At 42.1% G+C, this 115,343-nt stretch carries 95 protein-coding genes, 1 tRNA gene and 1 pseudogene (2 of these 97 running past the window's edge); 53 read left to right on the plus strand and 44 right to left on the minus strand.

Going from position 1 to position 115,343, the window contains the following annotated elements; genetic code table 11:
* Window positions 1-206, minus strand: the beginning of a protein-coding gene (locus tag DXX92_RS08750; RefSeq protein ID WP_116000104.1) for an acetate kinase. 991 nt of this gene lie to the left of the window's left edge; 206 of the gene's 1,197 nt are visible here — the first part of the coding sequence; the start codon lies at window positions 204-206; its stop codon lies beyond the left edge, outside the window.
* 167 nt (window positions 207-373) lie between these two features.
* Between DXX92_RS08750 and yfbV the strand changes: the two genes are divergently transcribed.
* Window positions 374-799: a terminus macrodomain insulation protein YfbV gene (gene yfbV / locus DXX92_RS08755; RefSeq protein ID WP_116000105.1), complete on the plus strand. Its 426-nt coding sequence runs from the start codon at window positions 374-376 to the stop codon at window positions 797-799.
* 33 nt (window positions 800-832) lie between these two features.
* Here yfbV and rlmA read toward each other — a convergent pair whose 3' ends face one another.
* Both rlmA and xthA read right to left on the minus strand, forming a co-directional pair.
* Window positions 833-1,672 carry a 23S rRNA (guanine(745)-N(1))-methyltransferase gene (rlmA, locus tag DXX92_RS08760; protein ID WP_116000106.1) on the minus strand — a complete coding sequence of 280 codons (840 nt, stop codon included), beginning with the start codon at window positions 1,670-1,672 and terminating at the stop codon, window positions 833-835.
* Window positions 1,673-1,685: 13 nt separating this feature from the next.
* Window positions 1,686-2,492: an exodeoxyribonuclease III gene (gene xthA / locus DXX92_RS08765; protein ID WP_116000107.1), complete on the minus strand. Its 807-nt coding sequence runs from the start codon at window positions 2,490-2,492 to the stop codon at window positions 1,686-1,688.
* Window positions 2,493-3,054: 562 nt separating this feature from the next.
* Between xthA and DXX92_RS08770 the strand changes: the two genes are divergently transcribed.
* The 3 genes from DXX92_RS08770 to DXX92_RS08780 all read left to right on the plus strand — a co-directional run bounded on the left by DXX92_RS08770 (window position 3,055) and on the right by DXX92_RS08780 (window position 6,073).
* Window positions 3,055-3,771, plus strand: a complete 717-nt coding sequence (locus tag DXX92_RS08770; RefSeq protein WP_116000108.1) for a response regulator — start codon at window positions 3,055-3,057, stop codon at window positions 3,769-3,771.
* Window positions 3,772-3,847: 76 nt separating this feature from the next.
* On the plus strand, window positions 3,848-5,149 hold the full coding sequence (locus DXX92_RS08775) for a sensor histidine kinase (protein ID WP_116000109.1): 1,302 nt from the start codon (window positions 3,848-3,850) through the stop codon (window positions 5,147-5,149).
* Window positions 5,150-5,458: 309 nt separating this feature from the next.
* Window positions 5,459-6,073 (plus strand): VC2046/SO_2500 family protein, encoded by a 615-nt coding sequence (locus DXX92_RS08780; RefSeq protein WP_116000110.1) that lies wholly within the window; start codon window positions 5,459-5,461, stop codon window positions 6,071-6,073.
* Window positions 6,074-6,375: 302 nt separating this feature from the next.
* Here the strand turns inward: DXX92_RS08780 and DXX92_RS08785 are convergent, their stop codons facing one another.
* A complete protein-coding gene (locus DXX92_RS08785) occupies window positions 6,376-6,870 on the minus strand; it encodes a YchJ family protein (RefSeq protein ID WP_245961437.1) in 495 nt (164 codons plus the stop codon).
* Window positions 6,871-6,909: 39 nt separating this feature from the next.
* Window positions 6,910-7,407, minus strand: coding sequence for a hypothetical protein (locus DXX92_RS08790; RefSeq protein ID WP_116000112.1), 498 nt, complete (start codon window positions 7,405-7,407; stop codon window positions 6,910-6,912).
* 300 nt (window positions 7,408-7,707) lie between these two features.
* Here DXX92_RS08790 and DXX92_RS08795 point away from each other — a divergent pair, with 300 nt between their 5' ends.
* From DXX92_RS08795 to cobA, 12 genes are all read left to right on the plus strand, one after another.
* Complete coding sequence (locus tag DXX92_RS08795; protein WP_116000113.1) at window positions 7,708-9,831, plus strand: trypsin-like serine protease; 2,124 nt, start codon at window positions 7,708-7,710, stop codon at window positions 9,829-9,831.
* A gap of 233 nt (window positions 9,832-10,064) precedes the next feature.
* Window positions 10,065-12,140 (plus strand): trypsin-like serine protease, encoded by a 2,076-nt coding sequence (locus DXX92_RS08800; RefSeq protein WP_116000114.1) that lies wholly within the window; start codon window positions 10,065-10,067, stop codon window positions 12,138-12,140.
* 316 nt (window positions 12,141-12,456) lie between these two features.
* Window positions 12,457-13,062 (plus strand): ANTAR domain-containing response regulator, encoded by a 606-nt coding sequence (locus DXX92_RS08810; RefSeq protein WP_116000116.1) that lies wholly within the window; start codon window positions 12,457-12,459, stop codon window positions 13,060-13,062.
* A complete protein-coding gene (locus tag DXX92_RS08815; protein WP_116000117.1) occupies window positions 13,059-14,219 on the plus strand; it encodes a CmpA/NrtA family ABC transporter substrate-binding protein in 1,161 nt (386 codons plus the stop codon). Before DXX92_RS08810 ends, DXX92_RS08815 begins: the two co-directional genes overlap by 4 nt.
* Before the next feature lie 444 nt (window positions 14,220-14,663).
* Entirely contained in the window at window positions 14,664-16,025 is a 1,362-nt protein-coding gene (locus DXX92_RS08820) for a CmpA/NrtA family ABC transporter substrate-binding protein (protein WP_428977361.1), read from the plus strand.
* Between the two features lie 118 nt (window positions 16,026-16,143).
* Window positions 16,144-17,121 (plus strand): ABC transporter permease, encoded by a 978-nt coding sequence (locus DXX92_RS08825; protein ID WP_220347687.1) that lies wholly within the window; start codon window positions 16,144-16,146, stop codon window positions 17,119-17,121.
* A gap of 43 nt (window positions 17,122-17,164) precedes the next feature.
* On the plus strand, window positions 17,165-18,028 hold the full coding sequence (locus DXX92_RS08830; RefSeq protein ID WP_116000120.1) for an ABC transporter ATP-binding protein: 864 nt from the start codon (window positions 17,165-17,167) through the stop codon (window positions 18,026-18,028).
* A 111-nt stretch (window positions 18,029-18,139) separates the two neighbouring features.
* Complete coding sequence (locus tag DXX92_RS08835) at window positions 18,140-19,330, plus strand: alginate export family protein (RefSeq protein WP_116000121.1); 1,191 nt, start codon at window positions 18,140-18,142, stop codon at window positions 19,328-19,330.
* A gap of 42 nt (window positions 19,331-19,372) precedes the next feature.
* Complete coding sequence (nirB, locus tag DXX92_RS08840) at window positions 19,373-21,988, plus strand: nitrite reductase large subunit NirB (protein WP_116000122.1); 2,616 nt, start codon at window positions 19,373-19,375, stop codon at window positions 21,986-21,988.
* Between the two features lie 2 nt (window positions 21,989-21,990).
* The gene (gene nirD / locus DXX92_RS08845) at window positions 21,991-22,374 is read left to right on the plus strand and encodes a nitrite reductase small subunit NirD (RefSeq protein ID WP_116000123.1); all 384 of its coding nucleotides are present in this window, start codon (window positions 21,991-21,993) and stop codon (window positions 22,372-22,374) included.
* A 14-nt stretch (window positions 22,375-22,388) separates the two neighbouring features.
* On the plus strand, window positions 22,389-25,208 hold the full coding sequence (locus DXX92_RS08850; protein ID WP_116000124.1) for a nitrate reductase: 2,820 nt from the start codon (window positions 22,389-22,391) through the stop codon (window positions 25,206-25,208).
* Window positions 25,209-25,251: 43 nt separating this feature from the next.
* Window positions 25,252-26,238 (plus strand): uroporphyrinogen-III C-methyltransferase, encoded by a 987-nt coding sequence (gene cobA / locus DXX92_RS08855; protein ID WP_116000125.1) that lies wholly within the window; start codon window positions 25,252-25,254, stop codon window positions 26,236-26,238.
* A gap of 66 nt (window positions 26,239-26,304) precedes the next feature.
* On the opposite strand, the gene DXX92_RS08860 is transcribed toward cobA, so the two are convergent.
* A tRNA-Val gene (locus DXX92_RS08860) sits at window positions 26,305-26,381 on the minus strand.
* Window positions 26,382-26,620: 239 nt separating this feature from the next.
* Between DXX92_RS08860 and DXX92_RS08865 the strand changes: the two genes are divergently transcribed.
* Complete coding sequence (locus tag DXX92_RS08865) at window positions 26,621-27,730, plus strand: OmpA family protein (RefSeq protein ID WP_116000126.1); 1,110 nt, start codon at window positions 26,621-26,623, stop codon at window positions 27,728-27,730.
* 104 nt (window positions 27,731-27,834) lie between these two features.
* On the opposite strand, the gene DXX92_RS08870 is transcribed toward DXX92_RS08865, so the two are convergent.
* Window positions 27,835-28,791, minus strand: a complete 957-nt coding sequence (locus DXX92_RS08870) for a DUF3137 domain-containing protein (RefSeq protein WP_116000127.1) — start codon at window positions 28,789-28,791, stop codon at window positions 27,835-27,837.
* A gap of 50 nt (window positions 28,792-28,841) precedes the next feature.
* Window positions 28,842-30,194, minus strand: a complete 1,353-nt coding sequence (locus tag DXX92_RS08875) for an MATE family efflux transporter (RefSeq protein ID WP_116000128.1) — start codon at window positions 30,192-30,194, stop codon at window positions 28,842-28,844.
* A 57-nt stretch (window positions 30,195-30,251) separates the two neighbouring features.
* On the opposite strand from DXX92_RS08875, the gene DXX92_RS08880 reads away from it, so the two are divergent.
* The gene (locus tag DXX92_RS08880) at window positions 30,252-30,890 is read left to right on the plus strand and encodes a riboflavin synthase subunit alpha (RefSeq protein WP_116000129.1); all 639 of its coding nucleotides are present in this window, start codon (window positions 30,252-30,254) and stop codon (window positions 30,888-30,890) included.
* Window positions 30,891-30,949: 59 nt separating this feature from the next.
* Here the strand turns inward: DXX92_RS08880 and DXX92_RS08885 are convergent, their stop codons facing one another.
* The 3 genes from DXX92_RS08885 to DXX92_RS08895 all read right to left on the minus strand — a co-directional run bounded on the left by DXX92_RS08885 (window position 30,950) and on the right by DXX92_RS08895 (window position 33,051).
* Window positions 30,950-31,156: a CPXCG motif-containing cysteine-rich protein gene (locus DXX92_RS08885; protein WP_116000130.1), complete on the minus strand. Its 207-nt coding sequence runs from the start codon at window positions 31,154-31,156 to the stop codon at window positions 30,950-30,952.
* A gap of 141 nt (window positions 31,157-31,297) precedes the next feature.
* On the minus strand, window positions 31,298-32,167 hold the full coding sequence (locus tag DXX92_RS08890) for a fructosamine kinase family protein (RefSeq protein WP_116000131.1): 870 nt from the start codon (window positions 32,165-32,167) through the stop codon (window positions 31,298-31,300).
* 107 nt (window positions 32,168-32,274) lie between these two features.
* Entirely contained in the window at window positions 32,275-33,051 is a 777-nt protein-coding gene (locus tag DXX92_RS08895; protein WP_116000132.1) for an START domain-containing protein, read from the minus strand.
* 179 nt (window positions 33,052-33,230) lie between these two features.
* Here DXX92_RS08895 and thrS point away from each other — a divergent pair, with 179 nt between their 5' ends.
* The 6 genes from thrS to DXX92_RS08925 all read left to right on the plus strand — a co-directional run bounded on the left by thrS (window position 33,231) and on the right by DXX92_RS08925 (window position 40,311).
* On the plus strand, window positions 33,231-35,141 hold the full coding sequence (gene thrS / locus DXX92_RS08900; RefSeq protein ID WP_116000133.1) for a threonine--tRNA ligase: 1,911 nt from the start codon (window positions 33,231-33,233) through the stop codon (window positions 35,139-35,141).
* A gap of 92 nt (window positions 35,142-35,233) precedes the next feature.
* On the plus strand, window positions 35,234-35,800 hold the full coding sequence (gene infC / locus DXX92_RS08905; protein ID WP_181901807.1) for a translation initiation factor IF-3: 567 nt from the start codon (window positions 35,234-35,236) through the stop codon (window positions 35,798-35,800).
* Between the two features lie 156 nt (window positions 35,801-35,956).
* Window positions 35,957-36,151, plus strand: coding sequence for a 50S ribosomal protein L35 (gene rpmI / locus DXX92_RS08910; protein ID WP_116000135.1), 195 nt, complete (start codon window positions 35,957-35,959; stop codon window positions 36,149-36,151).
* Between the two features lie 16 nt (window positions 36,152-36,167).
* Complete coding sequence (rplT, locus tag DXX92_RS08915; protein ID WP_116000136.1) at window positions 36,168-36,527, plus strand: 50S ribosomal protein L20; 360 nt, start codon at window positions 36,168-36,170, stop codon at window positions 36,525-36,527.
* Between the two features lie 156 nt (window positions 36,528-36,683).
* The gene (locus DXX92_RS08920) at window positions 36,684-37,787 is read left to right on the plus strand and encodes a phosphoribosylaminoimidazolesuccinocarboxamide synthase (RefSeq protein WP_116000137.1); all 1,104 of its coding nucleotides are present in this window, start codon (window positions 36,684-36,686) and stop codon (window positions 37,785-37,787) included.
* Between the two features lie 379 nt (window positions 37,788-38,166).
* Window positions 38,167-40,311 carry a methyl-accepting chemotaxis protein gene (locus tag DXX92_RS08925; protein WP_116000138.1) on the plus strand — a complete coding sequence of 715 codons (2,145 nt, stop codon included), beginning with the start codon at window positions 38,167-38,169 and terminating at the stop codon, window positions 40,309-40,311.
* 416 nt (window positions 40,312-40,727) lie between these two features.
* On the opposite strand, the gene DXX92_RS08930 is transcribed toward DXX92_RS08925, so the two are convergent.
* The 3 genes from DXX92_RS08930 to DXX92_RS08940 all read right to left on the minus strand — a co-directional run bounded on the left by DXX92_RS08930 (window position 40,728) and on the right by DXX92_RS08940 (window position 42,904).
* Window positions 40,728-41,366: a GNAT family N-acetyltransferase gene (locus DXX92_RS08930; protein WP_116000139.1), complete on the minus strand. Its 639-nt coding sequence runs from the start codon at window positions 41,364-41,366 to the stop codon at window positions 40,728-40,730.
* A gap of 15 nt (window positions 41,367-41,381) precedes the next feature.
* A complete protein-coding gene (locus DXX92_RS08935) occupies window positions 41,382-42,098 on the minus strand; it encodes a DUF1456 family protein (RefSeq protein WP_116000140.1) in 717 nt (238 codons plus the stop codon).
* 113 nt (window positions 42,099-42,211) lie between these two features.
* Entirely contained in the window at window positions 42,212-42,904 is a 693-nt protein-coding gene (locus tag DXX92_RS08940; protein WP_116000141.1) for a helix-turn-helix domain-containing protein, read from the minus strand.
* Between the two features lie 228 nt (window positions 42,905-43,132).
* On the opposite strand from DXX92_RS08940, the gene DXX92_RS08945 reads away from it, so the two are divergent.
* Both DXX92_RS08945 and DXX92_RS08950 read left to right on the plus strand, forming a co-directional pair.
* Entirely contained in the window at window positions 43,133-44,680 is a 1,548-nt protein-coding gene (locus DXX92_RS08945) for a methyl-accepting chemotaxis protein (RefSeq protein ID WP_116002360.1), read from the plus strand.
* Between the two features lie 86 nt (window positions 44,681-44,766).
* Entirely contained in the window at window positions 44,767-46,827 is a 2,061-nt protein-coding gene (locus DXX92_RS08950) for a bifunctional diguanylate cyclase/phosphodiesterase (RefSeq protein ID WP_116000142.1), read from the plus strand.
* 272 nt (window positions 46,828-47,099) lie between these two features.
* On the opposite strand, the gene DXX92_RS08955 is transcribed toward DXX92_RS08950, so the two are convergent.
* Window positions 47,100-49,094, minus strand: coding sequence for a HAMP domain-containing methyl-accepting chemotaxis protein (locus DXX92_RS08955; protein ID WP_116000143.1), 1,995 nt, complete (start codon window positions 49,092-49,094; stop codon window positions 47,100-47,102).
* A gap of 754 nt (window positions 49,095-49,848) precedes the next feature.
* Between DXX92_RS08955 and pheS the strand changes: the two genes are divergently transcribed.
* Genes pheS through DXX92_RS08970 form a run of 3 tightly spaced genes read left to right on the plus strand, consistent with a single transcriptional unit; the run spans window position 49,849 to window position 53,552 of the window.
* A complete protein-coding gene (gene pheS / locus DXX92_RS08960; protein WP_116000144.1) occupies window positions 49,849-50,829 on the plus strand; it encodes a phenylalanine--tRNA ligase subunit alpha in 981 nt (326 codons plus the stop codon).
* 11 nt (window positions 50,830-50,840) lie between these two features.
* Complete coding sequence (gene pheT / locus DXX92_RS08965; RefSeq protein ID WP_116000145.1) at window positions 50,841-53,258, plus strand: phenylalanine--tRNA ligase subunit beta; 2,418 nt, start codon at window positions 50,841-50,843, stop codon at window positions 53,256-53,258.
* Between the two features lie 3 nt (window positions 53,259-53,261).
* Entirely contained in the window at window positions 53,262-53,552 is a 291-nt protein-coding gene (locus tag DXX92_RS08970) for an integration host factor subunit alpha (RefSeq protein WP_116000146.1), read from the plus strand.
* Between the two features lie 118 nt (window positions 53,553-53,670).
* On the opposite strand, the gene DXX92_RS08975 is transcribed toward DXX92_RS08970, so the two are convergent.
* From DXX92_RS08975 to queC, 3 genes are all read right to left on the minus strand, one after another.
* On the minus strand, window positions 53,671-54,180 hold the full coding sequence (locus tag DXX92_RS08975) for a DUF2937 family protein (protein ID WP_116000147.1): 510 nt from the start codon (window positions 54,178-54,180) through the stop codon (window positions 53,671-53,673).
* Window positions 54,177-55,628, minus strand: coding sequence for an HDOD domain-containing protein (locus DXX92_RS08980; RefSeq protein WP_116000148.1), 1,452 nt, complete (start codon window positions 55,626-55,628; stop codon window positions 54,177-54,179). Before DXX92_RS08980 ends, DXX92_RS08975 begins: the two co-directional genes overlap by 4 nt.
* A 146-nt stretch (window positions 55,629-55,774) precedes the next feature.
* On the minus strand, window positions 55,775-56,440 hold the full coding sequence (gene queC / locus DXX92_RS08985; RefSeq protein WP_116000149.1) for a 7-cyano-7-deazaguanine synthase QueC: 666 nt from the start codon (window positions 56,438-56,440) through the stop codon (window positions 55,775-55,777).
* 69 nt (window positions 56,441-56,509) lie between these two features.
* Between queC and queE the strand changes: the two genes are divergently transcribed.
* Window positions 56,510-57,211: a 7-carboxy-7-deazaguanine synthase QueE gene (queE, locus tag DXX92_RS08990; RefSeq protein WP_245961438.1), complete on the plus strand. Its 702-nt coding sequence runs from the start codon at window positions 56,510-56,512 to the stop codon at window positions 57,209-57,211.
* Entirely contained in the window at window positions 57,204-57,383 is a 180-nt protein-coding gene (locus DXX92_RS08995; protein ID WP_116000150.1) for a hypothetical protein, read from the plus strand. The genes queE and DXX92_RS08995 overlap by 8 nt, the downstream gene beginning before the upstream one ends.
* Here DXX92_RS08995 and pdsS read toward each other — a convergent pair.
* Window positions 57,355-59,613 (minus strand): proteobacterial dedicated sortase system histidine kinase, encoded by a 2,259-nt coding sequence (gene pdsS, locus DXX92_RS09000; RefSeq protein ID WP_245961439.1) that lies wholly within the window; start codon window positions 59,611-59,613, stop codon window positions 57,355-57,357. The genes DXX92_RS08995 and pdsS overlap by 29 nt on opposite strands.
* 2 nt (window positions 59,614-59,615) lie before the next feature.
* The gene (gene pdsR, locus DXX92_RS09005) at window positions 59,616-60,341 is read right to left on the minus strand and encodes a proteobacterial dedicated sortase system response regulator (RefSeq protein ID WP_116000151.1); all 726 of its coding nucleotides are present in this window, start codon (window positions 60,339-60,341) and stop codon (window positions 59,616-59,618) included.
* Window positions 60,342-60,585: 244 nt separating this feature from the next.
* Here pdsR and pdsO point away from each other — a divergent pair, with 244 nt between their 5' ends.
* Window positions 60,586-61,353 (plus strand): sortase-associated OmpA-like protein PdsO, encoded by a 768-nt coding sequence (gene pdsO, locus DXX92_RS09010; RefSeq protein ID WP_116000152.1) that lies wholly within the window; start codon window positions 60,586-60,588, stop codon window positions 61,351-61,353.
* Between the two features lie 252 nt (window positions 61,354-61,605).
* Window positions 61,606-62,085: a hypothetical protein gene (locus tag DXX92_RS09015; RefSeq protein ID WP_116000153.1), complete on the plus strand. Its 480-nt coding sequence runs from the start codon at window positions 61,606-61,608 to the stop codon at window positions 62,083-62,085.
* Window positions 62,086-62,101: 16 nt separating this feature from the next.
* Here DXX92_RS09015 and dinG read toward each other — a convergent pair whose 3' ends face one another.
* Window positions 62,102-64,240, minus strand: coding sequence for an ATP-dependent DNA helicase DinG (dinG, locus tag DXX92_RS09020; protein WP_116000154.1), 2,139 nt, complete (start codon window positions 64,238-64,240; stop codon window positions 62,102-62,104).
* Here dinG and DXX92_RS09025 point away from each other — a divergent pair.
* The 3 genes from DXX92_RS09025 to DXX92_RS09035 all read left to right on the plus strand — a co-directional run bounded on the left by DXX92_RS09025 (window position 64,187) and on the right by DXX92_RS09035 (window position 68,943).
* A complete protein-coding gene (locus DXX92_RS09025) occupies window positions 64,187-66,904 on the plus strand; it encodes a DNA polymerase II (protein ID WP_245961440.1) in 2,718 nt (905 codons plus the stop codon). The genes dinG and DXX92_RS09025 overlap by 54 nt on opposite strands.
* An 87-nt stretch (window positions 66,905-66,991) precedes the next feature.
* Entirely contained in the window at window positions 66,992-67,534 is a 543-nt protein-coding gene (locus DXX92_RS09030) for an AAA family ATPase (protein ID WP_245961441.1), read from the plus strand.
* Between the two features lie 188 nt (window positions 67,535-67,722).
* Window positions 67,723-68,943 carry a cystathionine beta-lyase gene (locus tag DXX92_RS09035; RefSeq protein ID WP_116000156.1) on the plus strand — a complete coding sequence of 407 codons (1,221 nt, stop codon included), beginning with the start codon at window positions 67,723-67,725 and terminating at the stop codon, window positions 68,941-68,943.
* 6 nt (window positions 68,944-68,949) lie between these two features.
* On the opposite strand, the gene DXX92_RS09040 is transcribed toward DXX92_RS09035, so the two are convergent.
* Window positions 68,950-69,486, minus strand: a complete 537-nt coding sequence (locus tag DXX92_RS09040) for a DUF924 family protein (RefSeq protein WP_116000157.1) — start codon at window positions 69,484-69,486, stop codon at window positions 68,950-68,952.
* A gap of 18 nt (window positions 69,487-69,504) precedes the next feature.
* On the minus strand, window positions 69,505-71,382 hold the full coding sequence (locus DXX92_RS09045; RefSeq protein WP_181901731.1) for a winged helix-turn-helix domain-containing protein: 1,878 nt from the start codon (window positions 71,380-71,382) through the stop codon (window positions 69,505-69,507).
* Window positions 71,383-71,538: 156 nt separating this feature from the next.
* Between DXX92_RS09045 and DXX92_RS09050 the strand changes: the two genes are divergently transcribed.
* Window positions 71,539-72,324, plus strand: a complete 786-nt coding sequence (locus DXX92_RS09050) for a sterol desaturase family protein (RefSeq protein WP_116000159.1) — start codon at window positions 71,539-71,541, stop codon at window positions 72,322-72,324.
* Window positions 72,325-72,428: 104 nt separating this feature from the next.
* On the opposite strand, the gene DXX92_RS09055 is transcribed toward DXX92_RS09050, so the two are convergent.
* The 8 genes and pseudogenes from DXX92_RS09055 to DXX92_RS09090 all read right to left on the minus strand — a co-directional run.
* Entirely contained in the window at window positions 72,429-73,463 is a 1,035-nt protein-coding gene (locus DXX92_RS09055) for a Leu/Phe/Val dehydrogenase (protein ID WP_116000160.1), read from the minus strand.
* A 228-nt stretch (window positions 73,464-73,691) separates the two neighbouring features.
* Window positions 73,692-74,108, minus strand: coding sequence for a GNAT family N-acetyltransferase (locus tag DXX92_RS09060; RefSeq protein WP_181901456.1), 417 nt, complete (start codon window positions 74,106-74,108; stop codon window positions 73,692-73,694).
* Between the two features lie 49 nt (window positions 74,109-74,157).
* Entirely contained in the window at window positions 74,158-75,318 is a 1,161-nt protein-coding gene (locus DXX92_RS09065) for a cupin domain-containing protein (protein ID WP_116000162.1), read from the minus strand.
* Between the two features lie 142 nt (window positions 75,319-75,460).
* A complete protein-coding gene (purB, locus tag DXX92_RS09070; RefSeq protein ID WP_116000163.1) occupies window positions 75,461-76,828 on the minus strand; it encodes an adenylosuccinate lyase in 1,368 nt (455 codons plus the stop codon).
* Window positions 76,829-76,928: 100 nt separating this feature from the next.
* The gene (hflD, locus tag DXX92_RS09075; RefSeq protein ID WP_116000164.1) at window positions 76,929-77,546 is read right to left on the minus strand and encodes a high frequency lysogenization protein HflD; all 618 of its coding nucleotides are present in this window, start codon (window positions 77,544-77,546) and stop codon (window positions 76,929-76,931) included.
* 5 nt (window positions 77,547-77,551) lie between these two features.
* On the minus strand, window positions 77,552-78,709 hold the full coding sequence (gene mnmA / locus DXX92_RS09080; RefSeq protein ID WP_116000165.1) for a tRNA 2-thiouridine(34) synthase MnmA: 1,158 nt from the start codon (window positions 78,707-78,709) through the stop codon (window positions 77,552-77,554).
* Window positions 78,710-78,798: 89 nt separating this feature from the next.
* Window positions 78,799-79,299, minus strand: a complete 501-nt coding sequence (locus DXX92_RS09085; RefSeq protein WP_116000166.1) for an NUDIX hydrolase — start codon at window positions 79,297-79,299, stop codon at window positions 78,799-78,801.
* A 227-nt stretch (window positions 79,300-79,526) separates the two neighbouring features.
* Window positions 79,527-80,144 (minus strand): annotated as a pseudogene (locus tag DXX92_RS09090) (rRNA large subunit pseudouridine synthase E); the annotation flags it as partial.
* A gap of 151 nt (window positions 80,145-80,295) precedes the next feature.
* Here DXX92_RS09090 and DXX92_RS09095 point away from each other — a divergent pair.
* The 4 genes from DXX92_RS09095 to icd all read left to right on the plus strand — a co-directional run bounded on the left by DXX92_RS09095 (window position 80,296) and on the right by icd (window position 85,667).
* Window positions 80,296-82,527: an NADP-dependent isocitrate dehydrogenase gene (locus tag DXX92_RS09095; RefSeq protein ID WP_116000168.1), complete on the plus strand. Its 2,232-nt coding sequence runs from the start codon at window positions 80,296-80,298 to the stop codon at window positions 82,525-82,527.
* 209 nt (window positions 82,528-82,736) lie between these two features.
* A complete protein-coding gene (locus tag DXX92_RS09100; RefSeq protein ID WP_116000169.1) occupies window positions 82,737-83,375 on the plus strand; it encodes a LysE family translocator in 639 nt (212 codons plus the stop codon).
* A 30-nt stretch (window positions 83,376-83,405) separates the two neighbouring features.
* Entirely contained in the window at window positions 83,406-84,170 is a 765-nt protein-coding gene (locus DXX92_RS09105) for an SGNH/GDSL hydrolase family protein (protein WP_147301947.1), read from the plus strand.
* A gap of 243 nt (window positions 84,171-84,413) precedes the next feature.
* Window positions 84,414-85,667 (plus strand): NADP-dependent isocitrate dehydrogenase, encoded by a 1,254-nt coding sequence (gene icd / locus DXX92_RS09110; RefSeq protein WP_116000171.1) that lies wholly within the window; start codon window positions 84,414-84,416, stop codon window positions 85,665-85,667.
* A 106-nt stretch (window positions 85,668-85,773) separates the two neighbouring features.
* Here the strand turns inward: icd and cspD are convergent, their stop codons facing one another.
* Window positions 85,774-85,995: a cold shock domain-containing protein CspD gene (gene cspD / locus DXX92_RS09115; protein ID WP_116000172.1), complete on the minus strand. Its 222-nt coding sequence runs from the start codon at window positions 85,993-85,995 to the stop codon at window positions 85,774-85,776.
* A 213-nt stretch (window positions 85,996-86,208) separates the two neighbouring features.
* Between cspD and clpS the strand changes: the two genes are divergently transcribed.
* Window positions 86,209-86,529 carry an ATP-dependent Clp protease adapter ClpS gene (gene clpS, locus DXX92_RS09120; RefSeq protein ID WP_116000173.1) on the plus strand — a complete coding sequence of 107 codons (321 nt, stop codon included), beginning with the start codon at window positions 86,209-86,211 and terminating at the stop codon, window positions 86,527-86,529.
* Between the two features lie 31 nt (window positions 86,530-86,560).
* Window positions 86,561-88,822, plus strand: a complete 2,262-nt coding sequence (gene clpA, locus DXX92_RS09125) for an ATP-dependent Clp protease ATP-binding subunit ClpA (RefSeq protein WP_116000174.1) — start codon at window positions 86,561-86,563, stop codon at window positions 88,820-88,822.
* A 116-nt stretch (window positions 88,823-88,938) separates the two neighbouring features.
* Here clpA and infA read toward each other — a convergent pair whose 3' ends face one another.
* The 5 genes from infA to ald all read right to left on the minus strand — a co-directional run bounded on the left by infA (window position 88,939) and on the right by ald (window position 93,018).
* A complete protein-coding gene (gene infA / locus DXX92_RS09130) occupies window positions 88,939-89,157 on the minus strand; it encodes a translation initiation factor IF-1 (RefSeq protein ID WP_093328826.1) in 219 nt (72 codons plus the stop codon).
* Between the two features lie 109 nt (window positions 89,158-89,266).
* Window positions 89,267-89,983, minus strand: a complete 717-nt coding sequence (locus DXX92_RS09135; RefSeq protein ID WP_116000175.1) for an arginyltransferase — start codon at window positions 89,981-89,983, stop codon at window positions 89,267-89,269.
* A 39-nt stretch (window positions 89,984-90,022) separates the two neighbouring features.
* Window positions 90,023-90,730, minus strand: a complete 708-nt coding sequence (aat, locus tag DXX92_RS09140) for a leucyl/phenylalanyl-tRNA--protein transferase (protein WP_116000176.1) — start codon at window positions 90,728-90,730, stop codon at window positions 90,023-90,025.
* Between the two features lie 42 nt (window positions 90,731-90,772).
* Window positions 90,773-91,723 carry a thioredoxin-disulfide reductase gene (gene trxB, locus DXX92_RS09145; RefSeq protein WP_116000177.1) on the minus strand — a complete coding sequence of 317 codons (951 nt, stop codon included), beginning with the start codon at window positions 91,721-91,723 and terminating at the stop codon, window positions 90,773-90,775.
* Between the two features lie 173 nt (window positions 91,724-91,896).
* Entirely contained in the window at window positions 91,897-93,018 is a 1,122-nt protein-coding gene (gene ald / locus DXX92_RS09150; protein WP_116000178.1) for an alanine dehydrogenase, read from the minus strand.
* A gap of 127 nt (window positions 93,019-93,145) precedes the next feature.
* Here ald and lrp point away from each other — a divergent pair, with 127 nt between their 5' ends.
* The 7 genes from lrp (at window position 93,146) to DXX92_RS09185 (ending at window position 100,875) form a co-directional block, all read left to right on the plus strand.
* Complete coding sequence (gene lrp / locus DXX92_RS09155; RefSeq protein WP_116000179.1) at window positions 93,146-93,649, plus strand: leucine-responsive transcriptional regulator Lrp; 504 nt, start codon at window positions 93,146-93,148, stop codon at window positions 93,647-93,649.
* Between the two features lie 159 nt (window positions 93,650-93,808).
* Window positions 93,809-96,394 carry a DNA translocase FtsK gene (locus DXX92_RS09160; protein WP_116000180.1) on the plus strand — a complete coding sequence of 862 codons (2,586 nt, stop codon included), beginning with the start codon at window positions 93,809-93,811 and terminating at the stop codon, window positions 96,392-96,394.
* A gap of 29 nt (window positions 96,395-96,423) precedes the next feature.
* Window positions 96,424-97,155 carry an outer membrane lipoprotein chaperone LolA gene (gene lolA, locus DXX92_RS09165; protein WP_116000181.1) on the plus strand — a complete coding sequence of 244 codons (732 nt, stop codon included), beginning with the start codon at window positions 96,424-96,426 and terminating at the stop codon, window positions 97,153-97,155.
* Window positions 97,156-97,231: 76 nt separating this feature from the next.
* A complete protein-coding gene (locus DXX92_RS09170) occupies window positions 97,232-98,536 on the plus strand; it encodes a replication-associated recombination protein A (protein ID WP_245961546.1) in 1,305 nt (434 codons plus the stop codon).
* Window positions 98,517-98,912: a fluoride efflux transporter CrcB gene (crcB, locus tag DXX92_RS09175; protein ID WP_116000183.1), complete on the plus strand. Its 396-nt coding sequence runs from the start codon at window positions 98,517-98,519 to the stop codon at window positions 98,910-98,912. The genes DXX92_RS09170 and crcB overlap by 20 nt, the downstream gene beginning before the upstream one ends.
* 11 nt (window positions 98,913-98,923) lie before the next feature.
* A complete protein-coding gene (gene serS, locus DXX92_RS09180; RefSeq protein WP_116000184.1) occupies window positions 98,924-100,207 on the plus strand; it encodes a serine--tRNA ligase in 1,284 nt (427 codons plus the stop codon).
* Between the two features lie 185 nt (window positions 100,208-100,392).
* Window positions 100,393-100,875, plus strand: coding sequence for a TlpA family protein disulfide reductase (locus DXX92_RS09185; protein ID WP_245961442.1), 483 nt, complete (start codon window positions 100,393-100,395; stop codon window positions 100,873-100,875).
* 189 nt (window positions 100,876-101,064) lie between these two features.
* Here the strand turns inward: DXX92_RS09185 and DXX92_RS09190 are convergent, their stop codons facing one another.
* On the minus strand, window positions 101,065-102,933 hold the full coding sequence (locus DXX92_RS09190) for a hypothetical protein (RefSeq protein WP_116000185.1): 1,869 nt from the start codon (window positions 102,931-102,933) through the stop codon (window positions 101,065-101,067).
* Window positions 102,934-103,181: 248 nt separating this feature from the next.
* On the opposite strand from DXX92_RS09190, the gene DXX92_RS09195 reads away from it, so the two are divergent.
* A complete protein-coding gene (locus DXX92_RS09195) occupies window positions 103,182-103,661 on the plus strand; it encodes a low molecular weight protein-tyrosine-phosphatase (RefSeq protein WP_245961443.1) in 480 nt (159 codons plus the stop codon).
* An 86-nt stretch (window positions 103,662-103,747) separates the two neighbouring features.
* On the opposite strand, the gene DXX92_RS09200 is transcribed toward DXX92_RS09195, so the two are convergent.
* Together DXX92_RS09200 and ppsR are read right to left on the minus strand one after the other, a co-directional pair.
* Entirely contained in the window at window positions 103,748-104,800 is a 1,053-nt protein-coding gene (locus tag DXX92_RS09200) for a 3-deoxy-7-phosphoheptulonate synthase (protein ID WP_116000186.1), read from the minus strand.
* Between the two features lie 134 nt (window positions 104,801-104,934).
* Window positions 104,935-105,744 (minus strand): posphoenolpyruvate synthetase regulatory kinase/phosphorylase PpsR, encoded by an 810-nt coding sequence (gene ppsR / locus DXX92_RS09205; protein WP_116000187.1) that lies wholly within the window; start codon window positions 105,742-105,744, stop codon window positions 104,935-104,937.
* A gap of 218 nt (window positions 105,745-105,962) precedes the next feature.
* On the opposite strand from ppsR, the gene ppsA reads away from it, so the two are divergent.
* A complete protein-coding gene (gene ppsA / locus DXX92_RS09210) occupies window positions 105,963-108,338 on the plus strand; it encodes a phosphoenolpyruvate synthase (protein WP_116002366.1) in 2,376 nt (791 codons plus the stop codon).
* A gap of 219 nt (window positions 108,339-108,557) precedes the next feature.
* A complete protein-coding gene (gene ydiJ, locus DXX92_RS09215) occupies window positions 108,558-111,626 on the plus strand; it encodes a D-2-hydroxyglutarate dehydrogenase YdiJ (RefSeq protein WP_116000188.1) in 3,069 nt (1,022 codons plus the stop codon).
* 165 nt (window positions 111,627-111,791) lie between these two features.
* On the opposite strand, the gene DXX92_RS09220 is transcribed toward ydiJ, so the two are convergent.
* The 4 genes from DXX92_RS09220 to DXX92_RS09235 all read right to left on the minus strand — a co-directional run.
* Window positions 111,792-112,775, minus strand: a complete 984-nt coding sequence (locus tag DXX92_RS09220; protein ID WP_116000189.1) for an LLM class flavin-dependent oxidoreductase — start codon at window positions 112,773-112,775, stop codon at window positions 111,792-111,794.
* A gap of 136 nt (window positions 112,776-112,911) precedes the next feature.
* Complete coding sequence (gene yjjX / locus DXX92_RS09225) at window positions 112,912-113,463, minus strand: inosine/xanthosine triphosphatase (RefSeq protein WP_116000190.1); 552 nt, start codon at window positions 113,461-113,463, stop codon at window positions 112,912-112,914.
* 37 nt (window positions 113,464-113,500) lie between these two features.
* Window positions 113,501-114,463: a sensor domain-containing diguanylate cyclase gene (locus tag DXX92_RS09230; protein WP_116000191.1), complete on the minus strand. Its 963-nt coding sequence runs from the start codon at window positions 114,461-114,463 to the stop codon at window positions 113,501-113,503.
* Between the two features lie 512 nt (window positions 114,464-114,975).
* A protein-coding gene (locus DXX92_RS09235; RefSeq protein WP_220347643.1) for a CsgG/HfaB family protein crosses the window boundary here: on the minus strand, window positions 114,976-115,343 show its final stretch. 385 nt of this gene lie beyond the right edge of the window; 368 of the gene's 753 nt are visible here — the last part of the coding sequence; its start codon lies beyond the right edge, outside the window — the gene reads right to left on this strand; it ends in the stop codon at window positions 114,976-114,978.

The following is a 115,343-nucleotide window of genomic DNA, read 5'->3' on the forward strand; positions in this document are numbered from 1 at the left end:
GCAGCTAATGCCGCTTGATGGTTGTATGGCGCTGCTAATGAAAGCGTTTGCTTTTCACCGTTAAACTTGATGGTAATTGAAGCATCACTAGCGCCTAGGCGTTGTGCTAAGCCAGAAAGCGACTCTTCTTTGGTTGCAACATCAATTAGTGCGAATTTTAATGAGGAACTGCCACAGTTAATGACAAGGATAGTTTGTTTAGTCATAGCCACTCAAATTTGGTTGTTTGTCTAATAGCGTAATAAGGTTAGTCTATTTTGCCAAAATACAGTTTAAGTATTTGCTCTAATTATACTATGTGTGATTTACAATTAGAAATCCGATTACTCTTTTTTACTGTTTTTTACTAAAGGTATGGTTTACATTTAAAGCTATGAAATTAAGTGTCTCTGCATTAATCAAACTGGGTTATCAATACATGGAGCTTTGGCCAAAAAGGCCGGAGTTGGCTCAGTACTTTGCTGAATATAAAACGGTACGATTTGCTCGCTTGGTGGTTAACTATGCCCCAGGTTTGGCGGTGTTGTCGTTGATTTTGCAATTGGGCCTACAACCCACAAATGGCTTAGTGATGGGCTTGTTTTACTTTATTCTGTTATTGTCTATGCCAGTTCAGGCTATGGTTATGCTAGGCGTAAATGCCGATAAAGCGCTACCACCATCGCTTGCCGCTTGGTATAAGCAAGGGGTTGCTCGCTATAATCAGCAGGGCGGCTCAATAAAGCTTTCGGTGAACAAACCTAAATACCTTGATTTAGCCAAGCTATTAAATATGACCTATCAGCAAGCTAAAAAGTAGTATTGCTGATAGGTGCTCACTGTAGCTATTCCCTTATTCCTTAACTTCTTTTAGTCCTTTAGTTTTTTGATAAAGCTTGATCAGAAAATCTGCTTGGCAGGTAAAGTCTACTTGTTTAGCTAACCACTCTTTGACCTGCTCACTGGCTTTGAATGCAAATGGTGTCATTGACAATAGGTTCAAACAATCTTCGCCAGTGGCTAATGTCATTGGATAACTCAATTGCCATTCATCGACTAGCGTTAATTCGGTAATTGGTTGCCTAGTTTCGTCGTGCGGCAACGCTTGTTGATAAACTTGCTGTTTTAGCTCGGCTAGGTGATTAGCTCCTGGAGTTACTGTGATCAGGTAGCCTTGATCAGCTAATACACGGGTAAATTCTGGCTCTAGAATTGGCGCGTAAATTGAAACAATCCAATCAAAGAAGCTATCTGCAAATGATAACTTGGACAAGGTGCCCACGCTAAAGTGACAATCGCGATATTTTTTACCGGCCTTTTTGATGGCCTCCTTGGCAATATCCACACCATAAACTTGATTGTACTCTTGCTTATGTTGGTGAGTGTAATAACCTTCACCGCAGCCAGCGTCTAGCAGTTTACCTGTGACCAGACCAAACTCCTGATATTTTGCGACAAGACATTCAATTAGCGGTTGATAGTAGCTTTTTTCTAGAAAAGCACGGCGGGCATTTACCATGGCTTTATTGTCGCCCGGGTTTTTAGAGTGCTTGAATTGAACGGGCAACAAGTTGACGTAGTTTTCTTTCGCCAAGTCAAAACAATGGTTTTGCTCACAGCGGTAAATGCTATTTGTCAAAGCCAAAGGACTTTGACAAATAGGGCAGCTATATTCGGCAACACTTACTGACATTGCTTACTCGCGGCTACTTAAATGTTGACCAAATCGGCGCATGATCTGAAGGTTTCTCAATACCGCGCAGTTCATAATCAACGTCAGATTCAACACAAGTTTTGGCTAGTGCAGAAGTTGCTAGCACAACATCAATACGCAGACCGCGATTGTCGTCAAACCCTTTTGAGCGATAATCGAACCAAGAGTAACGCTCTGTTTTTTCTGGGTGTAATTCACGGAATGTATCTTTAAAGCCCCAATCCAATAGCGTTGCTAACCACTCACGCTCTTCTGGCTGGAAGCTACACTTACCTGTTTTTAACCAGCGTTTACGATTCACTTCGCCGATGCCGATGTCTAAATCAATCGGAGAAATATTAATGTCACCCATAATCACGATGTTTTCGTCAGGTGTGTGGTGCTCGTTTAAATAGGTCATTAGATCTTTGTAGAATTGGCGCTTATACGGGAATTTAGTTTCGTGGCTAATATTGTCACCCTGCGGGAAATAACCGTTTAGCACGGTAACTTTTTCACCGGCGCTATTTGTGGTTTCTACCATTATCATGCGACGTTGTGCTTCTTCCGTATCGGTTGGGAAGCCTTTTATCACTTTATCTGCTGGCTTTTTACATAGCATAGCAACACCGTAATGGGCTTTTTGACCATGAAAATAAACGTGATAACCCATGGCCTCGACATCTGCTAAAGGAAAGGCCTCGTCATGCACCTTAATTTCTTGTAAGCCAATAATATCAGGCTGGTGCTTGTCTATTACCGCTTGTAGTTGATGAAGTCTGGCACGTAGGCCATTGATGTTAAAAGAGATTATTTTCATGGTTAGCTATCTACTTAAGTCACTTGGGCTGATTTACAAATGCTTGGCACATTGTTAGTGCCTCATAAATTTATGGATGATTTGCCAAACCACGCGCCAAAATTGGAATGTAGGGTATTAGAAAACAATTGTTTACTGATGGCAACGACTGCTTGCTAGATTTAATTGTGACTAATGAGTAATTATGATGAATGAGAAGTAGCTCAGTAGTGGTTGATTTTACCAACTCGCTGAGGGCGTCACGCCAACATAAAACTAATGGCAAAGTTGACCACTTTTGGGGCTTGAGGCATTAAAAATTAGATTTTAGATTAATCTATTTTTAACAACTTTATAGCATTTTGTAACTTAATGTAGCTATCGGGTAACACCTTGTAGTTTAAGTTGTTATCTCGGTATAAGTTATTTATGGTTAAGCACAGTCAAGACAATAAAAACGGCAGTATATTGCAGGCTAAGTTGGTAAAAAAAGCCAGATAACACATGCAATTATTGCGATAAATAGGCAAGATTATGGACTGTTAACGAAAAATAACGGTTTATAACAACGATTGGAGTGAAAATGTCAGATAACATGTCATCGGTAAAAAAAATACTTTTGGTGGAAGATGACCGCCAACTATCTGATCTAGTAACAGATTTTTTAACGACTGAGGGTTTTCATGTAAAGCAAGAGTTCCGTGGCGACACTGCTGCGAAACGCGTTGAAAGTTTTACACCAGATTTGATTATTCTCGACGTTATGTTGCCTGGCAAAGACGGCTTTGCTGTTTGTCGTGATGTAAGAGCAACTTATAACGGACCGATTTTGATGCTTACAGCCAAGGGAACTGATTTTGATCAGGTACTTGGTTTAGAAATTGGTGCTGATGACTATGTAATTAAGCCTGTAGAGCCACGTGTTTTACTGGCAAGAGTGAATGCTTTATTGCGTCGTGGTGAACTGGCAACAGATACCAAAGACAAAGAAGTGTTGAACATTGGTGAGCTATACATTAACCGTGGTTCAAGGCAAGTGACCTTGCACGAAGAAAGTATTGAGCTGACTAGTCAAGAGTTTGATTTATTGTGGTTACTTGCAAGCCGAGCTGGAGAAGTACAAAACCGTGACTATATATACAAAGCCGTTGTTGGCCGCGAGTATGACGGTATGGACCGAAGCGTTGATGTACGCATTTCTCGCCTTCGTAAAAAACTACACGATAGCAACGACACACCATTTCGTATCAAAACTATCTGGGGTCAAGGCTACTTATTCGTTCCTGATGCATGGAACTAGCATTCCCTTCAATTTTCGCATGGCAGGCAATAATAGCTCGCCATGCGCAGCCAGCATTGTGAAAACCCCGTATTAAATGAAAACTTTTGTCAAAATAGGGCGCTCGTTTCTCAGCCTATACTTCCTGATTACCTTAACTTTTATTGTTGCCTCTTGGTTGCTGGATGAAGTGTGGAACTCGTATATGGAGCAAGATATTGAGTCCTACACTGGCTACAAAACTATGTTGCATGCGATTGGCGATTATGTCACCAATCATCCACAAGAAGAGTGGCAACAAGTCGTTGAAAATGCGGCGACTCGCTATCATTTACCGCTTTCGTTAGTAAAAATTTCTGATATTGAATCGCAAGGTATAGCCGGTGAGCGACGTTTGCTCGGTGCTGGCAATACTTATGTATACATTGAAAAAGACACGGTTTCGCTACATCACTTAATCGCGGGCTCTGAATTTGTGATCACGTTAGGGCCAACAGAGATGCCAACGAGGCCGAGAGCCGAAACCATGGTTCGAGTTTTAGTGCTGATAGCCTTGGCTGTGATGATTCTCGTGTGGCTGTGGCCAATCTCTAGAGATCTACACGCGCTTCGTAAAGTGACTAAAGAGTTTGGTACTGAGCATTTTGATGTTCGCGCCCAAAAACCTAAGTCCATTATGATGGCAGGGCTAGTTCATGGTTTTAACGCCATGGCGGAGCGCATTAAAGATTTGGTTGATGCGCATAAAGAGTTAACGACGGCAATGTCGCATGAGCTAAGAACGCCGCTAGCACGCAGTAAATTTGCATTACAAATGCTAAGTCATGCTAGTGACGAAACAAAACGACAAAAATATGTAAAGCAGATATGCGGTGACATTAACGAGCTTGAGAGTTTAGTAAATGAGCTGCTTGAATACGCCTCCCTTGAAGATGACAAACCTAAATTAAACTTTGGTGAGCATAACCTTGACGATATTATCAGTCGGCAGATAGGGCTTGTCGGTGGCCAATGCGTGCAAGTGAGCTACAACGCACCTGATATCCCAGTTATAGCCGATTGTGATCGTCTATACATTGAACGAGCATTGAGTAATTACATTTCTAATGCCATTAAATACGGTGATGGCCTTGTGGTTATTTCGTGTGAAACAAAGGAACAAGACTGCGTTATCAAAGTAGAAGACAATGGTAATGGTGTCGATACTTGCATTGAAAATACCTTGTTTGATGCATTCTCTCGCGCAGATGACAGCCGAAATAAGGAAACTGGTGGTTTTGGCTTGGGACTTGCGATTGTTAAGCGTGTGCTTGAGTGGCACGGTGGTCGTGTGTATACAGAGAAGAGTCGCCTAGGTGGTGCTTGCTTCGTAATGCAATGGCCAATAAAAGGCCAATAGCTTCCTTTTACAGCCTCAATAGCCTCACTAAGGCAAAAAATTAACAATTTGGGCAATAGGCGAATATCACTTGAAACCCATATTAAATTTTAGATTAAGTTTTAGTGTGCTCGCCTGCTACTATCTTTCGTTTAATTTTTTGCGTTAGCGATTAATCGCTAACTTGAGGTTGAAAATCACACTGATTGCTTCAGTGCCTAATGACTAATTCGGTCTATATTTATTCGGTATGTTCACCCTTTGAACAGTTAACTAAAACTTCCCACTTATTTGACAATTTTTTCTAAAGGTTAAGCAATCCGCGCCGATATGTTAGTTGTTCCACTAGCAGTATTATTGGCAGCAAACCCTTTGATAGAAAACATCCATCTTCAACATGAGCACCAACTTGGTGAATCGCTAAATAAATGCGTTCATCATGAAAGACGTGCTGATTTTTCGTTGATGCTCGCGATGTTAAATGATGATGTACGTCAGCAAAGCCAGTTTCTTATGCCAAAAACTGAGCAAAGCGTCGCTGAAATCACTGATGCGCGTTTACGTGCTGAACTAGAACTTCCAAAACCTGCTTTATTAGGCATAACTAACAGCAATCAAATCGCTCAATATGATCAAGCGGCACTGGCTGAGCAAGACTTAATGGCGTCCATTAAATTGAGTGATGCACTTAACCCTAAGCCAATTAGCTTTCGCGATAATAAACATCATCTACCGACACATGTTGTTGGTAATACGAGTATTCATTGCCAAACTCGCAGTCTTTCTGGTTCAGAGGAGTTGGCAGGCACCAAAGAAAGTACCGTTTCTGAACCACAAGAGTCATCACCTAAACGTATGCAGCTTGATGCAAAAGGTTGGTTGAAATCGATTCAACATTCCTTAATTAAAACAGAGCAGCCGCTAATTACCGAGCAATTTGCCTAGTCACTTACTTGGCAACTCTTCTGCTTTTTAAATCTCTTTTTAATGCAAATTTCAATAAATACTTGATTATTCTGGCTGGTTAAAACGCTTATAAACTGCGTTGATATTTTTGAGATTAGCGCAATTACTAACCTCAAAATGACGCCTTGCCAACATGGATGCAGTTACTTAGGTTTTGCTTGGAGCATAAAACTTGTGTTTATGAATCTTTTTTCTGCGCCACAATTAACCAATCTATTTGTTCGATTAATGTAATTCAAAGAGTAGATTGTAGTTTCTGGTGGGGCTTTGTTAATGACTAGTTATCTTGCGCAGCACTTTTTGTACTTCTTACCGCTTAAGCAAGGGCAAGGATCGTTTCGTTTAATGGTTGCTATTTGTTCGTGCTTAATAATTTCACCATCGTGATAGCGCCACTGCTCGTTTTCTTTAATAAAGTTTGAACACTCACGCATTTCGTAAACTCTTTCTTGGTGTAGATAAAATGCAGAAAACTCCACTTGGGCAGGTTGTGCTAATGGGTTGTGTTGATGAATAGTTAAACGTAGCCAAATATTTTCTTTAGCCCATTCTTCAATGTCTGATACGGAATTTGTTTGTTGGCTTTCTTGTGTGTATGTATCGAATATATATTGAGCGTGGCACTCTGAGTATGCTGAGAATCTAGAGCGCATTAACTGCTCTGCATTGACTGGGTGTTTAGCTCCAGTTAGGAAAGGCTGGCAGCACAACGAAAACGTCATGCCCGAACGACACGGGCAGGGTTTATCTTTGTTTACATTATCTATATTTGCCAAGGGAACATCCGGTAAAGAAAAAAACTTATTTTACGTGAATTAGTGCCTCAACAAAACACAGTGTGTTTTACCCAGATGAGCTAAATCCTGCAATTGTGCTTGTTGCTCTGTGTTTAGTTGCGCATTAATAAGGACAACAGCTGCACAATTACCTTTCGTTAAGGCTTTTTCAATATTGGTATGTGCCACATTAACTTTATTGGCATGAACCCATAGCACATTTGGGGTTTTCATTTTAGCTTGAGTAAGCGTATTCGCTGAATGTTGGCTTATACGCTTGTCACCGTAGTGATGCGAATTATGTGTTGTGGATTTATAAAAATCATCGAATGCATGGCTATCGCTACTAATCACTAGTACCCATTTATGACTCTCGCTGAAGCGTTGGCTTAGCAAGCTAATTTGCTGTTCTATACCTGTAGAGTCATTAACGATTTTTTCTTCAAACCAAGGGGTTAGTTGGTAAAGGTTACTTACTGAAGTTGCTTCATTGTTATCAATCGTTGTTTCACGTGTTGTTATTGGCTGTACTTTCATGCTGAAGTTCCTCGGTATAGACATACTGTATAAATAAACAGTATATCTATTTTTGTTTAATTGCAAGTGTTGCTTGAATAAAGTTTGTTCAATTTTTTGGGGGATTAAAGCTTGCTGCATGCGCGGCGATTGATGCTAAGCGAAGCTAAATCAATTAAGCCGTTTTACTCGTCTGATATGCTGTGCCTTTGTAGCCATGTATAATTTCGGCGCTAATTTTTTGTCAGCTTTATAAGCATTATCCGTGTTCTCGGCGCTAATAAGGCTTGTGGTGGCAGTCTTATTAATTAGGAACCTTCGATGAAAATCTTCTCAGTGATTGTGGCAAGCACCGCAATTTTAATGACGAGCTCTACGATTGCGAAAAACGTCAACTCGTTGATCAAACCAAGAATTGTCGGTGGCCAAGTGGCAACTCAAGGTGATTGGCCATGGATGTCTGCTTTGGTCATTACTAATGAACAACCTTTATCGTTGCTAATTGCAAAAGACGGTGAAGTTGCAACTCAGCCATTTATGTTTAGCCCGCAAGGCGAGGCTAGGGGCGAAATTATTGATTGCGGGCTAGGCGAAAAGCCATGTACCAACGCTCAGGATAAAATTTGTTTTATGGAACGTGGTGAGGTGCCATTTGCCACTAAAGTTAATCACTGTGAAACTGGTGGTGGCATAGGTGCAATTATTTATAACAATGCGCCTGGGCCAATATTAAGTGGTACTTTGTATCCAGATTTTGTTGGTACTATCCCTGTTGTTGCAATCTCTCAAGATGACGGTCAAGCATTTAAAGATGGTCTGTTGGGTAGTCAAGTAGAAGTATCTGTGACAACGATAGTCGATGGTGCTCAAACATCATTTTGTGGTGCTAGCTTTTTAGGTGACAAGTGGCTGCTTACTGCATCGCATTGCGTGGATGGTGAAACAACTGACTCATTTAAAGTGAATATTGGTGAGTATGATTTGTCTGATGGAGCCCCAAATGCACGTTCTGTTGCTCGCATCTATATGCATCCTGAATATGATCCTATTGCGCTTAATAACGATGTCGCATTAATTGAGTTAACAGAAGAAGCTAACGTTACGGCGGTTAACTTGGCGTCAAAAATTACCACTGATAATGCAGCACTAGATCATCAAACGGTGACAGCGATGGGGTGGGGTGATCGTACGGGCTATCAACCGGGGGAAGAGCACTTAGCTGATATTCCAGATGTATTACATCAAGTAGATTTAGAGCTGCTTACCAACCTTGAGTGCAATACGACGTTAGTTAATTCCTTGATTGGCCCAGATAGCGACCCTAATCAAGGTGGAGTAACCGATAAAATGCTTTGTGCCGCGGTAGCAGGAGGTGGCAAAAGTTCATGCCAAGGCGACAGCGGTGGACCACTCGTATTAAATACAAATCAAGGGTGGCAACAAGTAGGCATTGTTAGTTGGGGGATTGGCTGCGCTGCTGAAGGCTACCCGGGCGTTTATGCGCGTGTCGCGGAATTTAACGATTGGATTGATGGCATCTATCAAGGTGTTGCTATTGAACAACATGCTGATTTTCACGTTGTTGGGGTTAATCGCACAGAAACTGCTTTAGTCAGAGTGTCTAACAACAGTGGGCAGGCTGTTAATCTTAACTATTCAATTGTCGGCGATTCGAGTTTTACTATTACTGATGGTGAATGTTCGTCGCTGGCTATCGGCGCAAGTTGTGACTTAACGATCACTTATCAGCCAATTGAAGTTGACAAGCATAGTGCAAGGTTAACAATCACAACAGACGATACTGGCGTGAAAACAAGTTCCGCTTATTTGTCAGGACAAGCGATTGCTCCTATGCCGAGCTTTGACAATAGTCTGGCATCGGGTAATGAAGTTAATTGGTATACCGGTGGTCAACAAAATTGGCAGCAGAATACGAGTAAAAGCAGTATTGAAAGCGGCGCTATTGAGCATAATCAATCAAGCATTTTGATGGCTCAAATTGAAGGTAAGGGTGAGCTAAGTTTTGAATGGGCGGTATCTTCAGAAGCGAACACTGAGAATTCAAGCGATCCATATGATGCACTTTATCTATTCATTAATGGGATTGAGTATAACCTTATCTCAGGTGAGCAAGACTTCGCGGCATTAACGTATACACTTGAAGGTGAACGAAACCGCGTGACTTGGGTATATCGCAAAGATCAGGAAACATCGGCAGGTAACGATAAGGCCTACTTGCGAAATATAGTGTTTACCGCAACAGAAGAGTTAGGTACTGCCCCCGTTCCGCCAACACCATCAACCCCAAGTACGCCGAGCACACCACCTACACCGGCTCCGCCAACGGTACCAGAAACCGAGTCATCAACAGGCTCTTCTGGTGGTGGTTCAATAGCATGGTTATTGTCACTTTCCGTTTTATTGGTTTTTAGGCGCAAAGGCTAGTTTAGCTGGCCAAATATTCTGCCAACTTATAAAAGGTAACTTATCTTATATTTTAGAGCTTATATTGTAGAGCTCGGTATTACTGCTCCACTGGTGTCTGTTTTTTACGAATCACTAGTTGCGGTATTTAAAGCTTACCTCTAAATAAATTGTAAAATTTTTCGACTTTTTTGCTTTAAACCTCGTAGAGGATCTATTAAGGTGAGTTTGGAAATTTTGTTAAGGAAGTGTAAATGAAAAGATTTGGGATAGCGGCAATCAGTGCGGCATTAATGGTAGCCTACCCTGTGGTAGCCAAAAACACTAATCCACTTGTTAAGCCGAGAATTGTTGGTGGTGAGCAGGCGGTGAATGGCGATTGGCCATGGATGTCAGCGTTAGTGTTTACGGGTGAAGAGCTAACAACTTCATTGGAAGTGTCGGGCACAAGCTATGATACTGGGCCGTTTACCAATAGCCCTGCAGGTCAGGCAAGCGGCGAGCTTGTTGATTGCGGCATTGGCGATCAAGCTTGTAGCGATGCACAAGACAAAGTTTGTTTAATTGAACGTGGTGAAATCAACTTTTCGGTAAAAGCGGAAAACTGTGAAGCCGGCGGTGGTGTTGGTGTTGTTATTTATAACAATGTTGACGGCGCGATTAATGGCACGCTAGGTGATGACTTTGCTGGTGGTATTCCGGTCGTTGCAATTAATCAAGAAGACGGTCAAGCACTAAAGGCAAATAACCTTGGTGATATGGCAACGGTTTCTGTATCGAGTGAAGCGAGCCTAATTCAAGACTCTTCATGTGGTGCAACATTCCTTGGTGGCAAATGGGTATTGACGGCTTCGCACTGTGTCGATAGTGCAAGCTCTCAATTTGTCAAAGTGAATGTTGGCGAGCATGACCTATCCGATGGCGCAGAAAATGCTATCGATATCCAAACCATTTACATGCACCCAGAATTCGATGCACCTAGTTTAAATAATGATATTGCGTTATTAGAGTTAGTGGAAACTGTTGATGCCCCAAGTGTTACCTTGGCATCTAAAGTTACCACTGACAATGCGGCCGCAGAAGCAAGCGATGTTACCGTAATTGGTTGGGGCGGTCGTTTGGGTTATGAGCCAGGCGACGGGCCAACAGGTGATTTCCCAGATATTTTGCATCAAGTAGACTTACAACTGCTAAATAACCAAGAATGTCGAACCATTTTAGCCAATTCATTGTTCGGTGAAGGCGGCGACCCTGACCGAGCAGGTGTGACTGATGTCATGATTTGTGCGGCTGTCGCTGGTGGCGGTAAAGGTTCATGTCAAGGTGACAGTGGTGGCCCTCTCGTACTAAATACTAACGAAGGCTGGCAACAACTAGGTATTGTTAGCTGGGGCTTTGGTTGTGCAGCAGATGGGTTCCCAGGCGTTTATGCGCGTGTTGCTGAATTTGATGATTGGTTAACGGCAATCACTGAAGGTATTGCGATTAACCAAACGCAAGACTTCCATATTGTCGGTACTGAGCAAACTTTTAGCACGCAAGTAGAAGTGGTTAACAACGCCTCACAAACAGCGAACCTTACCTACAGCATTGAAGGCGATGATAGCTTCTCTGTTTCTGATGGTGAGTGTTTATCGCTCACCGCGGGTGAACGTTGTCAGTTAACGGTTAATTACACGGCTAGTGCCGTAGGTGAGCAAACAGCTCGTCTAACCATTAACAGTGATAATAGTGAGATTACCACCAGCGAGACTTTCTTAGCAGGTCGTGCAATTGCGGCATCAAGTGATATTGAAAACACGGTTGGCGGCGATGAAAACATCACTTGGTATAACGGTGGTGAACAGGCTTGGCTTGCCAATAGCGTTGACGGTGGCATTGAAAGCGGCGCAATTACTCATGATCAAGACAGTATCGTTATGGCTGTCGTAAGTGGTGAAGGTGAACTTAACTTTGAATGGTCGGTATCATCAGAAGAAAATGCTGACGATCCTGCCGAGCCTTACGACGCGCTTTATATTTATATCAATGGTGAACTAGTAGAGTTTATCTCAGGTGAAGTCGCATTTGAGCAAAAATCTTACGACTTAACGGGTGAAGAAAACCGTATTACTTGGGTATACAACAAAGACGGCTCTGCAAGTGAGGGTGACGATAAAGGCTATATTCGCAATATTAGCTTTACGCCGACAGCGGCACCAGCTCCAGCTCCAGCGCCGACACCAACACCATCGACGACTCCGGCAGCACCGAGTAGCTCTTCTGGTGGCGGCTCTATGGCATGGTTACTACCATTGTTATCGTTAGTGTGGTTAAGAAGAAAACACTAGCTAAGCTGATTATTAACGGCAGCTTGTTAACTTATTAGTTTATATAGCTTTTCGTTAGCCTGTTTAAAGGTCTGCATATGCAGGCCTTTTTTGTGCCAAATAGCTTAACATTAGGGAATGTTTATAGTTATCAGTTCATTGCGTTGCACGTGTTTCACTAAAATAAAGCAAAGCTGCATTAAATCGGTTCATTAGTTGCGTAAATAGCCATAATAATAAACTTAAGATCATGTTATTTAAGGGAATATAAAGCTGGTGTGTATCTTGTATTAGTTGCAGTCTAAGCTTGGAAAAGTGGCGACTCACGCAAACCAGCATGCAAAAACAACAATTAAATGAACTTAACGTGCTACTTATCGAAGACGATAAGAAAAAAGCCGACATTCTGATGAGTGCTTTAGATCACTCACAATACTGTATTAAACACGTCGCATCTTCGGGTATGTCATTGCTCAAGCAAGTTGAACAACTGCAACCTGATGTCATTATTATCGATGTAGAATCCCCAAGTCGCGATATTCTCGACAGCCTCAGCATTATTTCACACGCCAATCCTAAACCTGTTGTCATGTTCTCGGAACAAGAAGATACCGAAACCATTAATCAAACAGTGAAATCTGGGGTTAGTGCCTATATTGCCGGCGATATAAATCCTATTCGGGTGCGCTCCATTTTAGATACCGCCGTCGCGCGTTTTTCAGAATACCAAGCGCTAAAAAGTGAACTGGTCAAAACCAAGCAAAAGCTTTCTAGCCAGCGCGTGGTTGAACAAGCAAAAGTTTGGTTGATGGAAACCAAAAGCCTAACTGAAAAAGAGGCTTATCATCGAATTCGCAAAATGGCGATGGATAACAGTCAGAAGCTAGAAGACGTGGCCAAAAATATTTTATCACTTGCGCAAATGTTGGAGAAATCATCATGAACAGCACCAATATTCACAACATAGAGCATAACAAGCGCAATATCTCTCTTGGCTTTATGCCATTAACTGACTGCGCGCCACTTGTCATTGCCCATGAGTTGGGCTTTTTTGAGTCGCAAGGGCTGAATGTTACCCTGAAAAAGCAATATTCATGGGCGACTATGCGCGATAAGTTACATGCAGGCGTGTTAGATGCAGGGCAGTTTCTTGCACCTATGCCGATTGCCAGCACATTAGGGTTAAGTGGCCCTGCGGTAAACGTTATTGCACCTATGGTGCTGAGCCAAAATGGTAACGGCATTACTATCTCAATGGCGCTTTACGAAGAAATAAAATTTGTTCATCAACGCCATCAAATAGATTTACCCATTAGCGCTGCTTTATTGAAACCCGTCATTGAGGCCAGAAAGAAAGCAAGCAAGCAAACTGATACGAAATTAAGATTTGCCACCGTTTATCCGCACAGTTGTCATTATTATCAATTACTCACGTGGTTCGAGCAAAACGGTGTCAATAAGGACGATGTTGATATCGTGATTATTCCTCCTGCCTCTATGGTTGAAGCGCTCCAAAGTGACGATATTGACGGCTTTTGTGTGGGTGGCCCATGGAATGCTAAAGCAGTGCGTGATGGTGTTGGCGTTACGGGGGCAACATCTTGCGATATATGGCCTGACATGCCAGAAAAAGTGCTGGCGATGAAACAAAGCTGGCAAGAGCAACACCCAGAAACGACTACAGCACTGATCATCGCGCTGCAGCAAGCATGTGATTGGCTAGCTACGGTTGCAAATCGTTTTGAAGCGGCGCGTATACTTAGTCGGCACACCTATTTAGATTTACATTTGTCGGTTATCGCGCCGTCGCTTATCGGTAGCTGTTTGGTACATCACCAACTGTCACCGCGGCACATTCCGAGCTATAACCGTTTTGCCCTTGATGGCAACGATACCATCAACAAACCGGAACTATTCCATGGTGAATGGCTGTTGAGTCAGATGGTCAAGCATCAACATATTCCTGCTGAAGTTAAGCTAGAAGCACTGATTGATAGTGTTTTTCGACAAGATATTTATCAGCAAGCATTTGCAGAGCACGATGCTTTTGCAACACCAACTAAGGTAACGCCATTAAAAAGCACCAAAATGGTACCTTAGTGCGCCAAACTAATGCATTGGCAGGCTAACAGCGTTTAACCCAAAATCATCACTAGGGTGTGCAAAGTCAATAAAAATAAGGGTTTAGAGTAAATGTTCAAAGTTGGCACTAAACCTGAATAGTAATAATTGAAGTTATCAACGTTTGTAGTTGGGTCAAACGAAAACAAAAACCAACCCTGCAACGGCTGTGGGTATAACTCGCCTAGAACCAAGCATTTTAGGCAACAAAGATTACGCGTTAATAAACAAGTAATAACACAACAATTTATTTAACTAATTACACCGCAAAGGCGTGGTAACCGATTAGTTTGGCATAGTAGCCCGCATGCACGTGGTAGTGATCTCCATGATCAAACCTCAGGTGCAGCGGGCTTTTTTTATTTGGAGGAACGGATGTTTAAACACCTATTAAAACAACCTAAACATTTCTGCCGTAAAATAATGGGTCAAGCGCTTGTAGCCGGCCTTTGTCTTTCGAGCAGTGTCGTAAGCGTTAGTGTTAGTGCCGAGGAGTTAGGGTATCCAGAAAAAGAAGAGCTAAAATTCGGTTTCATTAAACTTACAGATATGGCACCTATCGCCATTGCTTATGAAAAAGGCTATTTCGAAGACGAAGGTTTATACGTCACGATTGAAGCGCAAGCAAACTGGAAAGTGTTGCTTGATGGTGTGATTGATGGCCGCTTAGACGGTGCTCATATGCTAGCGGGTCAGCCAATTGCAGCAACCATTGGTTATGGCACAAAGGCTGAAATCATTACACCGTTTTCAATGGACCTAAATGGTAATGGCATCACAGTTTCTAATGAAATTTGGAAACAAATGAAGCCAAACATTCCGAAGCAATCTGACGGTAAGCCAGTTCACCCGATCAAAGCTGATGCCCTTAAGCCTGTGGTTGAAAAATACTCAGAAGCGGGTAAGCCATTTAATATGGGCATGGTATTCCCAGTGTCTACCCATAACTATGAGTTACGCTACTGGTTGGCGGCAGGTGGTATTCACCCTGGTTACTACGCACCACATAAAGGCGACACATCTGGTCAAATTGACGCTCAAGCATTACTTTCGGTAACGCCGCCACCTCAAATGCCTGCCACGTTAGAAGCTGGCACTATCTATGGTTACTGTGTGGGTGAACCTTGGAACCAGCAAGCAGTATTCAAAGGTATTGGTGTACCTGTTGTTACTGACTACGAGATCTGGAAAGACAATCCAGAAAAAGTATTCGGTATCACCAAAGCGTTTGCTGAAAAATACCCTAATACCACTATTCGTTTAACGCGTGCACTCATTCGCGCTGCGAAATGGTTAGACGAGAACAACAACGCTAACCGTCCAGAAGCGGTAAAAATTCTATCGCAGTCAAACTACGTTGGTGCTGACTACGATGTGATTGCAAACAGCATGACAGGTACCTTTGAATACGAAAAAGGTGACAAACGCGCTGTTCCTGACTTCAACGTATTCTTCCGTTACAACGCAACATACCCATTCTATTCAGATGCCATTTGGTACTTAACACAAATGCGTCGTTGGGGCCAAATCAGTGATGATAAGCCGGATAGCTGGTACTTCGATGTAGCGAAAAAAGTATACCGTCCAGATATTTACATGAAGGCAGTGCAATCATTGGTTGATGAGAAAATTATGCCGGCAACTGATTTCGCTTCGCTTGATGGTGAAGACGGCTTCCGCAGCCCGCAAACACACTTCATCGATAACATCGTTTACGACGGTACTAAGCCAAACGAATACATCAATAAATTTAACATTGGCTTAAAAGCTGGCGACAAGATTTAGTCGCCAGTAACAAAACCCAGTACTAGAAAAGTAAATAGAAAGTTATACAGCGTAGCTTTACGGTTAAGTGGCTAGTGTTACGCGCTTGGAGAGAAATATGACCACCTTAATACAAAAAATGACTACATCAGAAGGGCAGCCGAGCTGGGCAACAAATGCGTTGCGCTGGTTGTCAAATCACATCAAAGCTATTGTTTTGCCAATAGTTGGTATTGCGATTTTCCTGATAATTTGGTCGTTTGCTGCCAGTAAAATTGATACGTCGTTAGGCAAGTTCCCAGGCCCAACGGCAGTGGCGACTCAGGTGGTCAATTTATATCAAGAGCACAACACAGAACGTGAAAAAGAAGCAGCGTTTTATCAACGTCAAGAAGAGCGCAATGCCAAACGTGTTGCTAAAGATCCGAACTATGTACCTAAAATCCGTGCATATACCGGTAAAGAAACCTTCATCGACCAAATCGGCACTAGCTTAATTACGGTGATGAGCGGTTTTGCTGTCGCGGCGGCTATCGCGATTCCATTAGGCATTGCAATTGGTCTTAGCAAAAACTTGAATACGGCAATTAACCCCATTATTCAAATTTTTAAGCCGGTATCACCGTTAGCGTGGTTGCCACTAGTGACCATGGTGGTTAGCGCGGTATATGTGTCGCCTGAGCCAATGTTTGCCAAGTCATTTCTAAACTCAATGATCACGGTAACCCTGTGTTGCTTGTGGCCAATGGTGATTAACACCTCTGTGGGCGTATCAGCTATTAACTCTGATTGGAACAATGTTAGCCGAGTATTGCGCTTACCCAGCCTAGTACACGTGCAAAAGATTGTACTACCAGCGTCAATTCCTGCCATTTTCACGGGTATGCGTTTATCACTGGGTATTGCTTGGATGGTGTTAATCGCGGCAGAAATGCTGGCGCAAAACCCAGGTCTTGGCAAATTTGTTTGGGATGAATTCCAAAATGGTAGCTCGCAAAGCTTAAGTCGCATTATGACCGCCGTATTTGTTATTGGCTTTATCGGCTTCTTGCTTGACCGCGGCATGTTACAACTGCAACGCATTGTCTCTTGGGACAAAGCCAGCGCAAATCGTTAATCCTCTTTAGGCCCTGATAATAATACAGATAAGGAATATTTAGATGAGCATTTTACTTGATATCAGCAAAATCGACATGGTATTTCCAACGCCTAAAGGAGACTTTACCGCGCTAAAGGAAGTGGATTTAAAAATTAACAAAGGTGAATTTATCTCGTTAATTGGCCACTCTGGTTGCGGTAAGTCTACGGTACTAAACGTAGTGGCGGGTTTATATCAAGCTACTAAAGGTGGTGTGCTGCTTAACAACAAAGAAGTGACGGAACCTGGCCCAGAGCGCGCCGTTGTGTTTCAAAACCACTCTTTGTTGCCTTGGCTAACGGCTTATCAAAACGTTGAACTTGCGGTAAAGCAGGTATTCAAGAAAAAAATGGCACCTGGCGAGATGAAAGAGTGGATAGAGCACAATTTGAAACTCGTTCATATGGATCACGCGATGCACAAACGCCCAGATGAAATTTCTGGCGGTATGAAGCAACGCGTTGGAATCGCTCGTGCGCTGGCTATGCAACCAGAAGTACTCTTGATGGATGAACCGTTTGGTGCATTGGATGCGCTAACCCGTGCACATATGCAAGATTCATTGATGGAAATACAAGACGAACTCAACAATACCGTGATTATGATCACCCATGATGTTGATGAGGCTGTGTTGCTATCAGATCGCATTGTCATGATGACCAATGGTCCTGCGGCCACAATTGGTGAAATTCTTGATGTGAACTTACCAAGACCAAGAAACCGCTTGGCACTAGCGCAAGATGTTGAATATAACCGACTTCGCTCCGCTGTATTAACTTTCCTTTATGAAAAACAACGAAAAGTCGAAACCATTGGCCAAAAGGCAGATGACTCGACAACGGTTAAATCGAACAAAGAAAACATGAAAAAACATGACGTGGCGTAACAAAAAAACACTAAATTAGCGCTACGATACGCTGGTTAATATTTAGTCGGTCACTAGACTGAGCTATGTAAAACCCACGTTTTCGTTTGAATCGAACACTAAGGAATTAATATGAAAGCAAATAAACTAACTCTCTCAATTCTAGCTGCAACTACATTTACTGCTGTTTCACCATTGGCCTACAGTGCTGATGCAGGCACAGCGTCTATCGATTTTCGTTTACGTTATGAAGCTGTCGATCAAGACAACGCATTGCGCGATGCTGATGCCTTAACGCTTCGTACTCGTCTAAGTTATAAAACGGCGACCTTTAACAAGTTCTCAGGCTTTGTTGAATTTGAAGACTCGCGTCAAGTGCTAGGTGTTGACGATTACAACGATACAGCCGGCAATGGCGCTGGTTATTCAGTAATTGCCGATCCTGAAACAACAGAAGTTGACCAAGCTTATGTTCAGTACGCCGATCAAGGCTTTACGGCAAAAGTTGGTCGCCAAGTACTTACCTTAGACAATCATCGTTTTGTGGGTCACGTTGGCTGGCGACAAGACAGACAGACCTTCGATGCGGCTTCATTTAATTACAAATCGGATAACTATGAAGCGACTTACGCTTACCTGACTCAACGCAATCGTATTTTTGCCGAAAATCGTGATTTAGACAGTAAAGACCACTTGTTAAACGTGAGCTATAAAACGCCATTCGGTAAGTTAACTGGTTATGGCTACTTGCTAGACGAAGATGAGGGCGTTCAAAGAGAAATAGATACGTACGGTATTCGCTTCGCGGGCAGCCAAAAACATGGCGATAGCAACAAGGTACTGTATGCCTTTGAATTTGCTACACAAGATAGTGAATCTGCGGCGGGTCAATTTGATGCCGAATATTCACTCATTGAAGTGGGTTACGGCTTTAGCGGTATCACTGTCAAAGGTGGTTACGAAGTATTGGGCAGCGATAACGGCTTCTATGGCTTCTCAACACCTCTAGCAACCCTGCACAAATTTAACGGTTGGGCTGATCAATTTTTAGGTACGCCAAGCTTAGGTTTAGCTGATTTATATGTCTCAGTTTCAGGTAAGGCGTTAGGCGGTAAATGGTCGGTAGTGTATCACGACTATGAAGCTGACGAAGATGAGGCCGCAGTGGAAGACTTTGGTGACGAAATCAATCTTTCATACGGTAAAAGTTTCAACAAAACCTTTTCAGGTGGAATTAAGTTTGCCGCTTATTCGGCAGGTGATAGTGGCTCAGGCAAAGTCGACACAGACAAGCTTTGGGTCTGGGTTGGTGCGAAATTCTAATAAAAAAGCATCAATCAGGAATCTAAGTTAAGAGGAAATAACATGTCTAAACAGCTAAACGTCGTTGTTGTTGGCAACGGTATGGTCGGTCATCACTTTGTTGAGCAACTTGCCAATTTACGTGAATCTGCAGAGCAAGTGAACATCACAGTGTTGTCAGCTGAAAATCGCTTGGCCTATGATCGCGTTCATTTATCTGAGTATTTTGCGGGTAAAACAGCGCAAGACTTAGCATTAACAGACGAATCAACTTACCACGATTGGCAAATTGATTTTCGTACCAATGCTAAGGTCACGACTATTGATCGCCAGCAGCAGCAAATCACGACTGAAGTGGGTGAAACGTTTAGCTATGACAAGTTAATCCTTGCAACAGGTTCTTATCCTTTTGTGCCACCGATCCCTGGGGGAGATCAATCTCATTGCCTTGTTTACCGCACCATAGATGACCTGGAGTCTATTAAAAGCAGTGCAAGTAGCAGTAAAGTTGGTGTGGTGATCGGTGGCGGTTTATTAGGCTTAGAAGCCGCCAATGCACTTAAAGAGTTAGGGCTGCAAACCCATGTCGTAGAATTTGCACCGCAATTAATGGCGGTACAAGTTGACACTGGCGGTGGCCGCTTACTCAAATCAAAAATTGAAGAGCTTGGCGTGCAAGTGCATACCTCAAAAGCAACACAAGTGATTGAAAAAGGCGAGTCTTGCCGATATCGCCTAGTATTTGCTGACGGGGAAACTTTAGAAACCGATCTAGTGTTATTCTCAGCAGGTATTCGCCCATACGACAACTTAGGACGAGAAAACGATCTAGTGCTGGGTGAACGCGGTGGTATTGTGATTAACAGCCAATGCCAAACGTCAGACGAAAATATTTACGCGATTGGTGAATGTGCGTTATATGAAAACATGATTTACGGCTTAGTGGCACCTGGCTATTCGATGGCGAAAGTTGCCGCTAAGCATGTGCTAGATAGCACCAGTGAAACGGTGTTTGAAGGCGCCGACATGAGCACTAAATTAAAATTAATGGGTGTTGATGTTGGCTCGATAGGTGATGCGCATGCCAAAACACAAGGTGCATTAACCTATACCTACGAAAATCAACCAGAAGGCGTTTACAAGAAAATCGTTGTTTCTAGCGATAAAACGCTGCTACTAGGTGCTGTGCTTGTTGGTGATACCAGCGAATACGACAGCCTTTTGCAGTACATGCTAAACGCCATTGAACTGCCAGAAAGCCCAGAAGCGCTGATTCTGCCAATGGCAGCAGACAAACCTATGTTGGGTGCTGATGCATTGCCTAATACCGCAACCATTTGTTCATGTTTAAATGTCACTAAAGGCGATATTGTTGCGGCTGTCGACGGCGGTGCTTGTAGCGTTGCCGATGTGAAATCTTGCACTAAAGCCAGCACAGGTTGTGGTGGCTGTGCAGCCTTGCTTAAAGACGTGGTAGACAAAGAATTAGAAAGTCGCGGCGTTGAAGTGAAAAAAGATATCTGTGAGCACTTTGCCTATTCTCGCCGCGAGTTGTTCGATATCGTTAAAGTCGAGAAAATTACCAGTTTCGAGCAGTTAATTGAAAAACACGGCCACGGGCTGGGATGTGAAATTTGTAAGCCAACCGTAGGTTCAATTTTAGCGTCGGTTTGGAACGATTACATCCTTGATAGCAATAAAGTGCCGCTTCAAGATACCAACGATACTTTCCTCGCAAACATGCAAAAAGATGGTACTTATTCAGTCGTACCGCGTATTCCCGGCGGTGAAATTACTCCTGACAAGCTGATCACTATCGGTGAAGTCGCGAAAAAATATAGCCTTTACACCAAGATCACAGGTGGCCAACGCATAGATTTATTCGGTGCTCGTGTTGACCAATTACCCGATATTTGGCAAGAGCTAGTCGATGCAGGCTTAGAGACAGGCCATGCCTACGGTAAATCAGTACGTACTGTGAAATCTTGTGTTGGTAGTACTTGGTGTCGATATGGCGTTCAAGACAGTGTCGGCATGGCGATTGACATTGAAAACCGCTACAAAGGCGTGCGTGCTCCACACAAAGTGAAGTTTGCTGTCTCTGGTTGTACGCGCGAATGTGCTGAGGCGCAAAGTAAAGATTTTGGCGTGATTGCAACTGACAAAGGCTGGAACCTTTATGTTTGTGGTAACGGTGGTATGAAGCCTCGTCACGCAGATTTATTCGCCACCGACTTAGATGACGAAACCCTGATTAAATACATTGACCGTATCTTTAGTTTTTACATTCAAACTGGTGATCGTTTACAGCGTACGTCGGTATGGATGGAAAATTTAGAAGGCGGGTTGGAGTACCTGCAAAAAGTGATTATTGACGATCACTTAGGCATTTGCGACGAACTTGAAAAACAAATGGCAAGTATTGTTGGCAAATACCAATGTGAGTGGAAAACCACACTGGAAAATCCAGAGTCACTGAAGCGATTTAGACAATTCGTCAATTCAGATAAAACCGACAGCAATATTCAATTTGTGACTGAGCGCGATCAAATCCGCCCGGCAACACTTGCCGAAAAGAAAGCGGGTGAACTGGGAGGCAATATCGAAATTGTCGATTTAACCAGCAATGAAAGCCCTAGCGAATCAAGCAAACAAGCTGTTGCTGTAATGGAGGACTAATTATGACACAAGCGTTAAAAGAGCAAACGGTAAACAAAGATTGGGTGACCTTGTGTGGTATTCAAGACCTAGTTGCTAACTCCGGTATCTGTGCCTTAGTTGCTAAGCCAAGTGAACAGGGTGAGCAACTAGAGAAACAAATTGCCATTTTTAGTATTCCCGACAGTGAAGAAAAAGTGTTTGCGGTTGATAATTTTGACCCGATTGGCAAAGCGAATGTGCTGTATCGCGGCATTGTTGGCAGTAACAACGGTGAACCTATTGTTGCTTCACCACTTTACAAGCAGCAGTTTTCATTAAAAACCGGCACTTGTATTCAAGAAGAAGCTGAAATAGGCGCTTATCCAGCGCGTATTCAGGACCAAGCGATCCAAGTTTACATCTAAGAGGATTGCAGCTTATGACGTGCGACCAAACCATTGATAAGGCAGCTCAGCTTTACGCTACTGGCTTGAATGAGCAAGCTCACTCTTTATCCTTAAATGAGCAGGCTCACTGTTCATCTCTAAATGAGCAAGCTCATTATCCACCTAAAGCGACAAACGCTTTGGTGCAAAGTACGTGTGCCTATTGTGGCGTTGGTTGTGGTGTGGATATTACGATAAACGGCGAGCAGGCAACTAACCTTACGGGCTCGCCTGAGCATCCTGCCAACTTTGGTCGCTTATGCGTTAAGGGCACGCACCTACTTGATACGGTCGATATCACCAATCGCTTATTAGTGCCTGAAATTGCTGGAGAGCAGGTAAGTTGGGATACGGCAATTAGCAAAGTTGCTGGTGAGTTTAACAAGATTATTAAGCAACATGGCCCTGATGCGGTTGCCTTTTATGTCTCGGGACAGTTACTGACCGAAGACTACTATGTTGCTAACAAATTAATGAAGGGTTATATCGGTAGTGCCAATATCGATACCAACTCAAGACTTTGCATGTCATCAGCAGTGTCGGCGTATAAACGAGCATTTGGCGAAGACGTGGTGCCTTGCGATTACCAAGACTTAGAGCACACAGATTTAATCGTATTAATTGGGTCTAATGCCGCGTGGACGCATCCCGTATTGTTTCAACGTATGCAACGGGCTAAACAAATCAACCCGGCGTGTCAGCTCGTGGTGGTTGACCCACGGCGCACGGCAACGGCGGAAAGTGCCGATCAGCATTTAGCGATTAATCCCGGTACCGATGCCGCGCTGTATAACGGTTTATTGAATTTCTTAGCCGAACATAATGCGTTGGATAAAGCCTACATAGACGCTAATACACAAGGCTTTGACGAGGCGCTTGCCGAAGCCTCTATTTGGGACATGGCAAAAGTTAGTCAATTTTGTGGTGTCAGCCAAGCACAGTTGCAAGATTTTTATCAGTTATTCCTGCGTTCAAAAAAAGCAATATCCATGTACTCCATGGGCATTAATCAATCGACTTCAGGTGTTGATAAATGCCATGCCATCATCAACGTGCATTTAGCGACAGGCAAAATTGCATCACTTGGCTCTGGACCATTTTCTATCACAGGTCAGCCTAATGCCATGGGTGGGCGCGAAGTAGGTGGCTTAGCTAACCAATTAGCGGCTCATATGGATATTGAAAATCCAGCACATCGTGATTTAGTGCAAACGTTTTGGCAATCACCGCACATCCCAACCGCGCAAGGTGCGAAAGCGGTTGATATGATTGAACAAATGAAGTCGGGCAAAATTAAAGCGGTTTGGGTTATGGCAACCAATCCACTCGTGAGTTTGCCGGATCACAATCAAGTGGCTAAAGCATTTGAACAATGTGAATTTGTTGTGGTGTCAGATTGCGTTGCTGATAACGACACATTGGCTTACGCGGATGTTAAATTACCAGCTACACCATGGCTGGAGAAAAATGGCACTGTCACTAACTCTGAGCGCCGAATTTCAAGGCAGCGCGGTGCCTTGGCACCAGCAGGGCAAGCCAAACACGATTGGCAAATTATGTCGTTAGTAGCGCAAAAAATGGGTTTTAGTGGCTTTGATTATCAGCACCCTTATCAAGTATTTACCGAATTTGCTGCCTTATCTGGCTATGAAAACTCAGGGGAAACCAAACGCGTTTTTGATATGTCAGGCTTAGCGCAACTAACACTCGCCGAATATGAGCAGTTACAACCTGTGCAATGGCCCATAAAAGGGCCAATAAAAGCGGGCGCTCAAAAAAGCGCACGTGTATTTGCAGACGGTCAATTTCCTACTGCCAATGGCAAAGCTAAGTTTTTCGCAGTAACCCCACAATTACCTCAGCAGAAAGTCAGTAAAGCATATTCATTAGTACTTAACAGCGGTCGTTATCGCGATCAATGGCATACGATGACACGCACAGGCATTGCATCTGCGTTAACTCAACATTTAGCGAAACCTTATATTGCCGTTAATCCGCAAGACGCGACAAAACTCGGTTTAACAGAACAGCAGATTGCCCATGTTCAATCGCAAACCGGTGAATTATTTGTACCAGTGCAAATAACAGATGCCGTTAATTTCGGTGAGTGTTTTATGCCAATTCACTGGAACGGCCAATTTTCATCAAATGCAACGGTGTCAACGCTTTACAACGCAGTGGTAGATCCTATCTCTGGTCAACCCGAGTTAAAACATACTGGTATTGCAATAGAAAAGGCTAACTTTACTCAGTATCTTGATTGCTACTTTGCAGAGGATATTAACGCTGATGCGCCATATTGGTTAAAGGCTAAGCAAGAGCATTGTTGGCACTACCAACTTGCCACCAATGAAGATCAGCCAATGACCATCGCCAAACTGCAACAACTTTTTCCGTGCCAAGGGGAGTGGTTAAGCTTTAACGATGAAGATAACCAACTTTCTCATGTGATTTGCCTGCAAAATGGCGCGGTGAAATGTGTCGCTTACGTTGCCAATCAGGCATTTAGTGAAGCGAAAAAATGGGTCGATAGTCTGTTTGGACAAGACAGTTTGTCGTTTGCCGAAGTGCAAGCTTTACTCGCAAAAACAGCACCAACTAGCGCAGACGAAAGTCGAAAAGTGTGCAGTTGTTTCAATGTTTCTGAAGGGAGTATTCGAGAGGCGGTAATGTCTGGTACAGACAGCGTTGCTGCACTGGGTAAATCGCTAAAATGTGGCAGTAACTGCGGCTCGTGTAAGCCAGAGTTGCAAGCCATTATTAATGATTGTCAATCGAACCTAATCGATATTAAAGAAGTCGCCAGCGCTTAGTTGGTGTCTATTTACAGAATTTTATGGTGCTTAAGGAGTTAGTATGCAGTTAAGCTTATTTAAAACCCCGTTATTTTGGTTTAAGCATCAACAAAAGCGCCGTTGGGCTGCCAAAAGTGTTAAAAATGTCGCTGCTGGAGCGAATACTAGTGATGCCCTTGCTAATAATGTCAGCAAATTAACTTGGCTTACTCGCAAGCTGATACTAAACAGAAACAGTTCAACAGTATCATCTACAGGCAAAGATTTAGGGCAAGTGGTATTTGTTGGCGCAGGGGCTGGCGATCCCGAATTATTGACCATCAAAGCGGTAAAAGCGCTACAACAGGCAGATATCGTATTAGTTGATTGGCTGGTGAACCCTGAAATTAATGCCTTTATCCCAGATCATATCGAGCGGGTATTTGTTGGCAAAAAATGTGGTCAGCATTCGGTCACACAAGCAGAAATTTGTCAGTTATTGGTAGATTACGCGGCTCAAGGTAAACGAGTTGTGCGATTAAAAGGGGGAGACCCGTCGATATTTGCGCGACTTGCCGAAGAAACGGATGTGCTTTCGAAAGCGAATGTTCCATTTCAAGTCATCCCTGGTATTACTGCTGCGACAGGATGCGCCGCTTATTCCGGTATTCCGTTAACTCATAGAGACTGCGCGCAATCAGTGAAATTTATTACTGCTCATGGCAAGCAAGAAGACCATGAATGTGATTGGCACCTGCTAGCAGCAGAGCAATGCACACTGGTTTTTTATATGGGCTTGAATCGTGTTCAATTAATTTGTCAGCGATTAATAAGTCATGGCATGGCAGCAACTATGCCTATTGCGGTGATTGACCAGGGCACTAGTCATACTCAGAAAGTAGTTTGCAAGTCGTTGGCATCGATGGATGCGGCAAGTGATTTAGCTGACTTTCAAGGCCCAGCGTTAATTATCGTTGGTAAGGTGGTTGAAAAGCGCGTAGATGTTAATTTATCGCTGGTTGATGGTGAAGCGCCCACCATTTCCGCAAATGCTTTCGAAGCCGCTTAGCGATCAAAAACTCGTAATAGTCTCTCAGAACGAAAAAAGCCGCACACTGTGCGGCTTTTTAGAATGTGGTGGGTGCGACTGGAGTTGAACCAGCGACCTCTTGCATGTCAAGCAAGCGCTCTAACCAACTGAGCTACGCTCCCAAATCAATGTTGCCTTAGCAACGGAGCGCTATGTTAGCGATGCTATTTTACAGTTGCAAGTGTTTTTCGCGATATTTTCTCAAATTTGGTTTGTTCGATTAATTTAACAACAAATCACTAAATTTATTGATTAAATTAGCATCGTTATTAACAATGTAATTAAATAACTCGGTAGTTTAAAAATCTTCACGCATTGATAAGCCCCAAACGCAGGGCATGGAAAAATTAAGGGAATCTAAATGAAAAATAATAAAATTATTGCGCTATTGGCAGTGGGAGCCTGTTCTTCAGCATTTCCAATGGGAGTAATGGCAAACGAGCAGCCAGATGCCTCAGTTTTGGTTAAGCAAGCCTATGGCGGTATTCATTACAGCTATTTTGATGCAGATAATGAACGACTGACCGTGGCGGGTGATCGTGCCTCAGGGTTAGAAGAGGGTGATGGTGCGGGTTTGTCACTTGGCTATCGTTTTTCCGAATATAACGAATTGCGTATTCAGTATACCGACTTGTCAGTTGATGCATTGCGCAGTGTTTATGGCGACCAAGATGGTCGCTCGGTAGCCATTGACGTTTTACACTTTCCAAGCAAAAAGAACCTTTACCTTATTGGTGGTTTTAAAGAAATTGATTTAGAAGAAAAAGAAGTATCAGCCAACATTGGTATGGGGTACCGTCATTACTTTACCAATCGCTTTGCTGGTTTTGTTGAAGGTAAAGGGCATTATCAATTTGAAGAGTACCATACTGATTTTAACGCCACTTTGGGTATAATTTACTTCTTTGGTGAGAACAAGGCACGTACCGCCTCACCTGTAGCGCCAAAACCAACCGCAGTGAAACCCGTATCGTCTAAACCAGCGACAATGTCTACCGTTAAAGATGCTGATAAAGACGGTGTCATTGATAGTCTAGACCAGTGTCCAGGCACACCTACAAACCATATGGTCGATATTAAAGGCTGTACCTTGTTTAGCGAGAAAATGCGTTCTATTGAAGTACAAGTAAACTTTGATAACAACAGTGATGTCATTAAGCCTGAGTTTTATGGTGAAGTTGAAAAGTTGGCTAACTTCTTAAAACAATACAGCGGTGTTAATCTGACTATTGAAGGTCATTCGTCTAGCGTTGGTGCGGCAGGCTACAATAAAACCTTATCAATGAAACGTGCCCAAGCCGTTGTTGATATACTGGTAAACGAATATCGCATTGACGGTGGACGATTAAACGCTGTTGGCTATGGCGAAGAGCGTTTAATTAACGAGGCAAATACTGCTGCTGCTCATGCAGAAAATCGCCGTATTATGGCAACAGCGGAAACTAGTGAAAAAGTTGCCGTTGAGAAATAGCTGGGCCTATCAAGCCTGCTGCTAAAGAAAGAAAAAAGCGCAAAGTGGATTAACTTATACAATTAATTACTTTGCGCTTTTTTATGCTCCTTGCGAAGCAATTATTAGTGCTGGCTATTGGATGGAAGTCCTAATTCTCGTAATAAACCCGTATAAAACACTAAATCTTGAAACAGCCCCTTGATGACGTCAAAGTCTGTTACAGCTAGTGCTAGTTGAGGCTCGAATAAATCCCTGCCTTCGGGGATTGCAATGTAAACATTTTGGTCAATAAAAGATAGCGATATCGCGATTCCCTGTTTTTGATTTCTATAGTCAACTAATTTATCCATCAACTTGGGCGATAGCATTTGTAATATGGTATCTGGCGCTGAGCTGACAACGGAGAAATATTGGCTAAATTCACTTTCCGGTAATGCTACGTTTTCACCAATACGTGGACTTTGAAAATGGCCAAATAGCTTTTCTTTTAACCCTTGCTTGGTATTTTCTTTCGCTAAAATATAACTAGAGTGAGAAAATGGCTTGGGACGTTGAGCTTTGAGAAAAAGGCCGATAAAAATCGGATTTTTTTGCGAGCCGCCTTCGGGCCGTTGAATAATCTGTTCTACAAAAAGTTCAGACATTTCAACCTTAAAACCTTCGATCTCGCCACAAATAAGATCTTCACCACCGTAACTATCAATTTTTTTGGGGTACAAACCGCTTTGTTCGAACTCGGTTTGAGTGATGAATTTGTCTTTATGCCAGATTAGCGACTTGTCAATTTCACTCAACAGAGTCACCATTATTTGTTTTTTGTAACTACTTCGGAACTTGTCCCAACTGAACTTAAAGGTGACAAGGCAATACGCCATAATGGCAAATAGCGCAATTAGCAAAGGCGTTGAGTCAATGCCTGACAATACCGCGATAAAAAAGGCACCTACGGAAAAGGTAAGCGCTTTTTTCTTCTTTAATGTCGCTAAACGAGAGGTTTCTAGTGGCGCTAACTTGGGTTTTAGCTTTTGTTCAAACAGCAAATTTAACTGTGCAGTGTCTATGTCCAAGTCCAAATTCATTTCTCGTCCACCTCCAAAAAATGAGCTAGCTTTGAAAGTATGCTCTAATTTTACGCTAGCCGTGCTTGCACGACCTTTAACCGAATAGCTAATAGCACTGCGGCGGTGGTTAAGCCTGAGATAAAGCCAATCCAAAAGCCTGATGGGCCTATCGGCTCAATTATCCAATCAGTTAAACCGAGTATTAATCCAATAGATAAGCCGACAATCCAATATGAGAAAAAGGTAATGATCAATATTGAGGTAGTGTCTTTATAACCACGTAACGCGCCCGCCGAAATCACTTGAATAGCGTCTGAAAACTGAAACAGAGCTGCTAAGAACATTAAGCTTGCTGCTAGCTCAATTACTGGCAGTTCAGTGGTATAAATACCGGCAATTTGGGATTTAAACAGTAACGTGCCAGAGGCTGTAACCACGGCAATCACTAAGCCTAATAGTGCTGAATACCAACAAATATCTTTTGCATCCTGATATTGCTTATTGCCAACGGCAAAGCCCACTTTTATCGTCACCGCCATGGCAAGGCTTAGCGGGATCATAAATACCAGCCCCGAGAAGTTAATGGCGATTTGGTGGCTCGCCACAACTTCAGCGCCAAATGGTGCCAAAATTATCGCGACCACAGCAAATAAACTCACTTCAAACAGCAGTGATAACGCGATAGGCACACCCAGTGCCAATACCGTTTTTATTTCTGACCAGTTTGGCCAATAAAAACGGTCAAACAAGTGCGCCTGTTTAAGGTGTTTTGAGAAGTAGGTATAGGCCAACATAGATAAAAACATTGCCCAATAAACCAAAGCCGTAGCTAGGCCGCATCCTGCGCCGCCCAGTGCAGGCATGCCGAATTTACCGTAAATAAATATGTAGTTAGCGGGGATATTAACTAGCAAACCAATGATACTAATGATCATGGTTGGTCGAGTATGCGACAAACCCTCTGAATAGTTCCTTAACACAAAGTACAAGCAAAACGCGGGGCCACCCCAAACGATATAGTCTAGGTAGTCAAACATTAACTTTTTGAGTTCTGGTTCAAGGGTCACTTCTTGATAGATTGCTGGTGCGACGGTGGCGTTTAATAAGATAAGTGAGCCACCTAAAAACAAGCCAATCCACGCAGTTTGATAGGTTGCACTTGCGACCTTATCAAATGCCTTGGCGCCTGAGTATTGTGACACGATTGCCGCTAACGCCATCATGATACCGGAAATCGTTAGAATGGCTGGTAGCCAAACACTGCTAGCAACCGCTACCGCAGCCATGTCAGTTGCGCTTACACGACCAGCCATTACCGTATCGGCAAAGCCCATTAAGTTTTGGATCAGTTGGGCAATAAGAATAGGGTAAGCGAGTTTAAGTAAACTTTTTGATTGATAAATAAAATCTGATAAGCGCATGAAAACCTGAATGCTTTGCTGTTAAAATAGCGAAAATTTTTAAGGGGTAAATAATATATGTTTACTGGGATTGTGCAATCGAAAGCACAAGTTTTATCAGCACAAACTAAGCATGGCGTCTGCCAGCTATGCATCGCTGTTGACAAGCAATATGCACAGCAAATTGAGTTGGGCGCCAGTATCGCGATTAATGGTGTATGCTTAACGGTTGTTGAGCAGCAATCGCTTGATGAAACGCTCGACAAAATTCGTTTTGATGTGATTGATGAAACGTTACGCGTAACCAATCTTGCGTCGATTAACGCAGGCGACTTAGTGAATTATGAGCGGTCGTTAAAAGTTGGCGATGAAATCGGCGGGCATCAAGTCTCAGGGCATATTCATGCCATGGCCAGTGTCACTCAAATTGAAAATATTGGTGATAATCGCAGTATTTATTTTGAGTTAGCGCCAAGCCAACAAGCAGCTTATGCAAAGTACTTATTTGGCAAAGGATTTATCTCAATTAATGGCACGAGTTTGACCTTAGGCGAGTCAGTGGAAAACGGTCACTTCAATGTGCATTTGATCCCCGAAACATTAACCAGAACCAATATTGGTGACCTTGAGGTTGGTGATAACGTCAATATTGAAATGGATCAGCAAACCATTACTATCGTGTCGACGATAGAGCGAATGAAACTACAGTTAGGCTAACTATAAACGGAGATATAAGTAGGTTAGTTTTACGCTGCTTTTCGCTCAAACATTTGCGCTTAAAAAACTTGCTCGTCGTCTGCGTCTACTTGTAGCTCAATCTTTTGGCCGACCTCATCAATATGCATATTGAAATGAATTTCACTGCAGCATGCAGGGCATTCGTCGTAATAATTTTGGTCACCGGCACTTGGATCTAACGTTACGTGTAAATGATGACCGCAGTGTGGACACTCAATCCGCTGTTGTTGAAGATCTTCGAGCATAACTGACCTCTTCACCTTTGCTCAAACGTCTTTTAAGTATGACCAAAATATGTGATTCTGCTAGCTGCAGCTAAGTCTCTGAAAAGCCGTAATATAGTGGTTTATAGCCGTTTGACGTGAATTTTTAAAGACCGATTATAGCTAGCTTGGCGTTGATAAAATACGCTGTAAATTAGCTTTTGACTGGTCAATGTAGATGCCACCGAACATATTGGCGTGGTTAAGTACATGGTAAAAGTTATAAAGCAGTTTTCGTTTGGCATAACTTTTCGACAATGGATATGTTGCTTGGTAGCCTTGATAAAAACTTGTCGGAAACAAACCAAATAATTCGGTCATGGCAATATCAGCTTCGCGATCACCGTAGTAACACGCAGGGTCATAAATAACGCCCTGTAATTCAGTGAAACTTACGTTACCTTGCCATAAATCGCCGTGAAGTAAGCTAGGTTGTGGGTGATGGTGAGCGAGCAACTTTTGGCAATGCGCACAAATGTAGTCAATATCGCCCAGCAAAATTGATTTTTCTTCTAACAAGGCTAATTGCCAACCAATACGTTGCTCTGCAAAAAATACACTCCAATTCTTCTGCCATTTATTGGGTTGTCGAGTATGACCAAGGTAGTTGTCGTGTTGCCAACCAAATTCGCCATGAGTGCATACTTGGTGCATTAAGGCAAGTTGCTGACCGATTTGAAACCACTGGCTATCGCTGCCACTGGTTAATGCTAGATATTCAAGCACCAGAAAACTTTTATCTAGTGTGCTGCCAATCGCAACAGGCTTGGGTGATTTAACGTCAGAAAGGCTGGCCAATTGGTCAAGCGAATACCACTCTTGCGAAAAGTTATCGTATGCAGTTTTGTTGTTCACTTTAACGAAGTAGTTTTGGTTTTTACCACTAATGTGAAATGCTAAGTTGATATCACCGCCAGAAATAGGGGATTTATTTTCAATACTAAACGCTTTTCCTGTGCTTTTAGTAATCGCAGACTCTACGCTGTGCCACATAGTTCATAGAATATTAAATACCAATAATTGCTTAGTATAGAACAACTTGCAGTATGTGCTTGCCAAAGATAAATTGTTCAATTGCGGCGCTTTATCAGCACCTTTACTCAGTGTGTTGGAGAAGTTTGAACTGCTTGCTCTTTAATCGAATTGATGTGAAATTGTTGCCATTGAGATGCGGGTAACTGTTGTTCAATGTTTCGCATTGTTTGCCATACGGAATTCACTGTCATTTGGTTAACCAGCCAAACTGGAATGGCACCATTTGGATCAACACTAAATTCGTAAGCAATATGAATATAGCCAAGTCGCTCAATGGGTTTGATGAGCCAGTTAGCGTGCAATACGCTAACTCTAACAATGTCGTCAGAAAGTGGTACTTCATTGCCTGCATCTTTTACATGAATATTGATGCTGAGATCCGACTGTTGTGTAAACTCTGTGTCTATCACCATATCTCGGGGCTTAACTGGCCAAATACCTTCAAAATAGGTGATGAAAATATTACGGGTTGGCGATTCCTGGCTGATCAATTCACTATGGTAGGCATTATCCAGCCAATTGGGAATGTTGTCATAATCTTGTAAGAACAATAAAAAACCGGAAAGGGAAGATCGAACGGTAAGCTCGGCTTTAATATGAGCAAGGTGTTTGTTCTCGTTTTGCTTTTGAGCCTTTGCACGCTTAGCTGTATAGACTTTAACAGCGTCGCTAGTTCGCACCAATTGCCAATGTGTAGCTGTACTCTCATTTTCAACTTTTTCTATAACATCATTCGCGTAACTTTTACCAAGAATAAGAGGGTTTGCAACAATTGATAAAAGCAGTGGAAACGTTATTTTAACTAAATGATGAAAAAGCTTTGAAAAACGCCTGTTTGCCATTGAAATATCCGCTTAATTTTTCTATTCTTCCGAGCTCATTTGTATTAGACCATATTTTGCGTGTTTTAGGTTCGAAAAAGTAATTCGAAACGATAATGCAATTTCTGATGGCTAATCACACTTTTATTTAAATTAACAAGCGGCGCTACGTGTGCGTCGCCACTGTGTAAGGAAATTTCATGCCTGTAATTACTCTCCCAGACGGAAGTCAACGTTCTTTCGATAATCCAGTATCTGTAATGGATGTTGCATTAGACATTGGTCCTGGTTTAGCAAAAGCGACACTTGCCGGTCGCATTAATGGTGAGCGCGTAGACGCGTGCGAAATGATCACCGAAGATTGCCAACTACAGTTGATCACTGCGAAAGATGAAGATGGTCTGGAGATTATTCGCCACTCTTGTGCTCACTTGTTAGGTCACGCGATCAAGCAATTATTCCCAGATGTAAAAATGGCGATTGGTCCAACAATCGACAACGGTTTTTACTACGACATCGATTTAGAGCAAGCATTAAACGACGATGATTTAGCGAAGTTAGAAAAGCGCATGCTTGAGCTTGCTAAAACTAACTACGCGGTTGTGAAGAAAACGGTTTCTTGGCAAGAAGCACGCGATACGTTTGAAGCACGCGGCGAAAGCTACAAGATGGAAATCTTAGACGAAAACATCGAGAAAGATGATCGTCCAGGCTTATATCATCACGAAGAATACATCGACATGTGTCGTGGCCCACACGTGCCAAACATGAAGCACTGTCATCACTTTAAACTGATGAATGTTGCAGGTGCCTACTGGCGTGGTGATTCAGAAAACAAAATGCTACAGCGTATTTACGGCACAGCATGGGCAGATAAGAAGCAATTAAAAGCTTACTTACAACGCTTAGCAGAAGCAGAAAAGCGTGACCACCGTAAAATCGGTAAAGCACTAGACTTATTCCACTGGCAAACCGAAGCGCCGGGCATGGTGTTCTGGCATAACGATGGTTGGACTATTTATACTGAGCTTGAAAAATTCGTTCGCCAAAAGTTACACGAATACGATTACGACGAAGTAAAAGGTCCATTAATGATGGATCGTCAGTTGTGGGAGCGCTCAGGCCACTGGGACAAATATGCAGAAAACATGTTCACGACAGAATCTGAAAAACGTGAATATGCGATTAAGCCAATGAACTGCCCAGGCCACGTTCAAATTTTTAACCAAGGTTTGAAGTCATACCGTGATTTACCGCTACGTATGGCAGAGTTTGGTTGTTGTCACCGCAATGAGCCATCAGGTGCATTACACGGCTTAATGCGCGTACGTGGTTTCACACAAGATGATGCCCATATTTTCTGTACTGAAGATCAAGTACAAGCAGAAGTCACTAAGTGTATTGAAATGGTTTACGATGTATACAAAACCTTTGGTTTTGAAGACATTCTCGTAAAACTCTCGACTCGTCCTGAAAAGCGCATCGGTGCTGATGAAATTTGGGATAAAGCCGAGGAAGGCCTAGCGAACGCGCTTAAGTCTTTAGACATCCCATTTGAGTACTTACCAGGTGAAGGTGCATTCTACGGTCCGAAAATTGAGTTCACCTTACTCGATTGTTTAGGCCGTAACTGGCAATGTGGTACGGTGCAGCTAGACTTTGCACTACCAGGTCGTTTAGATGCGTCTTACATCGGTGAAGATGGTGAACGTCACGTACCGGTAATGATCCACCGTGCAATCTTAGGTTCATTAGAGCGTTTCATCGGTATTTTAATCGAAGAATACTCAGGTAAATTCCCAACTTGGTTATCACCAATTCAGGCAACTGTGATGAATATCACCGACAAACAAGGTGAATATTGTGAAAATGTTGTGAAAAAACTGAAAGAAAGTGGATTTAGAGCCAAAGTTGACTTGAGAAATGAGAAGATAGGCTTTAAAATCCGCGAGCACACTTTGAAGCGTGTTCCATATCTTTTAGTCGTTGGTGACAAAGAGATGGAAAACGGCGAAATTGCTGTTCGTACACGCGGTGGTGAAGATTTAGGAAAAATGTCGGTTGAAGACTTTATTGCTAAGCTAACACAAGAAGTTAGCGACAGAACCTAATCCTAGTGATTCGCAAGTAAAGTTAAAACGGACACAACAAGTTATTTTATCCAGGCATGTATGCAAAACCATGCCTGATTATTTTTAGTTCTTTGGAGGAACAGGCTATTAAAGGTGGTCAAAGAGGCGGTCAAAAAGAGCCGGCACATCGTTTAAATGAGTTAATTACAGGTATTCCTGGCAACGAAGTTCGCTTAATTGGTTATGACGGCGAAGCAGCTGGTATCGTAACGTTAAACGAAGCGATGAACTTAGCGGAGCAAGCAGGTGTTGATTTAGTAGAAATCAGCCCAACGGCAAAACCGCCTGTGTGTCGTGTAATGGATTACGGTAAGTTCCTTTACGAAAAAGCCAAAGAGCAAAAAGAACAGCGTAAAAAGCAGAAACAAATTCAGGTTAAGGAAATTAAATTCCGTCCTGGTACAGATGAAGGCGACTATCAGGTCAAACTACGCAACCTGAAGCGCTTTTTAGAAGGTGGTGACAAGGCTAAGGTAACAGTACGTTTCCGCGGTCGTGAAATGGCCCACCAAGACATTGGTATCGAGCTTTTAAACCGTGTTAAAGCGGATTTACAAGACGTAGCATCTGTAGAATTCTTCCCAAAAAAGGCAGAAGGTCGTCAGATGATTATGGTTCTCGCACCAATCAAACGTTAATAGTTTGGTCTACAAGTAGTTAATCCGCTTATTTTTATAATTGGATTGCTCACCACTATTATCTTGAAGCTGGTTATTAAGGCCTGCAAGTAGAGCGCAATAAGCACTCTCGCCTTGATAGCTTAATATTAATGGCAGAAATGCGGAGTATTTTTCATGCCTAAAATGAAAACTAACAAAGGTGCTGCAAAGCGCTTTAAGCCTACAGCTAACGGCTATAAATTCAAGCAAGCTGGTCTTCGTCACATCCTGACTAAGCGCCGTACCAAAGTTAAGCGTCACTTACGTGCTAAATGCCTAGTTGCCGCTTCTGACATCAAGTCAGTTAAGAAAATGTTACGTCACGCTTAATAGGAGAACTTAGACAATGGCAAGAGTAAAACGTGGTGTTGTAGCACGCCGTTCTCATAAAAAAGTTTTAAAGCAAGCTAAAGGTTACTACGGTGCTCGTAGTCGCGTTTATCGCGTTGCTTTCCAAGCAGTAACTAAAGCTGGCCAATACGCATACCGTGACCGTCGTCAACGTAAGCGTCAATTCCGTCAACTTTGGATTGCTCGTATCAACGCTGCATCTCGTCAAAATGGTTTATCTTACAGCCGTTTCATCAACGGTCTTAAGAAAGCTTCTATCGAGATCGATCGTAAGATCTTAGCAGACATCGCTGTATACGATAAAGCTGCTTTCACTGTACTAGTAGAAAAAGCAAACGCGGCATTAGCTGCTTAAGCTTGACTATTTGAATAGTTGAAACACAAAAAAGGACGCACTAGCGTCCTTTTTTATTAGCTAACATTTATTAGTTAACAAAAGCCTAAAGAAATTATTATTGTGTTTTCATCGATTGAAATCAGACTAATAGATTCTTTAAAGGAAAGTATAAGCATGAGTCTTGCTGATCAAGTTTTGGCGGTAAATGATGATTTACCCATCCGCACTGATAAACCTGTTCACAGTGGTAAAGTTCGTAGCGTTTATTGGTTAACAGAAGCCGACAGTCGTCGTTTAATCATCGAGAAAGGATACGACGTTCCCGCCGACACACCATTAGCCATAATGGTGATCAGCGACCGCATTTCAGCCTTTGATTGTATTTGGACAGGTGAGGGTGGCATGCGTGGTGTACCAGGTAAAGGTGCAGCGCTCAATGCGGTTTCAAACCATTGGTTTAAGCTGTTTAAAGAGCAAGGCTTAGCCGATAGTCACATTCTTGATATTCCTCACCCATTTGTCTGGATCGTACAAAAAGCACAACCTGTGATGATTGAAGCGATCTGCCGTCAATACATTACCGGCTCTATGTGGCGTGCCTACGAAAAAGGTGAGCGTGATTTTTGTGGTATTGAATTGCCAGAAGGCTTAAGCAGGGACAGCAAGTTACCAGAGTTGTTACAAACGCCATCAACAAAAGGTATTTTGAAAGGGATCCCTGATGTACCAGAGGCAGATGACGTTAACATTACCCGCAAAAACATTGTCGATAACTTCCAAGCCTTCAACTTTAAGTCGGTCGATGATATCGCTTTGTACGAAAAGCTGTTAACGCAGGGCTTTGATGTAATCTCAGACGCGCTTGGCAAGCTTGACCAAATTTTTGTCGACACTAAATTTGAATTTGGTTATGTCAAAGACAAAGCTGGTAATGACAAGTTAATTTATATGGATGAAGTGGGCACACCAGATTCTTCTCGTATTTGGGACGGTGAACAATATCGCGCTGGTAAAGTGGTGGAGAATTCAAAAGAAGGTTTCCGCCAACTATTGCTTAGTCATTTCCCAGATCCAGACATTCTGCTAAATAAAGAGCGAATGGAAGAGCGTGAAACTCTGGCACACGATAATGAATTACCTGCCGACGTACTCATGCAAGTGTCAAAAACTTATACCGGTATTGCCGAGAAAATTACTGGTGAAAAAATCATGTTAAGCGACAATCCTAAAGCTGAGATCATTAAAATATTGAAAACCCAGTACCAATTAGTTGACTAGGCAGTTATTATTTCTGCGAGGTTAATCGGCGAACTCAGCAAATGAAGCAACTGTAATCGTTACTAAAATTTGCTGGGCTTGCCCGTTAGTAAAGCTAATAGGTAATATGATTTAGCACAGAACTATGTATATAACTTTGTATTTAACGATGTTTACCAATTAGAGAGTACTCATTAAGTATCTAGGTAATTATTGAAAAATACATTAACGACACACATTTGTATGCGCCCCATTAAATCCTAAGGTAATATTAAGAATAATCTAATCATTACAACTACCTTTATACCTAACAAATGTATTTCAGATTGCGAGAAACTGAAATTTAGACTAGTTTCTCAATCTAAGTGTCCTTCAAATTAAGACAAAGGAATTTCCAATTATGGCAACGAAAACCGCTAGTACCCCAGATCACGACTATCAACAAATGATCGCAAAAGTTGATGCATTAAATAAGGTACAGGCCGTTATTGAATTTACATTAGACGGCACAATCGTGACCGCCAATGATAATTTTCTCAACGCAATGGGTTACACATTGGAAGAAGTTGTAGGCAAGCACCATAGCATGTTTGCAGAAGCTGGCTATGCGAATACCGCTGAATACGCTGCATTTTGGCAGCAGTTAAACCAAGGCGAATTTGTCACAGGTGAATTCAAACGTATCGGCAAAGATGGTCAGCCAGTTTGGATCCAAGCATCGTACAATCCAATTTTCAACGAAGAAGGCAAAGCCACAGGTGTTGTAAAGTTTGCAACTGATATCACCGAGCAAAAAATAGCGGCGGCGAACTTTCAAGGTCAAATTGATGCTATCAGTAAATCTCAAGCGGTAATTGAATTTAATATGGATGGCACCATTATCACGGCGAATGATAACTTCCTTAATGCCATGGGTTACAGTTTAGTCGAAGTGCAGGGTAAGCATCATAGTATCTTTGCTGACCCTGAGTACGCTAACAGTCTAGAGTACAAGCTGTTTTGGGAAAAACTAGGCCGCGGTGAATTTGAAGCAGGTGAATACCGACGTGTCGGTAAGAATGGGAAAGAAGTTTGGATTCAAGCTTCCTACAACCCAATATTAGATATGGAAGGCAAGCCATTTAAAGTGGTTAAGTATGCCTCAGATATTACAGCACAAAAATTACAAGCGGCTAATTTCTCAGGCCAGATTGACGCTATTGGTAAATCACAAGCCGTGATTGAGTTTGAATTAGACGGCACCATTATTGAAGCCAATGAAAACTTTTTAATGACCATGGGCTATACACTGGCTGAAGTGAAAGGTAAACATCACAGCATGTTTGCAGAGCCGGAAGTTGCAGGCAGTGCTGAATATCAGCAATTTTGGCAAAAACTAGGTCAAGGTCAGTTCGACTCAGGTGAATACCGCCGTTTAGGTAAGTTTGGTAAAGAGGTTTGGATTCAAGCTTCATATAACCCAATTTTAGACATGAACGGTAAGCCGTTTAAAGTGGTTAAGTATGCCACTGATATTACCCAGCGCAAACAAGCGATATCAGAAATCAAAGACAGCATTATGTCGTTATCGGAAGGAGATTTAACCAACCGTATTGACGCTGATCTAGGTGAAGAATTCAGCGTGTTAGGTGATTCAATGAATTCCTTGCTGGATAACTTAAACGATATGATGAGCACGATTCGCGATGCAGCTGATCATGTGTTCCACTCTTCGCGTGAGCTAGCGGTAGGTAACAGTGAGTTAAGTCAACGTACTGAATCTCAAGCGGCAAGTCTTGAGGAAACTGCCTCAGCAATGGAAGAACTGACTTCTACGGTTCAGCAAAATGCCAATAACGCAACGGAAGCTACTAAACTTTCTACTGTGGCGATGAGTAAAGCCAGTGATGGTGGCGACGTGGTTAACAATGCGATTGCTGCGATGCAGGCTATTGAAAAGTCTAGCAAGAAAATCTCTGACATCATCGGTGTTATTGATGAAATTGCATTCCAAACAAACCTACTTGCACTAAACGCCGCGGTTGAAGCCGCACGCGCTGGCGAACAAGGCCGCGGTTTTGCAGTTGTTGCAAGTGAAGTTCGTAACTTAGCACAGCGCAGTGCGTCTGCGGCGAAAGAAATCAAAGGTTTGATTAGCGACAGTGTTGATGCGGTTAATCAAGGTAGCAAGCTTGTCGATGATACAGGCAAGACATTTAGCGATGTTATCGGCGCGGTACAAGAAGTGGTTACCATGATTTCGGATATCGACTCTGCAAGTCGCGAACAAGCGGTTGGCATTAGCGAAGTGAGCAATGCGGTTTCGCAAATGGATTCGATGACACAGCAAAATGCCGCATTAGTTGAAGAAGCGACAGCGGCTAGCCGTTCGATGGAAGAGAAAGCGCAAGACTTACTTGAGCAAGTATCAAATTTCGAAACGGATGAAGCTTTACAAAGCCCAGTATTAAAGCCTGAAGTGACGCGCGCAAAAGACTTTAACCCGCGTCCTAAGCCGGCAGCGCGTTTACGCAAGCCAGTAGTTAATGAGTGGGAAGACTTCTAATTATCGTTTTAAAATAGCTAATAAACTAAGATAGTTAGCAAAATATCAAAAAAAGCCATCATCGAGTATTATCGATGATGGCTTTTTTAATTCATATGTTTTAGCTGGCAGTTACTAGTTGCTATTTAATACCAAATTGAATAATTATTTGATCACTCAGCGAGAATTTAAAGGCTCATAGACAAGGTTTGACGTGTAGAGAATGGTTATTCCCCTTTTTTTGAACGAAAAGCAAACGCCATAACGCAGTATATGTGCCTTTAAAACTCGCCCTTGGGAATGCATAAGCAGCATGATAACTGCACAAAATTCACTTGATGTAGAACGACTATATCGTCATAAATTTCGTTTGTTCTAATACTGCTTATGTCATTCTGAGAGGCTAAATAATTAATCAAATTGGTATAAGGCCAGTTTTATTCGTTATCAGCTAATAACTTAGGTGACGTGACCAAAATCTCATAGGGTAAAGGCTCAGCTAATAAATCTTCATCAATACTGAGTGATTGAAAGCCTTGTTTTTGGAAGTAGGCCGAAATTTCTGAACTCGTTGCGGTTTGCTCAGTTAACTTCATGGCTTGATAGTAAGCTTTATCTTCAGCCAACTCACATTCTTCTGGGTCGATAAAAAAGTGCATTGGCATCGCCATTAACCAAATCGACTGCGCTTTTGAGTATTCGTTTGCAAGGTAGTTTAGGATTGCTTTACCTAAACCTTTACCTTGGTATGCTGGCAAAACGCTAATCGCCTCTAGCATAATGTGCTGGGTTGCCTTTTTACTCTCTTGTTTTACTGAAAGTTGCTCACTAAGGTCAGCTTTTACATTGTGCCCTTTAAAAAATAAGTTTAATGGCAGCTCCCAATCTGTGGCACCTAGTTCTTCAAGTGCTTCACAGCTTTGTAGTGCATTGCGATGCTTGTTGATGGTTAGTAGCTCTAATTCAACTTTGGCGATAAGTTGATCGCCATCTAATACATTTAGCTCTTGATAAAGCTGCCATTCAAAATTTGTTTTAATCTCTGGCGATTGCAGGGAAAAGGTATAGTCGGTCATGAATTTGCCTTGTGCTTACTTATCTTTTTGTCCCCAGATTTGCTCTGGTTTAAGTTTCAATGTTTTGCGCTCATCTGACTTCATGCTGTCATCGCGTTGATTACTGGCATTTGGATTCACATAAACTTTACTTTTGTTTGGTCGTGCGCCTTGTTTCGCCAATTTGTCAGTTTTACTCTTTTTATTGGTAACAGCACTTTTGGGCTTGCCAGCATGCTTATTAGGTTGAGTATTTGCTGAGCTTTCCTGGTGGTCAGCGACAGCAGAGTTTTTGATTGGTCGCTGTTTTTGCTGGATTGCCGTTAACAAGTTACGCAATATTTGATCTTTACATTGACGAAAATGTTTGTGATCAGGCTTTCTAAAAAATGCACTTAGTTCAGCTTTACCTAAATTAAAATCAACTGATTTTAGTAAAGCTAATATATCTTCAGCTTTCAGTGATAAGGCAATTTTTATCTTAGTTAAAATTAAATTATTGCTAAGTTGCTTTTCGTTGACTGGCGTTTTCCCATCTTTTTTACCGCGATTTTTAACTACCCAGCCATTTAGGAAACCAGCTAATTTTTGATCAGACAGGTTAACTTGATCTTTATCGTCGTCTTTTCTTAACCAGTTGACTACTTGCTCGGTGGTCACACCAACATCTGCCAGTGCAAAAATGTCGCAAATCTGCTTGTCTGTGAAGTTATAGGTGAAACGCAGTCGGCGCAGAATATCGTTATTAGTCACTCGTTAATCTCATGAAAAGGGTAAACGCGTATTTTAGCATGAAATTGGTGATGCGCGCTTAACTTTGTAGCGCTACGATATTTTTACGCTATGGAATTGGATGTAATTAATTATCAAGTACTAGCAACTTCTTTACGTAAATCATAGATACATTTATCGCACTTTGCTTTTAGACACTTAGAGAGCTGTTCATGTTCAGTGAACACTTTAGCGACGCTAAAAGAAATCCCTTCTAGCAACTGTGTGTGATTTACAATGGGCATTAATGTGCATTGGTAAATATGGGGATTATGCACGGTGCTTATGTGAAATGAATCAATACGCAACTGGGTTAGCAGTTTAAGTGCGTTTAGTTTGATGCGTTTTAATTGTTGAACACAGATATGACTGGTTAAGTCTTCGAAACTATCTACAGGGCCCGCTGCTGGGTTCAAAATAGTGCTTGTGTTATAGCAACTGATTTTCCCGGTGCTGAAGTGATAGGCGCCAACTAGCACATCAAGTTCAGCAAGGTGCTGCTTAGTATCATTGAACGCATGATTATCTAGCACTTTAATAAAGGCATTTTTACCTGAATTTACGCTTTGTTCTCGTGTAGTAAAACCTTTTGTGCCATATCGCAGCCAGTCTTCATCAACCGCTAAACTGCGGGCGAGTTTGGTTAAAGAGTGCGAGCTGATGTTGTCGGTAGCAAACCATTTGTAAATTGATTGTCGGCTAATGTTAGTAAGCCGAGATAACTGCGAAATTGAGATGTTGCGCTCTGCCAACAACTTTTTCAGTCGGGAAGAAAACTTATGTGCCATAAACTTCAGGCTAGTACTTTTGCTTATTATTATGATACTCGGCTGCTGGTCGCTAATCTTGATCTGCGTCAACCTGCTTTGGCTTTTTAGTATAAAATGTAAGGGTTTTCATGGCTTAGACTGTAAGGTGTCAAGTTATAGTTGACACATTGGCAGCGATTTGACGATTGTCAGATAAATTTACAAGCTAGCGCATCACTTCTACATTATTTAATGGCAGTTGAAAGGATGTCACGAGAAGTAAAGTTAGCCCATGATGACGTACTCATATCAGTTACGGATACCGAAAGCCATATCACTTATGCGAACCAAAAGTTTTGTGATATAGCGGGATTTACGGAAGATGAATTAGCCAATCAACCACATAATATCGTTCGCCATAGCGAGATGCCCAAAGCGGCGTTTGCCAATATGTGGCAGTATATAGAAAATGGCGAATCATGGATGGGACCGGTTAAAAACCGCTGTAAAAATGGTGATTACTACTGGGTAAATGCCTTTGTTACGCCGATTAAAGATCAGCAAGGTAAAATTGTTGAATACCAATCGGTACGCACCCAACCTGATCCAGAGGTTGTCGAACGAGCGAGCAAAACCTATCAACAGCTTAACCAAGATAAGTTGCCAGCCAAATTAAAATTCTGTACTGATGCCACACGCTGGGTGCAATGGCTACTGCCGTTAATACTACTCTACTTACTTACATTACCTTTCTTTTTCCCACAACTTACTGCAGCGATGCTACCACTGGTGTTAGTTGTGGCTGCGACAGTCGGTGTGTTTTCGTACTGGCGAATAAAATACCGCACCATGGTCAAAGCGACCAAAGAAGTGTACGACAACCCACTGATGAATTATCTATACGCCGGCACAACTGATGACATAGGCTCAGTGATTTTAGCGTTAAAAATGCGTAAAGCTGAATTAAATGCTGTGGTAGGGCGAGTGTGTGATGTCTCTACTCAGGTTACCGAAACCGCTAATGATTGCCATCAACTAGGTCAACAAGCATCAACGGCTTGTAGTGAGCAAAACCGTGAAACATCGCAAGTTTCGCAAGCGATAAAAGAGCTTTCCGACACCATAAACGATATTTCAACTACGGTTAAACAAGGTGCGCAGGCAAGTGAGCAAGGCATGCAACTTTCGCAGCTTAGCCAATCTACCGTGACGGATATGCTCGGCGCAATCGATGCATTGTCACAACATTTGTCATGTGTTGGCGGCACGATAGAACGATTAATTACCGGTACAAATTCGATCGAAACGGTATTGACTGAAATTAGTGGTATTGCGGATCAAACTAATCTACTTGCGTTAAACGCTGCGATTGAAGCAGCACGTGCCGGTGAACAGGGCAGAGGTTTTTCCGTTGTCGCTGAAGAAGTTCGAGCACTTGCCATTCGCACACAGTCTTCTACGGAAGAGATCAACAGCTTACTGAGCCAAATCAAAACTGAATCTGCAGGAGCCATCAAGGAAATGAATGAAGGTGGCGATCTTTCTGCGACTTGTGTTGAGTTGGCGACAGCCACAAAACAAGCCCTAACCGACATTAATAATGAAGTTCATCGGCTTTCAACACACAGTGTCGATATTTCTGTCAATGTTGAGCAGCAAGCAGTGGTGGCTGAACAAATTAGTCATAACTTGCAATCAATTTCTGCAATGTCATCTGATACTGACGAACATAGCAAGAGCGCCTGCCAATTGAACCTGAACCTGTTGCACCGAATTAGTGACCAACAGCGCCTAGTTGGCCAGTTTTTGAATTAACGTTTGTAAGGCGTTTTATTAGTGCGTTTTTTTGGTACGTTTTTTAGTAATAAAAGTTAAGTTATTCCCTAAGTTCGAGAAGTTCGATGAATGAAGTTGTATTAAGTAGTCGTTTCCCTGAATTATTGTCTGATGCTATTGATCCTATGTTGATATTGCGTGGCGAAGACGTGATTGACTGTAATCAGGCGGCTTTGGATTTCTTTAAATTTGCTAACCGGCGCGAGTGTTTAACTAAGCGACCCTGGGATTTGTCACCAACCTATCAGCCTGACGGGCTACTTTCACTTGAAAAAGGTTGGCAGAAAATTATGGCTTGCTACCAACACGGTAAGCAGCGATTCTTGTGGTTACACCGAGACATGCAGCAACTTCTGCACTGGGTTGAAGTTACTATTGTAAAAATTTCGCACGGTGATAGCAGTTATATTCACGCGACGATTCGTGATGTTGTAAAAACGCAAAGTGATAACGACTCACAATCAAATGAAGAAGAGGGCACTCAGCTATATCAGATTGATAATGGCTATCGTGAACAGCTCGATTTGGTGAATCCCTATATCCAGCTATTACACGAACATAAAAAGGTGATTGATGCTTCTTCGATCGTGTCAAAAACCAGTCCTAAGGGCATTATTACTTACGTTAACAAAAATTTTTGCGAAACCTCCGGTTACCATGAGCGTGAACTTATTGGTCAAAGTCACAATATTATTCGCCATCCCGATATGGACGCCGCGGTATTTAAAGATTTATGGCGCACCATAGCGCGCGGTAAAATTTGGCAAGGGGTGATCAAAAATCGTAAGAAAAATGGTGACACGTATTTAGTGAAAAGCACCATAGCACCGATATTTAATGATAGTGGTCGTATCGCTGAATATATCGCGATTAGACAAGATGTTACTGAATTTACAAAACAAAAGTTAGTCATTGAACAACAAACTATTGACCCAATTACCAAAGCAAAAAACTACTCTACTTTACTTAGTGACATGAGTAGTGAGCTGCAATGTCATATTGCCATTATTGATATTCCTGACTTAGAAGTGATCCAAAACGCTTATGATATTAAAGAGTATTATCGGGTGTTTGCGCGTGTTGCCTCTCAACTAGCTAGCTTATTGCCAGTCGAAGCAACACTATATCGCCACTCTGGTCGCTCTTTTGCTGTATTGATGCCTAATACCATACTATTTAACGATTTTATTCGCTTTTGCTTAGAATGGCAGAATGAGCTCGAAGAGCGAGACATAGAAACGGCTAACAATTTATTCTCGTTATCTTTTTACATTGGGTTAGCGCAATGGATGCCTGATGCCGACTTGCTCAGCCGAGCACGGATGGCGTTAGTGGGTGGTGATGAGCTGAATCAAAAACTTTCTGTTTTCACACAAGGTAGCAACATTCACAGTCGCTTGCTATCCACCATTGATTGGACAAATCGCTTAAAGTCAGCAGTTGCGGGTAATGGCATTGTCATTTTTGGTCAGAAAATAGTGAATCAGCAACACGACTATTATTCCACCGAAGTACTTATGCGCTATTTTGACCCAGACAAGCAGCATTATGTCTCACCAATCGAATTTTTAGGTTATGCCAAACGTTCAAAAGTTTACCCAAGCCTGTCACGTGTGGTGATTGAAAAAGCGTTTGAATATTTTGCCAGCAAGCAGCAACGCTTTTCGCTGAACTTATCAAAAGCGGATATCTCCGATCGGTTTACTGCAAATTTAATACTTTCATTACTAGACAAATACCAACTCGGCAAAAACGTGATTATCGAGCTTGTTGAGTCGGAGAATTATGAGCTAGATGATCAAAAGTTTGCTGATTTCCTCGTCAAGCTAAAAGCGCACCAATGTCAGATTGCGATTGACGACTTTGGCTCAGGCTACTCTAACTTTGAATATTTAACCCGCTTACCCGTCGATATTATTAAAATTGATGGTTCACTAATAAAGCAGATAGCGACGAATCAAAAGCATCAAGTTATTGTGAATACCATAGTGAACTTCTGTCACTCACTGGATATTAAAGTAGTGGCGGAATACGTTGCCAACGAACAGGTGTTAGACAAAGTGAAAGAGTTTGGCGTGGATATGTACCAAGGCTATCACTTCCATCAACCGGAAAGATTGCATTAATGTACTAAATTTAGAACAAACTCATCCGAATAGGGAATAGGGAATAGGGAATAGGGTACATTGCAATTGAGGCGGTGAAACATAACCTCTCTTATTGAATAGGTCATATTCTGAGTATGAGCTAGTACAATTGAAAAAGTTGTCATAGAAGAATTCTGGAGCCGACATTACCTTGCCGGCTCCGTAGGTATTTGGCTCTTGTTAGGGGCCGCAATCAAACTAGATTGTGAATCTATCGCCTTTACTTGTTAAAGTTACCCTAATGAGAGATTTTATAGTTTGAACCTTTCTAACATAACTCTTAGCTCGTTTGCTGAGCTTGTTAAGTTATTTGTTTCCTTTGCATTCAAGGTTGAAATATCAACAGATTGCTGGATTACTTTGTCTATTTCAGCCACACCTTGATTAATAAAGTTCACTCCTTGAGCTTGCTCGTTATTGGCATTAGAAATATCTGACATAAGCGATGCAGTTTCGTTTATTTGGCTATAGATCTGTTGCAACGCATCCGATGTTTGCTCCGCAATTTGATTACCTGTTGCTGTTTTCGCTGTAGACATAGCAACTAGCTTTTTGGTTTCCTCTGCAGCTTGTGTGCTTCTTGCTGCTAATCCTCTTACTTCGTCGGCTACAACGGCGAAGCCACGACCTTGCTCACCAGCTCTTGCTGCCTCAATAGCAGCGTTTAGCGCCAGCAAATTGGTTTGAGCGGCAATTTCATCAATTGTATTAATAAAGTTAGAAATACTTTGACCTGCTGAGTCTATTTCGAACATCGCTTCTGTCATTTGCTGCATCTTGTCTCGGCCAGTTTGTGCAAATTGCTTTGCGTTATTGGCTAGTTCAGTCGCCTTTTCGGCATTGGTCGCATTTAAATTGGTTTGCGTCGAAAGCTCCTCTAAAGACGAGGATATTTGTTCCAGCGATGTTGCTTGATTAGTCATTCCTAACGCTAGGTCATCACTGTTTTTCAACACCACATTACTGGCTGAGCTAATGTTGGCGCTAGAGGTTTGAACTTGAGAGATGACGTCGTGCAATTGTTCTGTCATGGTTTGCAGAGACTGGCCAAGATTATCTTTGCTTGACGATAAATTGATATTCTTCGATAAATCGCCTTCGGCAATCTTAGCAGCTAATTGAGCTTTGTCTCTCAATCGCTCTACCATAGTGATTATGGCTGAATACAGGCTGTCAGGTGCCGAATTGTTTTTTGGTAAATTAAGATCAAGCTCACCGTCGGCAACTCGTTGAGCCACAGAAATTACTTCTTTAGGCTCACCGCCCATCTGATTCAGAATCAGCTTGGTAACGATAATTGAAGCAAATATGCCAATAATGATTGAAATAACAACAATGACTTCGATTAATAGAATAGAGTTTTCATTCGCGGCAACTAGTTCAGGCCCTAATGTGTCCTGCACCGACTTAATATCTAGTTTTACGTTTTCAACTTTTCTGGCGACTTCAGGTCCTATCTTATCTAAGCTATTGGTGATAATGCTGTTGCGTTGAAGAATGATGTCGACAACTTTTAGAAAAGTTTCGTAATATTCAGCGGTTAATTTCTGGGTATTAGCTAACAGTTCCCTTCGTGTAAGGTTTTGCAACTCCGAATCTAAAATCTCTAACTCTTTGTTTAGGTCGGCAAATTCACTTTTAACCCTATCTACGTCGGATAATTCATTAGTGTTTAGAAACTTACCCGCGTACAAACGCGCTAGTAGTAAGCTTCGAGTCGCCAAGGATGCCCCGTAGGCAGCGACCATATCACCATCTTCTCTAGCCGATTTGAGTATCCTAGTGAGGTTTTGCTCTGCTTCAGGCCCCTTAACATCAAGTACCTGCTTCACTAATTGATGACGCTCTCCAATAAGAGAAACGACCTGTTCAAAGCTGTCATGATAAAGCGTTAAACTATTGTCTACCTCGTCAATTGCTCTGGCTCTATTTGGCTGATTGATTTCTCGCTGCGCATCTTGCATAAAGCTCTGAGTTTTTTGCCAATATTCTTCGAACTGCTGCTTATCTTTATCTGAGTTAGTGATAATAAAGTCTTTAACATTCATCCTTACCATTAACATGTTGGCTTGGACTCGACCTGATAAGTTCGTATCTCTGGCCATTTCACGATAGCCAGTAAACCCTTCTGTTGCATTTTGCAGGGCAAAGTAGGAGATAACACCTACTACCGCAATAAGCGTTAAAACAACTCCAAAGCCCGTATACAACTTTTGTGCTAGTGTTAGTTGCTGATATTTGTTCATCAATTTATTCCGTTAATTATCCAGTATTAATTGTAATCATGGATTGTTTAAAACTGAAGCTATGAAACAAGAGTACTCTTTCCTATATTTAACATTTTCATAACCTTTGGTTAAACAAATGGTTACTTGCTCCATTAAGTGTTGGAAAGATCAATATCAAACGTGTTGATTTGGAGGACTTAGTTAATTGGATGGTGTCCACTACAATGGACAACGACAGCTCGATAGTGAAATTGCTCTAAATTTAGTTTTAACTAAGCACCAAGAATTATGAATTTAGACGCAGTAGGGTAATAACTTGTTTGTTTTGTTTATTTTAGTTCTTATTGGCTTATATTTAGCGCGGAAAGCTTTGGTTGAAAAGTCATACCTAATCGCTTTGTATTGCTTACTGGAAATTTTTTTTCATCATTAGTGTTAATTACCGAAATTAAGTCGTAATTTAGCTTAATATCTAGACAAAAATGACAGTGCCACATCAATAGTTATAAATAGCTAGGCTCTTTCTTTATTACCCATCAATTTCATTTAGCACGCTTAATCTTTTACTTCTTAAAAAAACACCAGCAAAAATCCAATAAAATTAGCGCTAAGCCAATATTAGCTCTACATTTCTACTCGCTTTTTATGTAGAATCATTCACCATTTTTTTAAATAGACCTATTCCAAGAAAAGTCCAAGAAAAGCATGGTTTTTCAATGTGGTGTGGGCATAAGAATAAGTCTAACTTAAGCAATTCGCTTTAGAGGAAATCATGAACTTAGACGATATAATTTTGCAAGCAGAGCAAGAGATCGCTGCGGCGTCGACACCTGCTGCACTAGATGACGTGCGCGTAAGCTACCTAGGCAAAAAAGGTGTGTTTACCGAAAAGATGAAAGGCTTAGGCCAGCTACCTAAAGAAGAAAAGCCAAAAGCAGGCCAAGTAATCAACCAAGCTAAGCAGCAAGTACAAAAGCTATTAACTGAACGTGGTGAGTTACTGCGCGCAGAAGAAATCAAAGCAAAATTAGCGGCTGAGTCAATTGACGTAACCTTGCCAGGTAACACTAACGAGATTGGTGGCTTACACCCAGTTACGAGAACAATTGAGCGTATTGAGTCATTTTTCAGTGAGTTAGGCTTTGAAGTAAAAGCGGGTCCAGAAGTGGAAGATGATTTCCATAACTTCGATGCCTTGAATATTCCTGAGCATCATCCAGCACGTCAAGATCACGATACCTTCTACTTTAACCCTAAGTTGGTATTACGCACGCAAACATCAGGCGTGCAAATTCGTACTATGGAAGCGGAAAAGCCGCCATTGCGTATTATCTCGCCGGGTCGCGTATACCGTAACGATTACGATCAGACACATACGCCAATGTTCCATCAGGTAGAGGGTTTATTGGTTGATAAAGACGTGAGCTTTACTCACCTAAAAGGTATCTTGCACGACTTTTTACATAACTTCTTTGAAGAAGATCTACAAATTCGTTTCCGTCCCTCTTATTTCCCATTCACTGAGCCTTCTGCAGAAGTGGATGTGATGGGTAAAAACGGCAAATGGTTAGAAGTACTAGGTTGTGGCATGGTTCACCCGAATGTACTTAAATCAGTGGGTATCGATCCAGAAGAATACACCGGTTTCGCCTTTGGTATGGGTGTTGAGCGTTTAACTATGTTGCGCTACGGCGTGAACGACTTGCGTTCATTCTTTGAAAACGATCTTCGATTATTAAAACAGTTTAAGTAAGGCGAGCGATAATGAAATTTAGTGAATCTTGGTTAAGAGAGTGGGTTAACCCAGAGAGTACTTCTGACGAGTTAGCGCACCAAATTACAATGGCTGGCCTTGAAGTTGACGGCGTTGACCCAGTTGCGGGTGAGTTCTCAGGCGTGGTTGTTGGTGAAGTAGTTGAATGTGGTCAACACCCAGATGCAGACAAACTGCAAGTCACCAAAATTAACGTTGGTGATGCCAGCACTGACGGCGAATTATTAGATATTGTTTGTGGCGCGAAAAACTGTCGCTTAGGTCTTAAAGTGGCTGTTGCTATGGTTGGCGCTGTGCTACCGGGCAACTTCAAAATTAAGAAAGCGAAACTTCGCGGTCAACCTTCATTTGGTATGCTGTGTTCAGAGTCTGAACTAGGCATGGCAGAAAGCGCCGATGGTATTATTGAATTGCCAGCTGATGCGCCAATCGGCACCGATATTCGTGATTACTTAGACTTAAACGATAACACGATTGATGTTGATTTAACCGCTAACCGTGGTGACTGTTTAGGTATTAAAGGTTTAGCGCGTGAAGTAGGTGTACTTAACAGCTTAGCTGTTACTGAGCCTGCTATTGAGCCAGTACCTGCGACGATTGAAGATACCCGCGAAATTAACTTATCAGCACCAGCTGCGTGCCCGCGCTACTTAGGTCGTGTCATTAAAGGCATTAACCTTGACGCAACAACACCACTTTGGATGGTAGAAAAGCTGCGTCGCTGTGGTGTGCGTTCAAATGACCCTGTGGTAGATGTCACTAACTATGTATTACTTGAGTTAGGTCACCCAATGCACGCTTTCGATTTAGCAAAAATCGATGGCGCAATTGATGTACGTTTTGCGAACAAAGAAGAAAAGCTAGTTTTATTAGACGAAAACGAAGTGACGCTTTCGGAAGAGACCTTAGTTATCGCTGATACTGGTTCTGAAGGTAAAGACGGCAAGTCACTAGCGATGGCAGGTATCTTCGGTGGTCTTCACTCTGGCGTAGCTGAAGGTAGTAAAGATATTTTCCTAGAAAGTGCCTTCTTTGCACCATTGGCGATTCTTGGTAAAGCACGTCAATACGGTTTGCACACTGATGCGTCACACCGCTATGAGCGTGGTGTTGATCCTGAGCTTCAACGCAATGCGATGGAGCGTGCAACTCAGTTACTTCTTGAGATTGTTGGCGGTCAAGCTGGCCCAATCGTTGAAGCAAAATCTGACGAGCATATTCCTCAGCCACGCCAAGTAAGCCTTCGCCGTGCGAAATTAGACCAACGTATCGGTTTACACATTGAAGATGACAAAGTTTCTGAAATTCTAACTCGCTTAGGTTTCACAGTTGCGTTCGCGAACGATGTTTGGGAAGTAACTGTACCGGGTTACCGTTTCGATATTTCAATTGAAGTGGATTTAATTGAAGAAGTGGCGCGGATTTTTGGTTACAACAATATTCCAAATGTTGCGCCGCAAGCATCACTTTCAATGCGCAAGCACAGCGAAGGTAAGTTAGGTCTAACTAAACTGCGCCAAGCGCTGATTAATCGCGGTTACCAAGAAGCGATCACTTACAGCTTTGTTGATCCGAAAGTACAAGCTTTGCTACATCCTAACCAAGAAGTAATGACGCTACCGCATCCAATTTCATCAGAAATGTCGGTGATGCGTTTAAGCCTGTGGACCGGTTTATTACAAGCGGTAACTTATAACCAAAACCGTCAGCAAGGTCGTGTTCGTTTGTTTGAAACAGGTCTGCGTTTTATTCCTGACGAAAGTGCAGAAAACGGTGTACGCCAACAACAAATGATCGCAGGTGTAATCTCAGGCTCACAAAACCAAGAGCACTGGAACTTAGCCAAAGTAGCCGCTGATTTCTTCGATATCAAAGGTGATGTTGAAGCTATGTTAGCAGTGACTGGTAAAGGCGCTGAGTTTGAATTTTCAAAAGCAGAAATTGATGCATTACACCCAGGTCAAACAGCGGCAGTTCACAAAGATGGCGAGCTAGTTGGTTACCTTGGTACCTTACATCCTGAATTAGAAAGAAAATTAGGATTAAACGGCCGTACTCTAGTGTTTGAATTATTGTTAGACGCTGTTCTAACCTTAAATGTACCTGAAGCTCGCGATATTTCTCGCTTCCCAGCCAACCGTCGCGACATCGCGGTTGTGGTTGAAGAGCAAGTTGAAGCAAATAATGTGTTACAACTCATTGAAAAGGTTGGCGGAAATAATTTAGTTGATCTAAACTTGTTCGATGTATACACAGGCAAAGGTATCGAACCTGGCTTTAAGAGTTTAGCGATTGCAATGACCTTGCAAGACGTTGAGAAAACTCTTGAAGAAAAAGATATAACAGAAGTTGTTAATCGGGTTGTTGATACATTAAAAACTGAACTAAATGCATCACTGAGGGATTAAGCAATGGCGCTAACCAAAGCAGAAATCGCAGAACACCTATATGAAAAGGTCGGGTTGAGCAAACGCGATGCTAAAGATATGGTTGAGATATTCTTCGAAGAAATTCGAGAAACTCTTGAAGAAGGTGAGCAGGTTAAATTATCAGGCTTTGGCAACTTTGACTTAAGAGAGAAAAGTGAACGTCCTGGCAGAAACCCTAAGACTGGTGAAGATATTCCTATCTCTGCCCGTAAAGTGGTTACCTTTAGACCAGGTCAAAAACTTAAGAGTCGTGTTGAAGACGGCAACGAGTAAAGTTTGCTATTGGCTGCAAGATAAATTACCTTTAACTTGTTGCTAGCGAAGACAAAAAATCGAGGCTTAGGCCTCGATTTTTTTATGCATGAATTTTTTTGAATGCGATTGATTAACGCTATGCTCCTTGGGGTAACATTCGGCTAAATAACCCTGTAACTAGCATTCGAAGCCAAATAAATATAAAGGCTAACACAACACCTGATGCTAATGCTTCAACGGTTAATGGGATCGCTAATTGATAATAACCAAGCACAGTTTCTGCATCTTTAACATTTACATTCGTAAATAAGCTAATGACTTGCTCTATGTAACTGCTGCTATCAAGCGATGCAATGGTTTCTGTCAGGCTTTGTTTGCGAGTTAACATCTCACTGACCAATTGGCCGGTCTGTTCAATCGCTTGTTTACCACTTGCCAAGTAATCTTGAATTAACGCTGGAATACTGCCTTGGTAGTTTTGATCTGCTATTTTTTGGTAACCGCTTAAGTGCCACTGAGTTTCACTCAGTTTACCCGCTAAATATTGTTTATATTGTTGAATAAATTCGGGAAGTTGTACGGCTAAAATAAAACCTAAAGTAAATAAGCAATAGTCCAATGTGGATTTAATAGCAGTGGTGATCATGTGGCTTTTTTATTGGGTGAAATCAAGGTTAGGCACATATTAAGGTGCTGAGTCAGCAAATGAAAGTTGTCTAATTCTGCTTGCTCTATTGTTGGCTTTTTACGCTGCCCAATAATCATACCTATATTACTTTGTTTTATGTGGACAGCTGCGAGTACCAATTTTGATTTGGCGAAAAGCTTATTAACAGGGTAGGGAAAGCGAGCGTTACTGTGGTCGCTTTCGTTGTTTACGATCACAGGTTGTTGGGTATACAAAACTCGGTTTAGCAAAGATTTCTGATCTGTCAGTGAGATTGTTAACGGCTCTTCTACAACTTTGCCAAAGTGGTTAACGGTTTGGCGACAGGTTAATGTTTGTTTTAAATTGGTCAGCAAATAAAACGAGCAGGTTTCAAAATTTAGTATTCGAGCCAATTGCGTTAGTGCATATTCCAAGTAAAGGCTAGCGTCTTTAGTCGTTAACGTCATGCTGGTGAGATGCTGAATGGTTTTCAGCAATGCCGCTTCCTTATTGACAACTTCCTCATAAACAAACTGGTTATCATGCGCCAGCTCGGCAGCTGTCGGTAGCTTTTTCACGTATTCTATGAGTATTTGTGCACCGTACGACTCGAGCAACTTAATCGAGGTTTCGCGGGTTTGTTTAATGCGGTAAAGCAATTGCTGATCAGATATTTTCATTAACTTGGATATCTGGCGAATTATTTTGTTGTACTTCACTGCGGTCGGCGGGTTGTGAATATAATGGACCAGCTTGTCGGCGAGGTAGATAACTTGCATCTCTAGAGTGCGTTGCTCTGGATTATCGAGTGATTTAATCATTAAATCACCTAGTTGCCATCGGCGCGCTAAGCCAATGCTCAATTCATCAAACGACATTCCAATAAGTTCAATGCATGCTTCTTCGTATTGCTGTTTTGGTACACTGATTAAATGATCTAGCTCTTCTTGAAATTCTTTACCTAGACACCAGAATGCTGTTTCGCCAATTCTGCGCAGCATCGCTGCTATGTATACTTCTTCTTGGGTTTCATCGCTGTGATTAGGGAGCATCATTTTAGCAAGTTGTCCGGCAAAGAATGATTGCGCCATCAAGCTTTTAATTCTTGTGTAAACTTCAATATCGAGATCTTTATGTTTCAGCAGGCTTTCGATGACCTTAGAGGTCAGGCAAATATTTTTAACGGTTTGAATGCCAAGGATCACAGTCGCGCGAGAGACTGTGGTGATTTTATTTACCCCGATACGCTGAATGCTGTTGGCAACCTTTAGTAAAGAAGAAGAAAGCACTTGATCGTGCAAAATCGCGTTGCTTAATCTCGGTAGGGATGAAACATCATCGTTAGCAAATTTATCGAGTAACAGCGCAGTTGAGGTTAACGCTGGTAATTCTCGCTGTGAAATGATTGAAATCCAATGTTCTGAACTGGCTTTTTTTGCTGCCACACCACCACCAAAAACAAGCTAAGTTTTTGTTTAATATGAGCTACGTTTACTAAAGATGACAGACAAAAGAACAATTTACAAACAATAAGACTAAAAAGCGGGCAAGAATGCCCGCGTTATTTACGTCGTAGTTAGCTCTAGGGGATTCAAGCTGTAACTTCGTAAGTCAATGGATCCGTTGCGTTATTATCACGAAAGGCTTCTAAACGCTCTTGGCAAGCACCGCATTTTCCACAAGCGTGTTCACGACCGTTGTAGCAGGTCCATGTTTGGCTGTAGTCTAGGCCCATCGCTATGCCGTCAGTTAAAATAGCCGTTTTGCTAACACTTAAATAAGGGCTGTAAATTTCAACGGCTTCGTAATTGGCAATTTGGCAAACATCATTCATTTTCTCAACAAACTCTGGGCGACAGTCAGGGTAGATAGCGTGATCGCCAGAGTGTGCGCCGTAATAAACCTTTGAAGCACCAACTGAAACAGCGTAACCCACAGCGAGTGACAGTAAAATCATATTACGGTTCGGCACAACGGTAGATTTCATGCTTTCTTCTTCGTAATGGCCTTCGGGTATCTCGATATCATCGGTTAGTGACGAACCCGCCAATAACTGATTAATCGCTGAAATATCAATAACCTTATGCGGTACATTTAATGATTTACATACAGCTGCTGCACAATCAATTTCTTTAACGTGGCGTTGACCGTAATCAAACGTTAGTGGGTATACTTCCATACCATCTTTAATTGCGCGATTCAGTACTGTGTATGAATCCATGCCGCCGGAATAGATAACGACAACTTTTTCAGTCATTTATTACTTCTCTTGAGGTATAATCGATAATGCGTTGAATTTTACTTGATCTACTTCTTTAGCGAAAGCATGACAACTGATATAACACCTACCGACAATACCATTTTGTATAAAATTAATGAGATCTTTGAAACCCTGCAAGGTGAGGGTTCTTTTACGGGTCAGCCTTCTATATTTATCCGTTTACAAGGGTGTCCTGTCGGCTGTTCTTGGTGTGATACCAAGCACACTTGGGAAACCAAGCCTGAATTAGCCATTCCCGTTAACGATTTATTAGCGAAAAGCGAAGAGTCTGAGCACTGGAGCGAGTTGTCAGTTGATGGCATCGCTGAATTGTTTGTTGAGCAAAATTACCAAGCAAAACATGTGGTAATCACTGGTGGTGAGCCTTGTATGTTCGATTTGAAGCCACTTTGTGCAACGCTCGAAAGCCGTGGTTACAGCACACAAATTGAAACCTCTGGCACCTTTGAAATTAATACCACTGAAAAGTGCTGGGTAACAGTATCACCGAAAGTGAATATGCGAGGTGGCTACAAAGTATTATCGCAGGCGATGCAGCGCGCTAATGAAATCAAACATCCAGTGGCCACTGAACAACATGTTGATGATTTAAAAGCATTATTGGCAGAGCACCAAGTCACAGATAAACAAGTTTACTTACAACCAATAAGCCAAAAACAGCGGGCAACTGAACTCGCAATTAATACTTGTATTGAAAATAACTGGCGCTTGTCAGTGCAAGTACACAAATATATAGGTATTGAGTAGTTTTAAATTAGAGCATAGCCACAAGCCAGAGCATAGCCACAAGCCAGAGCATAGCCACAAGCCAGAGCATAGCCACAAGCCAGAGCATAGCCACCAAATCCTAGCGACAACAATAGCCGCTTTATACATTACAGCCTATCCGTTTATTCAGTTAGCGGTATTTCGATATTAATTTGCACGCCATTAGGGTCAAAACAGTTTTGCGCACTGATTTGTCCCTGATGGTATTCGCAAATTAACCGAGCGATAAAAAGCCCAAGCCCCAAATGTGGCTGTGAATTTGGCGATGGTTTTGAATTTGACGATGGCTGTGATGATTGCAAACTAGATTCACTGTTTACTAAAGCTTCTTCCCTTAGCGATACCATGGAATTAAACAAACGATTTTCCATCGTTTCTGGCAATAACTCACCATTGTTTTTCACCGTTAAAATCAGATTTTTCTTTACCGTGATCAGCATTATTTCTACTTGTGCGTCACAGCTAAACTCAACGGCATTGGTCACTATTTTCTCTAACATTTGCGCGAAGTGTTCAGGCGAACCTAGCACATTTGCTTTTTGATTCGGGGCCTGAAAGTTAAAAGTCGTTTCAGGGTGAATTTGCTTAAAACCGCTTATACAACTGGCAATAACCTCATAGGCATTAAAGGATTGCTTTTCGGTACGTTGTAGCAGTTGTTCAACGCGTGTAGCTTCTGTCATGCTGGTAATAATGTGATTTAGCCTGTGCACGCCAGATTCTGCACGCTCAATATAGGCTTTGGCGTTTTCAGGAATAGGGTACATAGACAAGTTTTCTATTGAGGTTCGCACTACGGCAATGGGTGTGCGAAGCTCGTGTGATAAACGCGAAGATAAGTTTTCCAAATATTGATTGTATTGAGTTAATCGCGATACCGCCGTGGAAAAACTTCGTGATAGATCGCCAATTTCGTCATTACCTTTTAGTGCCGGTAGGTCTTCTTTCACTCGCCCGTGCTCGTCTATTGCCACTTCTGCGTGATTACGTAGCTGACGAATCCGATTAGAAATACGAGACGCAAAAAAGAAAAAACTAATGGTACCAACCAGTAAAATGGCGAGAATTGACGTAAATAATTGCTCTAACGCTTTATTTCTCAGGGTTTTAATGCCATTTGTGGTTTCTTCAACAATCACGGCCCCTTGCACTTGTTCGTCTATATAAATAGGGTAGGCAGCAGAGAGGATCACCGCTTGTTTGTCGGTACTTAATCGCCATTGGCTATGTACTTCACCTGATAACGCTTGCTCGATATGCTCGCCAGCTAAGTGACTTTCATCGTAAAGCTGGTCGTAAAAATCTTGCGTTGGTTTGGTCAGCACCTTGTAATAAAGCGGATGTAACAGATTCGTTTGCAGCCAATGCCACCATGTTGGCCAAATGCCCGAGTTGGCATTAGTTGACGCGGTTGAGCGCCAAACACCACTTGCGCTATTAATATCACCAGCGCTCGCCAGTACCCGTTGGTGTTTATCTATTACCCAAATACTGGACTGGGTATAGCTCATGCCTTTCACAATACGCTCTATTTCTGGCGAAGGAACGAGAATAGTGCCTAGTTGCTCAGGATCGGAGGTATTAGCCGAGCCGACTAAACTCGTTGCCTTACTGCTTGTCGCATCAACATCGGCAAAACTAAAACCTATTTTATTACCGACATAGTCAAGCGGTAGGCGCAGTTCAACGTTATAGCCTGTGTTATTTGGCTGCCATACCCCCTGAATATAGTTAATCGGCTGTGGGCGACTTGCTTGATTATCTAGCTGAAAAGACTCTATCCAGCCTGCATTTTTATTGCTGACAATATATTGCTGATGCTCACCATTAGGGGCGGTAAGACTCAGCGTTAAATGATCATTGAGATAAATCGACCGTGCATTGTTGCCTCGAAAAATAAGTTTATCGTCAACAACATTAAAAAATAGGTACAAGTACTTGTCGTATTTGCCGACGGCAGCATTAAAGCGAAGGCTAACAGCTTGATTGGGCTCTTGCCAGATAATGTTTGAGTCTTCGTAAAAGTGCGCCTTACCTTCAAAGTCAGGCCAGTCGTTGTAGCGACCATCTAATTGAATGGGCTGGCGAATTTGAAAGCCGTATAGATCTTTACCTTTTTCGACACTGGCTAAGAAAGACGCTTGGTTGTCGAACAGATTCGGGCGATCGTGCAGTGTTGTTGCTAGCGCCCTAGCTGTCCCAACAATAGTCTGTTCTTGACCATAGCGTAGGTATTTTTCCATCTCCCAAACATATTGATAGCCAAACCATGGAATGGTGAAGAGAAAACTAGAGAGGATCACTAACTTGGTTCTTAAGCCAATGCGGATAAAGCCTTTGTTGGCAGAAATAGTGTTTGCGCGGCTAGGCAATGTAATCAAAACTATGCCTCGTTGCTAACTGATGAGGCGTTTTGCTCTGCATCATTCCAGCGATAGCCCATACCATAGACGGTTTCGATACAGTTAAAGTTCGCTTGAATTTTACTGAATTTTTTACGAATACGTTTGATATGAGAAGTAATGGTGCTGTCATCAACAAAAATTTGCGAATCTTGCATAAGTTGCTGCCGGTTTTTCACATGCCCTGGCGATTTTGCCAGCGCAAACACCATCCAGAATTCGGTAACGGTAAGCTCTACGTATTGGTTATGCCACTCAATTGTCATTTTTTGGCTGTCGATCACTAATGGCCCGCGTTCAATTAAGTTCTCTTGTTCTACTGGTTTATTCTGCGCATCTTGACGGCGAAAAAGTGCAGCAATACGAGCAGTTAAATGGGGTAGGCTTATGTCTTTGGTTAAGTAGTCGTCTGCCCCAATGCGCAGACCCGAAACAGTATCGACATCATTGTCACGCGCGGTCAAAAAGATAATAGGTAACGTAGAAGACTTGGCTCTAAGCCATTGGCAAAGTTCAAAGCCTGCATCGTATTCGTCGTGCAATCCAATATCTAGAATCACTAAGTTAGGAAGGCGAACGGTAAAAGCTGCTTCTGCGCTTTGACGATTAGCAAAACTTTGCACTTGATACCCTTGATGGCGCAATACGTCGGCATAATTTTCACGAATGGCGTCGTCATCTTCTACTATTGCTATGCGTTTACTCATGTCGCTTACTTCATTTACTCGATTATCGATGGCTTTGAGCCGCTTTCTTAATGGCGTTCACTATATCCTAATTTATTGTCAGCTGGGCACTTTTGGCGAAATTGCCAGAATGTTGCCACATTTGCTCGCTAACTTGCCATTTTTGTCGCCCGATTTGGTCGCTTTTGCTGTGTTTAATAATCATCAAGTTCCCAAACAACTTATTTAAACAGAACATAAGACCAAAAGGTAAAAGGATAACAAGATGAAAAAACTTATTTTAACGTCAGCAATCTTAACGAGCTTAGTATTAACACCTATGGCGCAAGCTGGTTCTCATGTTGAAGGCATAAGCGATAGCACTCTTACCGATGACACTTTTTCTGATGAGAGTAAAGAAGAACTAGGCTTCGGTGCTGGTGCGATTTTAGGTGGTATTTTCGGTGGTCCAGCGGGTGCGATGATCACAGGCCTTGCGGGTACCTTTTTAATGAAAACCCTCAATGGTGAAGAAGATATTGTTGAACTAACCAAAGCTAACAAAGCACAAGCGAAAAACTTCGAAATGCAGTTAGCGAGCCTTAAAAGCCAGATGCAAGACGCAGAATTTCAGCACCAACAAGAGCTGTTAGCGTTCGAGCAGTCGCAAGCAAAAGCCAGTGCTTTGCAGGCGAGTAATTTAATGATGAGCTTACAGTTCAATACAGGCTCAAGCGATATCCCAAGCTACTACGCTGAGCAAGTGAACGCGCTGGCTAGTATCCTCAACAGTAACCAAGACTTAACCATTGATTTGTCTGGTTACACTGACTTGCTCGGCAGTAGTAAACGCAACCAAGCATTATCGCTCGCTCGTGCGGAAAGCGTGAAAACCGCTTTAGTTAACCAAGGTGTTGGCGCGCATCGAATCAATACGACTGGCTATGGCGAGAATCACCCCGTAGTCGCCAACGCCCAACAAGAATCTAGCTTTTATGATCGCCGTGTGATGATCAGCGTTCAGCAAAGTGATAAGCAAATGGCAAAAAACTAATAATGAACGGAACAATTAAGGAGGGTTTACACACAAGAGATTTATAAAATTTCAGGATATAGCTAACTAAACTGTTTTAATCAAACAAAGTAACCAGAGCACGAGTTGTTGTGCTCTGGTCTTTTTTAATAAAGCGCACCGTATTTTGGTATTAAGTTGCTAGCTAAACGATAAAACAGCAACAACTGCAATAGTTCTAGTGCCATAGCTAACACTCTTAAAGGCGATCGAGTATAGTTAGGCAGTATCAGCATGTTGCATAAGCGATTTATTATGGCAATGAGTTACAGCACAAATTCCATCGACATTTCACAGTTTCGCCAACATGGTATTGTCAATCTTGAAATTCCGTCTGAGCGAGTCGTTGTTTATCATGCGCACGGCCCATTTAACAAAGAGCTGGCTCAAGCCTTGGTAAAGTTAGAGCAGCAGGTATGCCCTGTGTTCAAAGCTAAATGGGGTTACTGGGCTGATCTATGTGTGTTTAGTGAATCTTGTTTAGTATTGGAAGAGGCGATTGAATATTATCAAGATTACTTAAAATCATTTAAAGCAGAAGGGTTGTCGCCTATTGCCTCTGCTTTTATCTATTCGCCAGAAGTAGAAGGTCGATCACTCGCCGAAAATATTTACCAGCAGCTATATCAGTTTGCAGGCGTTAAATACGCTGGCTTCTCTAATTTTGATGATGGGTTAAACTGGGTCAACAATGAGTTATTGCTCAAACAATAACTCATTGCTGCAATTTTTAATAACTGATCTGTCGCTTAAACGGTGGCAGGGCGTCAAGTAATTCACCACCGTAGCGCTTAGTCACCACACGGCGATCAAGCAGGGTGATAACACCACTGTCTTTCTCATTTCGCAACAAGCGACCACAGGCTTGAATCAGCTTATTGGAAGCATCAGGTACGGTTATCGACATAAACGGATTACCACCTTTGGCAGTCACATATTCTGCGTGCGCTTCTTCTACCGGTGAGGTCGGTACGGAAAACGGCAGTTTAGTGATCACTAAGTTAGTGAGGTAATTACTGGGTAAATCTAGCCCTTCAGAAAAGCTCTGGGTCCCAAACAAAATACTGGCTTTATTGTTGTCACATTTCTTTTTGTGATTCTCGATAATATAGCTTCTGGCTTGCTCTCCTTGCATTTGAAGAGAGATTTTATGTTTTTCACGCATCACTTTCGCTACTTGTTCCATTTGCCAATAAGAAGAAAACAGCACTAGTGTTGCTTCGTCTTTTTTAATTAATGCTGGTAGTAGCTTACAAAGCTCGTCCGTAAATGAAGGGTGACTTGGCTCATAGCGTACATTAGGTACAGACAGCACAGCGTTTTCACGGTAGTTAAATGGTGAATCGACTTTTTGATATTGTGTACCGTCGTTGTTGGAAAGGCCCACTTGACGGCGAAAATGATCAAAAGAATTGAGTGCAACGATAGTGGCCGAGCAAAGTACTGCACCTGCGCATTTTGACCATAGCTTATCTTCCAGTGTGTAACCGACTTCAATAGGGGAAGCGGATAGCAAATAATCTTGCTTTTTACCGCTGAGTTTTTCTAACCAACGGGCTAGTGGTGCGGCTTTTTCGCTGTCGGTTTTTGCGTACATCACCCAAAGCGCATTAAAGTTTTCTAGGCGTTGAAGCAAAAAACCAAATTCTGATAACAAAGGCTCCGCTAAATAAGCCTTTACGTCACCATCTTTCACCGCTTCCACTAATAAGTAATAAAGTTTATTACCATGGGCTAAACATTTTCGGCTGTATTCGCTTAAATCTTCTGCACTGGTTTTAATCAGCTGTGGAATAATGCCGTGTTCAAAACGATAACTTGGCGTGCTATTGCCTTGAGAGTTGTTTTGCTCGGCATTAGCAAAGTAAGTCGCTTGGTTCGCTTCAACAAATTGCAGAATCTTTTGCATATCAGCAATTAACGATTGGCAATCATCGGCGAGTTTGAGCGATGGATTAATTGATGATTGTGATTTGATCAGCTTGGCAACTTTATCGCCTGTATCCGCGACTTTTTGTAGCCATTCCAACGAACCTTTTAAGGTGATAGCGGCACTCGAATGGTCACGCGTAACCTTAGGTAAGTGGTGCGCTTCGTCAATCACGTAGTAGGTTTCATCAGGCTCTGGCAGAATTTTACCGCCGCCCATTTCTAAATCAGACAATAGTAGTGAATGGTTTATTACCAATACATCAGCTTTATCCATGGTATCGCGCGCTTTGTGAAACGGGCAGTGGGTATGCTCGGCTAAGTGGCGCAAACAGCTATGTTTATCTGATTGAATGGCTTGCCACACATGATTTGGAATAGGGTCTGCCCAACTGTCTCTATCACCTTGCCAGCGATTTTCACTGAGCGCACTGTTGAGTTCTTTAATTAGCTTGATATCAAAGCGGTTCGGTTGCTCAGCAAAGGTAAAACCAGGCTGTGGGTTTTCGCTGGCGTTAGCTGCGGCAGCCAGCTTATGACGACAAACGTAACGCTGGCGGCCTTTCGCTAAAGTAAAGTCAAAGTCTATACCGCCGTGATCTTTCAAAAAGGGCAAGTCTTTATTGACGAGCTGCTCTTGCAAGGCAACGGTCGCGGTCGAAATGACTACTTTTTTCTTTTTCGAAAGCGCTAACGGAATAGTACTTAAACTATAAGCTAATGACTTACCTGTGCCCGTACCTGCTTCAACGGCAATGATTTTGCGGGTTTTGTCGTACTCACCGGCCAGCGTTTTGGCTATTTCTGCAATCAAAAAAGTTTGCTGTTTGCGTGGGTTAAAGTTGGGTAGGCTTTCACCGATGGCTTTGTAGGAAGTGCGAATGGCTTGTTTAATATTATCGCTAAGCGCGCTGGTTTGCTTTTTGGTGGCGGTCGACATTGGTTCCCATTCACAGGTATTTGTTTTAAACTGCTGTATATATTAACAGTTTGTGGTGGCATGTGGCGAGACTTAATGGCCAACTTATCTGACAATTTTACCAGCAATGAGGTTCAGGCGAGTGGCGTCGGTACTAACAACAGTGCTTTTGGCTTTGTGTTAACCCGAAAAACCTATGATACCCGCCACGGCATGGTCATTTCATTGTGGTTAGTTACAGAGCAAGGGCCAGTCAACCTCAAAATTACGGATGAATACGCACTGCTGTTTATCCATCAAACGGAGCAAGAAAAAGCACTTGAACTCCTTGCTAAACATCAACTGCAACCGGCCAAAGTAACACCGCTCCCCTTAAAAACCTTTGCTCAGCAGGCTGTAACCGGGATTTATTTTGCCAAGTTAAGAGATTTTTACCAAGCCAGAGAACTACTTAAACAGCACTACATTAAGTGTTTTGAAGACGATATTCGCCCCGAAGATCGCTACTTAATGGAGCGCTTTGTTACCGATAATTGTTATTTTACTGGCCAAACAAGCAACTATACGCAAAATCATGCTCATCATTACCCAACCTTATATCAAGCCAAATGCAAGAAATCTGAGGGCGATATTAAGCTTTCTATGGTGTCGATTGATCTGGAATGTAGCCCTAAAGGCGAGCTGTATTCGATAGGACTATACAGCGATACCTGTCAAAAAGTGATGATGATAGGCAAGCCTGAGCCACTTGATGAAAGCTGCGATTATATTGAATGGCTTGCTAACGAGGCAGAGTTATTACAGCGATTTCTGGCTTGGGTAACAGAGTACGATCCTGATGTGTTTATTGGCTGGAATGTGGTTAATTTTGACTTTAGCTTGTTTCAAAAGCGCTACGACTTGCACAACATTCCTTTTGCGTTTGGCCGCGGTAACAGTGCGCCTAATTGGCGAAAACAGCGCAACAGCGAACAAAACTTTATGGATATCGAGGGGCGAGTCGTTATTGATGGTATTGATCTACTGAAAAGTGCCACTTATAACTTTGCTTCGTTCTCGCTCGACAATGTTGCTCATGAACTCTTGGGCAAGCGCAAACAGGTCAAAGATGTCGAAAATCGCCTGTACGAGATTGTCGATAATTTTCATCACAATAAAAAGGCGTTAGCAGCCTACAATTTAGAAGATTGCCGTTTAGTCTGGCAGATATTTGAACATACCGACTTACTAGCTTTTGCCAAGCTTAGAGCCAAGTTAACAGGATTATCGCTTGATCGAATCGGCGGCTCGGTGGCTGCTTTTACCAATCTCTACTTACCTAAATTGCATCGTGCAGGCTATATCGCCCCGAATTTAGGAGATGGAAAGTCTGATCTAGTTTCACCTGGTGGCTATGTAATGAACTCCATTCCCGGACTGTATCGCAATGTGCTTGTGCTAGATTTTAAAAGCCTATACCCAAGTATTATCCGCACCTTTTATATCGACCCTATGGGCCTTATCGAAGGACTAAGAGCTGAGGGGCTAAAGGCCGAAGGACTGAGAGCTGAAGGATTAAAGGCTGAAGGTTTACAATCTGAAGAGCTTAGGGTTCAAGGCTTAGAAGCGGAAAATGGTAATTTAGGAGCGCAAAACCAAATCGTCCCTGGGTTTGATGATGCTTATTTTTCACGAGAAAGGCACTTTCTACCAGCCATTATTGATGAGCTTTGGGCAGCGCGAGACAAAGCCAAGCGCGATAAAAATGCCGCTTTATCGCAAGCGATTAAGATTATTATGAACTCGTTTTATGGTGTTTTGGGTTCGACTGGTTGTCGCTTTTTCGATCCTAGGTTGTCAGGATCTATTACCAAACGTGGACACCAGATTTTAAAAACCACCAAACAGTGGATTGAAGATATTGGTTATCAAGTGATTTACGGCGATACCGATTCAATATTTGTCGCTATTGGCGAATCACACAATGTGAAGGAGTCAAGACGTATTGGTAAAGAGCTTGAGCAGCTAATTAATGAAAAATGGGATGAGCATATTGCTAGCGAGTACCAGATTGAAAGTAAGCTAGAAATCGAATTTGAAACCCATTTTTCTCGATTTTTTATGCCGACTATTCGTGGCCTAGCCGATGTTGGCACCAAAAAGCGTTATGCTGGCCTAGTGATCAATGAAGCTGATAAATCAAATAAAGATAACAGTAAGCCAAATGAACGTATGGTGTTTAAAGGGTTAGAAACCGTCCGCACCGATTGGACGCCACTGGCCAAAGATTTTCAACAAGCCTTGTACGATAAAATATTTCACGACGAGCCAGTCAGCGACTTTGTCCTTGATACCGTGAACCAAACCCGAGCAGGACAGCTTGATGAAAAGCTCATTTATCGAAAGCGTATTCGCCGCAAGCTAGATGACTACGTAAAAAATGTGCCGCCCCATATTAAAGCAGCACGAGCCGCTGACGCTATAAATCTTGCCAATGGTCAAAAAGCCAAATACCAAAAGCGCGGCCATATTGAATATGTGCTAACCACCCAAGGCCCACAAGCGATAGAGCACCAAAGTGCGCCACTTGACTACGATTTATATATAGAACGCCAGTTAAAAGCAGTTGCCGATGCTATTTTACCTTTTGTGGACTTATCGTTTGAGCAGATCACTGATAATCAGTTGGATTTGTTTTCATCATAATTTTTTAGGTATTTGTCATTTATTTTAGTTTTCTTGATACTGTGAATATAAACAGTTAAGTTGCAAGTAACCTAAATAGAAAACGGAATGACGATGAAGTTTGTGATGATTTATAGGGCATCTGGCGTTGGTAAAGAGAGTGTTGCTAGAGAGTTGGCAGCAAGAAATGGATGGAAGTTGTTTCCACAGCATTTAGCATTTGATATTGCTTGTGCTGTTGTTGGCTTTGGTAACGCAGGTTTTGAAAAGTACCAGCGTAAAATTTGCTTGGAAGCATTTCGAACAATCATTGAAACACAAAAAGATAAAGGCATTGTATTCACTTTTTGCTATGTAAACCCCGCAAGTAATTTCTTTATTGAAGGCCTTCTTGATTTATTGGACAAATTTAGCGTTAGCGCTGATTTTATATATCTATCTTGCGACTATGATGAGCATTTAAGGCGAGTACTAAGTGACGGAAGAAAAAATACGAATAAACTTCAGTCAAAAGAGTATTTGGATAAGTACCTAAAGAAATTCGATTTCTCAGCAACTATACCAAATGTTGAGTCTTTTCGATTAAACACCAGCAATCTAACAATTGAACAATCTGCAACTGAAATTGAGTGTTATTTAAAGAATAAGTGATTTGTGCAAATAGCGTTGTTAGGTTGTACCTGTTTGCTATTTACATTTAATTAAATAAATATCTTAGGGAATCAAATCTAACTAGCATTTCTTCTTGAGCTTTCCTACTAAGCTAGGTATAAATTGTTTAGACGGCTAGATAGCCAATATATGTATTTCAAATATCCAAACTCTAAAAGAAGTAGCGCATGTCCGATCCAAAGAGCCCAAAGCAAAGCAGCGAGTCTAATAACGCACCTAAACAAGATACCAAAATCGTCAATGCTGGTCGCAGCGATAAGTGGACGAATGGGGTCGTTAACCCAGCGGTTCAGCGCGCTTCAACCGTAGTCTTTGATAGCGTTAAGCAAATGAAACATGCGACTGCCAATAAAGCGAACCAAGTGCTGTTTTATGGCCGTCGTGGTACTAGCACTTCGTTTGCCTTTAGCGATGCCATGACAGAGCTGGAAGGTGGTGTAGGATGTGCGCTTTACCCAAGTGGTACAGCGGCAATTACCAATGCGATTTTAGCTTTTGTCAAAACGGGCGATCATATTTTAATGGTGGATACGGCTTATGAGCCAACTCGCAGTTTTTGTGACAATATTCTCGCTAAAATGGGCGTTGAGACCACTTACTACGATCCTTTGGTTGGTGCTGGCATTGAAAGTTTGATTAAAGAAAATACCAGCCTTGTATTTTTGGAAGCACCGGGTTCATTGACCATGGAAGTGCAAGATATTCCTGCTATTGCTGAAGTTGCTCATCGTCATGGCTGCTCTGTACTGCTAGATAACACTTGGGCATCGCCTATTAATTTAAAGCCGTTTGAATTAGGCGTTGATGTGTCGATTCAAGCAGCGACCAAGTATGTGGTAGGGCACTCAGATGTCATGCTAGGCACCGCAACCGCTAATGAAGAACATTGGCCTCAACTGCGTGAAAGCAGTTACACCATGGGGCAGTGCACCTCCCCAGACGATCTCTATTTAGCGCTGCGCGGCATTCGAACCTTAGGTGTACGTATGAAGCAGCATGAGCAAAGCGCACTTAAAGTTGCCAAGTGGCTAAGTGAGCGTGAAGAAGTAGAAACTATCCTTCACCCAGCTTTTCCTTCATGCCCTGGACACGAGCAATTTAAGCGAGACTTTTTAGGCAGCAATGGCCTGTTTTCTTTTGTGGTAAAACCTGAATTTGCTAAGGATGTCACCGCATTTTTAGACGGTATGCACCATTTCAAAATGGGCTATTCATGGGGCGGCTTTGAAAGCTTGATTTTGGCGGTGCAAAATGTTGGTGCAATGCGTACAGCCACCGATTGGCAATATCAAGGACCGTTAGTACGTTTACATGTTGGCCTAGAAGATGTTGATGATCTTATTGACGATCTAGCACAAGGCTTTGAGCGCTTGGCAGGCATAGCTTAAACAACATTAAAAACTACTATTAGGCTGGGTAAGAAACTCAATTTCTTCTGGTGTAGATGCTCGGCCTAGTATCTTGTTTCTGTGAGGGTAACGGCCAAAGCGATCGATAATTGCTTTGTGTTGCTGCTCAAATTTTAAATTATTTTCGTTACCTAAAGCGGTGTATAGCTTTAATGCTTCTTGGTGGATAAGCTGAGATTCACTGTGCATAAATGGCATATATAAAAAGCTTCGTTGTTCAGCCGTAAGTTTATTATCAAAGCGTTTTTCTACGGCATATTGTGCAAGCGCTAAAGCCAAATTATCACAGGCAAACGCTTGTGGGGTATCGCGATAGATATTGCGAGAAAACTGATCGAGAACAATCACTTCTGCTAGAGCGCCTTCGGCGTTATCTCGCCAAGCAAATAATTCGCCGGCACTCGCTTGTTTGTGCAACCCTGCAAAACGTTTTTCAATGGTGGCATCAAGGTCTGCGTCTTTTTGCCACCACTGTTTTGGGGTTAGCTCTTGAAACCAAAAATCGATGACTTGTTTAAACATATTGTGGCCCTTATATGATTATCCTCTGGCGTAATTTTTTATTGCCATGTCACTTAATCCAACTTTATCAAGTAACGCTAGATATCTAGAGTCGCCTCTCACAGACGCTAAGCGTGGATCATTACGTATAAAAACGAGGCAATTTGAACGATATTCAACAGCCTCTTGTAGTAGCTCAAATGCTCTGTCGAGTTGTTCAAGTTGTATGTAAACAATGGCCGACTCATAGGGGCAAACATAGGCTTTACTTTGATTTGCTTCGGTTAATAAGGACAAAGCACGTTGCTCGTCACCCATGGCAGCAAAAGACTGTGCCAAGAAAACCAGTGACAATGGCGTACGATTGCTTAGTTTCACGCCTTTTTGCGCAAGTTTGATGCTTTGTTGGTAATTTCCATTGATATACAAAGCAACTGCTTGGCTAAGTTTTGGTGAGGGCTTGTTAGGATGTAGTTTTATTTTTTCTTCGCCCCATAGAATAGCGTCTTCGAGTTCGCCAAGCATCATTAACGACCATGCTCCCCACTCAGCCAGTTCTTCATTTAATGGGTCAAGAGCATCTGCTTTTGCCAGTGACTGTTTTGTTAGCTTTACTTCACCAAGTGCCGAAAAATATAAAGCAAAGCCAAGTTCGGTTAGCATGATGTCTTGACGACGAAGTTTAGCTTCCGTTAGTACTTTCCATGCATCTGCCCAAAGCCAAGTATGCACATAAGCAAGGCCAAGTGAAGAGCGGGCAATGGCTGAATCAGGGCTAATTTTCAAAAGCTCTACGGTAGATGTAACGACATGAGGCAAAACATCTTTGGGTTTTTCGTACAGTGTCATGATCGCTCGATAAGCATTAGATTTGGCGAGATATGCGGCTTCAAAAGCTGCGTCTAACGCAATTGCTTGAGAAAAATATTCTATCGATTTAATCATTGCTTCATGAGTCATCTTTGAAAACAGGTATTGTCCTTCAACATAAAGTTTATAAGCGTCGGTACTTGTAGTAGGAAGTTCAGCTAAATGAGCTTTTTCAGATTCATGCATTAACACCTTAAGCGAAGAGGAAACTGCCGTAGCAACCGCTTCTTGTAGCTGAAAACTGTTGAGTTTATCCAAGGTTAATTGATAGCTGCCATCCCAGATAACATTGCCTCGGTTTAAATGCTCAAGCTCTGTATTGATTTGAATCGCACCTGATTTATCAACGGCTACTATTCCGTCTAGCACGTAGTCAATATTGGGAAGCCGCTCATTAATAAAATCGCGAGTCTTATTAGCTTTGAAGGCAAAAGATGACGGTGGCGGCACCACCTTTAAACCGGAAATTTTTCTAAGCGATTGAATTATTTCTCGCGTAATTTGATCAGCAAATGGGGATAAATGATTGGGGATGTCACCCGAAACTGAAAAAGGCACAACAAGAATATAGGGCCTGCTATCGCGATCGGTATAAAAGCTAGCGCCCCAATTTATCAAAAATACGAGACCTATCAGAACGAGGAAAGTTAGCAGTCTTTTCTTATTGCTTAATGAAAATAGTAGTGTCTGAGGAAAACCCTTTGGTCGGCTAGGCTCAGGTTCTTGCTTCTCGGCTTTGATTTCATTGACAGGGCAAATAAATTGATAACCACGTGAGCGAACAGTTTTGATCACACATTGACGTTCTGCGTCGTCATTAACCAGCTTACGAATATTTTTAATATGGTTGCTCAAGCTGGTGTCTGAGACGATTCGACCATGCCAAACCTTCTCAAACAGTTCATCTCTAGATATCAAACGATCACGATTTCTTAGTAAGTACAACAGCAAGTCAAAAACTTTTGGTTCAATAGGCTGTTGTTTACCACGTACTTTGATAACGAAATGCGTGGCGTCAATTTCAATGTCATTGAACCTGTATTTCATTAGGTTTCCCTGTTTTCCAGTCATATTAGACAATCGTTAGCTAAATATTACCGAGATCTTATGTTTGCTAAGCGATTTCATCGCAGACTTCCTGTTACTCAAATAAGTGCAAATAAACGCAAATAGATGCAATAAACGCAATAAAGGAGAGTGACAATGCCAACACCACTAGAAGTGTTAATTGACCCTGTAACTATAGGTCAACTCATTATTTATGCGGTGCTTATTACGGTAGAAGTGTTGTGGCCTGCTCGTCAGCTAGCTAGGGTTCGGGGCTGGTACATCAAAACCGCAGGATTTTTCATACTTTACTTTTATCTCGCAACTTATCTGCCCTTGTTGTGGGATCCCTATTTAGCTCATTATCAGATTGTTAGTTTGGAGTCAGTGCATCCGATTCTCTCAATTCTTCTTGCACTGTTTGTTTTTGAGCTTTTAATTTACCTTTGGCACAGAGCTATGCATAAGTCGCGAGTACTTTGGCGTGTGTTTCATCAAATGCATCACAGTGCAGAGCGCGTAGATACGTTTGGCGCGTTTTATTTTAGTCCATTAGACATGATAGGTTTCACTTTAGTGGGCAGTTTTGCGTTAACCATTGGCGTAGGGCTAGCACCTGAAGCAATCACTTGGTTTTTGTTTATCACAATGTTTTTGGTTGTTTTTCAACATACCAATATTAAAACGCCTCAGTGGCTAGGGTATTTTATTCAGCGGCCAGAGAGTCACTCTGTTCATCATCGTCGTGGCGTGCATGCTTACAACTATTCAGACTTACCGATAGTTGACATTATCTTTGGTACTTTCAACAACCCAAGAAACTTCGTTGAAGAAGTTGGCTTTTACAAAGGCGCTTCAAAAAGATTGGGGGATATGCTTATGTTTCGAGATATTGCGACCGAAAAGCTAGATTCAGAAAGCGTCAAAACCACCCTTCTATAACGCGAAGGGTGATTGGTGAGACTATGGGAGAGGAGTTATTTAATTCATTTGGTGATAATTACTTTTTGCCTTGTGCGATAGCTGCTTAACGCCTTTAGCGATAACTATTTGCCGCCTTTAGCGATAATTTCGCGAGCAATTTCATCGGCTACCATACCGGTTGGTTTGCCAGTAGATGCTGCCTTGGTGAAAACATCTAACAAAGTATCGTAGATCTCTTCAACTTTTTGAGTGGCTTTATCTGGGCAGTAATCATCTTCAAAGGAGATATTGATAATGCCACCAGCATTAATCACATAATCTGGAGCGTATAAAATACCGCGATCAACTAAAGCTTGATCGTGTTTTGGTGCAGCTAACTGGTTGTTGGCACAACCGCCAATAATTTTTGCTTTAATTCGATCAATCGTCGTGTCGTTGATGGTTGCCCCAAGGGCACAAGGAGCATAGATATCACAATCCACATCGTAAATATCATTTAGGCCCACAGCATGTGCACCAAATTCTGCTTGTGCTTTATTGACTGCTTCTTGATTGATGTCGGTAACAATCAACTTTGCGCCAGCGTTATGTAGGTGTTCACATAAGTAATAACCAACGCTACCTAAGCCTTGTACAGCAACGGTTAAGTCAGTTAAATCATCTCGGTGAAATTTGTGTTTTACTGCCGCTTTTAAGCCTAAAAATGTGCCTAATGCAGTAAAAGGGGCTGGGTTGCCACTTCTCCCTTCTACACCAGCAACAAACTCAGTTTCGGTATTGGCAATGGCAATATCGCCGGTGGTGATGTTGACATCTTCAGCGCTGATATAGCGTCCCGCTAAGCCATTTAAGGCTTGGCCAAAGGCTTTAAACAAGGCTTCAGATTTAATTTTACTAGCATCGCCAATAATTACTGACTTACCACCACCCATCGCAAGGCCGGCCATGGCATTTTTATAGGTCATGCCCTTTGATAAACGCAGCACGTCAACTAGTGCTTCTTCATCGGTAGTGTAATCCCACATCCGACAGCCACCAACTGCGGCACCTAGGGCTGTGCTATGAACTGCGATAATTGCTTTTAACCCACTTTTCTCGTCACTACAAAATACGACTTGTTCGTGGTTGTCAAAATCTACTAAATCGAAAAACGCCACACTATTTCTCCATGAAATCAAGGCGAAAGCTTTTTGCTTAGCGCACTTGTGATTGCGAAAGTGTCGCGAACATTATCACTTACGTAAACGTCACGCTATATGCTGTGATTAATTAGTCGTAAAAGAGGTGTTAAAAATTGAATACAAGCTCGATGCAGCTTAGAAAATACGCGCTTTGTACGAAAATTATCGCGTTGGTTAAATAGGTTTTTTTGAAAATAATATAAACTAGTGACTGAGGTAGCACTTTTTAACTGCTGCATCCATTGTCGCGCAGGCCATTTGCTGTTTGGGCAAACCTGCTTCCATAAACACAGCGCCAACAGGATAGAAGTCATGTTTAACAAAATAATCTACCGCATCCAGCGGACTATGAATAAATACTTGTTTGAGGTTGAGATCTTTAGCAACTCGCAATAAACCCGCTAGCACTAACTTATCTAGTTTTTGTTTACGATGTTCTTTAATAACAGCGATACGGCCTATCTGGCCTGATGGAAGGATGCGACCAGTGGCGACGGGCTCTTGGCTGATATCGTCGCACACCAGCATATGAATTGCTTTTCGGTCTTTACGATCAAATTCGACGCGCTTAGGTATGCGGTGTTCACAAATAAAAACCCGCTCTCGAACAGTTTTTAACAAGGGAGCGGCGTGCTCCCACGGAACTCTACATACACTGTATTGCATACGATTAATCGATATACCAGTACCCCATATTTAACACTTTAGTTAACATTTGTGTGTTATTCAAACAGTGTGTGAAACTTTCTAACTGTTTTGTAGCCAAAGCGACATTTTTTGCCAATAGCTGACCTAATTCGCGTGTTTGCTGCGTTAATGAAATCCGATCACCATTAATGTACAAGTCACCGTTTTGTTCGTTGATTAGCGCTTTTACGCCTAACACAGGGCGAACAAAAATTTCAGGATCTGCTAGATAACCTTTAACCGCTTCGTCGGTAAATGGCTCCATTGGAATCAGCACTTCTAACGCATGATGACTACGAGTGGTAAAGGTGGCAATCATATCGCTAAACAAATCGATATCACCGGTTTGCGTTAACATAAATTGTTGCAGTTTTTTAATATCTTCAGCGGCAAGTAACTCTGGCTGGTTGGTGACAGTGCGAGCCGGGTCGTTAAAACGGTGTTCGGCTAATTGCTTATCAATGACTGCATCCGCTAGCGCTGAAATCATATCTTGGCCACTAGGTGCCTGAAAGCCTACGGAGTAGTTCAATGAATTATCAATGGAAACACCGTCATGTGGGTGATTCGGCGGAATATATAAAATATCGCCAGGTTCAGTAATAGCATCAATCACAGGCTCAAATGGTGAGACTTGTTTTAAGTCTTCATGAGGTAATAACTGTGCTAACGAATCGTCAGGTAAACCCACTTGCCAACGTCTTTTCCCTTCACCTTGGGTGATAAAGACATCGTATTGATCTAAATGTGGACCAACGCCGCCGCCGGGTGTGGAAAAGCTGACCATCACATCGTCGATGCGCCAGCTCGGTAAAAACTTGAATGGTTCTAGCATTTGAGCTGTAGTTTCAGACCAATTGTTTACCGCTTGCACTAGTAGTGTCCAGTTTTCTTCACCGAACTCGCTAAAATCTACGAATGGCCCGTGTTTAACTTGCCAGTTAGTCGGTTCACCACTATCAGAGCCATCATTGGCAATAATACGTGACTCTAACTCTTGCTCCATGGCAAGGCCGGCTAGTTCATCGGCAGAAATTGGATCTTGGAAGGCTTGAAAACCACCTTTGATCAGTAGTGGCTTTTTTTGCCAATATTCGGCAAGAAATAGTTCGGGGGTTAAATCGCCCCAATTAATGGTGTACATAATCTTTGTCTCTGGTTTCTTGCTTACTGAGCTCTAGTGATAACTCAGTTTCGCAAACAAAAAAGAAGACCTAAGCCTTCTTTTTGTATCTTAATTTCTGTTAGCAATTTCTGACCATAGCCTATTGGCTAACAGTCATCAGCTATAATTCGTCAATAAAGGCAACAGCGCGGCCAATATAAGTTGCTGGTGTTAGCTCAGCAAGCTCCGCTTTGGCTGCTTCTGGCATATCTAAGTTTGCAACGAATTCGCGCATTACTTCAGCGTTTACGCGCTTACCACGAGTTAACTCTTTTAGTTTTTCATAAGGCTTTTCAATACCGTAACGACGCATTACCGTTTGAATTGGCTCAGCTAAAAGTTCCCAGTTTTGATCTAGTTCATCAGCCAGTGATTTTTCATTCACTTCTAACTTGCTGATGCCTTTTAGTGTCGCTGCGTATGCAATTAGAGCATGACCAAAACCAACACCTAAGTTACGAAGTACAGTAGAGTCCGTTAAGTCACGTTGCCAGCGCGAAACTGGAAGCTTTTGTGCAAGGTGAGCAAATAAAGCGTTAGCAATGCCTAAGTTACCTTCTGAGTTTTCAAAATCGATTGGGTTAACTTTGTGCGGCATAGTTGATGAACCAATTTCACCCGCAACGGTTTTTTGCTTGAAGTGACCCAGTGCAATGTAGGCCCAAATGTCGCGATCGAAGTCGATCAAAATTGTGTTAAATCGTGCTACTGCATCAAATAGCTCAGCAATGTAATCGTGCGGCTCAATTTGGGTAGTGAATGCATTCCACGTAACGCCTAATGAAGTGACAAATTCATTTGAGAAGTTATGCCAGTCAAGGTTAGGGTAGGCAGAAAGGTGAGCGTTGTAGTTACCGACAGCACCGTTGATTTTACCTAACAATTCAACTTGAGCAATTTGCTCGCGTTGGCGTTTTAAACGAATGTAAACATTCGCCATTTCTTTACCCATGGTGGTAGGTGACGCAGGTTGACCATGCGTGCGTGCCATCATAGGAATGGTTTTGTATTCTACTGCTAAGGCTTTAACCGCTGCTAAGATTTCATCAACAACAGGTAATAACACTTGTTCACGACATTCTTTTAGCATTAATGCGTGTGATAAATTGTTGATGTCTTCTGAGGTACAAGCAAAGTGAATAAACTCTGTTACCGCGTTTAGCTCTGCATTGTCAGCAATTTTTTCTTTTAAGAAGTACTCAACCGCTTTTACATCGTGGTTGGTGGTTGCTTCAATGGTTTTAACGCGCAGCGCATCTTCTTCGCTGAAGTTGGCAACGATGGCGTCAAGCACTGCATTTGCTTCGTCGGAAAATGCAGGAACTTCGGTGATGTCAGCAGTGGCTGCTAACTTTTGTAACCAACGTACTTCGACGGTAACGCGGTATTTGATTAGGCCAAATTCACTGAAAATAGGGCGTAAGGCTTTGGTTTTGCTGCCGTAACGACCATCAACCGGTGAAATTGCTGTTAATGCTGAAAGTTCCATAGTTTTTTCCTACAACAAATGTTTTGGTTTGTTATTAATTAAGTGTGAACGTTAAAAACTTTTCTTGGCGAAATTTATTCAAGTTAATGGATTTACGTGCCTAGTAAATTTCGCCTAATAATTGCTCTGCTTGCGCTAGTATTTTCGTACGTGAAAATAAAATATTACGGCGTTTACCGCCTACTTGTCGCCATAAAACAGCGCTACGAATACCAGCTAACAGTAATGCTCTGATTTTATGCTGATTGCTTTCCTGCTTTAATATAGCAGGTTCACCTGCTACCTGAATGCGCGCACCCAGCGGGCTAATAATATCGCTGTAAATGCTGGCAAAGCTATTTAGTAAGGTATTGCTGTCTACGTCGTAGTGACCACTTTGACGCTTTGCTTGGTCAATGCGCTCACCCAATACGCCAAGTTGTTTGCGGTTTTTAGTTAAACGACGCTCTAGGTTTAACAAGCTAACAATATAGCGGGTTAATTCTGGGTCTTTTTGTTTAGTTTGATCGCCAAGATGGCTGACTAATACCTGTAACCCCGGTTTTATGTTGGCTAAGTTACCGCCATATACCGCTAGTGTATTTTCAGGCGAGGTATTGGTAATACCGCTTAGCATCATGCCAAGCTGTTGCTCGTCAATTTCCCCTTGACGAGCAAGCTTTTGTACCATGCTGGCTATCTGGCAGATAGCAGCAAAAGTGATAGTTTGATCTCTCATACAGCTTATCGAATTAGTGTATTAATGATGCCGCCACCTAAGCACACTTCGTCTTGGTAAAAAACGACTGACTGGCCTGGTGTTACTGAGCTTTGTTGCTCATCGAATAGAATTTCATACTCGTCATTTCCAAGCGGTGTTAATGTACAAACAACATCCTGCTGGCGATAACGGGTTTTGACTGTGCATTTAAATGGTGCTGTGATCTCATTGCGATCTACCCAATGTAATTGATTCGCAATAAGGCCTTTTGAAAACAGGCGAGGGTGATTGTGGCCTTGACCCACAATCAGTACGTTGCGTTTTAAATCTTTGTCTACCACATACCAAGGCTCGTCACCGGCATTGGCCATACCGCCAATGCGTAAGCCTTTGCGTTGACCTAACGTGTGGTACATTAAACCATCGTGTTCGCCAATCACTTCACCTTCGGCAGATTTAATTTTGCCTGGCTGAGCAGGTAAGAATTTTTGCAAGAAATCTTTAAATTTTCGCTCGCCAATAAAACAGATACCCGTACTGTCTTTCTTGTTGTGAGTAATCAAATCAGCCTTTTCTGCGATAGCGCGTACTTCAGGCTTTTCAATATGACCCACTGGGAATAGCGTTTGGCCTACTTGCTTATGGCTTAATGTGTATAAGAAGTAGCTTTGATCTTTGTTGTTGTCTAAACCTCGGATCATATGCCATTTACCTTCACCACTCTCGTCTTCGCGATATTCGCGCTGCACGTAGTGACCTGTGGCAATGTAATCAGCGCCTAAATCTTCACAGGCAAATTCTAAAAAGGCTTTAAACTTAATTTCTTTGTTACACATGATGTCTGGGTTAGGGGTACGACCTGCTTTGTATTCAGCAAGGAAGTATTCAAATACGTTGTCCCAGTACTCAGTGGCAAAGTTGATGGTGTGTAACTTGATGCCAAGTTTGTCACACACAGCTTGTGCATCTTTTAGATCTTCTTCTGCGGCGCAGTATTCGTCGTTGTCGTCTTCTTCCCAATTCTTCATAAACAAGCCTTCAACCTGATAGCCTTGCTGCTGAAGCAAGTAGGCTGATACAGATGAATCGACTCCGCCAGACATACCAACAATCACGCGCGTGTCTTGTGGCGCCTTTGTATTTGGCGCAATGGCTAATGATGAAGTTGCAATAGATGACATTAATTAATTGACCACGATAGAAAAAGGCGCCGAATTATAGCATAGGGATTTTTTATAGCATAGAGGCCACAAGTCGGCTCTACTCAGTTTTATAGGTTAGTTTTTAGCATAGATAGCGATATCTTATTTCCAGCTAAATAGTCTTCAATACATTCAAGTACCATAGGGCTACGCAGCTGGTTTGCTTTGGCTTTAATTTCTTCTAACCTTAGCCAATGACAAGCGATGATTTCGCTATCCTGTGGCTGGCAGATAGGCCACTTACTGTCTTCTTTATCCGAATTAATTAGGGCTAAATTGCTTAACTCATAGACAAAACAAAAGCGTAAAAAATAAAGATTTAACTCAGGGCGATGAAAGTAGTAAATGCCAGAAGCATACGCAGGCTCACCAGTTAACCCCGTTTCTTCTTGTAATTCTCTATTTGCTGCAGCCACCAGATTTTCGTTTGTTTCTAAATGACCGGCAGGTTGATTAAAAACAGTGTTGCCATTTTCCCATTCTTCTACCAAGAGAAACTTACCTTGATGGTGGACGATGGCCGCAACAGTCGTATTAGGCTTAAATTGTGTAACACCGTGGTCGTTCATTAATGTAGATACGCTCTTTTTGTTATTAACTAGTTTTCTTTTGCTTTTGTAGTACGGTCGGGCTTATTACTGCGTTTTCTTTGTAACTTGCTTGATAAGCTCAACTTATTCTCAGCCTTTCTTTGGGGCGTCTTTGGCTTGCTAGGCGTTATTGTTTTTGTGCTAGTTGTCGCTTTTTTATTCGCCTTTGTACTAGGTGCGTTCGCTGAATCTTGCTTGACCAAAATAAATTCACCATTGGCAATATTATCTAGCGTCCATTCGCCAATGGCATAGCGAACTAAGCGCAGTGTTGGGTGACCGATATGCGCGGTCATTCGTCGTACTTGCCGATTTCGACCTTCGGAAATAATAATTTCTAACCAAGTGGTGGGAATATTCTTTCGTTCGCGAATAGGGGGGGTGCGAGGCCAAATGTTTGGCGCTGAAATAACTTGTACTTTCGCAGGCTTAGTTGGGCCATCGTTGAGTTCCACACCTTGGCGAAGTGCTTTTAGCTTATCTTCAGTGGGTACACCTTCTACTTGTACCCAGTAGGTTTTCGGCGCTTTAAATTTCGGGCTGGCTATTTTATGCTGCAATTGACCGTCATTAGTAAGTAGCAATAATCCTTCGCTGTCTTTATCTAAACGACCCGCCGCATACACCTCAGGGATCGGAATAAAGTCTTTTAATGTTTGTCGATGTTGATCATCGGTAAATTGGCAAAGCACATCATAAGGTTTGTTAAATAAGACAATTTTTCGATTTTCATCTGAAATTGGGGATTTTTTCTTTACTGGTCTGACCTTGTTGGAAAGATGACCTTTAGCCCTTGTTCTTGCGTTTGTGTTGAGGCGTGTCAACGTATCTTGCCTTATTAAATTATGGTTAGGTTGAGTGCCTGCTATTTTAAAGTAGTTTGTTTTTAAGTAATATGCGCCATCGAAAAAAATTTTTTGTTGCTGAGTTTGTCACGAGCTTGGTGGCACGTTCTTAACGAAACTAGGATATTCAATGAGTAAAGATACATCAAAGATCATTTACACCATTACTGATGAGGCGCCAGCACTTGCGACTCAATCTCTACTACCTATTATTAAAGCTTATACTGCTTCTTCAGGCATCGATGTCGAAACTCGTGATATCTCATTAGCAGGTCGTGTTATTGCTAATTTCCCTAAGTACTTAACGAAAGAGCAACGTATCGGTGATGCGTTAGCAGAGCTTGGCGAACTAGCGAAAACACCAGAAGCAAACATTATTAAGTTGCCAAACATTAGTGCGTCAATTCCACAATTACAGGCAACGATTAAAGAATTACAAGCGAAAGGTTACAACTTACCAGATTACCCAGAAGAGCCACAAAGTGAAGCGGAAGAGTCAATTAAATTGACTTACGCTAAGGTACTTGGCTCTGCAGTAAACCCTGTACTTCGCGAAGGTAACTCAGATCGCCGCGCACCGGGCTCAGTAAAGCAATACGCGAAAAACAACCCACACTCAATGGGCGCTTGGTCAAGTGAGTCAAAATCTCACGTTGCGCATATGGATGCGGGTGATTTCTACGGTAGCGAAAAATCAACGACAATCAATGGCGCGACTCACGCGAACATTGAATTTGTGGCTGAAAATGGCGATGTAACCTTATTAAAAGAGCATATTGCCCTTGAAGACAAAGAAGTGATTGATGCGTCAGTGATGAACGTGAAAGCACTTGTTGCGTTCTTCGAGCAAGAAATTGAAAAAGCACAGAAAGAAGATGTGTTGTTCTCTTTGCATATGAAAGCAACCATGATGAAGGTTTCTGACCCAATCATCTTCGGTCATTGTGTTAAGGTTTACTACAAATCTGTATTTGAAAAACACGCTGCAGTATTTGACCAATTAGGTGTTGATGCTAACAACGGTATTGGCGATGTTTACGCGAAAATCGGTCGTTTACCGGCTGAGAAGCAAGCTGAAATTGAAGCTGACTTGCAAGCGGTTTACGAAACTCGTCCACCTATGGCAATGGTTGACTCAGATCGCGGCATCACTAACTTGCACGTACCAAGCGATATTATTATCGATGCGTCTATGCCAGCAGCACTTCGTGCATCTGGCCAAATGTGGGGTCCAGACGGTAAGCAAAAAGACACTAAGTTTACGATTCCAGATCGTAACTACGCAGGCGTATACCAAGCAGTAGTTGATTTCTGCCGTGAAAACGGTGCATTCGATCCAACCACTATGGGTACCGTACCGAATGTTGGCCTAATGGCGAAAAAAGCGGAAGAGTACGGCTCACATGACAAAACTTTCACAGCAGCAGCAAACGGAACCATTCGTGTTGTAGACGCAGCAGGCAAAGTGTTACTTGAGCAAGCGGTGGAAGCTGGTGATATTTTCCGTATGTGTCAGGCGAAAGACGCACCAATTCAAGATTGGGTAAAACTAGCGGTTAATCGTTCACGCTTATCTGGTATGCCAGCAGTATTTTGGTTAGACGAAAACCGTGCGCACGATGCTGAGTTAATCAAAAAAGTTAACCAGTACTTGCCAGAGCACGACACTGACGGTTTGGATATTCGTATTCTTGCACCAGTTGATGCTTGTCAGTTCTCACTAGAACGCATGAAAAAAGGCGAAGATACCATTTCTGTGACGGGCAACGTTTTACGTGATTACTTAACTGACTTGTTCCCAATTTTAGAGTTAGGTACATCAGCTAAAATGCTTTCTATCGTGCCACTGATGAACGGTGGTGGGCTATTTGAAACGGGCGCGGGTGGTTCAGCACCTAAGCACGTTCAACAGTTTGAAAAAGAAAACCACTTACGCTGGGATTCTTTAGGTGAGTTCTTAGCACTAGCAGCGTCTTTAGAGCACTTAGCAAACTTTGCTGGTAATGCCAAAGCACAAGTACTTGCTGATACTTTAGATGCAGCAACAGCGAAATTCTTGCAAGAGAACAAATCTCCATCACGCCGTGTTAACGAGCTTGATAACCGTGGTTCTCACTTCTACCTAGCAACTTACTGGGCAGAAGCACTTGCTGCGCAAGATAAAGATGCAGAGCTAGCGAAAGCTTTTGGCCCTGTGGCGCAAGCATTAACTAAGCAAGAAGAGAAAATTGTTGCTGAGTTAAATGATGCACAAGGCGTAGCAATGGACATCGGTGGTTACTACTTCCCGAATGAAGAGCAAGCATCAAACGCTATGCGCCCAAGCGAAACGTTAAACACTATTCTATCGACACTACTATAAGCCTTCGCGGCTATGTGTAATAAATAGTGCGTTTCAACGCAAAATTAACTAAGCCCGCATAAAGCGGGCTTTTTTATGCCTGTAGCAAGCGACATCAGTCATCAATAAGCTTGACAACTTACCGTAATCGTAAGTTAATCAAACTCTATTGGTTTACTTTCTAACGTGTGCATTTCATTCGTGCAATGCTAGGCAAAAAGGAGTTTTAGATGGGTTTATTTGAGGGCTTGTTGCTAATTACCACGATTCATTTATTGGCTGCGGCATCTCCAGGGCCAGATTTTGTCTTGGTATCACAGCAAACATTAGCGCATGGTAAAAAAACTGGTCTACTTTGCAGCTTAGGCATTGCATTGGGCTTGGCAGTTCACATTATTTATTCTTCACTTGGCTTAGCGGCAATCATTGCTAATTCTGAAACGATTTTGTGGGGCATTAAACTGCTCGGCGGTAGCTATTTAATTTATTTGGGTATTCAGGGGCTAAAGGCTAAACAAACCAATGTAATAGATGCTATTCCATTAAGTGCGGAAGTTTCTCCTCAGTTATCTAATAGTAAAACCCTTGCTAAAGGTTTTTTATGTAATGCGTTAAACCCAAAAGCGCCAATTTACTTTGTTGCCTTGTTTACTATGGTGTTATCGCCTGACATGCCCTTGTATCAATTAGCGATTTACGGTGCTTGGATGATGATTTTGCAATTTGCCTGGTTTGCCACGGTTGTAATCTTGCTTAGCCGCCCAAGAGTGAATAAACAGTTTCAACAATTTGGTCACTGGTTAGACAGAGTATTAGGTGGTGCTATGTTGCTGATGGGCATCAAAGTTATTACCAGCAAAATTAATTAACGAATTCTGGCTGAATGGTTGTTTGCTGCTATGTATTGGTCTTGGTTTTTTAAGTATACCTATACGCTAATCAGTGCCCCAATTTGGATGATTCAGGGGGTATGTACTAAGCGCTCTGCTATTCGACTCTCGGAAGCACAAGGAGAGCGCAAATTTGTGGTTAGCCAGTTTCACCATCAAGATAAAACTGCAGCAATTGAAAAGCCAATTAAAGTAGCGGTTATTGGTGATTCGGTTGCTGCTGGTGTTGGGATAACATCAATTAAAGATGCCTTGGCAGGACAGCTGGCAGCTGAGCTTAATTCCAGATTCGATGTGGCGGTTAAATTAGCTGTGTTAGCAAAATCTGGCGATAAAATCGCTGATTTACATTCCGCTATACGCAATGAAATTGCAGAAGTTGCCGACTATGTAGTTATTTCCATTGGTGTTAATGATGCAAAAGGGTTTACATCAAGCCGAAAATGGTCACAACAGCTTAATGAATTGATGACGTTAATCGAGCACAAGTATCAACCTCAACAAACTTTATTACTCGCAATACCGCCGCTTGAATGTTTTCCTCTATTAAAAAAGCCACTTGCGAGTATCTTAGGCTTTCGCAGCAGCCGTCTTAATGATGCGACCTACAAACTCCAGCGGTTAGCTCCAGAGCGTTTTAGTATTGTGAACTATCAGCTAATTCCAGATGAAAAGTACTTTACGGCGGATGGTTTTCACCCAAACGAAACAGCTAGCCTAGCTATCGTAAAGACGATTGTAAACCAATATTTAATTAACGAAAAAGTTCGCTAAATAATTATCAAATAACAGAGTTTTTTGCTTGGTTTATTGCCAATGGGTAGTTATTCTTAAGTTGAGCCTAAGGCGAGTTTACCGATGTGAATTCTTTATTGGAATATAGTGCTTTATATCATTCATGTTATTTATATTGGTTATCGGTTTTGAAAAATTAGTGTCATTACTCTTTTTCGTTTAGGTTACAACTCTGGTCAGCGTACCTAGTGATAATAACTCAGCATTTCAGGGGAGAGCCTTATGTCTTCGCAAATAACAATTCCAGCAGACGGGCAAAAAATTACCATCGAAAACGGTCGATTGAACGTACCGAACAACCCAATTATTCCGTTTATCGAGGGTGATGGTATTGGTATTGATGTCACGCCAACTATGCGCAAAGTGGTAGATGCGGCAGTTAAGGTTGCTTACCAAGGCGAGAAAAAAATTAGCTGGATGGAAGTGTACGCAGGTGAAAAAGCGACGGAAGTCTATGACTCTGAAACTTGGCTTCCAGAAGAAACATTAGCCATGTTTCGCGAATACCGAGTGGGTATAAAAGGGCCTTTAACAACGCCAGTTGGCGGTGGTATTCGCTCACTTAATGTGGCACTACGTCAAGTGTTAGATTTGTATGTGTGTCAACGCCCAGTGCAATGGTTTACAGGTGTTCCTAGCCCTGTGAAGCATCCAGAGGCCGTTGATATGGTGATTTTCCGCGAGAATTCGGAAGATATTTATGCGGGTATTGAATACAAAGCAGGTACCGAGCAAGCTGATAAGGTTATTAATTTCTTAACTGAAGAAATGGGCGTATCATCTATTCGCTTTACTGAGGACTGTGGTATTGGTATCAAGCCAGTGTCAAAAGAAGGTACACAGCGTTTGGTGCGAAAAGCGATTCAATATGCAATTGATAACGATCGTGATTCTGTGACCTTAGTGCACAAAGGTAACATCATGAAGTACACCGAAGGTGCTTTTAAAGAGTGGGGTTATCAATTAGCACACGACGAGTTTGGTGCTGAACTACTCGACGGTGGTCCATGGTTGTCACTTAAAAATCCAAAAAATGGTAAAGAAATTATCATTAAGGATGTTATTGCTGACGCTATGTTACAACAAATTTTGTTGCGCCCAGAAGAGTACAGCGTTATTGCTACACTAAACCTTAATGGTGATTATTTGTCTGATGCACTTGCTGCGCAAGTCGGTGGAATTGGTATTGCACCGGGGGCAAATATTAGTGATGAAGTGGCAATTTTTGAAGCAACACATGGCACGGCACCTAAATACGCAGGCTTGAATAAAGTGAATCCAGGCTCTGTAATTTTATCTGCTGAAATGATGCTACGCCATATGGGCTGGACAGAAGCGGCCGATTTAATGCTACAAGGTATGTCTGGTGCAATTGGCGCTAAAACAGTGACGTATGACTTTGAGCGTTTAATGGAAGGAGCTACACTGGTGTCTTGCTCTGAATTTGGTGATGAAATTATTAAACACTTAGCTTAACGTTTAAGTGATTAGTGGCCTGCTTTTAGTAACACTACAAGCAGGCATTAAAAAACACAGCCTAGGCTGTGTTTTTTATTAGCGCGCTGTTGATTAATTTACTAAATTAATTTTCTGCTTCAGGTTCAATAGGTACTATACTTGCCGCGTGATGGCCTTTAGGGCCTTCATTCAACTCGTAATTAACATCCTGACCTGCTTTTAGTGTTCTGTATCCTTCCATCTGGATGGTAGAGTAATGAGCAAAGATGTCTTCTCCACCATCATCAGGGCGAATAAAACCGAACCCTTTTGCATTGTTAAACCATTTAACCGTACCGTGAGCCATACTTCTACTTCCTTCTATATCCTGCGGTATAATTTAGGTATGCTTCCCATAACATACACGTATAAACGCGGCGGCTAAAAAATAGCCACCTGTAAATCGTAGAATATGTGTGAGAATAGTCAAGATATTTACAATATTTTTTACAATTTTTTAATAACCTATTTTTCATAAAAAGGTTCAGCAAATTTAACCTGTAGAGACTAATATAGATTTATGAGTAACTGGAAAGAACTGACAGAATCCCAGCATGATACGGAAGAGCTAACTAAGGAGCGCATTGATGAACCTCCTCGTTATCATGTTGTTTTGTTAAACGATGACTATACGCCTATGGATTTTGTGGTTGAAGTTTTACGTAGGTTTTTTAATATGGATTCTGAAAAGGCTACTGAAATCATGCTAACTATTCATTATAAGGGTAAAGCTCGTTGTGGCACATATTCTGCTGAGATAGCAGAAACTAAAGTAGACCAAGTTGTTCGATACGCTGCAGAAAATCAACATCCGTTGCAATGTTCAATGGAAAAAGCGTAACAGTGCAAGATTTAAGTAAGCTGGAGTATCTATGCTGAATAAAGATTTAGAAATTTCGTTAAACTTAGCGTTCCGTCAAGCTAAGGATTCTCGCCATGAATTTATGACGGTAGAGCACTTATTGCTAGCACTGCTTGATAACCCATCAGCGGTAGAGGCGCTTAAAGCCTGTGGTGCTGACATGTCTAAATTGCGTAAGAGTTTAGAAGATTTTATTGGTGAAACAACACCGGTCATTCCCGCAGGTGAAGATGATCGTGAAACTCAGCCAACACTAGGTTTTCAACGTGTTTTGCAACGCGCAGTTTTTCATGTGCAGTCTTCGGGTAAGAATGAAGTTAATGGTTCAAACGTGCTTGTTGCAATTTTTAGTGAGCAAGAATCACAAGCCGCCTATATTTTGAAAAAATCAGATATTACGCGTCTAGATATTGTTAATTTTATCTCTCACGGCATTTCAAAAATAGAAAATGGCGAGAGCGCTAGCCACGAAGAAGTTGAGCAGCAGCAAGACGAAGAACCAAGAGTAGTAGAAAGCTTTGCGGTAAACCTCAATGAAGAGGCGAAAAAGGGCAACATAGACCCGCTGATTGGCCGTGACGATGAATTAGAACGAACGCTTCAGGTATTGAGCCGTCGCCGTAAAAACAACCCGCTATTTGTTGGTGAAGCAGGAGTTGGTAAAACTGCTATTGCAGAAGGTTTAGCGGCAATGATTGTCAGCGAAAAAGTACCAGACTTTTTAGTAGATGGCACAATTTACTCACTTGATATGGGGGCTTTGCTCGCCGGTACTAAATACCGAGGTGATTTTGAAAAACGCTTTAAATCGCTGCTTAAAGAGCTAGAAAAAGAAGCGAATGCGATTCTGTTTATCGATGAAATTCACACGATTATCGGTGCAGGTGCAGCTTCTGGTGGTATGATGGACGCTTCCAACCTTATTAAGCCTTTGCTTTCATCAGGTAAGCTTCGTTGCCTAGGTTCTACGACTTATCAAGAGTATCAAAGTATTTTTGAGAAAGACCGCGCATTAGCTCGTCGTTTCCAAAAAATAGACATAGCCGAGCCTAGTGTTGATGATACGACGAAAATACTGCAAGGATTGAAAGAGAAATACGAAAGCCATCACGGTATTCGTTATACCCATAAAGCATTGAAAGCGGCCGCTCAGTTGGCTGACAAATACATTAACGAACGTTTTTTACCTGATAAAGCGATTGATATCATCGATGAAGCTGGTGCTAAGCAACAACTAGTTGCACCGTCTAAGCGCAAAAAAGTGATTAATAACAATGATATTGAGTCAATTGTCGCGAAGATGGCACGTATTCCTGAAAAATCGGTATCTAGCTCAGAGAAAGATAACCTGCAAAATTTAGATCGTAATTTGAAGTTGGTTGTTTTTGGCCAAGATAAAGCCATTGATGAGTTAACGTCTGTTATTCGCTTATCACGAGCTGGTTTAAGTAATGAAAGTAAACCGATTGGCTCTTTCATGTTTGCAGGGCCAACTGGTGTTGGTAAAACGGAAGTTACGCAGCAGCTTGCTAAAATCTTAGGTGTTGAGCTATTGCGTTACGATATGTCTGAGTACATGGAAAAGCATGCGGTTAGCCGTTTAATTGGTGCGCCTCCTGGCTATGTTGGGTACGAACAAGGCGGTTTGTTAACAGATGCTGTGATTAAACATCCACATGCAGTTGTGCTGTTAGATGAAATTGAAAAAGCACATCAAGATGTATACAACATTTTGCTGCAAGTAATGGATCACGGTACCTTAACCGATAACAATGGTCGAAAAGCTGATTTTAGAAATGTTATTTTAGTGTTGACCACAAACGCAGGTGTTACTGAAACAACGCGTAAATCAATTGGCTTTAAGCAGCAAGATCATAGCCTTGATGCGATGGATGAAATTAATCGCGTATTCACACCTGAATTTAGAAACCGTTTAGATAATATCGTTTGGTTTAATCACTTAGACACTGACATTATCTATCAAGTCATTGATAAGTTTATCGTTGAGCTTCAAGCTTTATTAGATGAAAAAGGTGTGTCGCTAGAACTTAGTGCAGATGCAAAATCTTGGCTTGCTGAGCGGGGCTACGATAAAAACATGGGCGCACGACCTATGGCTCGGTTAATTCAAGAGCAACTCAAGAAACCATTGGCGAATGAACTGTTATTTGGTGAATTAGTTGGTGGTGGTGTTGTTAAAGTGACGGTTAACAAGAAAGATGAACTTGTGATCAAAGCTGAAAGCAACAAAAAAGAGCTAGTGGAACATTAACCCGCTATCGCCTTGCTGGACAATAAACAAAACCCCATAAACCAAAAAAGCCCTGAATTTCAGGGCTTTTTTGTAGATAAATCTTTTTAACTCTTTCTAAAAGAAAGGTTTAAACGTTATCTGGCACGGAAAATAATGCGACCTTTCGATAAGTCGTACGGCGTTAATTCAACCGTTACTTTGTCACCAGTTAAAATACGGATGTAGTTCTTGCGCATTTTACCTGAGATGTGAGCTGTAACAACGTGACCGTTTTCTAACTCAACGCGGAACATGGTGTTAGGTAATGTTTCTAACACAGTACCTTGCATTTCAATATTTTCTTCTTTCGCCATTGGGCGTTTAACCTCTAAAAGTTCATGGATATAAAGCTGCGCAGATCATGCCCAATTGTGATGACAAAGTAAAGCATCAAGGCTATTTATTTGTTGCTAACCCGCTTATTTAGCGAGAATAGCTTGGGCTAGGAACGATATGCCACTGGTTGTTATACAGCCTCTGGTGTGGGTAAAACTTAGTTTTGTAGTTCATTTTTTGGCAATCATCGATTTGATAGCCTAAATAGAGAAACTCTTTACCCAGTGATTGTGCGACATGGATTTGCTTCAATATAGAATATATACCTAAGCCGTTTTTGCGATAATCAGGATCGTAGAAGGTATAAACTGCAGATAGTGCACTGGGTAATTCATCTGTTACTGCGACACTCACTAACTTGTCACCATCATAGAGCTCTACAAAGTACTGCTTGCAAATATGAGTGAATAAAAAACTTTGGTATTGCTCTGCGCTAGCAGGGTACATGGCACCGTCAGCATGTAGTTCATTGATATAGCGCTCGAACAATGGGTAGTATTGTTCACTTGGCGTGCGACTTTTCACGAGTCTTAGGTGTTGATTCTTTTTGAGTGAACGCTTTTGGCTTTTGCTAGGTGTGAATTCTTGTACCATGACTTTGACTGATTGGCAGGCATGGCAAGCTTTGCAATGCGGGCGGTAGACTTGTTCACCACTGCGACGAAAGCCTTGATGCATTAAATAATCATATTGATTCGCTTGCGCATGTAACTCATCAACAACAATCAATAGTCGCTCTTGATTACCAGGTAAATAGTTACAGGAAAACTCTTTGCTGATACCCAAGCGAAAATCATAAATCATTAGCAATACCTCAGCTAAATTACGGCCAATAATAAAATATTAGCTGCTAATAATACGTGGTGTCCAAAATTCGCTTGGAAGTGATAAATGAAGCATGGCTTGTTGCTGTTGTATAAAGTCGTCACGAGAAACTTCAATGCAGCCCATATCTTCGAGAAATGGATTTGTGATCTGACAATCAATGAACTTTACGCCGCATGCTTCTAGCGCTTTAGCGAGAGCAACTAGTGCAACTTTAGAAGCGTTCGGTGCTTTATAAAACATCGACTCACCGCTAAAAAAACCATTGATAGCAACACCATATAAACCACCTACTAATTTTTCTTGCTCCCATACTTCAACTGAATGGGCATGGCCTAGCAGGTGCAACTGACGATAACCAGAAATCATCTCAGGTAGAATCCAAGTTTCGTCTTGGCGAAATGGTGCATCTGCACACAGTTCTATCACTTGATCAAATGCTCGATTAAATGATACCTGATAGGGGGTTTTATTAAGGAATTTACGCAGTGTGCGATTAATACGAATGTCGTGAGTTGGAATAATGGCACGTGGGTTAGGAGACCACCACATAATGGGCTCGCCGTCACTAAACCATGGAAATATGCCTTCGCTATACGCTTGAACCAAACGTTGCGGGGTGAGGTCGCCACCCACAGCGAGTAAGCCGTTAGGCTCGGTAAGCGCAGTATCTAAAGGCGGAAAAGCCAAACTATTTGGGTGAATAAACGAAATAGTTTGGCTCATCTTATTCCTGCTAAATACCGCTAAGGAGTGCTTGGGCGTTTTTTAGCCTTTTGCATCCAAGTAACGCTCTGCATCTAATGCAGCCATACAGCCAGCACCCGCAGACGTGATTGCTTGACGATAGATATGATCTGCGACATCACCTGCAGCAAATACACCTTCAACGCTAGTTTGTGTTGCATTGCCGTTAGTACCACTGTTAATGGTTAGGTAGCCATCTTTCATATCCAGCTGACCTTTGAAGATATCAGTATTTGGCTTGTGACCAATGGCGATAAACGCACCTTGCACTGCTAACTCTTCAGTAGCATCTGAATTTGTGTCTTTAATACGAACGCCAGTAACGCCCATATCATCGCCTAGTACTTCATCTAATGTACGATCTAAGTGTAAAACAATATTGCCGTTTTCAACTTTGTCCATTAAACGTTGCGTTAAGATTTTCTCTGAGCGGAAAGTGTCACGACGGTGAATTAAGTGAACTTCAGAAGCAATATTTGATAAGTACAATGCTTCTTCAACGGCTGTGTTACCACCACCAACAACACATACTTTCTGGTTGCGGTAGAAGAAGCCGTCACAGGTTGCACAAGCAGAAACACCTTTCCCCATGAAAGCTTCTTCTGAAGGTAAACCTAGGTATTGTGCTGATGCGCCCGTACAGATAATTAATGCATCACAAGTGTACTCGCTGCTGCCTTTTAAACGGAATGGGCGAGTCTCAAGGTCAACTTCTTCGATGTGATCAAAAATAATTTCGGTATCAAACTTTTCTGCATGCTTTTGCATACGCACCATTAAGTCTGGACCTGTTAAATCATCTGCATCACCTGGCCAGTTTTCAACTTCAGTCGTCGTGGTTAACTGACCACCTTGCTGCATACCGGTGATCATTACTGGGTTTAAGTTAGCGCGCGCTGCATATACTGCTGCCGTGTAACCTGCTGGGCCAGAGCCTAAAATAAGAAGAGGAACGTGTCTTGCTTCGCTCATGGGTTCTCCAAAAAATTCGTTTCGACAATATGATTTCTATTGATTGGGATTTTAATAAAGTTATTCAAGAGTGGGAAATAACTTTTCGTAAATAAAAAAAAGCGCCTCTTATATCAAGGGCGCTTTTTTAAACACTGACTAATTTAAGAATTGCAGGCTATTGAGTGCAACGATTAAGCGTTAGCTAAAGCGGTTGCTGGCTCAATAAAGTCAAAACCAAGGTTGTCTGCTACTTCTTTAACTGTCACTTGGCCATTAATGACATTCAAACCATTTAATAAGTGCTGGTTGTCATTAAGTGCTTGTTTGTAACCTTTGTTTGCTAACTGGATAATGTAAGGCAAAGTTGCATTGTTCAGTGCAAACGTTGATGTGCGTGGCACAGCACCTGGCATGTTGGCGACACAGTAGTGAACAACATCGTCAACAATATAAGTCGGCTCAGCGTGAGTGGTTGGTGTTGATGTTTCAATACAACCACCTTGGTCGATAGCAACATCAACAATAGCGGCACCCGGCTTCATGTTTTTGATGTGCTCTTTAGTGACTAGCTTAGGCGCAGCAGCACCTGGAATAAGCACACCACCAATCACTAGGTCTGCGTCTAATACGTGTTTTTCTAATGCGTCGGCAGTTGAGTAAATCGCTTTCACTTGGTTGCCAAATAAATCATCAAGCTTACGTAACACGTTAACATTGCGGTCTAGAATAACTACATCAGCACCCATGCCAACCGCCATTTTAGCTGCGTTAGCGCCAACCATACCGCCACCAATGATCACAACTTTTGCTGGCTCAACACCTGGTACGCCACCTAATAACATGCCGCGACCAGCGTTAGATTTTTCTAACGCTTGTGCACCTGCTTGAATTGACATGCGACCAGCTACTTCTGACATAGGTGCAAGTAGTGGTAAGCCACCGTTGTTATCGGTTACGGTTTCGTAAGCGATACAAACTGCTTTGCTTTTTACTAGATCTTGGGTTTGTGGTAAGTCTGGAGCTAAGTGTAGGTAAGTGAAAAGAATTTGGCCTTCACGCAACATTGCACGCTCAACGGCTTGTGGCTCTTTTACTTTAACGATCATTTCTGCTTGCGCAAAAACTTCTTCTGCGGTGGCTAAAATGCCAGCACCAGCTTCAATATAATCTTGATCAGTAAAACCGATGCCAATACCGGCATTTGTCTCAACAAAAACGCTGTGGCCATGGTTAATTAGTTCACGTACGCTCGCTGGCACCATGCCAACACGGTATTCGTGATTTTTTATTTCCTTTGGTACACCGATGATCATAATTATTTCTCTATGGATTGAAATTGGTGACTAGTATAGTCGTAAATATGTAGAGCATCCTGTCGTAATTTGCTATTTTGTAGAGAATAAATCTGCAATAACGTCAAAAACTAGAGAAATATAAATTATGCCATTGAGTCGCTCGAATAATCGTCACACCAGCAATAAAAAAATTGATCGTATCGACCGTAATATCTTAGAAGAGCTACAAAAAAATGGCCGTTTATCTAATGTCGAGCTATCTAAACGAGTAGGGCTTAGCCCAACACCTTGCCTTGAGCGGGTTAAACGTTTAGAAAGTGATGGCTATATCGTTGGCTATCGGGCAATACTAGACCCAACGTTGCTAGACGCTGCATTGCTGGTAATTGTTGAAATTACCCTTGAGAAAACAAGCCCAGATGTGTTTGATGACTTTTCTAGGGCGGTGCAAGACTTAGACGTGATTCAAGAATGCCATCTAGTTTCAGGCGATTTTGATTTCCTACTAAAAACTCGGGTAAAAGATATGGCGGCTTATCGTCAACTTTTGGGCGATACCTTGTTACGATTACCGGCGGTAAGTGAAAGCCGCACTTATGTGGTCATGGAAGAAGTAAAATCCGCCAATGTAATCCCTGTCGTGCGTTAAACGGCTATTTGTCGTTTTCTCTTGTCTTAATTTTTGTTATTTTACAAAAACTAAAACAATAATTTTCCAAGTGGTAATTCTTTGTCTTCTTCTCGAGAAAAATTAACCGGTGCGCAACGTTTACTTGAAGCAGGTCTACTAATCTGCTCAGTACTCGCTATGTATTTAATGTTGGCACTATTTACCTTTGACCCTGCAGACCCAGGCTGGTCGCAAACTGGCTATCAAACACCAGTACGAAATTTAGGCGGCTCGGTAGGTGCCTATTTATCTGATCTATTACTGAATCTCTTTGGGGTAATTGCCTATACCTTACCCTTTGTGATTGCCGTTGTTGGTTGGTTATTGTTCCAACGCTTTTATCGTCTTATGCAACTTGATTATCTGACTTTAGGGTTAAAACTGGTTGGCTTTTTTATGTTTTATATTGGCGTAACATCGCTTGCCAGCATGAATTTTGACGACATTTTTTACTTCTCTGCGGGCGGTATATTAGGCGATGTGCTTAGTGGAGCATTTCTACCATACTTTTCGTTTGTTGGCTCAACGCTACTGTTTTTACTACTAACTTGCACAGGTTTTGTCTTTTTGACAGGTATCTCGTGGTTAGAGGTGATTGATAACATAGGCCGCTATGCAATTGCCGTTGCTTTGTATATCGCAGGGCTACCGAAATTAATTGCTGAGAAATTTAATAGTGAGCCAAAAGAAAAGCCGCTAGAAAACAAAAGGGCAATAAAAGAAGCGAAAGCGGATGTCGATGAAAATGATCCGCTGTTTAATGAGTCACACTTAGAAGACAAAACATTTGAAGAAACCCCTGAACCTGTTAAGCAAGCATTTGAACAATCAAGGTTTGATGGTGCCGAAGACGACTTGGCAATAGCTAAACAAACTAATCAAAACAATGATGATTACGACGAACCGCCATTTGCTATCAGTGATGATTTAGATGATAACTTAGGCAATAACTTCAGCGATAAGTTAATTGAAAATACAGGTGAAAACATAGAGCCAAGCATTGGTGATATGGGCAAGGAGCGAGTTGAACCATTTATTGAAATAGATGAACTGATGACAGGGCCTTTAACAGTTAACGTGCAAGAAAATGTTAGTGAGTCTGAAATTACTGCCGCGTTTGAGCCAGTAGAGAAAATTCAGGTAGACGAGGCGCCAACGTTGCATGATAAAATTAATCAGCAGTTGGATGAGCAGGCAAGGGCAGAAGCGGATGCCGCACCTGATTTTGCATCGCTACCATCTCTAGACTTACTTGATCGTTCAGACAAACAAAAGCATCCGATAGATCAAGCGCAGCTTGAACAAGTATCACGCTTAGTTGAAGCCAAGCTTAGTGAGTTTGGTATCAAGGCCGATGTGGTAGATGTGTTCCCAGGCCCAGTTATCACTCGTTTTGAATTGGATCTAGCACCGGGCGTAAAAGTGAGCAAAATCACTAATCTATCGAAAGATATTGCCCGTTCGCTATCCGCGAAAAGTGTTCGCGTGGTCGAAGTGATTGAAGGAAAGTCAGTGATCGGTATCGAACTGCCGAATAAACATCGCGAAACCGTCTACTTCTCTGATGTACTCTCTTGTGACACTTTTGAGCAATCAAGTTCAAATTTAGCGATGGCCATTGGTAGTGATATTTCCGGTAAACCTGTCGTGGCTGATCTTGCCAAAATGCCGCACTTACTGGTTGCAGGTACCACAGGTTCTGGTAAGTCAGTTGCGGTAAATACCATGATTGTCAGTATCTTGTATAAATCGTCGCCTGAAGACGTTCGCATGATCATGATTGACCCTAAGCAGGTAGAACTTTCAGTTTACGATGGCATTCCACACTTATTGTCAGAAGTTGTTACCGACATGAAAGAAGCTGCTAATGCGTTGCGCTGGTGTGTGGGTGAAATGGAGCGTCGCTACCAATTAATGTCTAAGCTTGGTGTTCGTAACCTAAAAGGCTACAACGATAAAGTGGCAAAAGGTATCGCTGAAGGTGAGCCATTAATTGACCCATTATGGCAACCAACTGACGCTTTTAGCAATACACCACCTACGCTAGAAAAGCTGCCATCAATCGTAATTGTCGTGGATGAATTTGCCGACATGATGATGATTGTTGGTAAAAAAGTGGAAGAACTTATTGCGCGTATTGCACAAAAAGCACGTGCCGCTGGAATTCACTTAATTCTAGCTACGCAACGCCCATCTGCTGATGTTATTACCGGTCTAATTAAAGCCAATATTCCAACCCGTATGGCACTGCGCGTGCAGTCGCGCATTGAATCACGCATTATTCTTGATCAGCAAGGCGCAGAGCAGTTATTGGGTATGGGTGACATGTTCTATTTACCGCCAGGTGAAGCAGTGCCTGTGCGTGTGCATGGTGCCTTTGTCAACGACGATGAAGTACATGCTGTGGTTAGCGACTGGAAATCTCGTGGTGAACCAAATTACCTAGATGAAATCAAATCAGGTGATACTGAGCAAGAAATTTTGCTGCCGGGTGAGCAAGCGGAAGCGATGGAAGGAGCAGAGCTTGACCCACTTTATGATGAAGCGCTTGCGTTTGTGAGTGAAACGCGACGTGTTTCAATATCTAGCGTACAGCGTAAGTTCCGAATTGGCTATAACCGTGCGGCTCGTATCGTTGAAGATATGGAAATGCAAGGCGCGGTTTCACCACCGGGTCATAATGGCGCACGTGAAGTATTAGCACCGCCACCGGTCAAAGACTAGTTAAAGACTCAAGAGAATTTAATTTGAAAATGAAAAAGAATTTTGTAGGTATGGCATTGTTTACTAGCATGGCCAATACCATGCTCACTGCCATGTTTACTGCGACTTTGAGTGTTAACTCCTTAGCTGTCGAAGTTAATGAGCAAGTACTAAATAGTGCAAATACTAATGAATTAGCTACGTCTGCAGCAAATAACCTGTTGGTAAACAACGAAGCTAAAACAGAGTTGCTGGCAAAACTAGCGCAGCTTGAAAACTTAGCAGCGAGCTTTACGCAAAATATTTATGATGTAGACAATAATCTGCTACAAACTGGGCACGGGCAGTTCACCTTAGCAGCTCCCAACTATTTAAACTGGCAAACGACATCTCCAGAAGAATCGACCTTAGTTTCTGATGGTGAAACCTTGTGGTTGTTCGACCCATTTATCGAACAAGTGACCGCTTATTCATTAGCCAATAGTATTAGCAATACACCTATTTTATTGCTAACCAGCACAGATGAATCACTTTGGCAGCAATACGAAATTAGCCAAATGGCCAATGAAACATTTAAAGTGGTTGCTAAAAGTGAAGATGCACAGGTGAAAGAATTGTTGCTAGCCTTTAGCGGGGATGTGCTATCAGGCTTTACCATTGTGGATGCAACTGGTCAGCACAGCGAGTTTCTTTTGGAAAATATCGCAGCAAACCAAACATTGGCAAGTGATGTATTTTCCTTTCAAGTCCCAGAGGGCATGCTGCTAGATGACCAGCGCTAAAGGCTCTTCTGGAACCAACCAAGGCTTTAACTTAGGACTAGAGCTTGATTTAGGCTTTGAGCAGCCAACTGAGTTTATGCCGCTCGCTGCCCGGCTTCGCCCCAAAACGTTAGATGATTATGTTGGGCAGCAACATATTTTGGGGCAAGGGATGCCGCTGCGCCAAGCGATTGAACAGCAGCAAAGTCATTCGGTTATTTTCTGGGGACCACCGGGTACTGGAAAAACCACATTAGCTGAGATCATGGCCAATCACGCTAATGCGGAAATTGAACGCATTTCGGCGGTCACTGACGGCATAAAAGAAATTCGTAAGGCAATTGAAGCGGCAAAAGACCGTTTGATTCATCGCCAGCAGCGCACGGTTTTGTTTGTTGATGAAGTGCATCGTTTCAACAAAAGTCAGCAAGACGCTTTTTTACCTCACATCGAAGATGGCACCATAGTATTTATCGGTGCGACGACAGAAAACCCAGCGTTTGAGTTAAATCGTGCTTTGTTATCTCGAGCACGGGTATATGTGCTAAATAAACTCATGGCTGAGGATTTAAGTCAGGTTTATCACAATGCGCTGACTCACATTAATGAAGACCGCGTAAAAAATAATTTACCAGCTATTACTTTCGAAGCTGAGGCCGTGAATAGCTTACTGTCGGTTGCCAGCGGTGATGCGCGGCGTCTACTCAATTTAATTGAAAACTCTCTGACTCACGCCGTTAATGGCTCAGCCATTACTGAGCAGCAATTGTTGGAAGTAGCGGGTAGTAAAATTGCGCTATACGATAAAGGCGGTGATGCCTTTTACGATTTAATCAGCGCTTTTCACAAATCAGTGCGTGGTTCAGATCCTGATGCGGCGTTATATTGGTTTGCCAGAATACTTACTGCAGGTGGAGACCCGCTATACGTTGCCCGTCGCCTGTTAGCCATTGCCAGCGAAGATGTGGGCAATGCTGACCCAAGAGCACTCACCATTGCCATAAATGCATGGGATACTTTCCAACGTGTTGGCCCGGCAGAAGGTGAGCGAGCAATTGCCCAAGCTGCGGTTTATCTGGCACTAGCGCCAAAGAGTAATGCTGTTTACACCGCGTTTAAACAAGCCATGGCGATGGCTGCGCAAACCAGTGAGCTAGATGTGCCTATTCATCTAAAAAACGCCACCAGCAATATCACCAAAGGGTTAGGGCATGGTCACGAATATCGGTATGCACATGACGAACCTAATGCTTTTGCCGCTGGCGAGTGTTATTTCCCACCAGAAATTAGCCATACACGGTTTTATCAGCCAACCGAGCGTGGCTTAGAAAAACAACTTAAGGCAAAACGAGAGTATTTAGACCAACTTAACAGGGATAGTGATGAGCAACGCTTTAAATAGTGTCAGTATGTATTTGCTAGTGGCACTTGGTGGTGCCTGTGGTGCAAGTTTACGGTTTTTTATTTCGCAATTAGTCCTAAATTGGCTAGGAAAGGGATTCCCTTTTGCGACATTGATCGTTAATATTTCGGGCTCATTTATAATGGGTCTGTTATACGGGCTTATAGAGCAGGGCGTTATAGAAGTCGCCATTACCCGAACATTGATTGGGATAGGCTTTCTAGGTGCATTAACGACCTTTTCAACGTTTTCATTAGATACTGTGCTGCTTATTCAGCATGGTGAGTATTTTAAAGCGGTTACCAATATACTGCTCAATGTTGTACTTTGTGTGGGTGCAGCAGCACTCGGTATATTTTTAGTAACCCATCGGTAAAGTGACTAACAATGCTTGACGCAAAACTTTTAAGAACTGATTTAGAACAAACAGCAGCAGCGCTCGCGAAACGCGGTTTTACACTTGATGTAGAAAAATTAACAGCGCTTGAAGAACAACGTAAAGCCATTCAGGTAAAGACCCAAGAATTACAAAGTGAGCGTAACTCACGGTCAAAATCAATTGGGCAAGCCAAAGCCCGTGGTGAAGATATTCAGCCATTGCTTGCACAAGTAAGCCAGTTAGGTGATGACCTAGAAGCTGCGAAAAACGAAGAAAAAGAAGTGTTAAAAGCAATTAATGATATTGCTGCAGCAGTGCCAAATATCACTCATGAGTCTGTGCCTGCAGGCGATAGCGAAGACGATAATGTTGAAGTTCGCAAATGGGGCGAACCAAAAGCTTACGATTTTGAAGTTAAAGATCATGTAGACATCGCGACCGCGTTAGACAAAGGACTGGACTTTGAAAGTGGTGCCAAGCTTGCGGGAACGCGTTTTGTGGTAATGCGTGGTCAAATTGCCAAGCTGCACCGTGCACTTGCTCAATTTATGCTTGATGTACATAGCGAAGAGCACGGCTATGAAGAAATGTATGTGCCTTACTTAGTTAACCACGATTCACTATACGGTACTGGTCAATTACCAAAGTTTGGTGAAGATTTATTCCACACTGACTTATCTTCAAAGACTTTCTCACTTATTCCTACCGCGGAAGTACCACTAACGAACTTAGTGCGCGATGAAATTGTTGATGAGAAAGAATTACCAATTAAGATGACTGCGCATACGCCATGTTTTCGCAGTGAAGCCGGTTCATCAGGCCGTGATATCCGTGGTCTAATTCGTCAGCATCAATTTGATAAAGTTGAAATGGTGCAACTTGTTAAACCAGAAACGTCATTTGATGCGTTAGAAGAATTAACAGCTCACGCTGAAAATATTCTGAAAAAGTTAGAACTTCCGTTTAGAACGGTTGTACTTTGTACCGGCGATATCGGCTTTAGCGCGACTAAAACTTACGATATTGAAGTATGGCTACCTGCGCAAAACACTTACCGTGAGATCTCGTCTTGTTCGAATATGGGTGACTTCCAAGCGCGTCGTATGCAAGCACGTTTCCGCAATAGTGAAACTAATAAGCCAGAATTGCTACACACACTTAATGGTTCTGGTTTAGCGGTTGGTCGCACGCTAGTCGCGATTTTGGAAAACTATCAGCAAGCTGATGGCTCAATTGAAATTCCAAAAGTATTGCAGCCATACATGAAAGGCTTAACTCACATTGGTAAATAGCTTTTGTTGCTATAAATAGAGTTCTGCTAGCATCGTTAACTTAAGTTAATGATAAAGTTAGCAATATGTGAAAAGTCCGGCTTATGCCGGATTTTTTGTTTCTAACAAATATTAATTACATTTTTAATGCAATGGTTTTAATTAATCTCGGGTCTTGATGAAAAAGTTATTCAGGATTTTGTATTTTGCTTAAAAACCTTTTCGTTCAAGCCATCGTTTTCGTATTAATTTTTCAGTTTGTCTCATGGGTTCGTGAAACGAATATGTTGTCTAGTGATACGCAAGTATCGCAAGATATTGTACTTACTTCGTTAGATGGTGACGAAGTGGCAATTAAAGCAGATAGTAAACCACTGGTCCTTTATTTTTTTGCGCCTTGGTGTCAGATCTGCCACATGAGTATTGGCAACCTGCAATCAATTTACGAGAAAAATAGTGATATTGATGTTATTGCCGTTGCACTCGATTATACAGAGCAAGACGAAGTAGTAAGGTTTACTCAGCAGCACCAACTCACATTCCCTGTGGTTTATGGTAATGAACGCCTTAAACAAGAACTGATGGTGAGTGGTTATCCTAGCTATTATGTACTTAATGAAGATAACACAGTTGAAAGTAAATCTATGGGGTACTCAACTGAGTTAGGTATTTATTTACGCGCTTTGTAAGTTACGTTTCGTGGCTTGTGCTTTACAACCGATATTATTGTAAATCGTGTTCTTAATATGAGCTGGGCAAACTAATGTATCGTGTAGCTAGTTTGCTTGGCGTCTTTTGAAGGTGTAGTCTATCACAGTGAGCGACTGGATTATCTGCACATAGCTTTTACGGCTTTTATCGCTTTATCAATCGACTAATTAGCTTTTTAATCCAGCAAGCTCTGCCTCAAGTTCTTTTACACGATTATTGGCTTTGGCAGCACTATTGGTAAGTCGTTCAAAGGTATTAGTTTGATTGTACTTCATAAACTCGATTTGCTCTTTAAGCTTAACGCGTTCTTCCTTCGCTTCCTTGCCATTCATTTGTTCTTGATGCAGTTGATTTTCTAGTTCTCTTACTTTTAACAAGGCTTGCTCTGATTTGGTGGTTAGTCTTTCTACCGTGGCAATATTATTGCTTTTTACGAACTCCACTTGGCTTGTAAGCTTGGCATTTTCTTGACGCAGCTCATTGGCTTGGAGCTCAGCGTTACTAATTTTTGCTTCTGCTTGTGAATATGTTTGTTGTTGCTTGGTGAAGTTTTCTTTATCTACTTGGTGTGCTTGCGTCGATTCTTCCAATTTCTGTGTTAATTGGTTAATTTTCGTCGCGGCATCAGACACTGATTCCTTCAGCTGATCAATGATTTCATCTTTATTAAGTGATGCTTCGTTTAGCGCTTCTGTGTTCGCTTCTCGCTGCGCTATTTCACTAGATAGCAGGTCATTTTGTTGTTGCGCCTTTTTAAGCTTGTCCTCGCTATCAGTTGCCTGTTGTTTATATTGACTAAGTTCACTCGTTAATGACTGAATCACATCATCGGAACCCTTAGTCGCTTCAGACAATAAATCAGTTTGGCGGTTGTTCAACTCTGTAACGGTTTGATGGTGAGCCGCTTTTATCGCATCAATGTCACTGGCATGCTGCTGATTGATATCATCAATCACTGATTGGTGATCGCTCGTCAGCGCTTCTAATTCAGTGATTCGCGACTGGAATTGCTGTGTCACTGCTTCTCGCTCGTAGGATAATGCTTGTTCGTGGGCAAGGTTAAGGGATTCGATGGCACTAGAATGCTCATTTTTTGCGGTTTGTAAGTGGTGCTCTAAATTTGAAATTTGCAGGTTGCTTGCTTCTGAGGCTTGAGTTATTGATTCCTGGTGGTTTTGCTCCAGTTCAGCTAATTTCTGAGCAGATAGTTCCCTGAACTCTGTAAATGTTGTCGTTGTTTCAGAGAGTTCATCCCTTAATTGCTGTGCTTCGCTGCCGTGCTGTTTAACGAGTTGCTCTTCTAGCGCACTTAATGCGTTTTGCTTATCGTCTTGTGCTTGCAACTTATATGAGGAAAATTCTTTAGTAACCTTATCTAATGACTCATGAAGTTGTTGCTCAATTTCTTGATGATTTGCTATTAACCTTTGTTCAAGTGCAGTTAAAGCCTCTTCTTGGGCGTGCTTTGCGTGCTCTTTATTTTCTCGTAATTCATTCTTAAGGTGAGCTATTGAGTCATCGCGATCTTTGGTAAAGCTCGCCATGCTTTGCTTATGACGCTGTGTTATCGCGTCAATTTCACTTGTGTGTTCTGATATTCGAGCGGTCATACTTTGCTGATGCTCTTCTTTAATCTGCTGAATGTGTTCAGCTTGTTCTGTTTTTAAATAAGCAATAATTTCAGTGAGTGATGCATTTTCGCTTTGTACATCAGTTAACAGGTTCTCTACCTTGGCAAGCTTATTCGTTAGGTAGCTTTCTAGCTGACTCGCATGATTAATTCTTTGTTGATATTCACCAACTGCATTAGCTACTGACTTTTCAATATCAGCATTAATTTGCTTTAAAATATGATCGCTTAAAGATGGTAGTTCAGATTGTTGATGGCTAATTTCGGCTCGCCACTGATTGAAAAATTTAACGAGTAGTTGTTGAGGGGCGTCAAAGTGATCAAACAAGGCTTCAATAACATTCCCTTGCTCGGTTTTAGATACTTCATCACAAAAGCGCTTGATGTCTTCGTATGCTACAGACACTCTTATATTCCTTTATTGCGTTTTATTTAGCCACAGTAATTTTTAACATATTATTTACTGAGGTTAAATGTATAGAATTGAATAATATGACAATTAAACGAAGGTTAAGTGGCGTATGATCATCAATATTTATTTTCACGTAGACGAATAAATAGGGTTTAGTTAATCTATAAATACCTAATAACAACGGATAGCTAGGGGCTCGGCGCTAGTTAGCCAATAACAAACTAATTATTCGGGCATTAAACATGACTTCTTCCTTGTCTTCAGTTAATTCAATTCTTTTTGTCTGCATGGGCAATATTTGCCGTTCGCCAACTGCCGAAGCTGTGTTTAGAGCTAAGGCGAATCAAGCTGGGTTGGATATAACAATTGATTCCGCCGGAACAATCGGCGCCCATGTTCGTGAAAAACCTGATCACAGATCACAAAAAGCAGGAATGGAACGCGGCTATTCGTTTGAAGGTATTCGCTCGCGAAAAGTTGCTAGTTCAGATTTTGAAAAGTTTGATTTAGTGTTAGCAATGGATAACCAAAATTTACAAGATTTGCTGACTAATTCACCGACCGAACACCATCATAAAATAAAACTTTTCTTGGAGTTTGCTGATAACTTTGAAGAAACGGAAGTGCCAGATCCATACTATGGCGGTGCAGGCGGGTTTAAATACGTGGTAGATTTAATTGAAGATGCGAGCGATGGACTGATTAATCGCATTCGTGAGTAGTTAATTATTAAAAGCAAGTAATGCAAGAAAAAACGAGGCATAAGCCTCGTTTTTTCTCCGTAAATTGCGTAGTTACAACACCAGATTTAACTTCTGCGTTTTTTCACTGCGTCGGCTAATACCGCTAACACGTCTTCACTCGTGCTAAAGTTGATACAGGCATCTGTGATACTTTGACCATAAGTTTTCGCTTTGCCATCAATAACTTCTTGGCGGCCTTCAACAATAAAACTTTCAATCATCACACCAAAAATAGCTGTTGAACCGCCAGCAATTTGCATTGCAATATCTTGCGCTACCATCGGTTGTTTGCTGTGGTCTTTACTGCTGTTGCCATGACTACAATCAACCATTAATGGCTTATTAATGCCTGAATTAAACAAAGCTTCTTGCGCTGCTTCAACGTGATTTGCTTGATAGTTTGGTTCCTTGCCGCCGCGTAAAATTACATGCGCGTGAGGATTGCCATGTGTTTGGTAAATACACATTTGGCCTTTTTTATCTGGTGAGTAGAGTACGTGGGGAACGCTAGATGCCTTAATGGCATCGACGGCAATTTTTACATTGCCATCAGTACCATTTTTAAAACCTACAGGGCAGGAAAGTGCTGAGGCAAGCTCTCTGTGGACTTGACTTTCTGTAGTACGGGCGCCAATTGCGCCCCATGTAATCAAGTCAGAGATATATTGGCCCGTGACCATATCTAAGAACTCAGTGCCCGCTGGTAAACCTAACTCGTTAATATCGACTAATAGATTACGAGCTAAATTTAGCCCTTTTGCTACATGAAAAGATTTATCTAGATCAGGGTCACTAATTAGCCCCTTCCAGCCAACGGTTGTGCGCGGTTTTTCAAAATAAACACGCATAACAATCATTAACTCGTCTTGATATTTGTCGTGCAATACTTTGAGTTGCTTAGCGTAGTCTAGCGCTGCTTCAGGATCGTGTATTGAACAAGGGCCAATAACAACCACTAAACGGTCATCTTCTTTGTTAATGATGCGTTCTACTTGCGCTCTACTTTCAATAATAAATTCAGCGGTTTGCTCAGAAAGTGGGATTTGTTCAGCTAATTCTGCAGGTGAGGCGAGATGCTCAATTAGCGTGGTTCTAATTTCGTCGGTTTTGATAGTCATTTAACTTAGCTTTAATGTGCTGCCGACAAGTATGCTTTTAGGCTTAAGCGGCAGCATGAATAATTGCGGTTAACATAGCGAAAAAGCTAACTAAAGTGAATTAGTTTTATCGCTAGTTACCGCAATTTATCGCATTAGTACTTATGACGACGCAGGCCCGTTTCTGCCAGAATTTTTGCAGTGATTTCTTCTACTGAAAACTTTGTCGAATTAATGAACGGAATTTTCTCTTTTTTATAGAGTTTCTCCACTTCTCTAAGCTCCATTCGACACTGTCTGGCCGAGGAGTATTTACTGTTTGCTCTGCGGTTATCACGGATGTCCATCAATCGCTCTGGATCTATCGTTAAACCAAAGATTTTTTTCTTATGCTGCTTAAGGAAATTAGGCAGTTTAAGCTCGTCCATATCGTCATCAGTAAATGGATAATTCGCCGCTTTGATACCGTATTGTAGTGCTAAATAAAGAGAAGTTGGCGTTTTACCTGAGCGCGAAACGCCTACTAAAATAATGTCGGCATCGGCGTAGTTGGTAACATTTGAACCATCATCGTTCGCTAGTGCATAGTTAACTGCATCAATACGATAGTCATAACTATTTTCGTGAATACTATGGGTGCGATGCGCTTTGGGTTTGGCTTGTACGTTTAATTCTTTTTCCAGTGGCGAAACAAAATGCTCTAAGAAGTTATAAATAATAGCATCACAGCTGTCGATAATTGCTCGTATCTCAGGGTTAACAAAGGTATGAAAAACCAGCGGCTTTTCACCGGAGCGTTTAGAAATAGCATTAATTTTAGCTTTTGCTTCTTCGGCTTTTGCCACAGTTTCTACAAAAGATATCGTATGGTGTTCAAACTCCATGGGGAATAGGGAAAGTAAGGCATGGCCAAAAACTTCAGAAGTAATCGCGGTTCCGTCTGAAATATAGAAAGCTGGGCGCATTTTGATCTCTCTTTTGAAAACTTACAAATTTTGTTTTGGTATTCGTGGGCTCCAGTGTAGAATGGCCGCGCTTTAAATATCAAACATATTTCCAGCTAGTGGTATTGTTTTTGATCGAAGTCTATATTCAAGTGGCTTTTGCTCGTTAGCATTAATAACGTGACTAGAGTTACTTGACTATATACTTTACAAAAATGACTAATCTTGGAGATATTGTCGTGCAAGAAAACGTACTTTGGTATGAACAGCTGGGAATGAATGATGTCGACCGTGTTGGCGGTAAAAATGCATCATTAGGTGAAATGATTTCAAACCTGGCTAATGTTGGGGTGCAAGTCCCTGGCGGTTTTGCCACTACAGCCTTCGCATTTAATGAATTTCTTGAACAAAGTGGCCTAAACGACAAAATTTATCAATTGCTAGACAGCCTAGATGTTAGCGATGTTAACGCGCTAGCTGAGTGCGGCGCTACTATTCGTCAATGGATTATTGACACTCCTTTCCTTCCGCAAATGCAACAAGATATTGAGCAAGCTTACGCAAAGCTCGCTGGCGAATTTACTGAAGACGCTTCATTTGCGGTACGTTCATCGGCCACCGCAGAAGATATGCCTGATGCTTCATTTGCTGGCCAACAGGAAACTTTCCTAAACGTTAAAGGCCTTGATGCGGTAATGGTAGCGATTAAGCACGTATTTGCTTCGCTATTTAATGACCGTGCTATCTCATATCGTGTTCACCAAGGTTATGACCATCGTGGTGTTGCGCTATCAGCCGGTATTCAGCGTATGGTGCGCAGTGACATCGCAGCAAGTGGTGTAATGTTCTCAATTGACACTGAATCTGGCTTTGAAGGTGTGGTATTTATCACTTCAAGCTACGGCTTAGGTGAAATGGTGGTGCAAGGGGCGGTAAACCCAGATGAATTTTATGTGCACAAGCCAACGCTAGCTAATGGCAAGCCAGCAGTAGTACGCCGCACTATTGGTAGTAAAGCGATTAAGATGGTTTACGCACAAAGCCAAGAGCACGGTAAGCAAGTTGAAATTGTTGACATGGAAGAGTCGCTTTCTAACCAGTTCTCTATTACTGATGAAGAAGTGATGGAGCTTGCCAAGCAAGCCGTGATAATTGAAAAGCATTACGGTCGTCCAATGGATATTGAGTGGGCGAAAGACGGCTTAGACGGTAAACTTTATATCGTTCAGGCACGTCCTGAAACGGTTCGTAGCCGCGAAAGCGCTAATGTAATGGAACAGTTCCAGTTACAAGAAACTGCTGCTGTGATTTGTGAAGGTCGTGCGATTGGCCACAAAATTGGTTCAGGTACCGCAAAAGTACTTTCGTCACTAGAAGAGATGGACAAAATCCAGCCGGGTGATGTACTTGTCACTGATATGACTGATCCTGATTGGGAGCCAATCATGAAGCGCGCGTCAGCGATTGTTACTAACCGTGGTGGTCGTACTTGTCACGCGGCGATCATCGCGCGTGAAATGGGTATTCCAGCGGTTGTTGGTTGTGGTGATGCAACAACGCGTATTAAAGCGGGCGACGAAATTACCGTTTCTTGTGCTGAAGGTGATACCGGTTTTATTTACGACGGTAAATTGGAATTCTCAGTGACCACTTCGCAAGTGGATGAAATGCCTGAGTTACCACTTAAAATAATGATGAATGTGGGTAACCCAGATCGCGCATTCACTTTTGCGCGTTTACCACACGCTGGTATTGGTTTAGCCCGTTTAGAGTTTATCATTAACAAAATGATCGGTGTGCATCCAAAAGCTTTGCTTAACTACGATGCGCAATCTGCTGACTTAAAAGCGGAAATTGACGATATTATAGCTGGTTATGCCAACCCAGTTGAATTCTACATTGCCAAGTTAACCGAAGGTATTTCAACGTTAGCGGCAGCTTATGCACCGGAGCGCGTGATTGTTCGTATGTCTGATTTTAAATCAAACGAATACGCGAACTTAGTTGGCGGTGAAGAATTTGAACCAGAAGAAGAAAACCCAATGATTGGCTACCGTGGTGCTTCTCGTTATATTTCTGAAGACTTCCGCGATTGTTTTGCCCTTGAATGTGAAGCGGTAAAACGTGTCCGTAATGAAATGGGCTTAACCAATGTTGAGATCATGATCCCGTTTGTACGTACCTTGGAAGAAGCGTCAGCAGTTATTGATATTCTTGCTGAGCATGGTTTAGAGCGTGGCAAAGACGGCTTAAAAGTGATCATGATGTGTGAATTACCATCGAATGCACTTTTAGCTGATCAATTTTTAGATTACTTCGACGGCTTCTCTATTGGTTCAAATGATTTAACGCAATTAACCTTGGGTCTAGACCGTGATTCTGGCTTAATTGCGCACTTATTTGACGAGCGTAATCCAGCAGTAAAAGCGCTACTAGCCATGGCGATTAAAGCCTGTAAAGCTCGCGGTAAGTACGTGGGTATTTGTGGTCAAGGGCCAAGCGATCACGCTGATTTTGCCGCTTGGTTGGTAGAGCAGGGCATTGACAGTGTCTCACTGAACCCTGACACCGTATTACCAACTTGGTTGTACTTAGCCGAGCAGTACCAAGCTTAAGCAATTCAAAGCTGAGTAATACCAAAGTTAAGTAAACATTAGCGTTGAAAGCGCTATAGCTAAGCTATTTAGTAGCTATAACAGTGCTATGTAGCATTTATAAAAAAAGCCTAAGCAAGTATAAAAACTGCTTAGGCTTTTTTCGTTTATCACTCCCATTCAGTATGCGTCATGCTATACTGATTTCCTGTAAATTTTCATGTTGTTATTGCTGTTCGTATGCTTCCTAGGTTAGACCCTGTTGAATTAATTAAACCGATTTATCAAGACTTTATAAACGCGCTTAAGCAAACCGCCTATAAAGGTGAAATAAATAGCCAATATAGTGCTCGTTTAGCGGTAGCGACCGACAATAGTGTCTACCAACAATTGCCGCAATTAGTGCTGTGTCCGCGCACTAAACAAGATGTGCAACTTATCACTGAACTGTCGAGCCAAGCGCGATTTAATGACATTAAGTTCAGTGCTCGCGGCGGCGGTACAGGCACCAACGGCCAAAGTTTAACGCCGGGTGTGGTGATAGATTTATCAAAATTTATGAACCGCATACTGGAAATCAATGTCGAAGAAAACTGGGTTCGAGTGGAAGCTGGCGTTGTTAAAGATCAGTTAAATGACTACTTACGCCCACACGGTTTCTTTTTCTCGCCTGACTTATCCACGTCAAACCGCGCTACTATTGGCGGTATGATTAATACTGATGCCTCAGGTCAAGGCTCCTTGGTTTACGGTAAAACCTCAGATCACGTATTAGGGCTATCATCGGTTTTAGCTGATGGTTCACTAATTAATACCCAGCCGATGCCAATAGAACAGGCGGAAACGTTAGCGTTAGAAAATAGCAGTTTAGGTAAAATTACTAAGCAGCTGCTAGCCAGTTGTCGTGATAACCGTGAGCTCATTCTTAACAAATTCCCGCGCTTAAACCGCTTTTTAACCGGTTATGATTTAGAGCACGTCTTTAATGATGACTTAACTGTATTCGACCCAACTCGTGTCATCACTGGCTCAGAAGGTTCACTGGCGGTGGTTTGCGAAGCAAAACTCAACTTAACGCCTATATCAAAAGCCAAAGCCTTGGTGAATATTAAGTACGACAGTTTTGACTCAGCGCTAAGACACTCGCCTGACTTAGTTAGAGCAGAGGCAACCTCAGTTGAAACCATTGATAGCAAAGTACTTAACCTCGCCAAAGAAGATATTATTTGGCACACCGTTAGCGACTTGATCACTGACGTGCCAGATAAGGTCATGGATGGCCTTAACATGGTTGAGTACAACGATGAGTCGACAGAAGCACTAGAGCAGCGTATCGAAGTCCTTGAAGGCATTTTGCAACAAGATATGGCGGCTAATAAAGGCATTATTGGTTATCAAATCACATACGATCTTGGCAGCATTGGTCGTTTGTATGCGATGCGAAAAAAGGCGGTAGGTTTACTCGGTAACACACAAGGTAGTCAAAAGCCGCTGGCCTTTGCCGAAGATACTGCTGTGCCTCCAGAAAACCTAGCGGATTTTATTGGCGAATTTCGCGAGTTGTTAGACAGCCACCAGCTTAATTACGGTATGTTTGGCCATGTTGATGCCGGTGTTTTGCATGTTAGACCTGCGCTAGATATGTGCGATCCTGAGCAAGAAAAGTTACTTCGCACCATTTCCGATCAAGTTGTACAGTTAACCGCTAAATATGGCGGCCTAATGTGGGGTGAGCACGGCAAAGGTTACCGCAGTGAATACGGTCCTGAATTTTTCGGTGAAACTTTGTTTAACGAGCTACGAAAAGTCAAAACTGCATTCGACCCGCTCAATAAAATGAATCCGGGAAAAATTTGTACACCGATAGATTCACAAGAATCTTTAGTTTCTGTCGATGATACTAAGCGCGGCTATTTTGACCGCCAAATCTCAACGCCGATTAAAACCTCTTTTGAATCTGTGCTTGGCTGTAACGGTAACGGTTTATGTTTCAACTATGATACATCAAGTCCGATGTGTCCTTCATCAAAGGTTACGCGTGACCGAAGACATTCGCCCAAAGGCCGAGCTGGCTTAATGCGTGAGTGGTTGCGCTTAATGGAAAATAAAGGCGTCGATTTACTTAAAGTTGAAGAAGACCTTGATGGTTGGTCGGTAAAACGCTTGTTAGATAAAGTTAAAAACAGTATTTCTACTAGCTTATCGGACAAAAACAACAACGACTTTTCTCATGAAGTGATGGACGCGATGCAAGGCTGTTTGGCATGTAAGGCTTGTGCTAGCCAGTGTCCGATCAAAGTTGATGTACCTGATTTTAGAGCCCGCTTCATTAATCTGTATCACAGCCGTTACTTTAGACCGCTAAAAGATCACTTAGTCGCGAACGTTGAGACACTAACACCCATGATGGCGAAAGTGCCTAAACTCACTAATGCTGTGCTTGGTTCAAGTATTTACCAATCGTTTTCGAAAACGGCGATCGGCTATGTTGATACGCCATTGTTGAGTTACCCAACCTTAAAGCAGCGATTAGCTAATCGCGATTTTACCCAGTTTGATTTAGCGAAGTTAATGCTGCGCACAGAGCAGGAGAAAGCGAAAACCTTGCTCGTGGTGCAAGACCCGTTTACAACCTTCTACGATGCAAAATCTGTTGAGGCGCTAATGGTATTGGCGAGAAAACTCGGTTTTGACCCAATATTATTGCCGTTTAAACCTAATGGTAAAGCTCAGCATGTGAAGGGCTTTTTATCTCGATTTGCCAAAACTGCACAGTCCACAGCAGATTTTCTTAATGAGTTGCATGAGCTGGGCATTGCCATGGTCGGGATGGATGCGTCATTAGCGCTATGCTACCGCGATGAATACCGTCAAATATTGGGTGATAAACGTGGTGACTTTAATGTGTTTCTTGCCCATGAATGGTTGGCAAAGGTTGTAGAAACTACAACTCCAGAAGAACATCCTAGCGTTGCAGCTAGTGTCGATTTTAAGTTGTTTGCTCATTGTACTGAAAAAACGGCTTTGCCTAAGTCTGAGCAACAATGGCAGCACATATTTAGTCACTTTGGTTTTACGCTAGATAAAGTAGCCGTTGGCTGTTGTGGTATGGCAGGTACATACGGTCATGAAGCCGTGAACCTAGATAACTCAAAGACCTTGTTTGAAATGAGCTGGCAAGGCAAGTTAAACGAGCTAAAAGATGAACAAGTATTGGTAACGGGCTTCTCATGTCGCAGTCAGGCGAAACGTTTTGCCAAAGTACAGGCTAGACATCCTGTAGAAGCGTTGGCGCAACTGTTATCATAGCCGTTTAAAAATTGACGTTTAAAAGTAGTTTCAGAAAAGCATATAAAAGCCGCTAGGCGAGTGATAGCTCGTTATTAGCGGCTTTTTTGTCAGCTATTTTGTGTTTTGTTAGTTATTTTGTGTTTTGTTAGTTATTTTTGTGGTTGTAAGTGGTATCAGTAAAGCTTAACTAAACGCTTTTTTCACTAATTCAAAACTCTTTTTACGATCTTCAAAGTGGTAAACATTCGAGACCATCATCACTTCGTCGGCATTAAACTGTGCTTGAATTTCATCTATGGTGGCTTTGACTTGTGCTGGTGTGCCAATTGCGCGTCTTGGCAATCGTTGTAGGATAAAAGCACTTAACTGAGGTGAAATTGGATATTCCGCCACTTGCTCAGGCGTTAAGAAGTCACCTTGCCACTCGCCGGTAATGTAGCGATAGTAATTGACCTCGTAACTCTTAGCGAGCAGGTGCGCATAGTCTTCATCCTCTGCGCAGAAAGTGGCAATTGTTACCGAAGTATATGGCGTTTCTTGCTTAGCATTTGGTTTAAAGTGCTGCTGATAATAATTGGTAACCTGTGTTGATGCATGTGGGTTAATAAATAGCGCTAAATTGTATGGTAAACCATGCTGAGCGGCTAAAACGGCGCTGTCTTGGCTTGAACCTAACATCCACATTGGCAAATCTTTCGGCGGTTTCGGACTGACGGTTGGTTCTGTGCTTTCATTGTTTAGGTAATGCCACAGCTCTTCAACCTGCTGAGGAAACTTATGAAAATCTGGGCGTCCATTAGGTGCAAGTGCAGATGCGGTTAGCATATCGGTACCTGGAGCGCGGCCAATACCTAAATCAATGCGCTCTGGGTATAAGTTGGCTAACATTGAAAATACTTCAGCTATTTTGTAACTGCTGTAGTGAGGCAACATAATACCACCCGAGCCCAAGCGAATTTTACTGGTCGCTGCCCCTAATGCTGCAAGTAATACTTCTGGAGCACTGCCCGCTAGGGCAACAAAACCATGATGCTCTGAAATCCAAAAGCGATGATAGCCGAGTTGCTCACAAAACTGCGCCATCTCAATAGTTTCCTGGAGGGCTGTAGTGGCTGAGTCAAAGGTGCGAGCGAATGATTGATCTAATACCGAAAGTTTAAAATTCATAACTGGGCTTTGTTTTATCTTAGTGGTTAATTGGAGTTTGAATGAGGTTTTTAATTAGAATTTTACTTTGTCACTAGCGCTCAATATAACGAAAACTCTTAGCACGACAAAGTCGTTTACCTATCGGTTTTCGTTATTATTGATATAAGTTAGCATTGGCAATCTTCGCTAATGCCAAAATCAGGGCTTGCTCGTAGGTAGATTGTCTGGTCGCTAAACCATTGGTAAATAACCCCATTGCGCCAGATTTTTGCTTGGCATTATGGGTATTAAAGAGTTTATCAATTACATCGCCTAATTCTTCACCTTGTTGCAATGCTTGATAAACGCCTTCTGGCAACGGAAGTTGGGCACTCAGGCCAATGGCTTCTTGATTTGTGTCGGTACTAGAAATAACGACATAAGCAAACGCGGCAGGGCCGTAATGGTAATGATCAACGCCGCCTTCGATGGCAATATAATAATCAGCTGTCTCGCCAAATTCTTGCTGGCAATGGGAGACTCGATTCTTCGCACCCAGCAAGGTTTCTGCTTCAGTCATAGGTTGTTCAGCAACACCTGATGGGGCATTTACTGAGACTACATTGATGTCTTGTTGAGGAAAATACGATTGAAGCGCAGCTTTTGCAGCATTCACTTTAACGGGATTTTTAGAACCGATGATGAGATTGAGTTTGTTATTGGTCATTTGATTTTTTATAGATGTTAAATATTCTTTGACAAAATTAGCGCTTTTTATCGGCTTTTACTTGATACATGGCCTGATCGGCAATGCACATAAGTTCGTCAAGAGTTTTGTTTTTCTCCGCAACGACAGAGCCAATACTAATGGTGTTGGTGGGAAGCGCAAGCTGACGATTCGCTTGTTGATAATGTTCACTAATTTTTTCTGAAATAGTAGCTAGGTCTTCGGCGTGATTAATTTGTAACACGCATGCAAACTCATCGCCTCCAATCCTTGCAAGAATATCGCTTTCGCGAATATTGGCTTTGATACTTTCGGCAATGGAAATCAATACTTTATCGCCAATATCGTGACCATATTTGTCATTTAATTGTTTAAAGTTATCAGCATCGATAAATAGTACGCCCAGCAATAGCTCCACTCGCTTCGCTAGTTTAAAACGTTGTTCTGCGAGCAGCATGAATGCGCGTCGGTTGTGTATATTGGTCAGTGGATCAACCATGGCGATTTGCTGCATTTTATCGTAGTTATCAATAATTTCTAAATCATCTTCGATAACCGAACGAAACTCTGACAATAACTCTATATGATTATTGTCATAATCTGTTTTTTGTAAATCCATAACACAAATGGTGCCAAATGGTTTGCCATCGGGCCAGTTGATGGGCATACCAAGGTAAGAATTATAGCCGTCTTCACTTACCTCAGGGTTAGTTTGCCATTCTTCAAGTTCAGTGGCATTTTGTACATAGAGTAACTGGTGTGATTCAACCACTTTTTTGCAAAAAATATTGGTCGCAGTAGGGATGGTACTGCCTGCTGGGTAGGGGTTTTCTTCTTGCTGACTGGCAATCACTACCTGATACCCTTGCTCTGTATACTGCACAATAAAACTTGACGGCACCTGATAAAGTTTCGACATCAGGTTTATGGTTTTTTGCCATTTATTGAGCGGCACATTTTCTTTGGTTTGTTCAAGAATAAATTTGTTGGCGGACAGCATCTAAAACTCAAAACTCTTTATTGTTTGGCGGTTGACTAATACCAATTGAAATAAATATTTAATCTTTCAGCGAGAATTAAAAGGCTTAAAGGTACAAGCTCCATGCCTAACCTAAGTACCTAAATCCATGTAGGCAAGACATTGGTTGCAGAGAATGATCACTTCTCTTTTTCCTACATCAGAAGTATAGCCAATATCTTTGCATATATGCCTGTTAAGCTTGCCCTTGGAAGCGTGACAGCCGAGAGGATTATTTCGCCAAATTTATTCGATGAGCAACTATACCTATACAAATTTGACTAATTCTTCCACCGCTGACTGCGCTATGAATTTATCAATTCAATAATTTTTTATTCAATTGGTATTAGGCGCTAATTAATGGTAAATGTCTATGGTAATTTGCAAAGCATTTCTTTATAGAAAACTCTGGAATTATTACTGTGCGCTAAATAGTTGGGATTAAACCTAGCACTAGAGCATTGCGGAGATATGCCCTAGTGCTAGCGGGCTATTTACTGTTGAACTTCGAGTTTGCCACCTGTACCCAAGCCACCTTCAACTTGCTGTGCTTTATAGTTACGCAAGGCTTTCACCATTTGGTTGTATGAGTCAGCAAACGCCGCAGTGACGATTTTACCTTCCGGTGTATTCGAATATGCGCCAGCACCCAATAAAGCGCCAGCGAAGAGGGCTCCACCGACTCTGAAGTCTTTGTTTTCTGCATTGCCAACTGCAGCTGATACTTGCACGCCTGATCGGTTATCTATCAACAGCAAGGTGGTAGCGGCTTCGTTTTTCTTAAACCCACCAGCAACTGCCGCGCCAACTGACCCAAATAACGCACCTGCTATTGCGCCTATTCCGCCCGTACCTTTTTCAG

The organism is Thalassotalea euphylliae, assembly GCF_003390395.1.
GTDB classification, from domain to species: domain Bacteria; phylum Pseudomonadota; class Gammaproteobacteria; order Enterobacterales; family Alteromonadaceae; genus Thalassotalea_F; species Thalassotalea_F euphylliae_C.

Bases quoted from the DNA above. Each gene is read 5' to 3' on its own strand.
- yfbV (WP_116000105.1), top strand. From the start codon at position 374: ATGAAATTAAGTGTCTCTGCATTAATCAAACTGGGTTATCAATACATG.
- rlmA (WP_116000106.1), bottom strand. From the start codon at position 1,672: ATGTCAGTAAGTGTTGCCGAATATAGCTGCCCTATTTGTCAAAGTCCT.
- xthA (WP_116000107.1), bottom strand. From the start codon at position 2,492: ATGAAAATAATCTCTTTTAACATCAATGGCCTACGTGCCAGACTTCAT.
- DXX92_RS08770 (WP_116000108.1), top strand. From the start codon at position 3,055: ATGTCAGATAACATGTCATCGGTAAAAAAAATACTTTTGGTGGAAGAT.
- DXX92_RS08775 (WP_116000109.1), top strand. From the start codon at position 3,848: ATGAAAACTTTTGTCAAAATAGGGCGCTCGTTTCTCAGCCTATACTTC.
- DXX92_RS08780 (WP_116000110.1), top strand. From the start codon at position 5,459: ATGTTAGTTGTTCCACTAGCAGTATTATTGGCAGCAAACCCTTTGATA.
- DXX92_RS08790 (WP_116000112.1), bottom strand. From the start codon at position 7,407: ATGAAAGTACAGCCAATAACAACACGTGAAACAACGATTGATAACAAT.
- DXX92_RS08795 (WP_116000113.1), top strand. From the start codon at position 7,708: ATGAAAATCTTCTCAGTGATTGTGGCAAGCACCGCAATTTTAATGACG.
- DXX92_RS08800 (WP_116000114.1), top strand. From the start codon at position 10,065: ATGAAAAGATTTGGGATAGCGGCAATCAGTGCGGCATTAATGGTAGCC.
- DXX92_RS08810 (WP_116000116.1), top strand. From the start codon at position 12,457: ATGCAAAAACAACAATTAAATGAACTTAACGTGCTACTTATCGAAGAC.
- DXX92_RS08815 (WP_116000117.1), top strand. From the start codon at position 13,059: ATGAACAGCACCAATATTCACAACATAGAGCATAACAAGCGCAATATC.
- DXX92_RS08820 (WP_428977361.1), top strand. From the start codon at position 14,664: ATGGGTCAAGCGCTTGTAGCCGGCCTTTGTCTTTCGAGCAGTGTCGTA.
- DXX92_RS08825 (WP_220347687.1), top strand. From the start codon at position 16,144: ATGACTACATCAGAAGGGCAGCCGAGCTGGGCAACAAATGCGTTGCGC.
- DXX92_RS08830 (WP_116000120.1), top strand. From the start codon at position 17,165: ATGAGCATTTTACTTGATATCAGCAAAATCGACATGGTATTTCCAACG.
- DXX92_RS08835 (WP_116000121.1), top strand. From the start codon at position 18,140: ATGAAAGCAAATAAACTAACTCTCTCAATTCTAGCTGCAACTACATTT.
- nirB (WP_116000122.1), top strand. From the start codon at position 19,373: ATGTCTAAACAGCTAAACGTCGTTGTTGTTGGCAACGGTATGGTCGGT.
- nirD (WP_116000123.1), top strand. From the start codon at position 21,991: ATGACACAAGCGTTAAAAGAGCAAACGGTAAACAAAGATTGGGTGACC.
- DXX92_RS08850 (WP_116000124.1), top strand. From the start codon at position 22,389: ATGACGTGCGACCAAACCATTGATAAGGCAGCTCAGCTTTACGCTACT.
- cobA (WP_116000125.1), top strand. From the start codon at position 25,252: ATGCAGTTAAGCTTATTTAAAACCCCGTTATTTTGGTTTAAGCATCAA.
- DXX92_RS08865 (WP_116000126.1), top strand. From the start codon at position 26,621: ATGAAAAATAATAAAATTATTGCGCTATTGGCAGTGGGAGCCTGTTCT.
- DXX92_RS08870 (WP_116000127.1), bottom strand. From the start codon at position 28,791: ATGAATTTGGACTTGGACATAGACACTGCACAGTTAAATTTGCTGTTT.
- DXX92_RS08875 (WP_116000128.1), bottom strand. From the start codon at position 30,194: ATGCGCTTATCAGATTTTATTTATCAATCAAAAAGTTTACTTAAACTC.
- DXX92_RS08880 (WP_116000129.1), top strand. From the start codon at position 30,252: ATGTTTACTGGGATTGTGCAATCGAAAGCACAAGTTTTATCAGCACAA.
- DXX92_RS08885 (WP_116000130.1), bottom strand. From the start codon at position 31,156: ATGCTCGAAGATCTTCAACAACAGCGGATTGAGTGTCCACACTGCGGT.
- DXX92_RS08890 (WP_116000131.1), bottom strand. From the start codon at position 32,167: ATGTGGCACAGCGTAGAGTCTGCGATTACTAAAAGCACAGGAAAAGCG.
- DXX92_RS08895 (WP_116000132.1), bottom strand. From the start codon at position 33,051: ATGGCAAACAGGCGTTTTTCAAAGCTTTTTCATCATTTAGTTAAAATA.
- thrS (WP_116000133.1), top strand. From the start codon at position 33,231: ATGCCTGTAATTACTCTCCCAGACGGAAGTCAACGTTCTTTCGATAAT.
- rpmI (WP_116000135.1), top strand. From the start codon at position 35,957: ATGCCTAAAATGAAAACTAACAAAGGTGCTGCAAAGCGCTTTAAGCCT.
- rplT (WP_116000136.1), top strand. From the start codon at position 36,168: ATGGCAAGAGTAAAACGTGGTGTTGTAGCACGCCGTTCTCATAAAAAA.
- DXX92_RS08920 (WP_116000137.1), top strand. From the start codon at position 36,684: ATGAGTCTTGCTGATCAAGTTTTGGCGGTAAATGATGATTTACCCATC.
- DXX92_RS08925 (WP_116000138.1), top strand. From the start codon at position 38,167: ATGGCAACGAAAACCGCTAGTACCCCAGATCACGACTATCAACAAATG.
- DXX92_RS08930 (WP_116000139.1), bottom strand. From the start codon at position 41,366: ATGACCGACTATACCTTTTCCCTGCAATCGCCAGAGATTAAAACAAAT.
- DXX92_RS08940 (WP_116000141.1), bottom strand. From the start codon at position 42,904: ATGGCACATAAGTTTTCTTCCCGACTGAAAAAGTTGTTGGCAGAGCGC.
- DXX92_RS08945 (WP_116002360.1), top strand. From the start codon at position 43,133: ATGTCACGAGAAGTAAAGTTAGCCCATGATGACGTACTCATATCAGTT.
- DXX92_RS08950 (WP_116000142.1), top strand. From the start codon at position 44,767: ATGAATGAAGTTGTATTAAGTAGTCGTTTCCCTGAATTATTGTCTGAT.
- DXX92_RS08955 (WP_116000143.1), bottom strand. From the start codon at position 49,094: ATGAACAAATATCAGCAACTAACACTAGCACAAAAGTTGTATACGGGC.
- pheS (WP_116000144.1), top strand. From the start codon at position 49,849: ATGAACTTAGACGATATAATTTTGCAAGCAGAGCAAGAGATCGCTGCG.
- pheT (WP_116000145.1), top strand. From the start codon at position 50,841: ATGAAATTTAGTGAATCTTGGTTAAGAGAGTGGGTTAACCCAGAGAGT.
- DXX92_RS08970 (WP_116000146.1), top strand. From the start codon at position 53,262: ATGGCGCTAACCAAAGCAGAAATCGCAGAACACCTATATGAAAAGGTC.
- DXX92_RS08975 (WP_116000147.1), bottom strand. From the start codon at position 54,180: ATGATCACCACTGCTATTAAATCCACATTGGACTATTGCTTATTTACT.
- queC (WP_116000149.1), bottom strand. From the start codon at position 56,440: ATGACTGAAAAAGTTGTCGTTATCTATTCCGGCGGCATGGATTCATAC.
- queE (WP_245961438.1), top strand. From the start codon at position 56,510: ATGACAACTGATATAACACCTACCGACAATACCATTTTGTATAAAATT.
- pdsR (WP_116000151.1), bottom strand. From the start codon at position 60,341: ATGAGTAAACGCATAGCAATAGTAGAAGATGACGACGCCATTCGTGAA.
- pdsO (WP_116000152.1), top strand. From the start codon at position 60,586: ATGAAAAAACTTATTTTAACGTCAGCAATCTTAACGAGCTTAGTATTA.
- DXX92_RS09015 (WP_116000153.1), top strand. From the start codon at position 61,606: ATGTTGCATAAGCGATTTATTATGGCAATGAGTTACAGCACAAATTCC.
- dinG (WP_116000154.1), bottom strand. From the start codon at position 64,240: ATGTCGACCGCCACCAAAAAGCAAACCAGCGCGCTTAGCGATAATATT.
- DXX92_RS09030 (WP_245961441.1), top strand. From the start codon at position 66,992: ATGACGATGAAGTTTGTGATGATTTATAGGGCATCTGGCGTTGGTAAA.
- DXX92_RS09035 (WP_116000156.1), top strand. From the start codon at position 67,723: ATGTCCGATCCAAAGAGCCCAAAGCAAAGCAGCGAGTCTAATAACGCA.
- DXX92_RS09040 (WP_116000157.1), bottom strand. From the start codon at position 69,486: ATGTTTAAACAAGTCATCGATTTTTGGTTTCAAGAGCTAACCCCAAAA.
- DXX92_RS09045 (WP_181901731.1), bottom strand. From the start codon at position 71,382: ATGAAATACAGGTTCAATGACATTGAAATTGACGCCACGCATTTCGTT.
- DXX92_RS09050 (WP_116000159.1), top strand. From the start codon at position 71,539: ATGCCAACACCACTAGAAGTGTTAATTGACCCTGTAACTATAGGTCAA.
- DXX92_RS09065 (WP_116000162.1), bottom strand. From the start codon at position 75,318: ATGTACACCATTAATTGGGGCGATTTAACCCCCGAACTATTTCTTGCC.
- purB (WP_116000163.1), bottom strand. From the start codon at position 76,828: ATGGAACTTTCAGCATTAACAGCAATTTCACCGGTTGATGGTCGTTAC.
- hflD (WP_116000164.1), bottom strand. From the start codon at position 77,546: ATGAGAGATCAAACTATCACTTTTGCTGCTATCTGCCAGATAGCCAGC.
- mnmA (WP_116000165.1), bottom strand. From the start codon at position 78,709: ATGTCATCTATTGCAACTTCATCATTAGCCATTGCGCCAAATACAAAG.
- DXX92_RS09085 (WP_116000166.1), bottom strand. From the start codon at position 79,299: ATGAACGACCACGGTGTTACACAATTTAAGCCTAATACGACTGTTGCG.
- DXX92_RS09095 (WP_116000168.1), top strand. From the start codon at position 80,296: ATGAGTAAAGATACATCAAAGATCATTTACACCATTACTGATGAGGCG.
- DXX92_RS09100 (WP_116000169.1), top strand. From the start codon at position 82,737: ATGGGTTTATTTGAGGGCTTGTTGCTAATTACCACGATTCATTTATTG.
- DXX92_RS09105 (WP_147301947.1), top strand. From the start codon at position 83,406: ATGTATTGGTCTTGGTTTTTTAAGTATACCTATACGCTAATCAGTGCC.
- icd (WP_116000171.1), top strand. From the start codon at position 84,414: ATGTCTTCGCAAATAACAATTCCAGCAGACGGGCAAAAAATTACCATC.
- cspD (WP_116000172.1), bottom strand. From the start codon at position 85,995: ATGGCTCACGGTACGGTTAAATGGTTTAACAATGCAAAAGGGTTCGGT.
- clpS (WP_116000173.1), top strand. From the start codon at position 86,209: ATGAGTAACTGGAAAGAACTGACAGAATCCCAGCATGATACGGAAGAG.
- clpA (WP_116000174.1), top strand. From the start codon at position 86,561: ATGCTGAATAAAGATTTAGAAATTTCGTTAAACTTAGCGTTCCGTCAA.
- infA (WP_093328826.1), bottom strand. From the start codon at position 89,157: ATGGCGAAAGAAGAAAATATTGAAATGCAAGGTACTGTGTTAGAAACA.
- DXX92_RS09135 (WP_116000175.1), bottom strand. From the start codon at position 89,983: ATGATTTATGATTTTCGCTTGGGTATCAGCAAAGAGTTTTCCTGTAAC.
- aat (WP_116000176.1), bottom strand. From the start codon at position 90,730: ATGAGCCAAACTATTTCGTTTATTCACCCAAATAGTTTGGCTTTTCCG.
- trxB (WP_116000177.1), bottom strand. From the start codon at position 91,723: ATGAGCGAAGCAAGACACGTTCCTCTTCTTATTTTAGGCTCTGGCCCA.
- ald (WP_116000178.1), bottom strand. From the start codon at position 93,018: ATGATCATCGGTGTACCAAAGGAAATAAAAAATCACGAATACCGTGTT.
- lrp (WP_116000179.1), top strand. From the start codon at position 93,146: ATGCCATTGAGTCGCTCGAATAATCGTCACACCAGCAATAAAAAAATT.
- DXX92_RS09160 (WP_116000180.1), top strand. From the start codon at position 93,809: ATGTATTTAATGTTGGCACTATTTACCTTTGACCCTGCAGACCCAGGC.
- lolA (WP_116000181.1), top strand. From the start codon at position 96,424: ATGAAAAAGAATTTTGTAGGTATGGCATTGTTTACTAGCATGGCCAAT.
- DXX92_RS09170 (WP_245961546.1), top strand. From the start codon at position 97,232: ATGCCGCTCGCTGCCCGGCTTCGCCCCAAAACGTTAGATGATTATGTT.
- crcB (WP_116000183.1), top strand. From the start codon at position 98,517: ATGAGCAACGCTTTAAATAGTGTCAGTATGTATTTGCTAGTGGCACTT.
- serS (WP_116000184.1), top strand. From the start codon at position 98,924: ATGCTTGACGCAAAACTTTTAAGAACTGATTTAGAACAAACAGCAGCA.
- DXX92_RS09195 (WP_245961443.1), top strand. From the start codon at position 103,182: ATGACTTCTTCCTTGTCTTCAGTTAATTCAATTCTTTTTGTCTGCATG.
- DXX92_RS09200 (WP_116000186.1), bottom strand. From the start codon at position 104,800: ATGACTATCAAAACCGACGAAATTAGAACCACGCTAATTGAGCATCTC.
- ppsR (WP_116000187.1), bottom strand. From the start codon at position 105,744: ATGCGCCCAGCTTTCTATATTTCAGACGGAACCGCGATTACTTCTGAA.
- ydiJ (WP_116000188.1), top strand. From the start codon at position 108,558: ATGCTTCCTAGGTTAGACCCTGTTGAATTAATTAAACCGATTTATCAA.
- DXX92_RS09220 (WP_116000189.1), bottom strand. From the start codon at position 112,775: ATGAATTTTAAACTTTCGGTATTAGATCAATCATTCGCTCGCACCTTT.
- yjjX (WP_116000190.1), bottom strand. From the start codon at position 113,463: ATGACCAATAACAAACTCAATCTCATCATCGGTTCTAAAAATCCCGTT.
- DXX92_RS09230 (WP_116000191.1), bottom strand. From the start codon at position 114,463: ATGCTGTCCGCCAACAAATTTATTCTTGAACAAACCAAAGAAAATGTG.